The sequence below is a fragment of the Nocardiopsis valliformis DSM 45023 genome (assembly GCF_000340985.1).
Classification (GTDB): Bacteria; Actinomycetota; Actinomycetes; order Streptosporangiales; family Streptosporangiaceae; genus Nocardiopsis; species Nocardiopsis exhalans.
In genome coordinates, this window is record NZ_ANAZ01000024.1 from 57672 (window position 1) to 142624 (window position 84953).

At 70.2% G+C, this 84953-nt stretch carries 69 protein-coding genes and 1 riboswitch (1 of these 70 only partly in view); of the genes, 31 read left to right on the top strand and 38 right to left on the bottom strand.

What is annotated here, in order from left to right; all coding sequences use genetic code 11:
- The 7 genes in view from D457_RS0121395 to D457_RS0121425 are tightly spaced (at most 1 nt apart) and all read left to right on the top strand, a layout consistent with a single transcriptional unit that may run on beyond the window.
- On the top strand, nt 1-859 hold the 3' portion of the coding sequence (locus tag D457_RS0121395; RefSeq protein WP_017582721.1) for a DegT/DnrJ/EryC1/StrS family aminotransferase. 434 nt of this gene lie to the left of the window's left edge; the window shows 859 of its 1293 coding nt (coding positions 435-1293); the start codon falls outside the window, past its left edge; its stop codon occupies nt 857-859.
- Nucleotides 859-1641 carry a transketolase gene (locus D457_RS0121400; RefSeq protein WP_017582722.1) on the top strand — a complete coding sequence of 261 codons (783 nt, stop codon included), beginning with the start codon at nt 859-861 and terminating at the stop codon, nt 1639-1641. The genes D457_RS0121395 and D457_RS0121400 overlap by 1 nt, the downstream gene beginning before the upstream one ends.
- Nucleotides 1638-2603: a transketolase family protein gene (locus tag D457_RS0121405; RefSeq protein WP_017582723.1), complete on the top strand. Its 966-nt coding sequence runs from the start codon at nt 1638-1640 to the stop codon at nt 2601-2603. The genes D457_RS0121400 and D457_RS0121405 overlap by 4 nt, the downstream gene beginning before the upstream one ends.
- Nucleotides 2596-2907, top strand: coding sequence for a phosphopantetheine-binding protein (locus D457_RS33105; RefSeq protein ID WP_017582724.1), 312 nt, complete (start codon nt 2596-2598; stop codon nt 2905-2907). The genes D457_RS0121405 and D457_RS33105 overlap by 8 nt, the downstream gene beginning before the upstream one ends.
- A gap of 1 nt (nt 2908) precedes the next feature.
- The gene (locus tag D457_RS0121415; RefSeq protein ID WP_017582725.1) at nt 2909-4189 is read left to right on the top strand and encodes a cytochrome P450; all 1281 of its coding nucleotides are present in this window, start codon (nt 2909-2911) and stop codon (nt 4187-4189) included.
- On the top strand, nt 4186-4959 hold the full coding sequence (locus tag D457_RS0121420) for a thioesterase II family protein (protein WP_017582726.1): 774 nt from the start codon (nt 4186-4188) through the stop codon (nt 4957-4959). The genes D457_RS0121415 and D457_RS0121420 overlap by 4 nt, the downstream gene beginning before the upstream one ends.
- Nucleotides 4956-5699, top strand: a complete 744-nt coding sequence (locus D457_RS0121425) for a sulfotransferase-like domain-containing protein (RefSeq protein ID WP_017582727.1) — start codon at nt 4956-4958, stop codon at nt 5697-5699. Before D457_RS0121420 ends, D457_RS0121425 begins: the two co-directional genes overlap by 4 nt.
- A 27-nt stretch (nt 5700-5726) precedes the next feature.
- Here the strand turns inward: D457_RS0121425 and D457_RS0121430 are convergent, their stop codons facing one another.
- From D457_RS0121430 to D457_RS0121440, 3 genes are read right to left on the bottom strand one after another with little or no spacing between them, the layout of a single operon-like run.
- Complete coding sequence (locus D457_RS0121430) at nt 5727-9494, bottom strand: SDR family NAD(P)-dependent oxidoreductase (RefSeq protein WP_017582728.1); 3768 nt, start codon at nt 9492-9494, stop codon at nt 5727-5729.
- A 12-nt stretch (nt 9495-9506) separates the two neighbouring features.
- On the bottom strand, nt 9507-10217 hold the full coding sequence (locus D457_RS0121435) for a thioesterase II family protein (RefSeq protein ID WP_239646178.1): 711 nt from the start codon (nt 10215-10217) through the stop codon (nt 9507-9509).
- A 35-nt stretch (nt 10218-10252) separates the two neighbouring features.
- Entirely contained in the window at nt 10253-13570 is a 3318-nt protein-coding gene (locus tag D457_RS0121440) for a non-ribosomal peptide synthetase (protein WP_083926824.1), read from the bottom strand.
- Between the two features lie 116 nt (nt 13571-13686).
- On the opposite strand from D457_RS0121440, the gene D457_RS0121445 reads away from it, so the two are divergent.
- Both D457_RS0121445 and D457_RS37565 read left to right on the top strand, forming a co-directional pair.
- Nucleotides 13687-14838 (top strand): acyl-CoA dehydrogenase family protein, encoded by a 1152-nt coding sequence (locus D457_RS0121445; RefSeq protein WP_152514314.1) that lies wholly within the window; start codon nt 13687-13689, stop codon nt 14836-14838.
- 5 nt (nt 14839-14843) lie between these two features.
- On the top strand, nt 14844-15848 hold the full coding sequence (locus tag D457_RS37565; RefSeq protein ID WP_017582731.1) for an acyl-CoA dehydrogenase family protein: 1005 nt from the start codon (nt 14844-14846) through the stop codon (nt 15846-15848).
- 66 nt (nt 15849-15914) lie between these two features.
- Here D457_RS37565 and D457_RS0121455 read toward each other — a convergent pair whose 3' ends face one another.
- The 5 genes from D457_RS0121455 to D457_RS0121475 form a co-directional block, all read right to left on the bottom strand.
- Nucleotides 15915-16625 carry a thioesterase II family protein gene (locus tag D457_RS0121455; RefSeq protein ID WP_017582732.1) on the bottom strand — a complete coding sequence of 237 codons (711 nt, stop codon included), beginning with the start codon at nt 16623-16625 and terminating at the stop codon, nt 15915-15917.
- A 16-nt stretch (nt 16626-16641) separates the two neighbouring features.
- Nucleotides 16642-17691 (bottom strand): methyltransferase, encoded by a 1050-nt coding sequence (locus D457_RS0121460; RefSeq protein ID WP_017582733.1) that lies wholly within the window; start codon nt 17689-17691, stop codon nt 16642-16644.
- Entirely contained in the window at nt 17688-18905 is a 1218-nt protein-coding gene (locus tag D457_RS0121465) for a cytochrome P450 (RefSeq protein ID WP_017582734.1), read from the bottom strand. Before D457_RS0121465 ends, D457_RS0121460 begins: the two co-directional genes overlap by 4 nt.
- Before the next feature lie 24 nt (nt 18906-18929).
- The gene (locus D457_RS0121470; protein ID WP_017582735.1) at nt 18930-20816 is read right to left on the bottom strand and encodes a non-ribosomal peptide synthetase; all 1887 of its coding nucleotides are present in this window, start codon (nt 20814-20816) and stop codon (nt 18930-18932) included.
- A gap of 75 nt (nt 20817-20891) precedes the next feature.
- Nucleotides 20892-22199 carry an MFS transporter gene (locus tag D457_RS0121475; protein ID WP_017582736.1) on the bottom strand — a complete coding sequence of 436 codons (1308 nt, stop codon included), beginning with the start codon at nt 22197-22199 and terminating at the stop codon, nt 20892-20894.
- 209 nt (nt 22200-22408) lie between these two features.
- Here D457_RS0121475 and D457_RS0121480 point away from each other — a divergent pair, with 209 nt between their 5' ends.
- On the top strand, nt 22409-25990 hold the full coding sequence (locus tag D457_RS0121480; protein ID WP_017582737.1) for a condensation domain-containing protein: 3582 nt from the start codon (nt 22409-22411) through the stop codon (nt 25988-25990).
- A gap of 24 nt (nt 25991-26014) precedes the next feature.
- On the opposite strand, the gene D457_RS0121485 is transcribed toward D457_RS0121480, so the two are convergent.
- A complete protein-coding gene (locus D457_RS0121485) occupies nt 26015-27130 on the bottom strand; it encodes a winged helix DNA-binding domain-containing protein (RefSeq protein ID WP_017582738.1) in 1116 nt (371 codons plus the stop codon).
- 182 nt (nt 27131-27312) lie between these two features.
- Nucleotides 27313-28383: a hypothetical protein gene (locus D457_RS0121490; protein ID WP_026116880.1), complete on the bottom strand. Its 1071-nt coding sequence runs from the start codon at nt 28381-28383 to the stop codon at nt 27313-27315.
- 92 nt (nt 28384-28475) lie between these two features.
- Between D457_RS0121490 and D457_RS0121495 the strand changes: the two genes are divergently transcribed.
- Nucleotides 28476-29201: a 3-keto-5-aminohexanoate cleavage protein gene (locus D457_RS0121495; RefSeq protein WP_017582740.1), complete on the top strand. Its 726-nt coding sequence runs from the start codon at nt 28476-28478 to the stop codon at nt 29199-29201.
- Nucleotides 29202-29315: 114 nt separating this feature from the next.
- Here the strand turns inward: D457_RS0121495 and D457_RS0121500 are convergent, their stop codons facing one another.
- The 5 genes from D457_RS0121500 to D457_RS0121525 all read right to left on the bottom strand — a co-directional run bounded on the left by D457_RS0121500 (nt 29316) and on the right by D457_RS0121525 (nt 34927).
- A complete protein-coding gene (locus D457_RS0121500) occupies nt 29316-29684 on the bottom strand; it encodes a MerR family transcriptional regulator (RefSeq protein ID WP_017582741.1) in 369 nt (122 codons plus the stop codon).
- A 53-nt stretch (nt 29685-29737) separates the two neighbouring features.
- A complete protein-coding gene (locus D457_RS0121505; protein WP_017582742.1) occupies nt 29738-30952 on the bottom strand; it encodes an MFS transporter in 1215 nt (404 codons plus the stop codon).
- A 207-nt stretch (nt 30953-31159) separates the two neighbouring features.
- Nucleotides 31160-31837, bottom strand: coding sequence for a 2'-5' RNA ligase family protein (locus tag D457_RS0121515; RefSeq protein ID WP_017582744.1), 678 nt, complete (start codon nt 31835-31837; stop codon nt 31160-31162).
- Between the two features lie 56 nt (nt 31838-31893).
- Entirely contained in the window at nt 31894-33351 is a 1458-nt protein-coding gene (locus tag D457_RS0121520; RefSeq protein ID WP_017582745.1) for an MFS transporter, read from the bottom strand.
- A gap of 178 nt (nt 33352-33529) precedes the next feature.
- Nucleotides 33530-34927 (bottom strand): NCS2 family permease, encoded by a 1398-nt coding sequence (locus tag D457_RS0121525; RefSeq protein WP_017582746.1) that lies wholly within the window; start codon nt 34925-34927, stop codon nt 33530-33532.
- 272 nt (nt 34928-35199) lie between these two features.
- On the opposite strand from D457_RS0121525, the gene D457_RS0121530 reads away from it, so the two are divergent.
- Nucleotides 35200-35487 carry a DUF2530 domain-containing protein gene (locus D457_RS0121530; protein ID WP_017582747.1) on the top strand — a complete coding sequence of 96 codons (288 nt, stop codon included), beginning with the start codon at nt 35200-35202 and terminating at the stop codon, nt 35485-35487.
- A 52-nt stretch (nt 35488-35539) separates the two neighbouring features.
- Entirely contained in the window at nt 35540-37036 is a 1497-nt protein-coding gene (locus D457_RS0121535) for a DUF7059 domain-containing protein (RefSeq protein ID WP_017582748.1), read from the top strand.
- Nucleotides 37037-37265: 229 nt separating this feature from the next.
- On the opposite strand, the gene D457_RS0121540 is transcribed toward D457_RS0121535, so the two are convergent.
- From D457_RS0121540 to D457_RS0121550, 3 genes are all read right to left on the bottom strand, one after another.
- Nucleotides 37266-38777, bottom strand: a complete 1512-nt coding sequence (locus tag D457_RS0121540; protein ID WP_039831702.1) for an MFS transporter — start codon at nt 38775-38777, stop codon at nt 37266-37268.
- A 5-nt stretch (nt 38778-38782) separates the two neighbouring features.
- Nucleotides 38783-39352 carry a TetR/AcrR family transcriptional regulator gene (locus D457_RS0121545; protein ID WP_026116883.1) on the bottom strand — a complete coding sequence of 190 codons (570 nt, stop codon included), beginning with the start codon at nt 39350-39352 and terminating at the stop codon, nt 38783-38785.
- Nucleotides 39353-39438: 86 nt separating this feature from the next.
- Entirely contained in the window at nt 39439-39930 is a 492-nt protein-coding gene (locus D457_RS0121550; RefSeq protein ID WP_017582751.1) for a hypothetical protein, read from the bottom strand.
- Between the two features lie 95 nt (nt 39931-40025).
- Between D457_RS0121550 and D457_RS0121555 the strand changes: the two genes are divergently transcribed.
- A complete protein-coding gene (locus tag D457_RS0121555) occupies nt 40026-40901 on the top strand; it encodes an MOSC domain-containing protein (RefSeq protein WP_039831681.1) in 876 nt (291 codons plus the stop codon).
- A gap of 1 nt (nt 40902) precedes the next feature.
- On the opposite strand, the gene D457_RS0121560 is transcribed toward D457_RS0121555, so the two are convergent.
- The 4 genes from D457_RS0121560 to D457_RS0121575 all read right to left on the bottom strand — a co-directional run bounded on the left by D457_RS0121560 (nt 40903) and on the right by D457_RS0121575 (nt 47143).
- The gene (locus D457_RS0121560) at nt 40903-44079 is read right to left on the bottom strand and encodes a sacsin N-terminal ATP-binding-like domain-containing protein (protein WP_017582753.1); all 3177 of its coding nucleotides are present in this window, start codon (nt 44077-44079) and stop codon (nt 40903-40905) included.
- 258 nt (nt 44080-44337) lie between these two features.
- Nucleotides 44338-45093 (bottom strand): DUF3027 domain-containing protein, encoded by a 756-nt coding sequence (locus D457_RS0121565; protein WP_017582754.1) that lies wholly within the window; start codon nt 45091-45093, stop codon nt 44338-44340.
- Between the two features lie 370 nt (nt 45094-45463).
- Complete coding sequence (locus tag D457_RS0121570; protein WP_017582755.1) at nt 45464-45847, bottom strand: cold-shock protein; 384 nt, start codon at nt 45845-45847, stop codon at nt 45464-45466.
- Between the two features lie 534 nt (nt 45848-46381).
- Nucleotides 46382-47143: a hypothetical protein gene (locus D457_RS0121575; protein ID WP_039831683.1), complete on the bottom strand. Its 762-nt coding sequence runs from the start codon at nt 47141-47143 to the stop codon at nt 46382-46384.
- Nucleotides 47144-47307: 164 nt separating this feature from the next.
- On the opposite strand from D457_RS0121575, the gene D457_RS0121580 reads away from it, so the two are divergent.
- Nucleotides 47308-49767: a helicase-associated domain-containing protein gene (locus D457_RS0121580; protein ID WP_017582757.1), complete on the top strand. Its 2460-nt coding sequence runs from the start codon at nt 47308-47310 to the stop codon at nt 49765-49767.
- 10 nt (nt 49768-49777) lie between these two features.
- On the opposite strand, the gene D457_RS0121585 is transcribed toward D457_RS0121580, so the two are convergent.
- Nucleotides 49778-51691, bottom strand: a complete 1914-nt coding sequence (locus tag D457_RS0121585; RefSeq protein WP_017582758.1) for a WD40 repeat domain-containing serine/threonine protein kinase — start codon at nt 51689-51691, stop codon at nt 49778-49780.
- Nucleotides 51692-51858: 167 nt separating this feature from the next.
- Here D457_RS0121585 and D457_RS0121590 point away from each other — a divergent pair, with 167 nt between their 5' ends.
- From D457_RS0121590 to D457_RS0121600, 3 genes are all read left to right on the top strand, one after another.
- The gene (locus D457_RS0121590) at nt 51859-52287 is read left to right on the top strand and encodes a hypothetical protein (RefSeq protein WP_026116884.1); all 429 of its coding nucleotides are present in this window, start codon (nt 51859-51861) and stop codon (nt 52285-52287) included.
- 431 nt (nt 52288-52718) lie between these two features.
- Entirely contained in the window at nt 52719-52994 is a 276-nt protein-coding gene (locus D457_RS0121595; protein ID WP_017582760.1) for a hypothetical protein, read from the top strand.
- A 187-nt stretch (nt 52995-53181) separates the two neighbouring features.
- Complete coding sequence (locus D457_RS0121600) at nt 53182-54828, top strand: DNA repair helicase XPB (protein WP_017582761.1); 1647 nt, start codon at nt 53182-53184, stop codon at nt 54826-54828.
- Nucleotides 54829-54900: 72 nt separating this feature from the next.
- On the opposite strand, the gene D457_RS0121605 is transcribed toward D457_RS0121600, so the two are convergent.
- Entirely contained in the window at nt 54901-55137 is a 237-nt protein-coding gene (locus D457_RS0121605; RefSeq protein WP_017582762.1) for a hypothetical protein, read from the bottom strand.
- A gap of 224 nt (nt 55138-55361) precedes the next feature.
- Here D457_RS0121605 and D457_RS0121610 point away from each other — a divergent pair, with 224 nt between their 5' ends.
- A complete protein-coding gene (locus D457_RS0121610; RefSeq protein ID WP_017582763.1) occupies nt 55362-56336 on the top strand; it encodes a R2-like ligand-binding oxidase in 975 nt (324 codons plus the stop codon).
- 94 nt (nt 56337-56430) lie between these two features.
- On the opposite strand, the gene D457_RS0121615 is transcribed toward D457_RS0121610, so the two are convergent.
- The 3 genes from D457_RS0121615 to D457_RS0121625 all read right to left on the bottom strand — a co-directional run bounded on the left by D457_RS0121615 (nt 56431) and on the right by D457_RS0121625 (nt 59366).
- Nucleotides 56431-57552 carry a baeRF11 domain-containing protein gene (locus tag D457_RS0121615; protein WP_017582764.1) on the bottom strand — a complete coding sequence of 374 codons (1122 nt, stop codon included), beginning with the start codon at nt 57550-57552 and terminating at the stop codon, nt 56431-56433.
- Between the two features lie 120 nt (nt 57553-57672).
- On the bottom strand, nt 57673-58260 hold the full coding sequence (locus tag D457_RS0121620) for an LURP-one-related/scramblase family protein (protein WP_017582765.1): 588 nt from the start codon (nt 58258-58260) through the stop codon (nt 57673-57675).
- Nucleotides 58261-58271: 11 nt separating this feature from the next.
- Entirely contained in the window at nt 58272-59366 is a 1095-nt protein-coding gene (locus D457_RS0121625) for a zeta toxin family protein (protein ID WP_017582766.1), read from the bottom strand.
- A gap of 135 nt (nt 59367-59501) precedes the next feature.
- On the opposite strand from D457_RS0121625, the gene D457_RS0121630 reads away from it, so the two are divergent.
- From D457_RS0121630 to D457_RS0121640, 3 genes are all read left to right on the top strand, one after another.
- A complete protein-coding gene (locus tag D457_RS0121630) occupies nt 59502-59939 on the top strand; it encodes an NUDIX hydrolase (protein ID WP_026116885.1) in 438 nt (145 codons plus the stop codon).
- Between the two features lie 272 nt (nt 59940-60211).
- Nucleotides 60212-61939 (top strand): ABC transporter transmembrane domain-containing protein, encoded by a 1728-nt coding sequence (locus tag D457_RS0121635; RefSeq protein WP_017582768.1) that lies wholly within the window; start codon nt 60212-60214, stop codon nt 61937-61939.
- On the top strand, nt 61936-63783 hold the full coding sequence (locus tag D457_RS0121640; RefSeq protein WP_017582769.1) for an ABC transporter ATP-binding protein: 1848 nt from the start codon (nt 61936-61938) through the stop codon (nt 63781-63783). Before D457_RS0121635 ends, D457_RS0121640 begins: the two co-directional genes overlap by 4 nt.
- A gap of 36 nt (nt 63784-63819) precedes the next feature.
- Here D457_RS0121640 and D457_RS0121645 read toward each other — a convergent pair whose 3' ends face one another.
- Entirely contained in the window at nt 63820-64422 is a 603-nt protein-coding gene (locus D457_RS0121645; RefSeq protein ID WP_017582770.1) for a Uma2 family endonuclease, read from the bottom strand.
- 138 nt (nt 64423-64560) lie between these two features.
- Between D457_RS0121645 and D457_RS0121650 the strand changes: the two genes are divergently transcribed.
- The 3 genes from D457_RS0121650 (at nt 64561) to zwf (ending at nt 67471) form a co-directional block, all read left to right on the top strand.
- Nucleotides 64561-65316 (top strand): SAM-dependent methyltransferase, encoded by a 756-nt coding sequence (locus D457_RS0121650; protein ID WP_026116886.1) that lies wholly within the window; start codon nt 64561-64563, stop codon nt 65314-65316.
- A 95-nt stretch (nt 65317-65411) separates the two neighbouring features.
- Nucleotides 65412-65885 carry an NUDIX hydrolase gene (locus D457_RS0121655; RefSeq protein WP_017582772.1) on the top strand — a complete coding sequence of 158 codons (474 nt, stop codon included), beginning with the start codon at nt 65412-65414 and terminating at the stop codon, nt 65883-65885.
- A gap of 158 nt (nt 65886-66043) precedes the next feature.
- Nucleotides 66044-67471, top strand: coding sequence for a glucose-6-phosphate dehydrogenase (zwf, locus tag D457_RS0121660; protein WP_017582773.1), 1428 nt, complete (start codon nt 66044-66046; stop codon nt 67469-67471).
- Nucleotides 67472-67593: 122 nt separating this feature from the next.
- Here zwf and groL read toward each other — a convergent pair whose 3' ends face one another.
- From groL to thrC, 6 genes are all read right to left on the bottom strand, one after another.
- The gene (gene groL, locus D457_RS0121665) at nt 67594-69225 is read right to left on the bottom strand and encodes a chaperonin GroEL (RefSeq protein WP_017582774.1); all 1632 of its coding nucleotides are present in this window, start codon (nt 69223-69225) and stop codon (nt 67594-67596) included.
- Between the two features lie 344 nt (nt 69226-69569).
- Complete coding sequence (locus D457_RS0121670) at nt 69570-70385, bottom strand: ABC transporter permease (RefSeq protein WP_017582775.1); 816 nt, start codon at nt 70383-70385, stop codon at nt 69570-69572.
- Nucleotides 70382-71353 (bottom strand): ATP-binding cassette domain-containing protein, encoded by a 972-nt coding sequence (locus D457_RS0121675; protein WP_017582776.1) that lies wholly within the window; start codon nt 71351-71353, stop codon nt 70382-70384. Before D457_RS0121675 ends, D457_RS0121670 begins: the two co-directional genes overlap by 4 nt.
- A 97-nt stretch (nt 71354-71450) precedes the next feature.
- Nucleotides 71451-72035, bottom strand: coding sequence for a PadR family transcriptional regulator (locus D457_RS0121680; RefSeq protein ID WP_017582777.1), 585 nt, complete (start codon nt 72033-72035; stop codon nt 71451-71453).
- Nucleotides 72036-72145: 110 nt separating this feature from the next.
- A complete protein-coding gene (locus D457_RS0121685) occupies nt 72146-72424 on the bottom strand; it encodes a ubiquitin-like small modifier protein 1 (RefSeq protein ID WP_017582778.1) in 279 nt (92 codons plus the stop codon).
- Nucleotides 72425-72485: 61 nt separating this feature from the next.
- Entirely contained in the window at nt 72486-73745 is a 1260-nt protein-coding gene (gene thrC / locus D457_RS0121690) for a threonine synthase (protein ID WP_017582779.1), read from the bottom strand.
- A gap of 13 nt (nt 73746-73758) precedes the next feature.
- A riboswitch (SAM riboswitch) is annotated at nt 73759-73900 on the bottom strand.
- A 284-nt stretch (nt 73901-74184) separates the two neighbouring features.
- Here thrC and D457_RS0121695 point away from each other — a divergent pair.
- Nucleotides 74185-75621, top strand: a complete 1437-nt coding sequence (locus D457_RS0121695; protein ID WP_017582780.1) for an alpha,alpha-trehalose-phosphate synthase (UDP-forming) — start codon at nt 74185-74187, stop codon at nt 75619-75621.
- Nucleotides 75622-75761: 140 nt separating this feature from the next.
- Here the strand turns inward: D457_RS0121695 and D457_RS0121700 are convergent, their stop codons facing one another.
- Both D457_RS0121700 and D457_RS0121705 read right to left on the bottom strand, forming a co-directional pair.
- On the bottom strand, nt 75762-76367 hold the full coding sequence (locus D457_RS0121700) for a GrpB family protein (RefSeq protein ID WP_017582781.1): 606 nt from the start codon (nt 76365-76367) through the stop codon (nt 75762-75764).
- A gap of 408 nt (nt 76368-76775) precedes the next feature.
- Entirely contained in the window at nt 76776-77951 is a 1176-nt protein-coding gene (locus D457_RS0121705) for a S8 family serine peptidase (protein ID WP_026116887.1), read from the bottom strand.
- 230 nt (nt 77952-78181) lie between these two features.
- Between D457_RS0121705 and D457_RS0121710 the strand changes: the two genes are divergently transcribed.
- Together D457_RS0121710 and otsB are read left to right on the top strand one after the other, a co-directional pair.
- The gene (locus D457_RS0121710) at nt 78182-78466 is read left to right on the top strand and encodes a DUF3263 domain-containing protein (protein ID WP_017582782.1); all 285 of its coding nucleotides are present in this window, start codon (nt 78182-78184) and stop codon (nt 78464-78466) included.
- Nucleotides 78467-78702: 236 nt separating this feature from the next.
- Nucleotides 78703-79554, top strand: coding sequence for a trehalose-phosphatase (otsB, locus tag D457_RS0121715; protein WP_017582783.1), 852 nt, complete (start codon nt 78703-78705; stop codon nt 79552-79554).
- Here the strand turns inward: otsB and D457_RS0121720 are convergent.
- Nucleotides 79517-80554 carry a serine hydrolase domain-containing protein gene (locus D457_RS0121720; RefSeq protein ID WP_017582784.1) on the bottom strand — a complete coding sequence of 346 codons (1038 nt, stop codon included), beginning with the start codon at nt 80552-80554 and terminating at the stop codon, nt 79517-79519. The two genes, otsB and D457_RS0121720, sit on opposite strands and share 38 nt — an antisense overlap.
- A 172-nt stretch (nt 80555-80726) precedes the next feature.
- Here D457_RS0121720 and argJ point away from each other — a divergent pair, with 172 nt between their 5' ends.
- Nucleotides 80727-81887: a bifunctional glutamate N-acetyltransferase/amino-acid acetyltransferase ArgJ gene (gene argJ, locus D457_RS0121725; protein ID WP_017582785.1), complete on the top strand. Its 1161-nt coding sequence runs from the start codon at nt 80727-80729 to the stop codon at nt 81885-81887.
- Nucleotides 81888-81972: 85 nt separating this feature from the next.
- On the opposite strand, the gene D457_RS0121730 is transcribed toward argJ, so the two are convergent.
- The gene (locus tag D457_RS0121730) at nt 81973-83550 is read right to left on the bottom strand and encodes a DHA2 family efflux MFS transporter permease subunit (RefSeq protein ID WP_026116888.1); all 1578 of its coding nucleotides are present in this window, start codon (nt 83548-83550) and stop codon (nt 81973-81975) included.
- Nucleotides 83551-83712: 162 nt separating this feature from the next.
- On the opposite strand from D457_RS0121730, the gene D457_RS0121735 reads away from it, so the two are divergent.
- Together D457_RS0121735 and D457_RS0121740 are read left to right on the top strand one after the other, a co-directional pair.
- Entirely contained in the window at nt 83713-84357 is a 645-nt protein-coding gene (locus tag D457_RS0121735; protein ID WP_017582787.1) for a TetR/AcrR family transcriptional regulator, read from the top strand.
- 13 nt (nt 84358-84370) lie between these two features.
- Nucleotides 84371-84703 (top strand): glyoxalase superfamily protein, encoded by a 333-nt coding sequence (locus D457_RS0121740; protein WP_017582788.1) that lies wholly within the window; start codon nt 84371-84373, stop codon nt 84701-84703.
- The last annotated feature ends 250 nt before the right edge of the window (nt 84704-84953 follow it).

Here is an 84953-nt window from a genome sequence, read left to right on the forward strand (position 1 = left end):
CCACCTGCACGGACTGCCCGCCGACATGGACGGTCTGTCCGCGCTCGCGCGCGAGCGCGGGGTACCCGTCGTCGAAGACGCCGCGCAGTCCCACGGAGCGCTCCACCGGGGCAGGGCCACGGGCGCGCTGGGCGAGATCGGGTGCTTCAGCCTGCATCCGAGCAAGAACCTTCCCGCCTGCGGCGAGGGCGGACTGATCACCACCGACTCCGCCGACCTGCACAACGCCCTCGCGGAGATCCGCAACTTCGGTGAACGGCCCCCCACCGGCACACGCGGATACGTGGCCCTGCGGTCCGGGAGCAACTTCCGGATGAGCCCGATGATGGCCGCCTTCGCCCGTTCCCAACTGGAGCGCATGCCCGAGTACGCCGAGAGCCGGCAGCGGTCGGTCACCGCACTGCTCACGCGGCTCGCCGGGCTGCCCGGGCTGCGCGTCCCGGTCGTACCGGAGGGCCGGACCCATGCCTGGCACATCATCCGGTTCCGGCTGGTCCCCGAGGAACTGGACCTGCCCGACGTGCCCACCCCCGCCCTGCGTGCCGCGCTCCACCGGGTGCTGCGCGCCGAGGGGGTGGCCGTCTCCCGATACCAGACGGCGCCCCTACCCGCGCACCCGGCCTTCCGGGCGCCGGGTGCGGGCGCCGAGCGGATAACCGAGGAGTTCCCGGTCAGCTGCGCGACCGTGGACGGTTCCCTCTGCCTTCAAAGACGGCACATGGGCCCGGACTCGGGTCCCACGCTCTCGGCCTACGCCGACGCCTTCGAGAAGGTGTGGTCGCACATGGACCTGGTCCGGCGCATGGCACGGTCACGCCCGCACGAGCCCGGTTGGCAGAACGCCGTGGAGGTGCGCTGATGGGCACCGACGTGAGGGCCGTGGCCCAACAAATGCGCGAGGACATCGTCACCATGGCGGGCGGGCCCCAAGGCGCCCACGTGGGGGGCAGCATGTCCTGCGTGGAGATCCTCGCGGTCCTCCACTGCGAAATCCTGACCGAGGGGGACACCTTCGTCCTGAGCAAGGGGCACGCCGCCCCCGCGCTGTACGCGGTCCTGGCCGCGACCGGCCGTATCGAACGGGAGGAACTGGCCACCTACGCGCAACCCGGCAGCCGACTGTTCGGGCACCCTTGCCAGGGCCTCCCCGGGGTCCCCTTCCCGACGGGTTCCCTGGGACACGGTCTGAGCCTGTCCGTCGGTATGGCCCTGGCCGGAGAACTCGGCGAAACCCCGGACCGGCACTACACCCTGTTGGGGGACGGCGAACTCCAGGAGGGCAGCGTCTGGGAGGCGGTGATGTACGCGGGGCACCGCCGGCCGAGGAACCTGGTGGCGATCGTCGACCGCAACGCGCTCCAGCTCACCGGGACGACGGAGGACCTCGTCTCGCTGGAACCCCTCGCCGAGCGGTTCGGGGCGTTCGGCTGGACTGTACGCGCGGTGGACGGGCACGACCCCGACGCCCTGGCGGAGGTGCTGCGCAAGCCCGACGACCGACCCGTCGCGGTGATCGCCACCACCGTCAAGGGACGCGGGATCCCCTTCATGGAGGGCAGGGTGTCCAGCCACTACGCGACCCTCAAGCCCGCGCTGGTAAAGCGTGCGCACACCGCGCTCCGTTCCGGGGGGCAGCGATGAACGCCGCGTCAGAAGGCGGCCAGGACCCTCGCTCGGCCTACCGGGACGCACTCATCGAACTGGCCGAGGCCGACGAACGAGTGGTCTGTGTCGACACCGACACCGGAGGCCTGGAGCGCACCTTCGGCGCTCGCTTCCCCGACCGCTACTTCAACGTGGGCATCGCCGAGGCCAACATGTTCGGGATCTCCGCGGGGCTGGCCGCCCGCGGTCTCCTTCCGTACGCGCACACCATGGCAACCTTCGCCACGCTGCGCGCGGGGGAACAGCTGAAGCTGGACATCGTCGGTACCGGGCTGCCCGTGCGCGTGGTCGCCACCCACGGCGGCCTGTCCGCGGCCCACTTCGGCACAAGCCACTACGCCCTCGAGGACCTCGCGGTCACGCGGGCACTCACCGGCGCGACCATCGTGGTGCCGGCGGACAGCTCCGAGATCGGCCCGGCGATGCGCGCGCTGCACGATCACCCCGGCCCCTCGTACCTGCGCCTGGGGCGCTCGGCGACACCACCCGTGCACACCGGCCCCGCCCCCTTCACCCTGGGGCGGGCCGTACCCCTGCGCGACGGTACCGACGTCTGCGTCCTGGCGATGGGCCCCCTCCCGGTTCTCATGGCACTGGAAGCGGGCCGCGAGCTAGAGGCGGCCGGGTATTCCTGCGGGGTGCTCCAGATCCAGACCCTGGCCCCCCTGGACACCGGGGCTGTGGTGGAGGTGGCGCGCTCCACCGGCGGACTGGTGACAGTGGAGGAACACCGTCCCGGCGGGGGCCTCGGCGACGCCGTCGCGGAGGCAGCGGGGCACCTGCCGACACCCCATCTGCGCCTGGCGGTCCGGGGCAGGGTCGGGGAGCGGGTCCTGGGACACCGGGAAGCCCTCGAGGAGTCAGGGGTGAGCGCGGCGGCCGTCCGGGACGCGGCTATCCGGATCATCAATTTGAGGAGAGACGCCATCCATGGTTGACCAACCGCCCAGTGGACACACCAGCGATCCCCCCTCCCAGGTCACCCGGGACAAGGAGCCAGTGCCCGCCGCACTGGTCGCGGCGCTGTACGCGCGCGTACTCAAGGTCGACGCCGTCGGCGAGAGCGATGATTTCTTCGTGCTGGGGGGCACGTCCCTCTCAGCCATGGACCTCCTCGACGCCATCGCCGAGGAGACGGGGGTCCTGATCCCGGTCAGAAATTTCTACATGGCCACCGGAGTGACCGAACTCACGCGTGAACTGAACCGGCGGATCACCGAGCCGACAGACGAAGGAGCCTGAGGTGCTGCTCTCCCGCCCGCCTTTCGAACCAGTGGAGTTCGAGGGCGTCAACTTGCTGGACTCCGCCTACTACGCCTCCGCCGACCCCCACGCCCTCTGGGCCAGACTGCGTGAGGAACGGCCTGTCCACCTCTGCGACCCCGGCGACGGACGCGAACCGTTCTGGGTGGTCACCCGGCACGAGGACGTGACCCGGGTCCTCAAAGACCACCGCTCGTTCTCCTCCCGCCGCGGGACCATGCTGTGCATCGTGGACCTGAGCATGCCCGACATCGCCTCCGACGACATGATGCCGGACACCGACCCGCCGCGGCACCGCCAGCTCCGCGAGCCGCTGAACCGGGCCCTGACCCCGCGCGCCGTCGCCGACCACGAGGACCGCGTCCGCGGGATCGTCCGGTCGCTGCTGAGCCCCGCCCTGAACGAGGAACCCTTCGATCTGGCACAGGCCGCGCTGATGTTCCCGATGGCCTTCACGGGTTCGATCATGGGCCTGCCCGAGGAGAACTGGGCGCGGATGTCTGAACTCACCACGATGACGATCGCCTACGACGACCCCGACTACTCCAACGGGTCGCCCCGGGCGACCGTCCGGCAGGCGCACCACGAGCTGTTCTCCTTCTTCCGTGACGAGGTCTCCCGACGCTCCCCCTCGGACGCGGGGACCGACCTCATCGGCATCCTGCGCTCCATGGACCTCGACGAGGGGCCGCTCGACGAGCGGCAGCTCATACTGAACTGCTACGCCCTCCTGCTCGGCGCGAACGTCACCACGCCCCACGCGGTGTGCACGATGATCGCCATGATGGGCGAGCACCCCGAACAGTTCCGCGCGGTCCGGGACGATCCCTCCCTGCGGGCGGGTTGCGTGCAGGAGGTGCTGCGCTGGTCCTCTCCCGCCAGTCACTTCATGCGCTACACGACCCGAGAGGTGAACCTGGGCGGCGAACGGATCGGCCCGGACGAACCGGTGAGCGTATGGCTGGGGTCGGCCAACCGGGACGAGCGCGTCTTCGACGATCCCTTCCGGTTCGACGTGACCAGGAGGCCGAACCGGCACGTGGCCTTCGGGGTCGGCCCGCACTACTGCATCGGTGCCGGACTGGCCAACATGGCGCTGCGCCTGCTGCTCGACGAACTGCTGGAGCTGTTCGACTCCGTCGAGCAGGTCGGAGAGGTCCGGCATCTGGCATCCAACTTCATCGCCGGCTACAAGAGCATGCCGGTCCGGTTCGTCCGGCGAAAGGACGCCCTGACGCCCGATACCGAGGAGGTCCGATGAGGGAGTACGACACGGGCCGCGCCGCGTGGTTCGACCAGCGGTTCCGGTCCAGGAACGCCCGGCAGAGCCTGTACTGCCTTCCCTTCGCCGGGGGGACGGCGAACTTCTACGCCGACTGGGCCGGGAGGCTAGGCGGCTCGGTCGAACTCGTCCCGGTCCAACTGCCCGCACGGGGCCCCCGCATGACCGAGCCGCCGGTGCCCGACATCGGCACCGCGGCCGACGAGATCGCGTCGGCGATCAGGGCCGAGCCCACTGCACCGCTGCTGTTCGGGCACAGTATGGGTGCGATCCTCGCGTTCGAGGTCGCCCGGAGGCTCCAGGGAACCGGCGAGCCGCCCGGGTTCCTCTTCGTGAGCGGGCGCCCCTCCCCACGGCTGATCAGGCCCCGCCGCCGGGTGAGCGACCTGTCCCGTTCCGACTTCCTCCGGATGCTGCGCGATTACGGCGCCGCCGACGAGGAGATCCTCGGCAACGACGAACTGGTGGATCTGCTGCTGCCGATGATGCGTTCCGACTTCTCCCTGATCGAGCGCTACCGGTACCGTCCGGGCGCCCCGTTGTCGTGCCCGATCCTTGCCTGGTGCGGCGACGAGGACCCCGAGGTGGCCCCCGAGGAGATGACCGGCTGGGGCAAGGAGACGAGCGCGGACTTCGAACAGTTCACGCTGTCGGGGGACCACTTCTTCCTCAGGGAGCACTCGGACGAGATCACCGGGGCCGTCCGCCGTGCGGCCGCACGAGTGGCGAATGCGGGCGGGACGCCGTGAACCGCACCGGGAACGGGGGGCGCCCCTCACTCCTCATCCTGTGGAGCCCTCCGCGCTGCCGGTCCACGGTCTTCCTCCGGATCATGCACGAGCGCGGTGACCTCACGACCCTGCACGAACCGTTCTCCCACCTCAAGGACTTCGGGGCCGCCGAGGTGGACGGTGTCCGGTGCGCGGACGAACAGACCCTCATGGACCGCCTGTCGGCGCTCTCCGAACGGACCACGGTGTTCGTCAAGGACACCACCGACTTCCGCTACCCCGGGCTGTTGGAGGCCGGGGACTTCCTGCGCTCGGCGTCGCACGCCTTCCTGATCCGGGACCCCCGCGAGGCGATCGCCTCCCACCACCGCCTCAACCCCGAGCTGGAACGGGACGAGGTCGGTTTCGCCCGGACCCGGGAGATCTTCGAGGCGGTGGAGAAGTACGGAGGGGAGCCAGCGGTCCTGGACTCGGAGGACCTGGTGAGGTACCCCGAGGCGACCGTCCGGGCCTACTGCGAGCGGGTCGGGCTCGACTTCCGGCCCGAGGCGATGAAGTGGAGGCCCGCGCTGCTCCCGCAGTGGCAGCGGACCTCGAGGTGGCACACCGACGTCGCGGAGAGCAGCGGGGTCCGGCTTCCCGATCCCCGCGGGCCCGGGGAGAACGTCGAGGCGCACCCGGTGCTGGGCGGCTACTACCGCTACCACCTGCCGCACTACGAGTGGCTGCGTGAAAGGCGGGTGCGGATCACCCCCTGAGCCGGGGCGATCCGCGCCCGCGGACCCTCAACCCCGGTCGAGGGCGGCTGCCAGCTCACGGACCGTCGGGTGCTCGTACAGCAACCCGACGGCCACCTCGTTACCGAGCCGGCCGCCGATCTCCTCGGCGAGCTGGACCGCCCGGACCGAATCGAAGCCCAGGACGAAGAACGAATCGTCCCGGCCGACCCGGTCCAGGCCCAGCACTCTGCCCACACCCTCTGCGACCAGGGTCTCCCCGGCTCCGACCGGCGCGGTGCCGACGACTCCCGGCCCGCTCCTGGAGGAGAGCACGGCCACCTCGTCCACCCGGCCCGCGGCGTCGCGGACGATTTTGGGGCGCATCGTGATCTGGGCAAGGACCCCGGCCCGGGAGAGGGCGCCGGAGACCTCCCTGCGCGTCCGCTCCTGGTCCGCACCCTCCTCAGCGACGACCGCGAGGACCACGCTCCCCCCGCCGAACTGGTCGGGGGCCAGCCAGGACTTGATCGCCGGGTTGTCGATGTCCGCCCCGACCACCAGGAAGGACGCGTCCTGGTTCAGGGCCTCCAGCAGTGCTGAGACGCCCTCGGCCGGGTCGATGCTGCGCAACCCCCTGCGCAGGGCGGCGGCGACGAGCGGGTTGCCCTCGTTCATCCCGGGCCCCGACCACATGCTCCACGCGAGGCAGCGCACGGGGCGTCCGTCGGCGGACCAGCGGTGGGCGTACGCGTCGAGTGCGGCGTTCGCCGCGGAGTAGGCCCCGAAGCCGCTGCCGCCCATGAGGCCGTTCACCGAGGAAAAGAGGACCACGGCCGTCTCCGGGCGCCGCCCCAGGAGGGCCTCGATCGCCGCGCCGCCCCCGAGTTTGGGGCGGAGCATACTGTCGAGCCAGCCCGGGCTCTCACGGGTGAGTTCGTGGGAGGACAACCGGTCCCACTGGGGTGAGACCGGGGTTCCGGCGAGGTGGGCGACAAGGTCGAGCGTGCGCCCCCAGTCGCGTTCGGCATCGGCCACCGCTGCGGAGAGCGCGTCGGCGTCCGCCACGTCCAAGGGGCTGTAGCGTACCTCCCCGAGGTCCCGGAGCCCGGCCAGGACCTCCCGGGCGGGACCGGAGAGCCGCTCTTCCGTGGTCCGCCCGACGATGAGGACGCGCGCGCCGCAGGTCACCAGCAGGTGCTCAGTAACGCTCCGGCCCAGCCCGCCGAGGCCTCCGGTCACCAGAGCGGTACCGCCGGGCGGGAGGAACGCGGCCGAGACGTCGCGGGCCCCCGTCGGCTCGACCGCCCTCAGTCCGGTGGTGTACCCGGTCCCGTCCCGGAACCCGGTGACGTCCGCGTCGTAGCGGCTCCGGGCGAGGTCGGCGAGTTGGCTGTCGGCGGCGCCGACCGGTGCGTCCACCAGTGCGACCTTCGACAGCGCCCCCTCGGTCTCGGCGGTACGCGCCAGAGCGGTCAGCGCCGCGCGGGCCGGGACCACGAGGTCATCGGGTCGGACGCCCACCGCCCCCTGGGTCAGCACCGTGAGCTCGGTGTCCGGGGCCGCGCGGGCGACTGCGGAGAACGCCGCGAGGAAACGGGCGGGGGCGTCCTCGTCCCCGGCGGCCTCCGGCCCGGTCTCCCAGGCGTAGACCACACGACGGGGCGTTCCCCGTCGAGCGGCGAGTTCGGAGAGTGCCCGCTCGTGCTGGGCGGGGTCCAGGGGGTCAACGCGCACGGCGTCCGCGGCGGGTCCGTCGTCGGCCGTACCGGGGAGAATGAGGCCGACAGCACCGCCCAGCGCACTCGGCCAGGTCGCGGAGGCCGGCGCGTACACCACTGTCCACGCGTCGTCAGGTTCACCGACGGGGACCTCATCCACCGGTACCGGGACCTGTTCCAGGGCGGGGTACTCCGTCCGCCGGCCACTCGCGCTCACCCCGTCGTGGGAGCGGTGTTCGAACCGTCCCTCCCGGAACATGTCCAGCAACCGCTCGCGCTGTACCTTTCCGCCGGGGGCGCGCGGGAACTCCTCCCCGGTGACCGGCACGATGAACTTCGCCATGAGCGACAGGTCGCGGGCGAGCGCCTCCCGAACCGCGGCGACGGTGCGGTCCAGGTCGGCCGCGGACTCCTCCGTCGGGACGAAGAACACGAGGACGGCGTCCGTGCCGACCTCCTCGTCGTGGATCGCGCACACCGCCGAGCAGGCGGGGCGCACGCCCGGCACCTGCTCCACCACCGCCTCCAACTCCTGGGCCGGGTGGTTGGCCCCGTTGGCGATGATCATGTGTTTGCGTCGTCCGGTCAGCGTCAGCCGCCCCTCGTGCAACAGACCCAGGTCACCGGTGTCGAACCAGCCGCCGCCGACGAAGGAGTCCGCGTTCGCCTGGGGGTTGCGCAGGTATTCGCGCAGCATCGTGTCCCCGGTCACCTGCAGGCGTCCGATCCTGCCTTCGGGGATGATCTGCCCCTGGTCGTCGACGATCCGGAGGGAGAACCCCGCCACCGGGGTCCCCACCTCGACGAGGGTCAGCGCGCCCGGAGCGCCGTGCTCCACCTTCCGCACCTGCCCGTCGAGCGACAGCGGGTCCACCGAAAGCGTTCCCACCCGCGGTTCGCGCGCGTCCATCCGCGAGTAGAGGACGCCCGACGAGGTCTCCGACATCCCCCAGCACGGCACCATCGCGGTCGGGGGGAGCCCGTGCGGGATCAGCAGTTCGAGGAAACGGAACGCGGTCCGGGCTACCACGGCTTCCCCCGCGTTGCAGATGTTGCGCAGCCGGGACAGGTCCCAGCTCCCCGCCACGATCTCCTCGGCGTGCTTGTTCACCAGGGAGAATGCGAAGTTCGGCGCCCACGTGGCGGTGGCGGAGAAGCGTTCGGCCCAGTCCAGCCAGTTCAGCGGACGCCGGATCACCGCCTCCGTGGGCGCGTTGACGTGCTCGCACCCCAGGAACGTGTCCCGGACGTTGGACATGACCATCCCGCCGACGTGGTCGAGGGGCATCCAGTTGAGGGAGACGTCGTCCCCGGTGAAACCGTTGGCCTCGATGGCGGCGTGGGTGCGGGCGACCACGGTGCGGTGGGTGTGGTGCACGCACTTGGGGGTGCCCGTGCTCCCCGACGTCAACAGGTTGACGAACGGATCGTCGGGTCCGGCGGGGAACGGCTCCGCGGGCCGCTCCGCCGTGGCCTCCGCCACGGAGGCCACCCGCAGCTTCCCGTCCGCGCCCCACAGCGGCCCCAGCGCCGATACCGGGCCGCGCAACGAGGTGTCGGTCAGGACGAGGGGCCGCTCCAGCAGTTCCCAGGCCGCCCGGAGCTTGCGCACGACCGCGTTGTCTGTCGTGTAGTCGGGGGCGGCCCCCACCGCGGTGGGAACGAACCCCCCGAGCACGCAGGCCCAGAACGCGGTGACGAACGTGCGGTTGTCGGCGCACTGCAGGATTACCGGATCACCCTCGTCGAGTCCCAGCTCCCGGAGCCCGGTGAGCGCCCGAGAGGCCTCGTCCAGCAGTTCCGCGTAGGTCTGCCTGTCGGTCCGGCCGTCGGAGAGCACGTAGACGGTCCCGCGTTCGGGCACTTCGCGCGCCGCCGTGAGCAGGGCCTCGGACACCGTGCGCGCCGCCGTCGGCCTCGACGGCGGCGCGGCACCGACCACGAGGGAACTCCTGGCGCCCGACAGCGCGGTGCCGTTCAGCGGTGGTGCGGCGGTCGACGATTCCGGGACCCAGCCCTGACGCAACCGCCGGTCCACCACCACGGCCACGTCCCGGACACCGTCGACGGCACCGGCGATACGGGCGACCCCTTCGAGTTCAGCACTCTCGTTCATCGGTTCCCCAACTCAATCGGACAGCAGAGCGAACGCCAGGGTCCGCGCGGACTCCTTGGAGAGGCCGTCGATGAAGTAGTGGCCCCCGTCCACGAACTCCTCCGTGACACCGGCGGTCGTGTACTCGCGCCAGCCCCGGACCGCGGACCTTCCCACGAGGGGGTCGTCCCTGCCGAGGATGACGGTCACCGGCACCGGCAGCGGGGGGCGGGGCCGGTGTTCGTAGCGCTCCCACAGGGCGAAGTCGGAGCGCAGCAGCGGGAGAAGGAACTCGATGAGCGAACTCTGGCGCGCCACCGCCTCCGGCAGTCCCCCGCGCGCGACCACCGCCTCGACCAGTTCCCGGTCCGGCAACTCGTGCAGTCGTTCGCCCGGGACGGGCGCGCTCGGCGCCGGTTGGGCGCCCACCACCAGTCGCCGCGGCCACACGCCGTGTTCCCGCCCCATGTACGAAGCGACCTCGTAGGCGAGCAGGCCGCCCGCGCAGTGCCCGTAGAAGGTCAGCGGCAGGTCCTGGTACGGGCGCAGCGCGATCGCGATCGCGCGCACCAGACGCTCCAGTCCGTCGGGGGGTTCCTCACGTGAGCGGTCCTCGCGCCCCGGCAGTTGCACCGCCAGCGTCTCGACCGTGTCCGGGAGCAGCCCGGGCAGCTGTCGGAACACGGAGGCGCCGCCGCCCGCGAACGGAAGGCAGACCAGTCTCGTCCGGGGGGAGTCGCGCACGGACCGTCGAACCCAGAGAGACTCCGCTACGAACACTATTCGCTCTCCCCGTTCTCGCCGTCGAGGACTCCGGCCAGCTCCGCGATCTCCTCGTCGGTACGCCCCTCGATGAGGTCCAGGGCCTCCGTGACGGCATTCCTGCGCCGGTGCTCCCGCTCCAGGGCCTTCTCGACGAGGGACGCGAGCCCGCTGACGGTCGGGGCGGAGAAGAAGTCGGCGATGGGCACCTCCACCCCGAACACCGACTTGACCAGCGAGGAGATGCGAATCGCCTGGAGACTGGTGCCGCCTTGGGCGAAGAAGTTGGTGTGGTTTCCGATCCGTCGCCCGAGCAGGGGGGCGAACACCTCCGACCGCACCGTGCGCTCCGTCGGTGTGCCGCCGTCGTCGCCCTCGTCCACGCCCTCGACCGAGGAGAACTCCACCTCGGGAAGGGCGCGGCGGTCGGTCTTCCCGCTCCGGGTCAGCGGAATCTCCGCCAGCGGGACAATCACGCCGGGGATCATCGCGGACGGAAGCCGCGTACCCAGTTCCGCCCTGACCGCGTCCAACTGGAGATCGGCCCCGTCCCGCGCCACCACGTAGGCCACCAGGAGTGCTCCGCGGTACTGGTCCACGGCGACGTCGGCGACCGCGCGGGCCACGCCCTCGACCGCGCCCAGCGCCGCCTCCACCTCACCCAGTTCGATCCGTACCCCGCGGATCTTGACCTGCCGATCGGTACGTCCGAGGAAGCGCAGGTCGCCTTTCTGGTCCCACGAGGCTAGGTCACCGGACACGTACATCCGGCTCCCCGGAGGGCCGTGCGGGTCGGGCCGGAAGCGCTCGGCGGTCAGTTCGGGCCTACCCAGGTAACCGCGTGCCACCCCCAGGCCGGCGACGGCCAGTTCGCCCACGGCTCCGGAGGGTAGTAGGCCCAGGTCCGGGTCGAGGACGTAGGCGCGGTGGTTGGCCATCGCCCGGCCGATGGGTGGTGAGTCGGTCCACGTGCCCTCGCACCGCTTGGCCACCACCGTGACGGTCGTCTCGGTCGGCCCGTAGCCGTTGTAGAAGTCCCGCCCCCGGGCCCACCGGGTGGTCAGCGCCCCGCTGAACGCCTCCCCGCCCACGAACGCCACCCGCAGGTCCGGATAGTCCTCCGGGGACAGGAGTTCCATGATCGCGGGGGGCAGGTCGATGACGGTGATGCCCTCGTCGGCCAGAATCCCGTGCAGGGCGTCGATGGACCCGCGCTCTTCGGTGTCGACGACGCGCAGGAGCGCCCCGGAAAGAAGCGAGCCGAAGATCTCGAAGACCGAGACGTCGAACCCGGGCGACGCGAACTGCAGGACACGGTCCTCCGGGGTGAGGGCGAACTTCTCCCGCACGGTCCGGATGAAGTTGACGGCGTTGCGGTGCTCCACCAGGACGGCCTTGGGTCGACCGGTCGAGCCGGAGGTGTAGATGGCGTAGGCCAGGCGGTCCGGGGAGATCGGTCGGACCGGTGCGGCCGACGGCTCCGCGGCGAGGGCGTCGCCGATGTCCACCGTCGGGACGCGTCCCCCCACGAGGTGGCGCGCCTCCTCCGAGACCAGGCCCAGGGACGCGCCGCAGTCCTCGATGATGGCCCCCACCCGTTCCGAGGGCTGGGTGAGGTCGATGGGGACGTAGGCGCCACCCGCCTTGAGCACGCCCAGGACTGCCGCGATCAGCTCGGGACCGCGCTCGACCAGGACCGGAACCAGGTCCTCCGGACCGACGCCCTCCCGGACGAGTACGCGGGCGACCCGGTCACTCCACGCGTCGATCTCCCCGTACGTCAGGTGACCTCCGCGCCAGACCACCGCGGTCCGGTGCCGGTGCTCTGCGACCACTCCGGCGAACACCTCGGGGACGGACTCGTCAGGGAAGGCGCCGATGGGTGAGTTCCAGACGTCCGTCACCTGGTCGAGTTCGTGCGGGGCCGCGAAGGGGAGCGAGAAGAGCGGCTGCCGGGGATCGACGCACGCGCCTTCCAGCAGTCGGAGGTAGCGGTCCACGAGTTGCTCGGCGGTACGTTCGCGGTACAGCGAGGTCGAGTAACGGAGGGCGAGGCGCGGCTCGGCCGCGTCCCAGTCGGCTTCCAGTTCCAGCTCGAAAGCACCGACCCCGGTCTCCACCCTCTCAGCCCCGATGCGCAGACCCGCGGCCGTCACCGGGTCCCCTGCGCCGTACGGGGTACTGAAGCCGAGTTGCACCAGGGGGAGGCGCGCCGGATCCGGGTCGATCCCCAGGCCGTCGAGGATGGCCTTGAAGGGGAGTCCCGCGTGCGCTTCGGCTTCGGTGCGCCACTCGCCCACCGATCGCACCAGGTTCACGAACCTCGTGGCGGGATGCACCTCGGCCCGGATCGGCAGCAGATTTCCGCGGTCGGCGACGAGCGCCCCCGGCGGAAAGGGCACCGGCACGTCCCGGGGAAGACCGATGATCAGGTCGCTGAGGGACGTGTACCGGGCCACCAGGGCGAAGTAGGCCGCGAGGAAGACGTCCTCCGGGGAGACCCCGAGTTCGCCGGCCAGGTCCCGTACGTGCGCGGCCGTCGCCTCGGGGAGGGGGCGCGACACCGTACCGCTGGTCAGCTGGAGCAGTTTGGGGCGGGGCAGGTCCGGGGGCAGTTCGGTGGGTTCCCAGCCGGCGAGCGTCCGGCTCCAGAAACCGACGGCCGCCTCCGCTTCGGATCCTTCCAGCCACTCCCTCTGCCAGGACGCGAACTCGCCCGGGCCCACGGCCGGTTCCCCGGAATCCGCTTCCCTGCCTTGGACGCGGGCTTCGTAGGCGGTCGCGAGATCGGCACGCAGGACGTTGACCGAAGGCGGGTCCATGACCAGGTAGTGGGTGGCCAGCAGGAGGACGTGCCGCTCCTCGGAGTGGCGCAGGAGCCGGAACCGGGCCAGCGGCCCCCGGTCCACGTCGATCGCTCCGTCCAGCTCGGCCCGGACGAGCGAGGCGTGGTACCGAAGCTCTTCCTCCGGGCCGAGGTCGTCCGCCTCTTCGACGGGCAACCGGAACCGCTCGGTCGGACGGACGATCTGGGTGCCCTCGTCCGAATCGTGGGGGAAGACGGTCCGGAGCGCGACGTGGCGCTCGACGGCATCGCCCACCGCCTTCTCCAGGGCGTCGGGGTCGAGCGGCCCGGCCAGCTCGAAGCGGAAACCCAGACCGTAGGCGGCGGCGCTCGGCGCCACGCGGTCGAACAGCCAGAGCTGCTCCTGACGCAGGCTCAGGGGTGACGACCGGGCCCCGGGGGCGACGTCTCCGATCTGGGCGAGGAATTCTTCCCGGCGGTCCCGGGGCAACTGTCGGAGTCGGCGGAGAAGACCACTGTGTCGGCTCATAACCTCTGCCTCAAGCAAGAGTGACTGATGTACTGTAGAGAGTACGTAGCATTACCCCAGAGTCAGCGACACTCTATATCAGAGTCTACAAAAACGGAATGATGAGGTTCGCTGGCATGGATTTCGGTGTCCCCGAGTCAACCGAGGAGTTCGAGCGAAGGCTGGTCACCGCGCTCCGCTCCACCGAGACGAGAGATCTGATCGACGAGGTGAGCCGCCGAGCCGACGGTATGGACGGCGACCCCAACCCCCTTTACCGGCACCTCGGCCGGTCCGGCCTCCTCGCACCCTCGTGGCCGAGGCGGTACGGAGGCCTGGATGCCGACCCGACGGCCACCATGGTCCTGCTCGAGAACATGGTCAGGTACAGCGTGCCGCAGAGTCTGTACTACATCTCGGTCCAGATCGTCGGTTCCCTTATCCTCCAGGCGGGCACCGAGGAACAGAGGCGCGAACTGCTACCGAGGCTGGCGTCCGGCGAACTCACCATGTGCATTCTGTTCACCGAACCCGATCACGGTTCCGACCTGGCCGGGATCACCACGCGGGCGGTGCGGGACCACGACGGTTCCTGGGTCCTCAACGGCCGCAAGACGTACAACCTCAAGACCGCCTACGCGGATCTGGCGCTGTGCGCGGTGTGCGACGGCGGAGAGGACAACCGTTACGAGAGCATCACCCTGTTCCTCGTACCGCTCGACAACCCCGGGGTCTCGATCCGGCCCATCGCGAGCCTGTCGGACGAGCAGTTCCACGACGTGCGTCTAACGGACGTGAAAGTCGGCGCGGAATCGGTGTTCGGCGAGGTCGGCGGGGGCTGGGGGCTGATCACGCGCATGTTCACGGCCGAGCGCAACGGACTCGACTACTACGCCCGGGCCAGGCACTGGCTGGAACAGGTCACCGAACAGCTCACCCGGAACGGCCGGGAACCACTGCCCGACGAGCTGGCGGGCCTGGCCCGACACCGCGCCCGGCTGCGGGCGAGCCGACTGCTGTGCTGTCGGGTCCTCCAGGGACTGTCCGAGGATCGCGTCGACATCGCACAGGCGTCCCTGGCCAAGTGGCACTGCAGCGAAACGGCCCAGGGCATCGCGTGGTGGGCGGTGGAGACTCTGGGGGCCGACGCGCTCGAACCCGCCCCGCACACCTTCGATGCCGCGTTCCGGGAGGCCCCTGGCATGACCGTCTCGGGCGGCGCCTCGGAGGTACAGCTCGACATCGTGGCGGGTGCCCGCCTCCTCGACAGCGTCCCGACCAGGAGGTAGAGAGCGTGGACCTGAGCATAGACCCGATACAGGAACGACTGGCCGAGGCCGTGGACACCGTACTGACCCGGACCGGGGCGCCGTACGCCGAGCTGGCCGCGATCGGCGTCCCCGGGCTGAGCATCCGGGAGGAGTTCGGCGGTCTCGAACTCGGCCTGAGCGCCGACACCATGGTGAACGACCGGCTGGGCTACGCGTTGGAACCGCTCGGGGCCTACCGTGAGACCGTGCTCGCCCTGGACCTGCTCGACCCCCGCAACGTCCCGGACAGCCTTCTTTCAGACCTGGTCAAGGGGACCCGGCACGCCGTGACCGTCGGCGTGCACACGGAGCCCTCGGTCAGGGCGGATGCCGAGGGCCGACTGCACGGAGTGAGCGAGTGCCTGCCCGTCGGGGAGATCGGCGCGGCTGTGGTCCGAACGGCTCGGCCCGACGGCGGGACCGGATGGCACCTGGTGTTCCCGGCGGGACCCGAATGCCGGGTCAGGGACGCGGACCGGATGGGACTGCCCCAACTGAGACTGGTGCTCGAAGCGGCGGAAGGCCTGTCCCTGTCGGGCGTGGACGAACGGTGGGAGACCGCGCTGAACTCCGCCAGGGTGCGCCAGGCCGCCCTTCTGCTTGGGCTCGCCCGCCGCGCCGTCGACGAGGCACGCGCACACGTCAACTCCCGGATCCAGTACGGCAAGCCCTTGGTGGAACTGCAGACCGTCGCGCACGGTCTCGCCCGGATATCGGGGGAGGGTGACGGCTGGGACCTGTTGGCCCATGAGACCGCGTGGCAGTGCGACAACGGCCGGGCACGCACCGCCGACACCGCCCTCCTCCTGGCGACTGCGGCGGAGCACGCGCTGCTGGCCACCCGCAAGTGCCTGCAACTGCACGGTGTCCGGGGCATGCTCGGCCACTCCACCCCGGCGGCCGCCTACCGCCTTGCGGCGGTCGAGGGCCTGCGCATGGGAACCCCGGCCCAGCTGTGGCGTCTGGCCGCGCCGGGCTGGCGGCGGTAGGACCGGTACCGGGCGGACCTCCCTCCACGACGCGCGTGCGCCGCGGAGGGAGCCGTCTTCGCGCGGTCACGCCGCCAGAAGCTCCTGGAGCTCCCGGGGCGCTTCGAGGAAGGTGTAGTGCGTTCCCTTGAGCACCGGGAAATCGGTCTCGCCCCAGGCCGACCACCCGCCCATGAAGCCGTAGGGCACCTCGGTGTCGTCGCTCCACCCGATCGCCGTCACCGGACAGGGAACCCTTCCGGCAGCCTCCTTGCGGTACCGCCGGTTCGCCTCCAGATCGGCCTCCAGGACCTCCAGGAACAGGTCGACCAGCTCGGGTGAGGGGTTGTCGGAGCCCAGCGCCGACAGAAGGCCGAGCAGCTCTCCGCGCAGCCCGCCGGAGTCCAGTCCGAGAAAGCGCCCGTACGGACCGTCCTGCGGCGCGACCTGGGAGGACACGAAGCAGCGTTCGGGTGGGCGCAGTCCCCGCTCCCCGATCCGCAGCACCGTCTCGAAGGCGGGCAGCGCGCCGCCGCAGTGCCCGAAGACCGCGTACGGGCGGTCGAGATACCTTCCGATTTCCTCGACGGCGTCGGTGGCCAACTGTTCGTAGGTCCCGTAGTGCGGATCCCGCATCCGGTTCTCCCGCCAGGGGAGTTGGAGGGGAAGTACCTCCATCCTGCCCAGCCGTTCGGGCCATTGCCGGAACATCGACGCTCCGCACCCCGAGTAGGGGAAGCACAGGAGCCGGGACGGCGCCTCGTCCGACGGTTCGCGCAGCAGCCACTTGGTACCCAACGGCTCTCCTCCTCGTTCAGGGCTTACGTGCCAGGACCGCGCCGTTGGCACCCGGCCCGTGGAAGGGGACGACCTCCGTGCCGACGAATCCCGCGTCCGTCAACCAGGACCGGTACTCCCCCGTCGTGTAGTTGCGGCCGGGGGTTCCCACCAGCATGTTCATGCTCATGAGCGCCGCGTCCAGCGGCCCCGACCGGTCGTCGTCGACCAGCAGTTCACTCACCACGACCAGTCCGTCCGGCGGCAGGGCCTGGAAGCACGTGTCCAGGAGTTTGCGGCCCGTGGTCTCATCCCAGTCGTGGAGGATCATCGACAGAAGGATGGCGTCGTGCCCCGAGGGCAGTTCCTCCGCGAAGAAGTCCCCGGGGTGGACGCGCACCCGCTCCCGGAGGTCGGTGCTCAGCAGGAACTCCCGGGTGTGCTCGCACACGTGGGGGAGGTCGTAGACCGTGACCGACAGTCCGGGATTGCGTCGGCACAGTTCCACCGCGAAGGCGCCGCCGCCCCCGCCGACGTCGAGCAGGGATGCGGTGGAGGTCAGATCGACCTCCTCCGCGAGGGCCCGGGCGGTGAGCGACGACAGCGGCCGCAGCCCTTTCCAGAAGAACTCCGGACGGTTCTCCTTCGCGAAGATCCCCTTGCCGGGAGCGGACTCGTCGCGTACCGGCCGATCGCTGCGGACGGCGTCAGCGATCCGCATCCACCCCGGATAGACGAACTCCCGGAGCATACGGACGTAGTCGCCCATGTAGTAGTCCCTGCCGCGGACGAGGTAGTGCTCGGACAGATCGGTGTTGACCACACGATCGTCCTCCCACCGCAGCAGACCCAGGGCCACGCAGGCGGTGACGAGCACTTCGGCGGGCCGCTCCGGCACCCCCAGGCCGCGTGTGAGCGCGGCGAGGCTGCTTCCGCCCTCCTCCGAGAGGAAGGTGAACAGTCCGATCTCCTCCGCGGCGGAGAGCGTCTGGGAGACCCACAGGCCCGAGGCCATGCCCATGAGGGGGGCCAGGTCGGGGAGCCGGTCCCCTTCGCCCCCCTCTCCCGTGTTCGGCGCCGGACTCATCCGGCCGTCCCCGGCCCGCCGCCTTCGAATACCACCTGGATCCGGTCGAAGAGGATGTGGCGTCCGTTCTCGAACGACAGCCGGGACTCCTCGGCCCGGTGGAAGAACGGTTGACGCGCGAACTCGTCGAGGATGGTCCTGAACTCCATCCTGGACAGGTGGGCCCCCATGCAGTGGTGGATGCCGTGACCGAAGCTCAGGTGCTGGTAGGAATTGCCGCGCTCCGGGTTGAACTCCTCCGGCTCCGGGAACTTGTCCGGATCGCGGTTGGCGGAGTCGAACAGGAGCACGACCCTGGAGCCCTGCGGGATGGTGACCCCCTCGATGGTGACGTCCCGCGTGGTGACCCGCGTGAAACGGTCCGTCGGGCACCACCGGCGCAGGCTCTCCTCGGCCACCAGGGGCCGCAGATCCGGACGTTCGCGCAGCTCTTTCTGGAGTTCCCGGTCACCGGACAGGTGCCACAGGAGTCGGCTGACGGCGTTCATCGTGTTGTCGTGGCCGGCCACGAAGTAGGAGACGATGATGGAGTAGAGCAGGTCGTCGGGGATCGGTTCCCCGTCCACGGTGGCCCCGGCCAACCACGCCAGGTAGGAGCCCGAACCGTCCTCCTTCGCCTTGCGGATCTCCTCGGAGAGCAGGTCGTGGTAGGCGGGCCAGAACCTGGTCGCGTCCGGGTCCGTGGCGATGTACTTCCACATCGTCTTGGTCAGTTCGCGCACCCTGCCCTGGGCCTCCTGGGAGAGGCCGATGGTCAGGGCGAGCGTACCGATGGCGAAGGGACGGGACACCTCCGAGACCAGGTCTCCGCCCCCACGAGCCACGACGTTCCCCGCGAGGTCGGCGGAAAGCTTGCGAAAGGCCGGTTCCAGCTCCCGGACCACCTCACGCCGGACCGGCGGTGCCATGAGGTTGCGGATCTTCCCGTGCTCCGGGGGATCGTGGTCGATGGGTGAGAACTTCGGCAGTCCCGCCGCGCGGGGGAAGTGCACGCCCTCGGCGGAACTGAAGGTCGCGTGATCCCTGAGCGCGTCCCTGACGTGCTCGTACCGGGAAAGGACCCACATCCCCCCGTGGGCCGAGGAGTAGGCGACCCCCGATCCCCCACGGATCAGTCTGTTGACGGTCTCGGCTGTCTCGGGCGTGTACTCGGGATCGTGGAAATCGAAGTTCTCGGTGAGTCTACTGACGGTCGCTTCGCTCGCGGGGCTCACTCTTGTCCATCTCCCTCTCGCGGTCTAACCACGGTTTCTGGGGACGATCGGCGGCAGCTCCGGCGCGCCGCCGTGTTTCTCCTTCAGTTCCGCCACCCGGTGGGCGAGGCCGGAGAGCGCACGGGACTCCATGACGTCCTTGAGCGCGACCGCGACCCCGAACTCGCTCTCGATCGCCGTACGCAGCCGGGTCGCCAGAAGGGAATCCCCTCCGAGTTCCGTGAAGCTGTCGTCAGAGCCGACCTGTTCGATTCCGAGCAGGTCGGCGTAGATCGCGGCCAGGGCCTTCTCGGTGGCGTCCCGGGGTTCCCGGTAGGGCCGGGCGGGGCGCCACCGCTCCCAGTCCTCGGGCGGTAGCGCCCCCCGGTCGATCTTGTGGTTGGTGTTCAGCGGCAGGCCGTCCATCAGGACGTACGCGACCGGAACCATGAAGTCCTGGAGCCGGTGCGCCGCGTAGGAGCGGAGTTCGATCGGAGTGACCTGCTCTCCGGTCTCCTCGGCGACGACGCAGGCGACCAACTGCGTCCGGCCGTCCTGGCCACGGGCGGTGGCCACGCACACCTGCTCCACGCCCGGATGTCCGCCGAGCACCCATTCGACCTCGGCGAGCTCCACACGGTTGCCGCGCACCTTGACGATGCCGTCGATACGGCCGTGGTGCTCCAGGATTCCGTCCGCTCGGAAGCGCCCCGCGTCCCCGGACCGGTACAGCCGGCTGCCGGGCGGGCCGAAGGGGTTGGGCCGAAAACGGTCGGCGGTCAGGGCCGGGTCGGCCATGTATCCCAGCGAGAGGCTGTCCGACTCGATCCAGAGCTGTCCGATCGAGCCGCCCGGGGTGGCTTCGAGGTCGTGCTCCAGAACGTGGACTCGGACCCCGGGCAACGGCCTCCCCACCGGAGGCGGTATCCGGCGGAGTTCCTCGGTGGCGGTCGCGGGTGTGCAGCGCCGGTCCCAGGGGTGGATCGAATTGGCCACCTGGAAGGCCTCCAGCGAACCGTAGGAGACCGCGACCTCGAACGGCAGGTCGGGCGGGCCCCACCGGTTGAGCCGATCACCGCCCAGGGTCATCAGCCGCAACTCGCTGTCCTGCGGCCACTCCAGGCCCTGGAGCACCTCCCCGACCGGGGTGATGACGAAGGTCTGGGTGATGCGGTTCTCCACCAGCCAGTCCCGGAGCTCGGACGGCGAGGTGAGGACATCCTGTTCGGCGATGTGGATACCCGCGCCCATCCACAGCAGGCCGCACACCTCGTTGATGGCGATACCGGCGCCCGCCGGTCCCAGCCACGACCCCCGGTCCCGCTCGTTCGTGCCGTTGATGAGGGCGCCCCCCGCAGCGCCGACGGTGAGCCACCGGTGCTGGGCCAGGACGATCTTGGGCCGCCCCTCCGAACCGGAGGTGTGGACCGCGTAGGCGAGGTCGTCCTCTCCCAGCTCCGGGAACGGCACCTGGCTCTCGTCGTCCGCCGGGGAGGGGCCGTCCAGCCGCACCGTCAAGGCGGGGGTCGAGCCGACCGTCGGATGGTCCGGTGCGTCCGTGAGGAGGACCACCGGCCGGGCGACCTTCAGTGCCCGCAGGGTCCGCACCACGGGCGACCTCGGGTCGAGGGTCAGGCAGACCCCGCCCGCGCGCAGCGTGGCCAGCATGGCCACGACCCACTCGATCGACCTCTCGATGTGGATTCCGACTACCGACCCCCTGCGCACACCCGACTTGATCAGGGTGCGCGCGAGGCGGTCGGCCCGGGCGTCGAGTTCGGCGTAGGTGAGGTGGCCCCCGCCCCTGCGCACCGCCAGCCGGTCCGGCGCGGTCCTGGCGTGTTCGCGTACTCGCTGGGGCAGCGTCCCCGTGGGACGGGGACGGTAGGAGGCCTGGTCTTGGTCTTCGACGGTCGGGCTCTGCGGTTCCATCGTACGGGTCCTTCCTCGGGCGAGCACTGGATCCTCGTGAGGAGACGATGCGGGGGACGAAGCCGGGAGGGGCTGCTACAGGACGATCCTCGATTCCTCGGGGACGTCGTCGACGACGCGGTACACGGCGCCCACCAGAACCCACACCGCGGCGATCAGGGCCATCACGGCCGCCAGGACGAATGCCACCCAGTTGGCGAAGGCCACGGCCAGGGCGCTTCCCAACAGGGGGCCGACGGCGTTCGAACCCCAGACGAAGGGCAGGGCGACACCGCCCACCCTGCCCATGGCCTCGGGCGGCGTCGTCTTCTGGATGATCGTCATGATCCCGACGTTGGCGATCGGGGTGGTGAACGAGGAGAGGCACTGGGACACGACGATGACCGCGAACGCGAACCCGGTACCGCCGAGGAGGGCGACGGGGATCAGCGCGAAGGCGAGCGCGAGCACGACGTGCGTGAAGATGAGCGTCCTCCCCATCCCCAGGCGCTCGTTGATCCACTGCGAACTCAGCGCGCCGATGACGACGGCGGCGCTGCCCAGTCCCAGGGCGAGGCCGACCTGGGCGCCGCTGAACCCCAGGTCCTCGTAGGCGAACACGATGATCATCGCCAGGGAGAGCGAGACCGCCATGTTCCCGAAGGTCGCCATCAGGGTGAGGTACCTCAGCAGGCGGTTGCCGAAGGTGAGGGCCACACCGCCCTTGAGTTCGACCAGCACGGTGCGCAGGCCGCCCTCCGGCGGCTCGGGCGGGTTCTCCGGCTTGCGGACGAAGAGCAGGGCCAGGCTGGACACCAGGTATCCCAGACCGTTGACGGCCATGGCGCGCACCGGCCCCAAGGCGCTCACGAGACCACCGCCGACGGACCTGCCCAGGATGAGCGCCAGCGATCGGCTGAGCTGAGTCTTGGCGTTCCCGTCGGTGAGGTCGTCCCGGTCCAGCAGGAAGGGCAGGAATGCCTGGTAGGAGAGCTGGAAGACGACGTCGAAGACGCCCTTGAGCAGCGCCGCCACGTATAGGTGGGTCATCGTCAACTGGTCCGTGAGCGCTGCCACGGGCAGTGAGAAGAGGATCACGAAGCGCGCGATGTTCGCGAACTGCATCAGGATCTTGCGCCGGAACCTGTCGGTGAGCACCCCGACGACCGGGGCCAGCAGCATGAAGGGGATCCACTGCAGCGCGATGAGGAAGCCGACTCCGAGGGCGCTCTGACCGAAGTAGAGCACCGCCAGCGACGGGAGCACGATGACGCCGATCTGGCTCCCCAGGGAGCTCACGGACTCGCCGGACCAGAGCATGAGGAAGTCTCGGTTGCGAACGAGTACCGTCCGCTTCCTCTGGGTCTGATCGGGGGGGGTTCCGGCCCCGGTCTCGTCGTTCATGGGCAGATCAGTTCCGTTCCGCAACACTGGATCAAGACACTACAAAATTGACGCAAGCGACACTAGCAGTATCCACTGGGGACGACTAGCAGAAGTCACGAATTGATCCGCTCGACATGACCGAAACCCCCTGAGATAAAGGAGATCCGGCTCGAAAATCCACGATGTGGCCTCTCGAAACCAGCGCTGCCCGCATATAGAATTCTCTCGTGTTCGACTCAAGATACTACATTCCTCTGGCAGTCATCCAAGAGCACTTCTGGACCCCGGACAGCAGTCGGGGCAGGTCCCTGGCCCAGACTGAATGCGCGGCTCTGAAAATCGGGGGCCACCTCGACCGACCCGCGCTGGAACACGCGGTACTCCGACTGCTGGGGCGGCACGAGATCCTGCGCGTCGTCATGGCGGACGGTCGGGAGGGGCCCGCGATGCACGTGCCCCCGGCCCCGGTCGACGCACCCCTGACCTGGACGGATCTGACCTCCGAGCCGGACGGCACCGATGCGGAGCGGGCGCGTGCGACCCTTCACGACTTCGCCAACGCAGGAGTGGACCTCGGCAGGGGTCCACTCCTGCGCTTCCTGGTAATGGAGCTGGCCGACAGCTGTGTGCTGGCGCTCGCCGTGCACCACCTGGTCGCGGACGCGACTGCGGTGCGTCTCATCCTGGCGGAGCTGAACCAGGACTACCTGGCCTCGCTCAGGGGAGAGCCCTCCCCCGTGCCCGAACCCGAGCTCCAGTACGGCGACTTCGTCGAGTGGGAGCGCACCGCCCTCCTACCCGTGGCGGAGAAGAGTGACGGGGAGTTCTGGGAGCGAACGCTTGAAGGGGCGCCGACCGCTCTCGACCTTCGCCCGGACCGGCCCCGGCCGTCCTACAAGGGGGACCGGGGTACGAGGCGCAGACACGTCCTCGCCGAGACCGACGGCGGTGCCCTGCTCGACCTCGCCCGGGCGCACAACGCCACCCCCTACACCGTCTCGCTCGCGGCGTTCGCGGCCCTGGTGTCCCTGTCCACGGAAGCCGATGACTTCCTGCTGGGAGTCCTCACCTCGAACCGGTCGACCCCCCAGCTGGAACGACTGGTCGGACAGCTGTCCAACACCGTCGCCCTGCGGTTGCGCACCGGCGGCGACCCCGACGCGGCGACGCTGATCACCCGGTGCGGACGAGTAGTGACGGACGCCCTGGAACACGAGCGCCTGCCCTTGGGACGCGTCATCGAACGCGTCTCCCCCCGCCGCGAACCAGGCCGCACGCCCCTGATCCAGCACCTTTTCCTGCCCAAGGTGGACGCCCTCGGCGACCTCTCCTTCGGCGGACTGCCCACCGAACCGGTCGAAGCCGGACGGGACCGAGGACGGTTCGACACCATCGTGGAGGTGGAGGCCACCCCGGACTCGGTGACACTCTGGGTCGAATACGACACCGCGATCCACACGGCGGCCGGGATCGACGCGCTCGTCCGGGACTACGACCGGCTACTGGCGGCCTGGCTGGCCGAGCCGGGGCTCCGGCTCTCGCAACTCCCCCTCGGCGGCCCCGCGAACCGGACCGCGCCCCGGCCCGACCTGGCCACCGCCCTCGGTCTCGCCACCTCCGACACGGTCCTGTTGGACACCGCGTTCAGCGAGGCCGAAGCGGTCGAGGACGCGGTCGGCGCTGCCGGGGCACACCTGTCCGCCGCCGGGCAGGCCGAGGAAACGGCCACCGTCGCGGTGGTACCGGCCGGGGAGTTCTCCGCGTACGCGGAGAACGAAGGCTTCCGTGTCGTGGTCGTCGACGGTCCGGTGACCGCTGAGGAGATCGGGCTTCTGAGGCAGACCCCCGGTCGCCGGGCGGTGCGCCTGTTCCGGCTCGGGAACGGTGCGCTCGGCGCGGCTGACATCACCGGGCTGCCCCACGCGTGGCCGGTCCTGCTCCACGTCGGCGGCGCTCGGGCAGATGTCGCCGGCAGCGGCGCAGGGGCCTCTCCCTTCTCCCCCGGGACACTTCTCGTGGACTCCGAGGACAGCTCGCTGCGCGCCCGATGGAGCCCTGAGGGATCCTTGGAGGTCGTCTCCGGAACGCCCTTCCTCCGGTCCCCCGAGCGGGAGGCCGCCGCGCCGGAGCAGGAGGCGGACGACCAGCTGCTCCGTCTCATGTGCGAACTGTGGGCCGAACTGCTGGAGACTCCCGAGGTAGGGGGCGATGACGACTTCTTCGTCCTCGGCGGCCATTCGATGGTGGCCGCGCGGGTCATCATCGAGCTGCAGGACGTCCTCGGGGTCGAGGTCGGGATCCGGACCCTGTTCGAGAATCCCACCCCCGCCCTCCTGACCGACCGGATCCGGGACGACCACCCCGGCCTGGACGAATGGCTCAGCTTCGTGGAGTCCGGCGCCGACTTCGGTGCCGGCTCCGGCTCCGGTTCGGCGGCCACCGCGGAGGGGGGACCGGCACCGGCCGGTCGACCCGGGGTCCTGGACGACGAGGGGAAACCGATCCCGCTCCTGGCCTCACAGCGCCAGTTGTGGCTGGCCGAACAGGCCAACCCCGGTGCGCTGACCCACACCATCCCGCTGATGCTCAGGATCGACGGGCCGCTCGACGGGGACGCCCTGCGCGGGGCGGTCGCCGACGTCCTGCGGCACCAGCCGGGGCTGCGCGCCGAGTTCGGCCAGCAGGACGGGGAACCGTTTCAGCGCATCGTTCCCCTGCACGACTACGACGTCCCGCTCATCGACCTGGGCGAACTGCCGGATCCGGAGAGGGCCGAACGCAACCGGCTGCTGGAGGACGAGACCGCCCACGGCGGATTCGATATCTCGACCGCGCCCCTGCTGCGCTCCCGCCTGGTCCGGTTGTCCGAGTCGCGACACGTACTGCACCTGTTGTTCCACCACCTGGTGACCGACGAGGTGTCCATGTCGGTGTTCATGAGGGAGCTGTCAGAGTTCTACCGGGCCCGGGTGGAGGGACGCGCTCCGGCCCCGCCCGAGCTGAGGCTGGGTTTCACCGAGTTCACCCTGGCCGAGCAGAGGATGCTGACGGGCCCGGAGGGGGAGAGGCTGCGCCGCTTCTGGACCAGGGAGCTCGTCAACGCGCCCTCACGCCTCGATGTGCCGACCGACCGGCCGCGACCGGAGCAGCCCGGGTTCACTGGAGAGTTCTTGGAAGGCCACAGGTCCTCCGGTCTGCTCGAAGTGTTCGCAGCTCTGGCCCGGCGGCACCGCACGACCCGGTTCACCGTCTTCTGCGCGGCGGTCGTCGCCATGCTGCACCGGCTGACCGGCCAGACGGAACTGGTGCTGGGGATTCCCACCGAGAACCGGTTCCTGCCGGGATCGGAACTCCTCATCGGATGCTTCCTCAACGTCGTTCCGTTGCGGGTGGACTGCTCCGGCGATCCGAGCCTGTCCGAACTGGTCGACCGCACGGGCCGGGCCCTGCTCCGCTCGTACGAACACCAGGCTCTGCCATTCGCGGAGATCGTGGCGGCCGTGGCCCCCGAGCGGTCGCCCGGCGTGCACCCGATCTACCAGATCGCCTGTGAACTCCAGCTCGACAGCTGGCTACCGCTCGACCTGCCGGGCTGCCAGTTCTCCTACGAGATGCTCTCCCACGGGACCGCGCGCTACGACATGGCGTTCCACGCCCTGCTGCGCGCGAACGACGTCTCGGTGATGCTGGAACTCAACACGGAGGTATGGGACCGGCGGACCGGGCTGAACCACATCGACGAGGTGGTACGGATCCTGGAGCAGGCGGCCGCCCGACCCGGGGCGCGCCTGTCGGAGGCCGAGATCTGAACCGGCGCGGTGGATTCCGGGGCTTCACCGCTCCACGCGCAGGGCCAGGTCCCCCTCGGATCCGAGACGCGCGACGCGATCGGCCTCGGTTTCGAGGGCGTCGGTGTCAGGCTCCGTGGCTCCCTCGAACAGCTTCACCGTCAACACTCCGTCGGCGCTGTCCCACACACCCACGACCCGGCCCCCGACGAGGACGATGGGAGATATCCAGCCGGCGGTCCTGCTCACCTTCGCCCGGTGCTCGGCGGGCAGGATCCGCTGGTCCTTGGTGCCAGGGCCCAGGATGTACTGGTCGAAGCCGCCGAGGAGGCGGACCGAGGCGTCCGGTTCCGTGTCGGCCAGTTCGTCGGCGTGCTCGGCCAGGACATAGGCGGTCTGGCCCTCGACCTCCACCTCCCGGAGCGCATCGCCCATCTCCTTGAACCAACGGCGGACAACGGTCTTGCGCAGACTGTTGCGGGACAGCCAGGCGTCGAACGCCTCGGGGGTCGCCGGGCCGTGGGCGCCGAGGTAGGCGCTGATGGCGTTCGGCGCCGCGTCGTCCGCTTCCGGCACGCCCTTCCAGTCGGGCAGCAGGCTCGCCGGAGAGGTGAAGGTGGTCGAGCCCCCCTGCTTCGGGCCGTGGCACAGCACGCCCTTCCAGGCCAGCGGCTTGAGCAGGGTGCCCCAACCGGACTTCAACTGCTGCTCCATGCCCGCGAACCGTGCGTCGCCGACGAGGTGGGCGACCATCTGCGCCCGGGTGAGGACGCGTTCGTACAGGATGTCGGAGACTGCGTCCGCCAGGTCCTCGATCTGCTGGGGTGTAGCGCCGAACTCCCGCTGCCATGAGGGCTTCTCCCACGTACGGCCCGAGGCGAGCAAGGACAGGTAGGAGGCCGCCTCTTCGGACCTGACCAGGTGCAGGGTGCCGCGCATCGACCACGTCTTGACGATGGAGCGGTCATTGAGGGCGCTGTCGATCTGGCCGGGCAGAGGGTTGTTCTGTCGATTGCCTACCGCCGATTCGGCCGACGAGGCCACCTGCGCCTGTACCCCGCAAAGCCGACCGATGATCTCGCTCGCGGTCGCGTCACCGCGGGGGACGACGAACTGTCGTTGCAACCGCCATGCAAGTACCTGCTCCCAGGTGATCTCCACCGTGTGGTCCCTTCGCCGAAAGACGGACTGGCCCGTGGCTACTCGATGATCCCGACAACGCGGATCACACTACAGTGCACTCCACAGCATCACCAGCCGATTCTGGACAACGGCCGGATAGTCGATGCAGACTTTTCTGCATAGGAGGTCCGGCCAGCGGGACCGTGCCCTCCGCCCCTCGGTCAGGTGCGGCGGACCAGGAGGACGATGCCGCCGATCAGGGCGGCGGCGACCGCGACACCGCCGAGGATCAGCGGGGTGGCGCCCGAAGAACCGCCCTCGTCGTCCCCGGCCTCTTCAGAGTCCGCCACCGGGGAGGCGTCGACGTCCTCGGCGTCGGCATCGGCGGCGATGCCGGGGAGCTGTTCCCCTTCCAGGGGGACCCGCCAGACCGGGGAATTGATGCCCTCGGTCCCGGCCATCAGCGCGGTGCCGTCCGAGGTGAAGGCCACCGACTCGCCCTGTTCCATCTCCGGCAGGTCGAAGGAGCCCACCGAGCTGCCCGGAACGCCGTCGGTGGAGTCGTAGATGGTCACACCCCAGTAGGTGCGGATGGCGTAGCGGGTGCCGTCCGGGCTGAACGCGGCGTCCGTGGCGAACAGCGGCGCGGAGTCGACCCGGCTCAGGACGTTCTCGCCGACCGGATCAAGGTTCTCCGGGGCGGCGTACACACTGCCCGCGAACTCCTTAGACACCACGTACAGGCGCCCATCACGAGGGTCGATCATCAGACCCTCGGCGTCACGTCCGCCGTCCTCGTAGGTGAAGGTGAGCACCGCCGGGTCCAGGACCATGTCGCTGAGGATCTCGGGTTCGGTGAAGTGGTAGACCCGGATGTTGGGCCAGCTACCGCCGAAGTTGTCGCCGATGTCACCCACGAACACGGCCGGTTCGCCTTCGGGCCCCTGGGCGACGCTGATCGCCTCCCAATCCCTCAGTTCCACGTTCAGGGCGACCGTCGCGACCGTCTCCCCCTCCTCGTTCACCGCGTACACCTCGGCGGCGAAGTCGCCGCTGTCGTTGTGCGTCCACCACACGCCCTCGTGCCGCAGTGAGGGGGCCAGACCGCTGGATTCCGCGATCCGCTCGTCCTGGAAGTTGAAGACGATCTCCGACCCCTCGGGCCCCTCGCCCCCGCGCGGGTAGTTGCGTCCCCCCGTACCGTCTTCGGGGTCCATGGGAGCGGCCGTGGCGGGTACCGCTGGAAAGAGGGCAAACAGGACGGCCGCGGCGAGGGCCAGAGGTCTTCTCATGTCCGCCATCCTGCCAGGGGGAGCGCCCGGGGGCTTGCACCCGGGTGCGAGCGGGCACATTCGGCTTACAGAGCGCCGTAAGGAGAGACCCCATGAGGATCGTCGCCTGTCTCAACGGTGATCGCCGTCCGGGTGCGCACCCCGCCCTGCCCGTGTCCGTCGACCAACTCGTCACCGACGCCCATGCCGTGGTGGCCGCGGGCGCCACCGCCGTCCACATCCATCCGCGCGACGCCGGAGGCGCGGAGTCCCTGGAACCGCAGGCGGTGGCAGCGCTGATGGAACGGATGCGCGCGGACGGCCCCGACGTGCCGGTGTCGCTGACCACGTCGCTGTCGGCGGAGTCCGACCCCTGGCGGCGCTACGACCTGGTGCAGAGATGGGCGTCCCCGTCCTTACCCGACTCGGTGTCGGTGAACCTGCACGAGGCGGGTTCGGTGGACCTGATCCATCTGCTGGGCGACCGCCGGGTCGCGGTGGAGGCGGGGGTGTGGACGGTGGACGCGGCCCGCATCCTGGTCGCCACCAAGGTGCGGGTGGCGGCGGTACTGGTGGAGCCGACCCAGGTCGCGGTGGAGGACGCCCAGCGCAACACGGCGGCGATCATGACCGTGTTGGACCGGGGCAAGGTCGCTGTTGCCCGCATGTTGCACGGCGCGGACGCGACGGCCTGGCCGATGCTGTCCCAGGCGCTGGAGGAGGGGCTGGACATCCGGATCGGGCTGGAGGACACCATGCGCCTGCCCGACGGCACGGAGGCCCATGACAACGCCGCGCTCGTGGAGCACGCGGTCACCCTGGCTTCGGCGGCCGCCTGAGCCGGAGCCGCCGTCCGTCCGGCCGGCCGGGGCTATCGGCCTCGAACTACCCGGCGTCGCGAGCGCTGCGCGGTACGGGTGAGCCGAAAGAGTGACCGTCGGCCCCCACAGCCGTTACACCTCGACACCCTCTCGGAGGGGAGGGTCCGCCAGGTGGTGTTCGAGGCGCCGCGCGGTGGCGGTGAGCGCGTCGATGCGTTCCCGAACCGCCTGGAGCCGCTGCTCGTAGAGGGCGACGGCCTCGGCGCACTCGGGTTCGCGGACCAGGTCGAGCTCCAGGCAGGCCCGCAGTTCCTGGATGTCCTCCGAGGTCAGACCGGATTCCAGGAGGAGGCGGATGTTGCGCACCCTCTCCACCGCCTCGGGACCGTACTCGCGGTACCCGTTGGCGGCGCGTTCGGAGGTGAGCAGACCGCGCTGTTCGTAGTACCGCAGGGAGCGCGTGCTGGCCCCCGTGCGTTCGGCAAGTTCCCCGATGCGCATGTGCGTCTCCGTCCCGACCGTGGACACCTGTGCCCCACCTTACGTACCCTCACTCAGGCGGCGCCGGCCTGAACCCTGCCGGTTTCCGGGGCTACGGCGGGGAACCAGCGGACGGAGAGCGCCATGAACGCGAGAGCGGCCAGGCCGACCAGGGTGGCGGCCACCGGAACGCCCGCGCCCCCGTAGCCGGCGACGACCGCACCTCCCGCGGCGCCCGCCACCGCCGTCCCCACGTACAGCCCGCCGGTGTTCAGCGCGAGGGCCTCGGTGCCCGCGTCCCCGGCCAGGCGGAGCAGGCGGGTGCTCATCGGAGCGGCGAACCCCCAGGCCGCGAACCCCCACAACGCGAGCACACCGCCCAGGGCCCACACCGAGGCCGCGCCGCCCAGGGAACCGAGGGCGGCCGTGGCCAGGCTGGTCGCGACCATCCCGGCGAAGGTGGCGAGCAGGACCCGGTCCGCGCCCCAGCGGTCGGTGGCGCGTCCGCACAGCAGGGTGCCCACGGCCCCGGCCACCCCCACCACCGCGATCAGCGGGGCCAGGGCGGGTCCGCCCGCGCCGGTGAGGTCCCCGGCGATAGGCGCGATGTAGGTGTAGGTCATGAAACCGCAGGTGGCGCCCGCGACGGTACCGGTGACGCACATCAGGACGGCCGGTCGGCCCAGCTGGCGCAGCTGCTGGCGGACCCCGACCTCCGGCGCCCCGGACAGCTGGGGCAGGCGCAGGGCCGAGGCGACCAGGACGGCGCAGGTCAGCAGGGCCACAGCCACGAAGGCCGAGCGCCAGCCGAAGGCGGAGCCCAGGAGCGCGCCGATCGGCACCCCGAGGAACAGGGCGATGGTCAGTCCGGCCGCGACGGCGCCCACGGCCCGCCCAGTGCGGTCGGGCGAAGCGAGCCGGGCCGCCATGGCGAAGGCGGCCGGGGTGAGCACGGCGGCGATCAGCGCGGCGACCACGCGCATCGCCATCAGGACGGTGTAGGTGGGCGCGAGGGCGGTGATCAGGTTGGCGAGGGCGAACAGCGCGAGCCCGCCGAGGAGGAGGGTTCGGCGGGGCGCCCGGGCAGTGGCCACAGCCAGCGGCGGGGCGGCCACCGCGTAGGTGAGGGAGAAGACGGTGACGAGCTGCCCGGCGGCGGCGACGCTGACGTTGAGGTCGTGGGCGATGACCGGCAGGAGCCCGGCGATGACGAGGTCGTCGGTGCCGACCGCGAAGGCGATCAGGACCAGGCAGACCAGCCAGCCGGAACGGAGCGTGTGAGTGGGCATGGCCGCAAACTAGAACCCTGACACCGGTGTCAAGGTCAAGCGGGCGCGGCGGGACTCAGTACGAAGGCGGCGGGACGGACGGCCCGCAAGAGGTCGGGCGAGCGGCCCGGACTCAGCCGAAGACGGCGCCCAGGACCACGATGAGCATGATCGAACCGAGCACCACTGGCAGCAGCCAGCGCTGCTTGCGGTTGTTGGTGAGCATGCTCATGACGTGCCCCGCTCCGGGTCTCGTTGGGATTCGCTCCCCCAGGGTAGTCCCCAGGTCCGAACGGTCCGGTAGCGGTCCGGCCCTGCCGGGCGGCTCTCCACCAGGTGGATCCGGTCGGCCCGCCAGCCCGCGGTGGGCGCTGGGCCGAGTAGGCGCAGGGTGTCGGTGACGTCCCTGGACGGCCTGGCCCGGGCGAGGGTGATGTGCGGCACGAAGGGGCGTGACGGGACGGGCACCCTCGCGGCGCGTGCGGCCTCGGCCAGGGAGCCCGCAAGCTCGCGGAGTCCCTCCCCGCGCACCCCGACCCACACCACCGAGGCCCGATGTTCGGGGCCGTTGCCTCGGGAGGTTCGACGCTTGGGGACCTCGCCCCGGGAGGACCGCTGTCCGGGGCCGTTGCCTTCGGAAGACCGGAGCCCCGGTGGCCGCTGTGGAAAGGTGTCCCAGTCGTCGAGGGCCAGGTCCAGGGCGGGCCGTCCCACCAGGGCCCGCTCCAGTGCGGCGGAGAGTTCGGAGGGCTTCTCCCCCGCCGCTCCCAGGAAGACCAGGGTCAGATGCCACTCCTGCGCAGGGGTCCAGCGCAGCTCCGGGGCCGAGGGGCGGGCCGCGCGCACAGCCCGGGCGAGTTGGTCGCGGGCCTGGCCGGAAGGCCACAGCGCGAGGAACAGACTCATGGGACCATCCTTCCTCCGTTATCCAGGACCTGGTGGGGTTCGGCTTCGGGGGTCAGCTAACCCCGCAAGTCGGCGCCCTGCTGCTGCTCGGTACCTCGGCGCTGGTGCTCGGGACCTTCGCCGGTGAGCGCCTCTTCCGCAGGCTGGACGCCGAGCTGTTCCGCCGCACCGTGCTGGTGCTGCTCGCGGTCAGCTCCGTCTCCATGGTCACCCGGGTGGTCACTGCCTGAAACCCGCTGCCCAGACTGCGAACCCGTCCGTTCAGGCTCGGGTCCGCGCCATCTTCGGGGCAGCAGGTCGCGCACCGCGACCCCCTTGGTGCGCATCAGCAGCACGGAGAGCACGCTGACCACCACGATGGTCACCGCACCACCGGTGAACAGGCTGGCCTGCGGGCCGAAGACGTCCGCGATCAGGCCCACCACGGGGGCGCCGATCGGGGCCACGCCCATGAAGACCAGCAGGAACATGCTCATCACCCGACCCCGCATCTGCGGGTCGACGCTCATCTGGAAGGTGGCGTTGAGCGTGGTCACGAAGGTCATGAAGAGCACGCCCATCGGGACGAGGACCAGCACGAAGGCCACATAGCTCGGCATCAGCCCCGCCACGAGCTGGGCGACACCGAAGCCCATCGAGCCGATGAGCACCAGCTTCAGCCGCGGGTGTTCGCGCCGTGCGGCCAGCAAGGCGCCGACCAGCGCACCCACCGCGAGCGCCGCGGCGGCCACCCCGAAGGACTCGGCACCAGTCTCGAACACGTTGTTGACCATGAGCGCGATCTGAGTCTGCCCGTTGGCGCCGAAGAACTGCACCGAGCCAGCCAGCACCAGCAACAGAACGAGGTCGCGTCTGCCCCCGATGTAACGCAGGCCCTCGCGGATCTGTCCCTTGCCGCGCGGCAGGCGTTCGGTGGGGTTGAGGTCGGCTGTGCGGATCATCAGCAGCGCGACGATCGTGAAGGCGAACGAGAGCCCGTTGATCATGAACACCGGACCGCTGCCGATCAGACCGATGAGCACACCGGCGACGGCGGGCCCGGTGACCCGGCCGAGCTGGAAGCTGGCGCTGTTCAGGGCGATGGCGTTGGGCAGCAGGTCCCGGTCGACCATCTCCGGGACGAAGGCCTGGCGCCCCGGGTTGTCCAGCACGGTGATCATGCCGAGGCCGAAGGCGAACACGTACACGTGCCAGACCTCGGCGGCGCCGAGCACGGCCAGGACTCCCAGACCGACGGCGAGCACGCCCATGCTGGCCTGGGTGAGGATCAGCAGCTTGCGCTTGTCGAAACGGTCCACCATGGCGCCGCCCCAGAGCCCGAAGAAGAGCATCGGCAGGAACTGCAGCGCGGTGGTCATCCCCAGGGCGATGCCGCTGCCACCGCTGAGTTGAAGAACCAGCCAGTCCTGGGCAATGCGCTGCATCCAGGTGCCGGGGTTGGAGATCAGCTGACCGAGCGCGTAGATCCGGTAGTTGCGCACGGACAGGGAACGGAACATCGCGACACGGCGCATCAGTCCCTCCCCGTGGCGACAGCGGGCCGGGGAAGGACGGAAGCAGCCACCGGGACGTGGTTTCGGGGACACATAAGTAAACGGCGTTGACTCATCATCTGAGTCAACGCCGTTCACCGTGCCGTGCATTCCCCGTAACGGGGTCCGTGCCGGAGCACGTCCCCGCATCAGGGAGGAATCAGCCGATCAGCGCGTAGATCGGCGCCTCGGCGAAGTGGATCAGGAAGACCACCGAGATGAGCCACAGGAGCGGGTGCACCTGGCGGCCCCGACCCGTGACCAGCATGACGAAGGCGAAGGCCAGCAGACCGAAGCCGATGCCGTTGGCGATCGAGTAGGTGAAGGGCATCATGATGATCGCCAGGAAGGAACCGATGCCGATCGCCGGGTCCTTGAAGTTGATGTTGGTGACCTGGGTCATCATCATGAAGCCGACGATGACCAGCACCGGGGTGGCGGCCTCGAAGGGCACCAGGGTGACCAGCGGCGTGAAAAGCGTCGCGATCAGGAACATCGCACCGGTGACGATCGGGGCGATACCCGTCCGGGCACCCTCACCGACACCCGCGGCGGACTCGGCGTAGACGGTGGCCACCGAGGCCGAACCCGCACCACCGAGCAGGGTGCCGATGGCGTCGGCGGTCAGGACCTCTCGGCTGCCCTCGATGTTGCCGTCCTCGTCCGCCAGGCCGGCCTGCTGGGCGACACCCACCATGGTGCCCATCGTGTCGAAGAAGTCGGCCAGCAGCAGGGTGAAGATCAACATCACGAGAGTGGCCGCACCGATGTCGGAGAAGCGTCCCGAAAGGCCACCCTCGGCGAAGAGCCCCAAGAGGGAGACGTCCGGCACCGCGACGAGGTCGCCCACGCTGGTGGGCAGGGTGGGGACGGTCAGGCCCCAGCCGAGGCCGCCTTCACCGTCGCCGAGGACCGCTTCGACGACGATGGCGATGACCGTGGTGACCACGATGCCGATGAGCAGCGCGCCACGAACGTTGCGCACGTACAGGGCGATGCTCAGGAGCAGGCCGATGACGAAGATCAGGATGGGCCAGCCGTTGAGGCCGCCGTCGCCGAGCTGGACCGGGGTACCTTCACCGGCCTGCACGAAACCGGCGTTGACCAGACCGATGAAGGCGAGGAAGAGACCCACACCGACCGCGATCGCGATCTTGAGGCCGGGTGGGATCGCGGAGAAGACCGCGGTACGGAAACCGGTCAGCACGAGGATGAGGAGCAGGAGGCCCTCGATGATGACCAGCAGGAAGACGTCAGCCCAGGGCATGAAGGGGGCGATGCCGTAGGCGATGACGGCATTCAGACCCATGCCCGCCGCGATGGCGAACGGATAGCGGCTGACCATACCCATGATCACACAGGAGATGGCGGCGACCAGGGCCGTCATCGCGGCGACGCCGGGGATGCCCAGCGTCTCACCGTTGACGTCTTCGGCGGTGCCGATGATCAGCGGGTTGAGGACGACGATGTACGCCATGGCGAAGAAGGTCGCCATGCCGCCGCGGACCTCGGTACCGAAGGTCGAGCCGCGCTCGGAGATCTTGAAGAAGCGGTCCATGGAGCCCTTGGGCTCTCTGGACTCAGTGGGGGATGGAGTTGATGCGTTCACGTCGTCAGCCTGACCTGGTCGTGTTACCGGACAACAAGGATTCTGCGCCAGATTAGTTGCATCTTCATACAACACGAGCCACGTGTTTCACATCTGTTTCATAGAAAACACCATATGGTCGGATGATTGACCTGCTGGATGTGACCAACTCGTCTTCCCCCAGGCCACGGGCCTGAAGGTGTCCTCCTCTCCCCTGCCAGAGCAGCGGATAGCCTGGAACCGTGCGCAAACCTCGCCAGCCAGACCCCGAAGTCCACGAGAGCGACTACCGAGTCCCGGCCGCCATCGGCACGGTCGCGTGGGCGATCGCGCTCGTCGTGCTCCTCGTCATGGGGGACGGCCTGCCCGCCTCGGAACGCTGGTGGATCGGCGTGTGTGTGACCGGGATCGCCCTCGGCGTCTTCGGCTTCCTCTACATCCCCTACCTGTTCCGCAAACGCGACGAGGCGGCCGATCGCGCGGCCGAACGGGCCGCCGACTCCCACCCCCGCGAACCCGAAACCCCCTGAGCTGGGGCACCAGCCCACCGGGGCACCTCGTCACCTGACCGATAATGGGCGGGTGTCTGAGACAGAATTCCCGCGCGGACTCGCCGACCGCCTCCGCGGCATCCTGATCGACGCCGACTACACGGTGTCCGGTGTCCGCGACCGCCTCGGCGACGCCGCCGCCAAAGCCCTGGCCCGCGAGCAGCTCGTGCCCGCACTCCGCGCCACGGGCGGGGAGGAACGCCTCGGACTGCTCCTACGCCTGTGGTGGCTCCAGACCCCCATCCCGGCGCGGGCGGCCCGTTCCATCCTTCCCGTCGACGACCTCGCCGAGGCCGGACTGGTCACCGTCGAGGAGGGGCCCGACGGCCCCCTCGTGCGCGCCCTCGTCCACCTCGGCCCCTGGGAACTGGAGGACGACCGCCCCGGCTTCGTCGTCTCCGACCCCAAGGTGCACCCCGGCCGCGGGGACGTCCCGCGCGCCGATCACGTGGTCGGCGCGGGCGGCGCATCCGCCAACCTCTCCCGGCTGATCGTCGATGGCCCCTTCGAGCGCGCCCTGGACCTCGGTACGGGCTGCGGGGTGCAGGCCCTGCACCTGGCCTCCCGGGCCCGCGAGGTGGTCGCCACCGACCTCAATCCGCGCGCGGTGCACCTGGCCGGGATCAGCCTGGCGCTGTCCGGGATCACGGACGCGCGCCTCGCCCAGGGCTCGTTGTTCGAACCGGTCAAGGGCGAGCGCTTCGACCTGATCGTGTCGAACCCGCCGTTCGTGATCACCCCCGAGGCGGCCCGCTTCACCTACCGCGAGTCCGACCTGCCCGGCGACACCGTCTGCGCCGAACTGGTCCGGCAGGCGCCCACCTACCTCACCGAGGGCGGTTGGGGGCAGTTCCTCGCCAACTGGACGCACACCGACGGCGACGACTGGCAGGACCGGGTCGGCGGCTGGATCACCGGAACCGGCTGCTCCGGCTGGGTTGTGCAGCGCGACGTCCAGGACCCCGCCGAGTACGTGGAGCTGTGGCTGCGCGACTCCTGCGAGCAGGGCACCCCCGAGTACACCCGGCGCTACGACGCCTGGCTGGACTACTTCGACCGCGAGGGCATCAAGGGCATCGGCTTCGGCTGGATCAGCCTGCGCAACGACGTCGCCCAGGACGCCACCGTGAAGGTGGAGGAGCTGCGGCACGACGTCCAGCAGCCGGTCGGCCCGTACCTGCCGGAGGTGGTGGACGGGGCGATGACCGCGCACCGGCTCACCGACGCCGCGCTGCTTTCCGCGCACGTGGCCCTGGCGCCGAACGTGGTCGAGGAGCGCGTGGCCGTGCCCGGCGCACCCGACCCGGAGAAGATCGTGCTGCGCCAGCGCGAGGGCCTGCGCCGCGTGGCCCGTATCGGCACCGTGGAGTCGGCCCTGGCCAGCGTCTGCGACGGCACCATGCCGGTGGGTCCGCTGCTGGACGCCATCGCCGAGCTCATGGGCGAGGACCCGGCCATGATTCGCGAACGCACCCCGGAGGCGCTGCGCACCCTGATCTCCGAGGGTTTCTTCCGCGTGGCGCGCTGACCGGACCCGGAGCCCTGAACCGCGGCCCCGCGGGCCTGCGGGGCTAGGGCGTGTTCCGCGGATCATTCCGGGCTCGCGACCACCAGGCTGCCTCTCGCTGCGCCGATTTCACTCGGACAGCCAAACCCAGGCTGACCTTCGCTCATCGTCTTGCGAGAGATTGCCTGGAGGCCGCTCGCGTCGATCGGCGCAAGCGCCGAGCCTGCCGAAAGCATCCACGGAACAAGCCCTAGGCCGCAGCCCCGGAGTCCTGGCCCCGCTTGTGGAGGAAGCCGAACGCGGCTGACGCGAACAGAACCGCGGCGGCGATGACCAGGGTGACCTGGTAGCCGTTGTCGAAGGCCTGGACGGCTGCGCCCAGCAGCGCGTCGGCGTCGGCGGGATCCAGGCCCTCCGACGCCCGGAGGGCCTCGTCCATCCCCTCGGCGGCCGCCGGAGGCGCCTGCGGGGGCAGGGAGACGGTTCGGGCGTAGACGGCGGCCATCAGACTGCCCAGGATCGCGACGCCGGTCAGGCTGCCCAGCTCGTAGGACACCTCCTCCACTGAGGCGGCCATGCCCGCCCGGTGCGCGGGGGCGTTGCCCACGATCGCCGCGGAGGCGGCCGTCATCGACGCGCCGGTGCCCGCACCGACCACCAGCAGACCCACGACCGTCCAGACCAGCGGGGCCGAGGTGGACAGCAGCACGCCCACGGTGCCCAAGGCTGTCGCGAGCAGCCCGGTCACGATCACCGGCCGGGCGCCCAGGCGGTACAGCAGCGCACCGACGGTCACGCCCACGGGCAGGGCGCCCAGAGCCATCGCCGCGACGGTCAGGCCGGACTGGAACGGGGTGAAGCCCAGCACCAGCTGCAGGCGCTGGGTCAGCACCAACTGCACGCCCGCGAGCGCGAACATGGCCATCCCCGCCGCGAGCACACCGATGAGGATGTGCGGGTCACGGAAGAGCGTGAAGTCGATCAGCGGGTAGGCCTGACCGCGCTGGCGCCGGACGAAACTCCACAAACCCGCGACCGCCACCACCAGGGACACCACCACGGCTAGCACGGACGGCTCCGGGCCGGTGACCTCCTTGATCGCGTAGACCACACCCACCAGACCGGCCATGACCTGTACCGAGGCCAAGAAGTCCCAGGGGCGCTCGGAGCTGCCCGAGCCTCCGGGAGCGACCACGGCGGCCAGCACCAGTGCCACCAGCACGATCGGCACGTTCACCAGGAAGACCGAACCCCACCAGAAGAACTCCAACAGTGCTCCACCGACGATCGGCCCGATCGCGGCGCCGACCATCGCCATGGTGCCCCAGACCCCGATGGCGATCCCGCGTTCGCGCTCGTCCACGAAGGTGATGCGGATCAGTGACAGCGTGGCGGGCATCATCGCGGCCGCGCCCACCGCCAGGAAGGCGCGTCCGGCGATCAGCATGGCGGGGGTCAGGGAGTACGCGGCCACCAGCGAGGCCGTGCCGAACAGTACGAGCCCGATCAGGTACATCCGTTTGTGCCCGACCCGGTCGCCGAGCGTTCCGGCGCCCAGCAGCAGACCCGCCATCACCAGGGGGTAGGCGTTGATGATCCAGAGCCGTTCGGATGGGCTGGCCTGGAGTTCGGCGCTCAGGGTGGGCAGCGCGGTGTACAGGATGGTCATGTCCACCGAGATCAGCAGCAGCCCGGCCGAGACGGCGGCCAAGACGAGCCAGCGTCTGGTTCTGGAGACCGGCTGAACCCCGGTTTCGGTCATGTCGCTCACGCGCGCTTCTCCTCGGGGGCAGGCGTTTCGGGGTCGGCGGCGAGCAGTTCGGCCACGCGCGCCCGCAGGCCCTCTTCGACCTCTTCGGAGAGCGCGTTGCCGGGGGTGGCCCGGAACATCCAGAGCCCGTCGGCGGCCAGCCGTGCGAGGAACAGGTCCAGCCGCCGGGGGTCGAGCGAGTGCGGAGTGGGCACCCAGCGCTCCATCAGCTCGTCCCAGATCCGGGCCAGCTCGGGGTTGGACTCCGCCTCGACCATGAAGGCGAGGTCGGCCTGCCGGGCCTCCTCACGCATCGTGAGGTTCACGTAGGCGGCGCCCCGCTCCAGGGGAGTGGCCTCCGCCCAGGGTTTGCCGAGCTCGGCGACCAGACGGGCCTCCCATCCGTCGACGAGGTGCCGCTGGATCGCCAGGATCATGTCCTCGCGGGTGCGGAAGTGGTAGAGCAGGCCGCCCTTGGTCAGCCCGGCCTCCTCGGCGGCGGAGTCCATGGTCAGCGCGGTGATGCCCGCACGCTCGGTCACCCGGACCGCGGCGTCGAGGATGAGGGTTCTCGAACTAGGTCGCATAGGAGTAACTGTACCTTCCAGAAGGTACAGTTATGAGTGTGAAGCCAGCCACTCCCACCCCATGACTCCCAAGGGTGAGGCCGCGACTACATGTCAGTGAAGACGGCCTCGCCCTCGCCGTTCTCCTTACCGCCCTCGATCAGGACGAAGCCCGGATCGTCGACATGCACGGTGACCTCCTCGGCGCACTCCAGGCCCACCAGGTGTGTCTCCCCGGGCTCGAAGGGGCTGACGTCGGCGGGAAGCTGGACGGAGCAGGCAACGGACTGGCCCAGGTGGTCAAACTCAACGGTGGGCCGGTAACCCGAGTACACCGGAGTGGAACGTCCACCGTCCGCCTCGCTGTACAGGGTGAGTTCGACGGTGATCTGATCGCCAGCGGCGAAGACCCACTCAGTGATCTCCTCCTCGGGTTCCCCGGCACCGGTCTCCGCCGGGTTCTCCTCGGTCTCCACCGCTTCAAGGCCCCCAGCAGGGCTGTCGGCGGTCTCCTCCACGGGTGCGTCGGACGGTCCGGAGCAGCCCGCGAACAGCAGGGCGGTAAGGGCGGCGGGGACAACGGCGTGGGCAGTACGCATGTGGGGTCCTGTTCGGTCAGGGGACGGACTCACTTCACAGACGTCCGGGCAGCCGGTTCGGTTTCCTCCCGAGCGGGGCCGGTAGCGTTTTCGGTATGAGCCCTACTCCGACCGCCCGTGTGGCCGCGCTCGTCGTCCACCCCGTCAAGGGATGCGCCGGGATTCCCCTGCGCACCGCCGAACTCACCCCCGCCGGGATCACCCACGACCGCTCGTTCATGGTGGTCGACGACTCCGGTGACTTCCGCAGCCAGCGCAGGGACCCGCGAATGGCGCGGATCGTGCCCGAACTCGACGCCGACGGCACCCGGCTGGTGCTGAGCACCGAGGGCTTCGCTCCGGTCAAGGTGGACGTGGACCCCGAGGGCCGCCGTCTGGACGTGGCCGTGCACAAGCAGCCGCTGGTGGGAGTGGACCAGGGCGACGAGGCCGCCGGATGGCTCACCGAGGTGTTCGGGCAGGCCAGCCGACTCGTTCGGGTCCCCGAGGACCACCGGCGCGAGACCGGTGGGCTGACCCCCGGTACCGCCGGTTTCGCCGACGGGCACGCCGCGGTGGTGGGCTCGCTGTCCTCCCTCGACCTGCTCAACGAGCGCATCCTCGCCAGCGGCGGTGAGGCCGTTCCGATGGACCGGTTCCGGCCCAACATCGTGGTCTCCGGCTGGCCCGAGGCGCACACCGAGGACCGGGTGCGCAGGGCCCGTCTGGGCACCGCAGAGCTGGGTTACGCGAAGGTGTGCATCCGGTGCGCGGTCACCACCGTCGACCAGGTCAGCGGAGAGAAGCGCGGCCCCGAACCGCTGCGCTCCCTGGCCGGGTACCGCCGCGCGGACGACGGCGGGGTGGCGTTCTGCTCGAAGTTCGCGGTGACCGTCCCCGGCACCGTGTGCGTGGGCGACCCGCTGGAGGTCACCGAGTGGGACGAACCGGAACAGGGCCTGGGCCCCCGCCTGGCCGCGGCCACCCGCTGAACTACTCCAGGTCGGCCTCGGCGAACAGGTGTGCGGCGGCGGACGGGTCCCTGAGCACCGCGGCGAGCAGGTGGCGGCGGGACCACTGACCGGCCCGCCAGCACAGCGCCCGGGCCAGCCCTTCCGTCCCCGAGGCATGCACCGTGCCGTCGCCGGTGTACCACTCCACCTCCACACCGTCCACAGTGAGCTTCTGGTGGTGCAGGTAGGTGCGGTCCGGCTCCCGGTCACCGGCGAGGAAGAGCGCCGCCTCGTCGGGCACTGCGCGGATCTGGCCGGCTGAGCCCACCTTGCCGGTGACACTCTCCGAGGCAAGGTCCAGGTCCAGCACGTCAGCGAGCCGTTCGGCGGAGGCGGCGTCGGCCAGGACCAGCGGCCGGTCCGCGACCAGGGGCAGCAGGTCCGGGGAGTCCACCACCACGGCGTCCTCGGCGTCGGCCACCACGATCGACCCGCCCTGGACCGCGCGCACCAGGGAGGGCGGGGTGACGAGGTCGGCGTCCACCCCGGCCAGGGCCGTCCACAGGCGGCGCAGAGCGGTGCGCCCCACGTGCCGGGCCGGGTCGGCGAGCCGGTTCAGCAGGTCGTCCGGGCCGTCGGGGTCGGCGATCAGGTCGGCCAGGCCGGTGCGCACGCCCAGGGCCCGGGCGAACTCGGGGTCGACGTCGGCGGGCACCTCGTCGTAGAGGCCGAGGAGCGCGGGTTCGGCGTCGGCGGTGCGCAGCTCGACCGGGGCGCGCCCGTCCAGGAGCGCCCGGGTACGCAGCCACCAGGCGGTGTAGGAGGGAGCGTCGACGACACGGCCGTCCGGCATCAGCAGCCGGGCAGGTTCGGTGACGGCCTCGCGCAGCGACCCCCGGGAGAGCATCGCCAGGGCCTGCGGCCAGGCGTCGTCGGCGATGTAGTCGAGGTCGGCGACGCACACCAGCTCGGGTACCACAGGCGGGAGTTCGGGGTCGCCGACGCGTTCGAGGACCTCGTCGGCCCAGTCCTCCAGGCCGTCGAGGCCGTCCTCGCCCGCGGCGCCGTCGAAGACGTCGGCAAGATCCTCACCGAGCGCGGTCTCCTCCGCACGGACCACGGTCAGCCCCCACAGGGCGCCCACGGCGCGCAGGGCGTCGGTGCCGTGGCGGTGAACGAGGTCGTCATGAACGGTGCCGAACGGCGCGTCGTCCACCAGCAGGTCAGCCAGGGGCGCACCGGGAACGAGGAGTTCGGCGGCGATCGAGTAGCCGTCCTCGTCGTCACGCAGGGCCAGCTCGGACAGCCAGGGCGCGTCCTCGACCGTGGTGCCGGAGGCGGCGACCAGGTCCAGGACGGCCTCGGCGACGGGTTCGGGATCCTCGGCGTCCAGGGACTCTCGGACGGCGGCCTCGGTGTTGGGGTCGGCCAGGACCGTGGCGGCTCCGGCCTCCACGGCGCCCAGACGCAGCAGCAACGGGTGGGCGGCATCGGGGTGCACCAGGCGCACGCCCAGAGTGGCCAGGACGGCCGGGTCGAGCCGGTTGCCCTCGGCGTCGGCGACCTTCGCCCAGTCCTCGGTGGGCAGCAGCAGTGAGCGCGGGCCCCGGACCAGGCGGCCGTCGGCCAGCGGGACCGGCAGCGAGCCGAGTTCGTCGAGGTCGGCGCCACCGTTTCCGGCGCTGCCCAGGGCCGCGTAGAGGGCCTCCCACCACTCCGGCGGGCGTTGGGTGTCGCCGAGCAGATCGGCGAGGTCGGCCAGGCCCAGGCGGCGCACGCGCAGCGAGGCCAGCGCCGGGTGCCGAGGGCTCCAGGAGCCGGGCAGCAGCGGCGGGACGAGTTCGGCGAGCAGGTCGACGAGGTCGGCGGCGCCGCTCGCCCCGCCGGTGTCCAGCAGGACGGCGTCACGCGGGGCGACCGGGTGCCCGGCCGCGGTGACCAGGAACGCGGTGTCCAACAGGGGTTCGGCGACCCGTGCCCGGAAGACCGCGTCCACGGCGCCGCCGCCCACCCGGGTGGCGGGCACCAGGTCGAGGGCGGCCCTGGGCTCGAAGCGGCGCAGGAGCGCGCAGTAGGCGCCGGCGGCCTCCATGAGCAGGAGGTCGGTGGCGCCGCCCGGCTGGACGGCGCGCCGGTCCGAGCCCAGCGGGAACGTGCCGATGAGAACCGCGGGCAGGTCGAGTTCGGTGTCGGTGGGGGTGGGTGCGTGCACGACGTTCTCGACGTCGGCGGGCAGCGCGGCCACACCACCGTCGGGGTCGACGGGCGCGGCCCAGGTCAGTGACCACGCGGCGCGGTCGCGCTCCTCGGTGGGGCGGTCCGCGAGCAGGTTCGGGTCGAACTCGCCGGAGCGGCTCAGGACACGCCAGGGCGTGACCCGAGTGCCGTCGGCGTCGTGCTGGGCGGTGACCAGATCGATCCCGGCGGCCTCGTCCCCGGGTTCGCGGATGAGGGTCCGTTCCCGACTGTCGACCACCACGCGCACCTCGACGAGGCCGTCCAGGGCGAGGAGGAGGGCCTCCCCGGTGCGGTCCAGCAGTTCCCGGACCCGCTCCCGGGCCTGGTCGTCGCGCAGGGCCAGCGTGACCACGGTGTCGTAGTGACTGGTCTCACCTGTGTCGTCGCCGGTGCCGCCCTCGACCCGGAGAGGCTCCGGCACGACGTCGGCCGGGAAGGGCAGGCGCAGCATCGGCACCTGCCCGGCGCGGCGGCCCACTTCGTCAGCGAGGTCGGTGTGGGTGCCGTTGGCGTCGAGCAGGTCGGTAACCACGGCCCGGGCGCGTTCAACGGAGAAGTGCACCGCGGCGCCGCCCGAATCCACGGTGACGTCGTCACTGAGCGCCACCACGGCGGAGAACCCAACCCCGAACCGGCCCGCCGAACCGTGGTCGTCGCGCTTGGTGGAGGCCCGCAGGGTGGCGAGGGACTCCACACCCTGCGGGGTCAGCAGGGCACCGGTGTTGGCGGCGGTGAGGCGGTCGCCGTCCAGTGCCAGGAGCAGGCGTCCGGGGACACCCGCGCGGCGCGCAGCGTCGGCCGCGTTCTGCGCGAGTTCGACCACCACCCGGTCGCGGTAGCCGCCCAGCGCGAAGTCCTCTTCGGCGTTGGCGTCCTCCCGGAACCGAGCAGGCGCGTCGGCCCACGCCGAAAGCACACGTCGGCGCAGTTCGGCGGTGTTGAAAGGGTCGGCCACCGAAGCGGTCACCGGCTCGGCCATGGTGGTCTCCTCCTGCGCTGGGAGCGCGGTCCGATCAGCCCGGCACGTGTTCTCGGAACACGCGCGGGCTCGGCAAGGGCGAGCGTGATAGTAGGTCGACCCTAGCCGACGGCCAGGGCTGTTCAAGCGCGGGTGGCTTCGCGTGGCGCGCACGCGCGGGCCCGCGGGTGAACGGCAAGCGTACGGATGGAAAAGACCCCGCCGCGATCGCGACGGGGTCCGTTCTTCGGGTGGATCGGCCCGATTGACCTGTGGTGGTCAGGAGTCGCTGGAGACCAGCTCCAGTTCCGCGGTGTCGTCGAAGACGATGTGGTCGTACCCCAGCTCGTCGACGACCGGTGCGACCGGCTCGTTCTGCGGGGTGGGGCGGCGGACCTCGGAGTGGGCTCCGCAGCCGTGGTCGAGTGACACGACCTTGCCGTCGTCGGGGGCGAACTCGTTGGTGCACACGCCGAACATCTGGCGCAGTTCACCGGCGAGCGGGGTCAGGAAACCGCAGGTGGTGCAACGTGCCGGAGCCGCCGTGGCAATCGGGCTCTTCGGCCCGGCCTCGCCGTTGTACCAGCGCTCCGCGGCCTGCTCGCGGCCGACCTCGGAGAGGACCTGGCGGCGGCCGAGTCCCAGCTCCCACACCATCTGCTTGTCCATGCCCTCGGCGTCGAGTTCGCTGTCGGGCACCTGCGCGTAACCGGGGACGAGACGTTCGTCGTCCTCCTCGGTGGGCAGCAGGTCCCCCACACCGACGTCGCCCGGGCGGAGTCGTTCCTTCCAGGGCACCCACTCGGGAGCGGTCAGGGCGCCCTCGCCGGGAAGCAGGACGACCTCGTTGACGGTGACGTCCTTGGCGCGCGAGGCGCGGACGACGGTGACCGCGTAGGTCCATCCCGGGTAGGAGGGGTCCAGGCAGTCGAAGTAGTGGGTGACCAGGCGTGTGTCCTCGACCTGGGCGGTGAGGTGCTCACCGACCCAATCGGGTCGCCCGACCTCCGCCGCCACCGAGCGGGCCAGATCCACCGCGTCGATACATGCCTTGTCCGGTACAGGAGAACGTCGAGAAGGGCTCACGTCCCCCATTCTCACTGATCGCGGGCACCGATTTGACCATAACGCGGGTCAAGGTTCGCCCGATACACCCTCTAGAGGGAGTCTTGCGCTCGCGCGGAGGACGGATGCCCACGGCACGAGGGCCCGCCAGCCGCGTTTTCGGGGGTTCGGTCAGTGCGCACACACGTTTTTTCGGCCGACCTGTCACCACAGTCCGCCCTGGCGTGTCAAAGGGATGAGAACAGGCAGGGCGCGGAAGAACGGGGTCCGGGGCTGGAGAAAGGCCGTGGCGGGCGTCGGCACGGCCGCCACGGCCTCAGGGAGTCTGTCTGGCCGGGGGTCAGGCCTCCAGGTCGTCAGCCACCGCGCGCAGCACGGCGGCAACCCTGGACGATTCACGCTTGTCCGGGTGGCGGCCGCGCCGGTAGCCGTTGGAGACGTTCTCCAGGAGTTTGATGAGGTCCTCCGTGATGAGCACCATCTCGTCGGGCTTCTTGCGCCGCGCCTTGGCCACCGAGTGCTGTGTGTCCAGGATCTTGACCTGGAGCGCCTGGGTGCCCTTACGCCCTTCGGCCACGCCGAACTCGACCCGTTGGCCGGGATTGAGAGAGGTGGTTCCGGACGGCAGGGAGGTGGAGTGCACGAAGACCTCACCTCCGTCGTCCCGGGTGAGAAAGCCGAAACCCTTGTCGCCGTCGTACCACTTGACCTTGCCGGTGGGCACGTAGAGACCTCATGCTTTCACTGACGGGCGCACGAGGACTTCGGAAACGGTGCCGTCCACCTTTCCTCCGCCCCGGGCGGCCCCTGGTTTCCATGGGTGCGCCCAGGTTAGTGCCCGACACCTCACCAATGCGAGGGGATTGTGGTGTGACCGATTTCCGGGTCCTTCCCCGGAACTCCCTCGACACTTCTCGGGGCGGTATCCGAGCACGGGGACGGGTACGTGAAACGAGGCCCGGATACGGCTCACCCGGGCCTCGTTGTGTCGACGTCGCCCCCGTCACCGCTGGGTGCGGAGTATGGGACGGGACTCGGCGGAGTCAGGAACGCCGTCGACAGGCTGGTGTCCGGACTGGAGGCCGGACCACCTGACGTGACCGCCCTGAAGCGAAAGCGGCGGTGTACCGACATGACTACCCGAAGCAACCCGCTCGGATGCCCGGTAACGGGCCGACCGGAAAAGGTTATTCCCCAGGGTTTGCCAACCGATGACGCTGAGGGGCAGGCCGAACGGAGCAGGTCGGTCCGGGGCGGGTCAGCTCCCGGCGGATCGGTCCGCGCCCCGGGCCGAGCGGGCGGCCTTCGGGAAGAGGTACAGCACGCACACCAGGGAGGCGAGTCCGAGCGCGGGGACGCCGGTGGCCGGCAGGGCCTGCTGGATGTACTGGTCGATGAACTTCGCCTCGCCCGTCCACAGGGTCATCCCGACCACGCAGGCCGCGAGGGGGAACCCCACGCCGATCCACTTGTCGAGGGCGTTCCACACCTGGCTGAGGATGATGAGGGCGGCGCCGAGCACCCACAGGAAGGCGACGTCCCACCACACCCCGGAAAGGACGAGCACGGCCAGGGCCACGGCCTCGGGCGGGTGGTGGCGTGCGAGTACGAGGCTGTTGCGGGTCACCCCGGGCTTGCGGCCGACCCGGCCGTCCATGCGCAGATCGGTCTGGCTGGGCCCCTCCAGCAGGGACATGAACCCCTGGTGCGGGCCGCCGCGCCAGGGCGGGGGCGGGCGGTCGGCGTGTCGGGGTTTGGGCGGGATCATCTCGTCGTCCTCGAGATCGACCTCCCGGCCGGTGAGCTCCTCCTGCACGATGTGCTCGGGGGAGCCGAAGCCGCGAAGGATCCGCCGCACGGTGTCGACGTCGTCGTTGTCGGCCGCCCCGCGGCGCTCGTCAATGCGCGCACGCAGGCTGGTCAGGTAGGCGGTCCGCTCCTTAGCCGTCACACGACCGTGCAGCGCAAGTCCGACATCGGAGAGATAGTCGAGTACCAATTGTTCCGAGCGCTGGGTCATGGCCCCATATTGGCCCACAATGACCTGCCGTTTAACCCCTCCTTCCCAATTTCGGTCAGAGAATTCTCCTCCGATACGGTTCGGGGCGCCGTGCCGGTTGGCGCACACGGGTCGGGAGGGGAGCGGGTGCGACCCGCCCGGCGCCATCACCTAGCGTTGACGTGATGACCGACAACGCACGACCCGGTTCCCGCCGGAGCACGGACGGCCCCGACAGCGAGTCGCCGGGGCGGCCCCCCACGTTCACCGCCTGGCTGCGGTCCCGTTCCGACGCGGAGCTCACCGCGCTGCTGAACGCCCGCCCGGACCTGGCGCAGCCGGTCCCGGCCGACATCGGCGCCCTGGCCCACCGCGCGACCTCGCGCAACGCGGCGCTGCGCGCCCTGGAGCGGCTCGACCGGTTCACCCTCCAGGTACTGGAGGCCGTGGTCGTACTCGGGGACGACCGTCTGTCCGAGCCGGTCGGCGCACCGCCCGCGAACGTCGCCCGGGGGCTCGGCCTGACCCCCTCGGGCGGTCGCGGCCGGGACCCGCTCGACGAGGCCCTGGACACCCTGCTCTCCCTCGCCCTGATCTGGCCGGACCACGGCCGGCTGCGGCCGGTCAAAGTCCTGCGCGAACTCCTGCCCCACCCGGCACAGCTGGGACCGCCCGTGCGCGCCCTCCTGGCAGCGCTCCCGCACGGTGCCACCAAGCGGCTGGCGGACGACCTCGTGCCGCACAGCACCGCCAACTCCCCGGTGGAGACAGTGGCCACCGCGCTGGCCGACCCCAACCGGATCGCGGTGCTCGTGGACCAGGTCGGGGCTCCCGCGCGCCACCTGCTGGACAACCTCGCCTGGGGTCCGCCCAACGGCACGGTCTCCGACGCCCGCCGGGAGATCACCCTGGCCACGGCCTCCTCGCCGGTGGAGACCCTCATCGCCCGTGGCCTGCTGGTGGCCACCGGGGACGACACCCTGACGCTGCCCCGCGAAGTCGGCCTGTACCTGCGCTCCGGTGCGCTGTTCCGCGACGTCAGCACCGCCCCACCCGCTTTCGAGGGCAGACAGGGCTCCCAGGACACCGTCGCCCGTGCCGCGGCGGGGCAGGCCTTCACCGTGCTGCGCGCCGTGGAGGAACTGCTGGAGCGCTGGTCCCAGGAACCCGCCGCGGTCCTGCGCAACGGCGGTCTGGGCGTGCGCGACCTGCGCCGGGCCGCCCACGCCATGGACAGCGACGAGGACACCGCCGCCCTGTACCTGGAGGTCGTGCGGGCCGCCGGGCTGATCGGCACCGACAACCGGGTCTCCGGGGAGTGGCTGCCCACCCGCGAGTACGACCTGTGGCGGGAGCGCTCTCCCGAGCACCGGTGGCTGCTCCTGGCCCGGGCCTGGCTGGACTCGGACCGGGTTGCCTCGCTGACGGGTTCACGCGACGCGGGCGGCCGGGTACGCAACGTGCTCGGCCCCGGTCTGGTCCGGCCCGCCGCGCCGCAGGCCCGCCGCGACCTGCTCACCGAGCTGGGTTCGGCCGAGCCCGGCCTGACACCGGACAAGGTTTCACTGGCGGCCCGGCTGGCCTGGCACCGTCCCCGTCGCCAGTCCCCCGTCTACACCGAACTCGTGGAGGCCGCCGAGGCTGAGGCCGCGGCGCTCGGCCTGACCGGCAGGGGAGCGCTCGCCGAGCACACCCGCCCGCTACTCACCCACGACGAGAACGCCGATGAAGAGGCCGCGCGGATCCTGTCCGCCGAGCTGCCGCAACCGCTGGACTACGTGCTCGTCCAGGGCGACCTGACCGCCGTGGCACCGGGGCCGCTCGTCACCGAGCTGGCCCGCGAACTCGCCCTGACCGCCGACGTGGAGTCCACCGGCGGGGCGACCGTGTACCGCTTCACCGAGGACTCGATCCGCCGAGCGCTGGACGCCGGTCGCGGGGTCGCCGACATCACCAACCTGCTGGAGCGCCACTCCCGCACCCCGCTGCCGCAGGCACTGCGCTACCTCGTCTCGGACGTGGGCCGCAAGCACGGCAGGCTGCGCACCGGTTCGGCCGCCAGCTACCTGCGCTGCGACGAACCCGCGCTGCTGACCGAGCTGGTCGCCGACCGCCGCGCCACCGACCTGGAGCTGCTGCTCCTGGCCCCGACCGTGGTGGTCAGCGGCCTGAACCGGGCCGCGCTCACCGAACGCCTGCGCCAACTGGGCTACCACCCGGTGCCCGAGAGCGGCGACGGCACGATGCGACTCAGCCGCCCCGAGGTCCGCCGAGCTGAACCCGACCCCTCCTCCCCCGCCGAGAAGGCGCCGACCACCGACCTGACCAGGGCCGCCGTGCGCGCGCTGCGCGCCGGTGACGAGGCCGCCAACATCGCCCGGATCCCGGTGTCCCTCCCCGAGGGCGGAACCGCGGGTTCCAGGGCTACCGCGGTCATGGAGGTCCTCTCCGAGGCCGCCGCGGCCGAACGCCGCGTGTGGATCGGCTACACCGACACCGACGGCCGTCAGGTCAGCCGCATCGTGGAGCCCGCCAGCGTGGACGGAGGTTTCCTCACCGCCTACGACACCACCCGGGACGCGGTCCACCGCTTCGCCGTCCACCGCATCACGGGAGTGGCGGAACTGGAAGCCGCCCCGGACTGAGGCGAGAAGCTCAGACCGGGCACCAGAACCTGACCGTGCCGTCGTCGCCTCCGGTGGCCAGAACGGCCCCGTCCGGGGAGAAGGCGACGGACTCCACCGCCTCCTCGTGTCCGGCCAGCTCGGTGACCGGCTCAAAGCTCACGGTGTCCCACACCACGGCCTTGTGGTCATCGCCTCCGGTGGCCAGAACGGCCCCGTCCGGGGAGAAGGCCACCGATCCCACCGCCTCCTCGTGTCCGAGCAGGTCCAGGTAGCGGGTTTCCGAAGTGTCGGACTCCGAGGCCAGATCCCACAGCCGCACCGATCCGTTCTCGCATCCGACAGCGATGTTCCCATTCGGGGAGAAGGTCACCGACATCACCGGACCGGGGTGCGCGAACGAGTGGAGCTGAACACCGAGGTGCACGTCCCACAGGACGACGTCACCGCCGCGGGTCCCCGCCGCGAGCACGGCTCCGTCCGCGGTGAAGGCCACCGCGTTCACCTCAGTGCCCCCTCCTTCCAGCGCGGCGGACCAGGCGCCCGAGAGGCTCAGGAGCGAGGCACCCCGGTCTTCCTCCGCGACCGCCAACATCTGGCTGTCAGGGGAGAACACCACCGAGGTCACGGCTCCCCTGTAGGCGTGGGAACCCAGCCGGCGGCCACTGAAGGTGTCCCACAACTTCACGGAACGGTCTGCGCTGGCGGTGGCGATCGACGCACCGTCCGAGGAGAAGGCGAGGGCGTAGACCGGCCCCCGGTGCCCCTTATACCTCGTGACCAGGTCTCTGCTGTCGGCGCTCCACAACCGGACACCGCCGTCCCAGCAGGCGGTGGCGAGGAATTCACCGCTGGGTGAGTAAGACACCGCCGAGACCATGTCCTCGTGCGGGAGGTGCCCGCCCGCCTCCTTGGCCCCGGCCCAGCGTCCGGCGCTCGGGGAGATCGGCGGCCGTGCGTTCGCGGGCGGCTCGACGCTGCCCGGGACGGGATCGTACGCAGGCGTTCGAGCAGGAGGGTCGCCAGCAGTGGGAAGGGCCATGGCAGGACGGGCCTCGGGAGGTTCGGGAGCCACCGAAGGCACGGGAGGTCGAACCAGTGACCGTCGGGCATCCGGTGCGGAGGTTCCCGTTCCGCCGAGGATGTCGAGGACCCCTTCCGCGCTCGGACGCTCCCCCGGTGTGTGCCGCCAGCAGGCGGTGAGGAGTTCGGCGAGGTCCGCGGGCAGGATACTCAGGTCCGGGGGTGGTCCGACAACGCGCATGAGGGTGGCGGGCAGTGAGGGCGCCTGGAAGGGATTGGCCCCGGTAAACGCGAAGTACAGCACCGTGGCCAGGGAGAACACGTCCGATGCCGGGGTGACCTGGAACCCGTGGGCCTGTTCCGGGGACATGTAGGAGGGGGTGCCGAGGATGCCTCCGGTGTGCGTGAGGTTCTCGCCCTCGACCGGTCGGGCCACCCCGAAGTCGATGATCTTGGGCCCGCTGTCGGACACGATGATGTTCGCGGGCTTGAGGTCGCGGTGGACCAGTCCGCAGTCATGGATCGCCTCAAGGCCTTCCGCCAGGTGGGCGGCGAGCTGGCGTACCCCGTCCGAGGTGAAGGAGCCGCGGGCGCGGATGGCCTCGCCCAAGGTGGGTCCCGGTACGTACATGGTGGCGATCCACGGCGGATCCGCCTCGGGGTCGGCCGCCACGATCGGTGCCGTGTACAGTCCACCGACCTGGCGTGCGGCCTCCGCCTCACGGGAGAACCGGCTCCTGTACTCCCGTTCCAGGTTCCGGTCGTCCCCGCCCAGCAAGTGCTGATGGATGACCTTGACGACCACTTCGTGACCGGCTCGGGTCCGGGCCAGGTAGACCTGACCCATTCCGCCCTGGCCCAGGACGCGAACCACGGTGAACCGCCCGATGCGATCCGGTGTCCCAGAAATCGGATCCTGCACCCGACGACCGCCTTCCGCTGGTTCGTCCGCGAATTCCTGACAGGAGATTACGGCGGAACGGCCCGACATGCCAGGCTTTCCAGAAACTGCTACCCCGTCGGCGTTGGGGATACCAGCCTCTAGAGTGGCCTCAGATCGGTTGGCCCAGACACCGGAGGAGACGGCCCTTGAGCAACGCACCGCTGCCCCCTGGAGCCTCCTCTCCCCGTGACCGGGGGCGGGAGGAACGCGTGCCTGAGAGCCGGGACCGGGCACCCGAGCGGGAGCGCGACCGTGACGGCGACCGGAGCGATCCGGCCCCGGTGGGCTCGACCGGCGGCGCCAACAGCTCCACCATGGCGCTGATCCTGCACGCGGTGACCGCCCTGTGCTGTATGAACTGGATCTTCGGCATCGCCGGGATCACCTTCGCGGTGCGGGCCGCGCACGCGCGGGACCGGGGCCGACCGGACCAGGCCGAAGTGCTCACCCGGTACTCCTGGTACTGCCTGGGCGCGGCCGGGGTGATGTTCTTCGTGATGCTGGTGCTGACCTTCGTGATGTTCACGCAGGCGGGGAGCTGGATCCAGCAGATTGTCCCCGTGACCAACTTCTGACCCCCTGGCCACTACCGGTTTGACCCCTGTTTGGGGGAATAAGCACGGCATCGTCCGCTTTCGAACCGGGTAGGGCGGGTATGCGGACCACAGACACAGGGGCCCGGAGACAAGGGCTCAGGCACAGGGGCCCAAACACAGGGGCTCAGCGTGAGGAGACACGGCCAGCGGTGAACGGCGACCGGAGCGACCCCAGGGACTTCTGGGAACGGGGGCGGAGTTCCGTGCCCGGTGCCGGTCTGCCCGCGAGCCCTCCCCGCACACACGTACCGGCGGCGCACGCGCCGCCGCCACAGCCGCCGCGGCCGTCCTTCCCGCCCGGGCCCGGGTACCCGCCCGCCGCCCCGGTACCACCGCCGGTCCCGGGACCGGCGCCACCCGGCGCCATGTACCCGGTGGGCGTCCCGCTTCCTTCCGGACCGCCCGCACGCGTGGGCGGGGCCGTCGCGGCGCTGGTCGTGGCGCTCTGCACCCTGGCGGTCCCGGTTCTCGGTATCGCCCTCGGCCTGTGGTTCTTCATCCTGGTCGCCAACATCCCCGGCATCGTGCTGGGGATCATCGCCCTGGTCAAGATCCCCAACGCCGTCGATGTGGAGCGGTACATCCGCTACACCTGGGCCTGCACCTTCGCCTACACCGCCCTGTCGGTGGTGTTCCTGGTCCCGGTGATCGTTCTCGCGCTGCTGTTCCTGCTCGTCGGCATCTGAACTGTTTCCTCTGAACCGTGTCTTCTGAACCGGGCACCCTGTATCCGGCTCCGCCGTGAGCGGCCTCCCGTGGACATTCCGCGGTGTGCGGGCATGATCGGAGGGGTTCCGGTGTTGCACCTGGGGCCGCCCCCGTCCCGTGCCAGACGGGCCGCCCTCGTCCTCGTAGCCTGATGGAAGGTCCCGTGTGTCCTGCCTGATCGTCCAGTCCGACAAGACGCTCCTGCTCGAGATCGACCACGAGCTCGCCCCGGAGTGCCGCCGTTCCATCGCGCCGTTCGCCGAGCTCGAACGCGCCCCCGAACACGTACACACCTACCGCATCACCCCGCTGGCGCTGTGGAACGCGCGCGCCGCCGGGCATGACGCCGAGCAGGTCGTGGACGCCCTCATCCGCTTCTCCAAGTTCCCCGTGCCGCACTCGCTGCTCGTGGACATCGCCGAGACGATGGACCGCTACGGGCGGCTCAAGCTGGTGGGCGACCCGGTGCACGGCCTGGTGCTGGAGTCCTCGGACCGCGCGGTCCTGGAGGAAGTCGTGCGGGCCAAGAAACTCAAGGGGATGCTCGGCGAGCGCCTGGGGGAGGACTCGGTCGCGGTCCACCCGAGCGAGCGCGGCAACCTCAAGCAGGCCCTGCTGAAGATCGGCTGGCCCGCCGAGGACCTGGCCGGGTACGTCGACGGCGAGGCCCACGAGATCGACCTGGCCGACGGCGACTGGGAGCTGCGCGGGTACCAGCAGGAGGCCGCGGAGAGCTTCCACGCGGGCGGTTCCGGCGTGGTCGTGCTGCCCTGCGGCGCCGGGAAGACGATCGTCGGCGCGGCCGCCATGGCGATGACCGGGGCAACCACGCTGATCCTGGTGACCAACACGGTGTCAGTGCACCAGTGGAAGTCCGAGCTGCTCAAGCGGACCTCGCTGACCGAGGACGAGATCGGTGAGTACTCGGGGACCAAGAAGGAGATCCGACCGGTCACCATCGCCACCTACCAGGTGATGGCAGCCCGCCGGAAGGGCGTCTACACGCACCTGGAGCTGTTCGACGCCAAAGACTGGGGCCTAGTGGTCTACGACGAGGTGCACCTGCTGCCCGCGCCCATCTTCCGGATGACCGCCGATCTCCAGGCCCGCCGCCGCCTGGGACTGACCGCTACCCTGGTCCGCGAGGACGGCCGGGAGGGCGACGTGTTCTCGCTGATCGGGCCCAAGCGCTACGACGCCCCGTGGAAGGACATGGAGAACCAGGGGTGGATCGCCCCGGCGGACTGCGTGGAGGTCCGGGTGGACCTGACCGAGTCCGAGCGAATGGCCTACGCGACCGCCGAACCCGAGGACAAGTACCGGTTCTGCGCCTCCTCGGAGACCAAGACGACCGTGGTCCAGCAGATCGTGGAGCGCCACCCGCAGGAGCAGGTCCTGGTGATCGGCTCCTACATCGACCAGCTCGACGAACTCGGTGAGCGGCTGGGCGCCCCGGTCATCAAGGGCGAGACCCGGAACAAGGAGCGCGAACGCCTCTTCGACGCCTTCCGCGCCGGCGAGCTGCGCACTCTGGTGGTCTCCAAGGTCGCCAACTTCTCGATCGACCTCCCCGAGGCCGGAGTGGCGGTCCAGGTGTCCGGCTCCTTCGGTTCGCGTCAGGAGGAGGCCCAGCGTCTGGGCCGGGTGCTGCGCCCGAAGGCCGACGGCCGCACCGCCCGCTTCTACGCGGTAGTCGCCCGGGACACCCTGGACCAGGACTACGCCGCCCACCGCCAGCGGTTCCTGGCCGAGCAGGGCTACGCGTACCGAATCGCCGACGCGGGCGATCTGCTCGCGGGCGAGGAGATCTGAGCCCGGCGGAAGAGCTCACCCGGAGGGGCCCGCGCGGAGCTCAGCGCGATTCGGCGCAAGGGCGAGCCTGGCTCAGAACGAGGGTAGGACGCCGATCGAGTAGGTTCCGGCAGCGATGCCCCAGGCGATGAGGGAGTAGCTGAGGGTCCGGGTGCGCAGCACCCGGTCTCCGCGGACCGAGGGCGCGGCGAAGGCGGCCACCATCAGGGCGAGGCCGAGCAGCGCGGGGATCACCGAGGCCAGCGCGAACAGCTGGGACTGGGCGGCGCAAGCTGCGTAACCGGGACTGCCGGGATCACCACAGAACACGTCGTCCCCCGATCGGATCGTTCATGCGGTCGTACTCCCCTGACCGTACCGTTTCGGCGGGGCCGGATCGTCGTCGGCTCCGACCAGATCCCGTATGGGCTCCCGCTTCCAGGCCGGACCGAGCCGAATTCTGATTTCTAGTGACCCAGGACACTTCCGAGGGTTTACACGAAGCCCTCCCGTGTCCAATCATGGGGGTCGGCCCACCCTACGGAGGTACCCCCATGACCGAGGCCCCGGCCACCGAGTACCGCACCGGCTTCCACTCACTCCGAGGCGGCGGACTGAACTGGGACTCGCTCCCGCTCAAGCTGTTCGTCAAGGGCAACGCGAAGTTCTGGAACCCCGCCGACATCGACCTCAGCCGGGACGCCGAGGACTGGAAGGGGCTCGACGAGGCCGCACAGACCCGCATCCTGCGGCTGTGCGCGTTGTTCGTGGCGGGCGAGGAGGCGGTCACCGAGGACCTTCAGCCCTTCCTACGCGCCATGGCCGCCGAGGGCCGCCTGGGCGACGAGATGTACCTGACCCAGTTCGCCTTCGAGGAGGCCAAGCACGTCCAGGCCTTCCGTCTGTGGCTCGACGCCATCGGCGTCCGGGACGACCTCCACGGGTTCGTGACCAACAACCCCGCCTACCGCGCCCTGTTCTACGAGGAGCTCCCCGGTTCGTTGGAGGCCCTGCTGGACGACCCCAGCCCCCGCAACCAAGTGCGCGCCTCGGTCACCTACAACCACATCATCGAGGGTTCCCTGGCGCTGACCGGCTACTACGCCTGGAACCACGTGTGCACCGTGCGCGACATCTTCCCCGGCATGCGCCAGATCATCCGGCGGATCGGGGACGACGAGCGCCGCCACATGGCCTGGGGCACCTTCACCTGCCGCCGCCATGTGGCCGCCGACGACCGCAACTGGGACGTGGTGAGCGAGCGCCTCAACGAGCTGCTCCCCCACGTGATGGGCACCGTCGAGCGCAGCGACACCCCCTCGGACGACCCGGCCATGCAGCGCTACGAACTCCCGCCGGGGGTGCTTCTGGACTACGCGAGCAACCGCGCCCTCCGGCGGCTGGGTGCCATCGAGTCCGCCCGCGGGGTACCGCTCCGCCAGATCGACCTAGACGCCTCACCGGAGGAACTGGAGGAGCAGTTCGGCGCTGAGGACCGCGCAGCCATGGCCGAGCTGGAACGGCACTGAACCGGCCCTTCCCCACGCGCCGGAGCGTGGGGAAGGGCCGGGCAGACCGCGTACGACGGAAGGAAGCCAGTGAGCCCAGCCCGGGCTCACGGGCTCACACAGCGAAGCGCAGGATCGCCGCAGCCGCCGTGTCGCCAGGGATCTCCTGCGCACGCACTGCCAGCACCCGGGCCCCCGTCCGCAGCGCCCGGCGGGCGATCTCGTCGACGACACCGTAACCCTGGGCGTCACTGCGGTCGTGGAAGGAGACGGCACCCGTCTCCTCGTCGACCAGACCGGGTACGACCTCGTCGATGTCGACCAACAGGGTGTCGATCGCACCGAAGGTGGCGGCCCTGGCCACATCGCTCAGGTCGGTCGCGGTGAGGCCGCGCGACTCGTGCTCCTCCAAACGTTCGCGCTGCCTGGCCAGTTCGATCCGGTAGAGCTCGTCGAGGACGGTACGGGCCTCCCCTGCCAGTTCCGCGTCAGAGACGTTCTCCGGGTTGCCGTCGATCCCGGGAGCCGCGAGGTGGACGTAACTGTTCACCGAACGGTAGATACCGGCCAGCGGCTCCGTCGCAGCCAGGATCAGCGGGACACCGCTGCCGGACAGGACGGGCCTCACGGCGCGGTCCACCGCCCGCGCGTACTGGTGCAGGCGCACCTTGCGCCCTTCCGACCCCTGAATCCTTCCCGAGGGCGAACGGCCGCTGATCGAGGCCAGGCCGACGGCGCTCGCGGCGTCCTCCGGCAGGTCGGAAACGCTCACCTCGAAGGGATCGGCGTCGGGGCTCACCTCGACCAGGCGCACCGAGTTCTGGGCCAGGGCCAGCACGAAGGCCGCCTGGGGGAAGGTCACGGAGCGCAACAGCGGTTTGACGAAGAAGCGGTCGGACACCTGCACCGAGGCGGTCAGACGGTTCGGCAGCCGGAAGGTGCGGATCTCCCCGGGGGTCAGGAAGACCACCAGGCTGTTGGAGAGGTAGGGCCAGAACGCCTCGTCGTCGAGGAGCTCCTCGCCGAGTTCCCGCAGGGACTGGATGTCCTCCTTCTCCTGACCCGCCGCCTCAAGCTCGGCCACCGCCTGGGACAGAGCGTTCCTGAACTCGATCCGGACAGCCTCCGAGTCCTGCGTCAGGGGGACCGTAGGAAAGTAGAGGGAAACACTGGCCGGATGCCGGGCGGAGGCGATCTTCTCGATCTCCTCGGCCGTGGGAATGTCGTTGTGCAGCATACGACCGCCCTACCCAACGGGCCGCCGTTCCATGAGCGATCGTCCGTGAACTCTCCTCGATACCGCCTCACACGGGTCAGCCGCCGACCCGGTCCGCGAGGACGCGGACCACGACACCGTTCACCTGCCCTCGCGCAGCACCAGGTCGATCGTGATCGCGGAGGCCACCACCAGGGTGCGCAGCGGTTCGGGCAGGGTCGGGTAACGGTGGTGCAGCGCGTAGCTGTCCGCCGAGGTGAACAGCTCGCCCAGGTCGGGCAGCTGACGGTCGACCCGGGCGACCTCGTGCGCGTTGTGGTCGCAGATCCGGAAGTCCAGGCCGATGAAGTCGCCCTCGATCGTGCCGACCTGCCGCTTCCACGCGTCCAGCAGCGTGAACTTCGACCCGAAGAACTTCAGGTCCTGCTCGATCGTGCCCACCGGCTGACCGTCGGGCAGGTTCACGCTGGTGGTCGCGGTCATCCAGGACCAGTGCTTCTGGACGGCGAGCCGCTGGTGCCCGTACAGGTCCGTGACGTGCACCCGGCGCTCGAAACCACCCGTGCTCTTGGCCAGGTGGCGCAGCACCTGCATGCCCCCGTCCGCGCCCTGCTCCCGCGCCCAGGCGATCTGCCGGCCGTGCGGATCGAAGACCTCATAGTCGGAGACGTCGCGCATGAAGCGCTTGGGCTGACGTATCAGGAGAGGGTTGGCGGCGAAGATATCCATGGGGAGCGATCCTAGAGAGTGTCCTCCGAGCGCCAGAGCTCGCGTCGGCCCCTTTCGGCCTCCAGCGCGATCCGGCCGAACGGTTCGGTCCGCCACTGGCCGCCCCGCTGGTGGTTGGCGTAGAGCACCTCCCCCTCCCTGGAGAGCACGTACACCGAGTCCGCCAGCTGGTGGGTCTCCAGGAACTCGACCGTGTTCGGTACGCCCAGGTAGAAGCGGTCGTGGTGGATCTCCGGCAGAAAGCGGCCGAACCCCTGGTCGCGGGTGGCGCGCTCGTGGCGGTCGAAGATCGAGAAACGGCTGTTCGACGTGTGCGTGGCCACGAAGGCCACCTCCACCCGGTACCCGGCCTCCTTGAAGCCCAGGACCCAGGAGGCCGCCCAGTCCGCGCGGCCCAGCGGATGGCTGCACACCGCGTCGTAGCGACCCTGCCGCACGTGCTCCATGGCCAGCCCGTGCAAGCCGCCGACCTGCTTGGACACCTCGGTGGAGGCGACCCGGTCGTCCGCGGTCATGGACCACTCGTAGTCGGGGGACAGGCGCAGCAAGTCGTCGCCGTCGTAACTGACCGTCCCCTCGGGCAGGACCGGCAGGACCAGCCGCTGGAGGGTGGACTTACCGGAACCGGGCTGGCCGCCGAAGAGCAGCAGTCGGGGCTGTTCGCGCGGGATGCCGGTAAGTCGGTCGCGCAGGGCCAGGCCGAACAGCGAGTTCAGGTCGGCCTCGGAGAGCTCGCGCCCCAGGTCCTGCGGGCTGGCCCCGGCGGGAGGGCGCACCGGGTCAGCACGGAGTTCGTCGATGATCCCGGGCAGCGCGCCGTTGGCCCGGGCGATGTCGTCGGGGGTGAGGTAGGGCAGTCGCGCCTCCTCGACCAGGAGGAGGGCGGCGCGCTCCAGTAGCGACGGATCCTTGTCCCTGCGGGCCAGGCAGGCGCCGATCGCGGCACTGTAGAGGTTGTAGGCGCGTTCGCGCGCCTCACGCTGTTCGGCGGTCTGCGGCGGGATACCACCGCTGGAGCTCTCCGCGAGAAGGGGCCGCACCCCTGCGTCGGTGCTCTCGGCGGAGGGGTCGGGGCCCAGGCCCGGTTCGGTTCCGGAGGATGTCATGTTCGTCCGCTCTCGCCGTGGCCCGGCCGGGGGCGCTGGGCCGTACGTGTACGCAACCGGTCGACAGAAGGCTAGTAGCTCGGATCACTCGCGGTCAGCGGTTCGCGTCGGTGCGGTGCGGCCTAAAGTGGCCACATGTCACCGAACCCTTCGCCTGCGCCCTCCCCCTCCTCCCCCGCCGTGATCGAGGCCCTCGCCTGGGTCCACGTGCACGAGGGCCGCCTGCTGTGTGTGCGCCCCGAGGGCAAGGACCGGTTGTACATCCCCGGCGGCAAGCGCGAGCCGGGCGAGAGCGACGAACAGGCGGTGGCCCGCGAGACCCTGGAGGAGGTCAGCGTGGTGCTGCGCCCGGGGACCTTCCACCGGGTCGCGGTGATCGACCAGGAAGCGCACGGACAGGCCCCGGGCACCCGGGTGCGGCTGCTCTGCTACGGCGCCGAGCACGACGGGGAGATCGTGCCGGACAACGAGATCCTGGAGACCGCGTGGATCTCCTACGCCGAACGCGAGCGGTGCGCCCCGGCGATCCAGGACCTGGTCGAGCTCCTGCATGTCCGGGGGCAGCTGCCCTGAAAGCCCGCCCGTCAGTGCTCGAGAAGACCCTGAGTCCTCCCCGGCACCCGGCCGGGCACGACTTTCCAGCTTCTGCGGGCCACTTTTTTTCTCGGCCCTTCCGGACGCCTTCCACGGGGTGCTCCCGCACTGTTCCCGGGGCTCTCCGGCGCCCCCTCAGGCTCCCGTCACGGCGCTGGCGGCGGCCCTCCCCCGACCCGGGAACCCCTGCCGCGCAGGCCCTGGGAAAAGCAGTGGTCTCCTTCGGTTTCCCTGGTTAGAGTCCCGGAACTGTGCGTGTACTTCCCCAGCCTCCGGGCACCCCCGACCACCGTTCAGCCAACCGCTACCTGCTCTGGCTCGCCCGCCAGGAGTGGCGCTCCCTGCTGTGGGCGTCGCTGATCACCTCGGTCTACTTCCTGTGCACGATCCTGGTGTCCTACCTACTCGGCACCGCGCTGGACTCCGGGCTGGCCGGCGGCGGACTCGGCACCCTGCTGTACTGGTCCGGGCTGATCACGCTGTGCGCCCTGCTGGCCGCGGCCATGGTGCCCCTGTACGAGCGGTCGAGCGCCTTCAACTGGTACTCCGCCGCCTACCGCACGATCCAGCTGATCACCCGGCGCTCCTCCCGGCTGGGACCGACCCTCACCAGGCGCCTGCCCACCGGTGAGGTCGTGGCGGTCGGCACCGACGACATCGACCGAGTCGGCACCTTCTACGAACGCTCCGACCTGATGATCTCCTCGGTGGTCTCGGTCCTGGCGGTCGGCTTCCTCATGCTGACCTCGCACGTCACCTTCGGGCTGATCGTGCTGGTGGCGGTACCCCTGATCGTCGTCGGCATGGTCCCGCTGCTACGACCGCTCAACCGCCGCACACGCACGCACCGGGACCGGCAGGCCGACCTCACCACCAGGGCCACCGACCTGGTCGCCGGGCTACGAGTGCTGCGAGGTGTGGGCGGCGAGCGTTCGGTGGGCGACCGCTACCGGGCCGAGTCCCAGCGCGTACGCGCCGCCGGAGTCAGGGTCGGCTGGATGGACGCCGCCCTGGAGGCCGTCCGCACCCTCTACCCTGGACTGCTCCTGGTGGGGATCGTCTGGTACGGCGCCCGGCTGGCACTGGTCGGCGAGATCACCGTGGGCCAGTTGGTCGCCTTCTACGGCTACACCGGTTCCCTGGCCACGGCGGTGCGCTTCTTCATGCGCTTCGCCTCCGACCTCGTGACCGCCCGGGTCGCGGCCACCCGTGTGGTGCGGGTGCTGGCTCTGGAGCACGACCTGCCCGAGCCCGGGGTCCCGGCCCGGGCCCCGGCGGGCACGTACAACCTGCACGATCCCACCAGCGGGGTCAGCCTCACCCGCGGAAGGTTCACCGGTGTGGTCTGCGCCGACCAGGACGACGTGACCCCACTCGTCCAACGGTTGGGCCGGTACCGGGACGGCGGCGCCGAGCTGACCGGTGCCGACTCCCAGCGCGTCGCCCTGCGCGACCTGCCCCTGGCGGAGGTCCGCCGCCGCATCCTGGTCGCGGGCAACGACGCCCACCTGTTCTCGGGGCGGCTGCGCGAGGAGCTCGACCCCGACGGCTCCGCCACCGACGAACATCTCACCGCGATGGTCCGCACCGCCGCGGCCGAGGACGTGCTCGCCCAGTCACCCGAGGGTCTCGACGCGGAACTCACCGAACGCGGCCGCGAGTACTCAGGCGGCCAACAGCAGCGGCTCCGTCTCGCCCGCGCCCTGCTCAGGGATCCCGATGTGCTGATCCTCGTCGAACCCACCTCCGCGGTGGACGCCCACTCGGAGGCGGCCGTCGCCGAGCGCCTCGCCGGAGCGCGCCCCGACCGCGCCACCGGTGTGGTGACCACCAGCCCGCTGCTGTTGGACCGCACCGACCACGTCCAGTTCGTCGTGCAGGGCCGGGTGGTGGCCGAGGGCTCCCACCGGGACCTGCTCCGCACGGACGCCTACGCCGCCACCGTCCTGCGCACGTCGGTGGAGGAGGAGAAGGTATGACCCAGACCGCCAGACGCCGCCCCTCGGCGGGGACCGACGGGGATCCCGCCCCCGTGCCGGATGGACCGCCCACCGCCCCGATCGAGTCGACCGCGCTCCCGGTGGCCCCGGCCCCCGTGGTGTGGCGACGACTGCGCCGCGCGAGCCGGGACCACGGTCCGCTGCTGTTCGGGGTGGTGACGCTGTTCGCGCTGGCCACGGCCGCGGCGCTGGTCGCCCCGTGGATGCTCGGGATGATCGTCGACGCCGTCCGTGAGGGGGCGTCACCCGGGCGCGTGGACGTCATGGCCCTGGTCATCGTGGCGGCTCTGCTCGTCAACGCCGCCCTCCTGCTGGGGGCGGTGGCCCAGTCGATCCGGTTCGGAGAGGGGCTGCTGGCGGAGCTGCGCAAGGAGTTCGTGTACTCCGTCCTGCGGCTGCCCCTGGGCACGGTGGAGCGCGCGGGCACCGGCGACCTGGTGTCCCGGACCGGGCGCGACATCAACTCGCTCAGCATGATGGTGCGCCAGTCCCTGCCGGTGATCGCCACCGGCCTGGCGACCGTGCTGGTCATCCTGGTGGCGCAGGCCTTCCTGCACCCCGCGCTCCTGCTCGCGTGGGTGCCGTCGGCCCTGATCATCTGGATCACCACGCGCTGGTACGCGCGGCGCGCGCCCGACGGATACCTCGCCGAGATGGGCACGTACTCGCGGCTCACCCAGGGCGTGTCCGACACCGTGGAGGGTGCGCACACCCTGGAGGCACTGGGCCGCCAGGAGTGGCAGGACCTGCGCACCGACGCCGACGTGCACCGCTCTTACCTGGCTGAGCGGTACACGCTCTGGTTGCGGAGCGTGTGGTACCCGCCGCTGGAGTTCTCGTACCTGTTCGCCTCGGCGACGACGTTCCTGGTCGCGGGGGTCCTGTACCACCAGGGCGAGCTGTCCCTGGGGCAGATCGCCACGGCGGTCTTCCTGACCGTGCAGATGTCCAAGCCGCTGGACCACATGATCGACCAGGTCGACAACGTGATGGTGGGCTTCACCGCCCTGCGGCGGCTCCTGGGGATCCAGCTGACCGACGAGGGCACCCGCCCCGGAGCCGGGCCCGAACCCGAACCCCGGGAGCCGGGCACCGTGGAGATCCACGGGGTGCGCTTCGGCTACACCCCCGGCACCGAGGTACTGCACGGGATGGACCTGGACCTGCACTCCGGCGAACGGCTGGCCGTGGTGGGCCCGAGCGGCGCGGGCAAGTCCACCCTCGGCAAGCTCCTGGCCGGTGTGTACCCGCCCGGCGCGGGCGCCATCCGGGTCGGCGGCGCGGACCTGCGCGCCCTCTCCCCCGAGGAACGCCGGGAGCGGGTGATCCTGCTCAGCCAGGAGAGCCACGTCTTCCGGGGCACCCTCGCCGAGAACCTGGCTCTGGCCCTGGACGAGAGCGACACGGACCGCGAACGCCTGTGGCGGGCCCTGGAGGCGGTGGGCGCCGACACCTGGGTGCGCTTCCTGCCGGAAGGCCTGGACACCAGGGTCGGTTCAGGCCAGGAGCCGCTGGACCCGGCCCGCGTGCAACAGCTGGCCCTGGCCCGGGTCGTGCTGGCCGATCCCCAGGTCCTGGTCCTGGACGAGGCCACCTCGATGATCGATCCCCGTTCCGCCCGCAGCCTGGAGAGCGCGCTCGCCGGTGTCCTCGAAGGCCGCACCGTGGTGGCGATCGCGCACCGCCTCTACACCGCCCACGACGCCGACCGCGTCGCGGTGGTCGACGGCGGCGGCATCACCGACCTGGGCACCCACGAGGAGCTCCTCACCCGGGGAGGTTCCTACGCCCGCCTCTGGCAGACCTGGCATGGCGGCAACTGATCCCGCAGTCCCGCATCAGGGCCGGACCGGTGGCGCTCAGGAACGCCACTCGTCCGGCCCGGGGAACCGGGAGGTGTCGATCTCCAGGTCGAAGGGCTCAGGCAGGCGGATCTTGTCCCCGAATTCCACCGTGGTGGCCTGGTTATAGCGACCGTTGCCCGGCTGCTCGTACAGGGTGACGGAGGGACCGTTCTCGTCCCAGGCGTCGACCAGGAGGTAGAGCGGGACAGGACCGTGCGCGTAACCCCAGAGCTTCTTTTTACGGTCGGTGTCCATGCTGCTCCTGGACACGATCTCCACCGCGAGCTCGGCTTCGTCCGCCGGACAGGGTGTCTTTGCGGGATCGAGGACCACGGACTCCGGCATGATTACCAGGTCCGGCACGTACAGCCGCTCGACAACCGGCAGCTGAATACCCAGTGTCTGGTAAACCCCCCAGTCATCAGGCACAGTTCGAAGCAACGCGCGGTTCACTCGATCCGCGATGATGTTGTGGGGGTCCGATGGGGGCGCCACGAGCATGACTCCGTTGTCATCGACGATCTCAGCCCGCCAGCCGTCGGGCACGTCCAGGTTCTTCCAGGTGCCCAGGACGTAGTCCCATCGCGACATCCCCGTCGCCGGAGCGGTCTCCGTCATCGTCAGACTCATCTCCCTCGCACCTCCGGACAGGAACCTAGCGCCTCACGCACCCGTCCACCCGACACTTCGCAGAATAACTCCGCTCCCTGGGAAAAGCATTGGACAGTTCGGGCCGCCGTCGGCGAACCTGCTCGGATGACGACCCCCGAGATTCCCCCGATGTACCGCGACCTCGACTTCAACGGCCCGCTCTCCGATGAGCGGGCCGTTCGGCTGATCCGCTCGCTCGGCCCGTTGGAGGGCCGCCACGTCGTGGACGTCGGCTGCGGCTGGGCCGAGCTGCTGCTGCGTACGCTGGCCACCGAACCCGGCGCGACCGGGTTCGGGATCGACCGCGGTGAGGCCAACATCCGGCACGGCCAGGACAACGCGAAGGAGCGCGGGCTGGCCGACCGGGTCGAGTTGGTGGTCGGAGACGCCGGAGAGTGGAAGGGCGAGCCCGCGGACGTGGTGTTCAACGTGGGTTCCGCGCATGTGTGGGGCGGTGATCCCGTGGTGCACACCGCCAACGCGCTGGAAGCTCTGGCCGACCTGACCAAACCCGGCGGCAGGGCGTTGTTCGGGGAGTGCTTCTGGAAGCGGCCGCCCACGGACGCGGAGATGGCGGCGATGGAGGTCGTCCCCCGCGACCAGTACCGTTCGCTGCCCGAGCTCGTGGACTTCGCGCTCTCCCACGGCTTCCGGCTCTACGCGGTGGAGGAGGTGACCGTGGACGAGTGGGACGTCATGGAGAACGGGAACGCCAAGGGCTGGGAGGACTGGCTCCTGGAAAACCCGGACGATCCCGGAGCTGACGAGATCCGCGCCCGCGCGGACGGGCACCGGCGCTTCCGCCTGCACGGCGCCAGGGAGATCATGGGATTCGCCTACCTGACCCTGATCCGGGTCTGAGGCCGGAAAACAGTGCCCGGTTCCGGTTCTCCACCGGGGCCGGGCGCCCCGCCCCACCGGCCCTGGGAGGCCCCGCCGGTCGGTACTGTCGCCGCATGCGCTTCTCGGAACCCAAGGACGAAAAGGAACTGATCGCTCTGGCCCGCGCCGAGGGGATCGAACGGTTCTCGGCGGGGGCGATCGTCCACCGGAACGGCGGGGGAGAGATCCTGCTGCTGCGCCGCAGGGACGACGACACCTCCTTCCCCGGCGCGGAGTCCCTCCCCTCCGGAGGGGTGGATCCCGGAGAGGGGCTGCTCGAAGGACTCGCCCGGGAGCTGCGCGAGGAGATTGGCCGAGCACCTGGGACGCTTCCCCTGGACCCCTTCGCGACCTGGTTCGACTACGTGTCCAGTAACGGGATCCGCAAGCGGCAGTTCACCTTCGCGGTCCCCCATGACGGAACGCCGGTGGTGCTCTCCGAGGAGCACACGGACTTCCGCTGGTTCACCGCCCACCGGTTCGGCGAGAGCGACCTCACCCCGCAGGTGAAGGCCGCCGTCCGGAAGTGGATCGACTCCATCAGCTGACCCCGTCCCCGCCCCTGAGTCCCCGTCTTTTCAGTGCCCGCCCCGGTCACCCTTTCTTGGTCCGCCCTTGGGCGCGGCAGCGGCCCGGGCCGGGTAGGCCCGCCAACGTGCGCGGAACCTCCGGGCGTCCGCGCGGCAGCCAGCGACGAGGGGACACCATGACCACAGGGCCCGACGCCGACACCCTGGTGATCTTCGGGATCACCGGCGATCTCACGAAGAAGTACCTCATGCCCGCGCTCTACCACCTGGCGGCAAGGGACGAGCTGCGCACCCGGATCATGGGGGTGGCCAAGTCCGACTGGGACACCGAAACCCTGCGCCAGCGGACCCGGGAGGCGATCGTCGAGCACCTGGCCCAGACCCCTTCCGAGCACAGGGCCGAGGTCGACGAGTCGGTTCTGCGCGGGCTGACCGAGCGGATGACCATGGTGACGGGCGATCTCAACGATCCCCGTACCTACGCCGACATCGCCGACGCGCTGCCTTCGGACTCCTTCGCCGCCTTCTACCTGGCGGTCCCGCCCACCCTGTTCACCACGGTCGCCCAGGCCCTGGCCAAGGCCGGGCTCAACCGGGACTCGCGGCTGATCCTGGAGAAGCCCTTCGGCCATGACCTCGCCTCGGCCCGCGAACTCCACCGGGAGCTCCTGGACTGCTTCCCCACGGAGAGCCTCTACCTGGTCGACCACTTCCTGGGCGAGGAGCCCGTCCGCGGACTGCCGGCGACGCGTTTCGGCAACACCCTGGTGGAGCCCGTGTGGAACCGGGCGTTCGTGGACAACGTGCAGATCACCATGGCCGAGGACTTCGGGGTGGACGACCGGGGCTCCTTCTACGATGCCGCCGGGGCCGTGCGGGACGTGTTCCAGAACCACCTGCTCCAACTGTTCGCCCTACTCACCATGGACGCCCCGGTATCAACCGACCCCTCGGCGGTCAAGGACGAGAAGCTGCGCCTGCTGCGCGCCGTGCGCACCATCGAGCCGACCGACATCGTGCGGGGCCGCTACCACGGCTACCTCGACACGGAGGGGGTCCGGCCCGGCTCCACCACGGAGACCTTCTTCGCGCTTCGTATGCGGGTGGACAACCCTCGCTGGGCGGGGGTGCCGTTCTATGTGCGCTCGGGCAAGAACATGCCGCTCACGTCGTGGGAGGTGGTGGCCGAACTCAAACGCCCCGCGGTCGACCTGTACCCGGGCCCGGCCAACCTCATCCGGTTCCGGCTGGAGCCGTCGGTGGGGCTCGCCTTCGAGATGCAGCTGAACGAGCCGGGGGCGGAGAGTGGCTCCGCGGCACGGCTCGTAGTCGGCGCGGACGTGGAAGACCAGCTCGGCCAGGGACACGAGGCCTACGAGCACGTGCTGCGCGGGGCTGTGGCCGGCGCCCCGGAGCAGTTCGTGCGCTTCGACGTGGTGGAGGAGTCCTGGCGGATCGTCGACCCGGTGATCGATCTGACGACCGAACCCGAACCCTATGCGCGCGGCTCCTACGGGCCGGAACCCGCGCAGACGCTCCCGGGAGCCGGGGGTTGGCATCCGCTCGCCGACGTGGCCCGGCCGGGCGGCGTTTCCGAGCTCTGACTCCTGGCCGTGCCTTCACGACACAAGGCCTCCATGACACAAGCGAAACCGGGCGGCCCCGCGAGGGGGACCGCCCGGCTGTCGCGGGCGAGGTCGCGTATCCGGACCTCAGACGCCTTGGACTAGAAGTCCATGCCGCCCATGCCACCGGTCGGGTCGCCGGCCGGAGCCGACGCCTTCTCCGGCTTGTCGGCGATGACGGCCTCGGTGGTCAGGAACAGACCAGCGATGGACGACGCGTTCAGCAGAGCGGAACGGGTGACCTTGGTCGGGTCGATGACGCCGTCCTTGAACAGGTCGGTGTACTCGCCGGTGGCGGCGTTGAGGCCGAAACCGGGCTCCAGGTTCTTGACCCGGTCCGCCACGACGCCGCCCTCGAGGCCGGCGTTGGCAGCGATCTGCTTGAGCGGCTCGCCGATGGCGCGACGAACGATGTCGGCGCCGATGGCCTCGTCGCCCTCGAGCTCCAGCTTCGCGAACGCGGGGACGCTGGCCTGCAGCAGCGCGACGCCACCGCCGGGCAGGATGCCCTCCTCGACCGCGGCCTTGGCGTTGCGGACGGCGTCCTCGATGCGGTGCTTGCGCTCCTTGAGCTCCACCTCGGTGGCGGCACCGGCCTTGATGACGGCCACGCCGCCGGCCAGACGCGCGAGGCGCTCCTGGAGCTTCTCGCGGTCGTAGTCGGAGTCGGTGCGCTCGATCTCGTTGCGGATCTCGTTCACGCGACCGGCGATGGCGGTGGCGTCACCGGCACCGTCGACGATGGTGGTCTCGTCCTTGGTGACGACGACCTTGCGGGCGCGGCCCAACAGCTCGAGCTCGGTGTTCTCGAGCTTGAGGCCGACCTCCTCGGTGATGACCTGGCCGCCGGTCAGCACGGCGATGTCGCCGAGCTGGGCCTTGCGGCGGTCACCGAAGCCCGGAGCCTTGACGGCGACGGACTTGAAGGTGCCGCGGATCTTGTTGACCACGAGGGTCTGCAGGGCGCCGTCGGCGACGTCCTCGGCGATGACCATCAGCGGACGGCCGGACTGCAGGACCTTCTCGACAACGGGCAGGAACTCGTTGTTGTTGGAGATCTTGGAGTTGACGATGAGGATGTAGGGGTCCTCAAGGACCGTCTCCATGCGCTCAAGGTCGGTGGCGAAGTAGGGCGAGATGTAGCCCTTGTCGAAGCGCATGCCCTCGGCGAGCTCCAGCTCGAGCCCGAAGGTCTGCCCCTCCTCGACGGTGATGACGCCTTCCTTGCCGACCTTGTCCATCGCCTCGGCGATGGTCTCACCGATCTGGGTGTCACCAGCGGAGATGGAGGCGGTGGAGGCGATCTGCTCCTTGGTCTCGACGTCCTTCGAGAGGTTGCCGAGCTCCTCGTTGATGCGGGCCACGGCGGCTTCGATACCGCGCTTGAGGCCGATCGGGTTGGCGCCGGCGGCGACGTTGCGCAGCCCCTCGCGTACGAGGGCCTGGGCCAGGACGGTGGCGGTGGTCGTACCGTCACCGGCGACGTCGTCCGTCTTCTTGGCGACCTCCTTGACCAGCTCGGCCCCGATCTTCTCCCACGGGTCCTCGAGCTCGATCTCCTTGGCGATGGAGACACCGTCGTTGGTGATCGTGGGGGCGCCCCACTTCTTCTCCAGGACGACGTTGCGGCCCTTCGGGCCGAGCGTGACCTTGACGGCGTCAGCGAGCTGGTTCATACCACGCTCGAGGCCGCGACGGGCCTCCTCGTCGAACGCGATCAGTTTTGCTGCCATTGAGTTCTAGTCCTCCCGTGACCGGGGTGATACGCGATGGGACGAGGCGTGCGCCCGCGACGGACGACCGCGTTCTCCCCGGCAACCCTGCTGCCGGAGGCCCGTGGTCTCGCAGCCTCGATCCGGTTAGCACTCGGCAATGGTGAGTGCTAACCACTTCCTTTTTTAGCACTCGCCCATGGAGAGTGCAAACGATGTGGTCACGATTTACACACCCCGGGGAACGCCTTCCACCTGCGCGAACATCCCGCCAAGTCATGATTTGAGCGTTCGGCGAACAGTAGGCGAACCCCGGGGTGACGTGCCCGGACGCTCCTCAGCCCCCTTCGGGTGGCCAGGACCGGTCAAGTACTCAGACGGCGCATGGAGCGCGCGGCCACCGCCAGTGCCAGCAGCGTCATCCCGACCGCCATCACCCAGCCGAGCAGGACCGTTCCGTCCCAGACCCCGCCGCCGAACAGCACGCGCGCGGCGTCCACCACGTGCGCGACCGGGTTGAACCGCGACAGCGTGTACAGCCAGCCCGGGGCCAACTCCATCGGCAGCAGCACACCCGAGAGCAGCATCAGCGGCATCATCACGGTCTGGATGATCGGCGCGAACACGTAGGTGTGCTTGGCGATCATCGCGGCCAGGTACGACAGCGTGGCCAGCCCGACCCCGAGCACGGCCAGCAGCGCGAAACCCGCGAGGGCCCCCGGCGCGGTGGTCCGGAAACCGAACGGCAGCACCAGCACGAGGATCAGCAGCATCTGCGCCAGAACGATCACCAGGTCGCGCAGAACCCAGCCGAGCAGCAGCGCCACCCGGCTGGCGGGGGTGGCCAGCATCCGCTCGTACGCCCCCGAGGCCATCTCCGGCAACAGCCCGAACCCGGCGAACCCGGCGGTGAACAGGGACAGCATCACGAACAGGCCGGGCACGAACCACTGCCACGGATTCTCTCCCTCGGCCCCGGCCAGCCCGGTGAGCAGCGGCGCGAACAGCACCAGGTACAGCAGCGGCTGGAGCATTCCGAAGACGATCATGAACGGCCGGTGCAGGACCGGGCGCATCTGCCGGGCGAACACGGTTCCGGTGTCGCGCAGCATCCCGGAGAGCCCTCCGGTGGTCCGCACGGAGGCGGCGGGGTCGGTTTCGCGGCGGTCGACGGCGGTCACTGGTCCTCCTCGCGCAGGCTGCGGCCGGTCAGGGTCAGGAACACGTCGTCCAGGGTGGGCCGCTGCACCTGGACGGTGCTCAGGTCGAGGTCGGTTGCGTCGAGCGCGCGGAGCAGCTCCGGCAGGACGGCGTCGCCGCGCGGCACCCGGAAACGCACCTCGTGGTCGATCCCGGCGCCGTCGAGGACCTCGACCCCGCCGTCGGGTGCGAGCCGTTCGGCCACCTCGGCGGCGCCCCTGGCCTGGACCTGATCGGCGAAGGTGAGGCTGACCAGGTCTCCGGAGACCCGGCCCTTGAGTTCGTCGGGGGTGCCGTCGGTGATCAGCAGACCGTGGTCGATGACCAGAACCCGCTCGGCGGCGGAGTCGGCCTCGTCCAGGTAGTGGGTGGTGAGTACGACCGTCGTCCCGAACTCCGCCCGCAACCGTGCGACGTGCTCCCACAGGTTGGCCCGGCTGTGCGGGTCCAGGCCCGCGGAGGGCTCGTCGAGGAAGAGCAGTCCGGGTCGGTGGACCAGTCCCATGGCGATGTCGAGCCTGCGCTGCTGCCCCCCGGAGAGCGTGCTGACCTCGCGTCCGGCGGCGGACGCGAGGTCGAGCATTTCCAGCAGGTCGTCACCGCGGCGACGCGCGGTGCGCCTGTCCAGCCCGTAGAGGAGGCCCTGGGTGTAGAGCTCGTCGCGGACCCGCTGATCCTCCCCGGCTCCGTGCCCCTGCCCGACGAACCCGATCCGGCGCCGCACCTCGGCGGGTTCGGTGCGCACGTCGCGCCCGGCGACGGCGGCCGTCCCGGATGTGGGATCGAGGAGGGTGGTGAGCATGCGCAGGGTGGTGGATTTTCCAGCGCCGTTGGGTCCGAGCAGCGCGACCTGTTCTCCCTCGGACACGTCGATGTCGACACCGCGCACGGCCTCGACGGTCTCCTTGCCGACCCGGAAGTGCCGGGTCAGCTCTCGTGTGTGGATCATCGACCCCTCCGTATTAAAACTTGAATACAGGGACCAGGGTGCACCACCGCACGGAGATATTCAAGTTTTAATACATGGCTGAGGGCCAGACCGGGAGTCAGACCGGAGGCAGACCGAAGGCTTGAGGGCTGTCATCGGCCATGACGTACTCCCCCGTCTCCAAGGAGGCGATCAGCTGCCGGGTCCAGTCGGCACCGGCGTCGACCGTGTAGTGCCACAGCCGGAAGAGCTCGCGCACGTGGGCGGGTTTGCCCCACTCCGCTTCGGTGGCGTCGATCGCCGACACGACCTCGGCGTCGCTCTTCTCCAGGACGGCGAGCCGCTCCTTCAGGAGTTCGATCACCTCGGCGCGCGGCAGGCAGGGCATGAGGGTGACCCCCGCGCACAACAGCGCGTGGTCGTCACCGCCGTGGCTCAGAGCGCCGCGCAACAGACGGAGGAAGTCGGCCTCCCCCTCATCGGTGATCTCGTAGGAGGTACGTTCGGTGACCTCCCCCTCGGCCACGAACTCACGGAGTTTCCCCTGTTCGGAGAGCTTGCGCAGCGCGTGGTAGATCGAGCCCCACTTCACGTTGGCCCACTCCTCGGCGCCCCAGTCCATGAGCTCACGACCTACCCGGTACCCGTGCGCCTGCCCGTGGACGCGCACCACTCCGAGCACCAACAACCGCGTCGCCGACATCGCCACCCTCGTCCCGGAAGAATCTCCCTCCCAGGTTACGAGGCCCGTGGGCAGCGCGAGGGGCGGGCACCGACGGCACCCGCCCCTCAGGGTTCACATCAGCGGCCCGATCAGCAGCCCCCGGCCACGGCGGGGATGATCGAGATCTGCTGGCCGTCCTTGACCTCGGTCTGCAGACCCTTCTCGAAGCGGACGTCCTCGTCGCCGATGTAGACGTTCACGAAGCGGCGGACCTTGCCGTTGTCGTCGAGGATGCGGGCCCGGATACCCGGGTGGTTGGCCTCGAGGTCGTCGAGGACCTCGGCAAGGGTGGCCCCCTCGGCGGTGACCTCGGAGGCGTCGTTGGTGTAGGTGCGCAGGATGGTGGGCACGCGGACGCTGGCGCTCATGGTGTTCGTGTCTCCTGGGATGTGGCTGCGGCGAGTGGCTGTGGGAAGAACGCGGGCAGGCTCAGACCAGGCCCTCGGCCTTGAAGGCGGCCAGGGACGGCTTGATCGTGGCGGTCACACCCGAGTCGACGGCGTTGAGGGTCTTGAGCCCGTCACCGGTGTTGACGATGACCGTCTCGGCCTCGGGGTCGAGCTTGCCCTCGCGGACCAGCTTGCGCAGGACGCCGGTGGTCACCCCGCCCGCGGTCTCGGCGAAGATGCCCTCGGTGCGGGCCAGCAGCTTGATGGCGTCGACGATCTCGTCGTCGCCCACGTGCTCGACCGAGCCGCCGGTGCGGGTGGCGATGTCCAGCACGTACGGGCCGTCCGCCGGGTTGCCGATAGCCAGGGACTTGGCGATGGTGTCCGGCTTGACCGGCTGGATCACGTCATGGCCGTTCTCCCAGGCCTTGGCGACCGGGGAGCAGCCGGTGGCCTGCGCGCCGAACACCTTGTAGGGGCGGTCCTCGACCAGACCGACCTTGATGAGCTCCTGGAAGCCCTTGTCGATCTTGGTGAGCTGGGAGCCGGAGGCGATCGGGATGACGATCTGCTCGGGCAGGCGCCAGCCGAGCTGCTCGGCGATCTCGTAGGCCAGCGTCTTGGAGCCCTCGGCGTAGTAGGGCCGCAGGTTGACGTTGGTGAAGCCCCAGCTCTCGCCGGCCTCGTCCCCGATGAGCTCGGAGCAGAAGCGGTTGACGTCGTCGTAGTTGCCGTCGATGGCGACGACCTTGCCGCCGTACACGGCGGCCATGACGACCTTGCCCTCCTCCAACCCGGCCGGGATGAACACGCACGAGTCGAACCCGGCCCGCGCGGCGGCCGCGCCCACCGCACCGGCGAGGTTCCCGGTGGAGGAGCAGGACAGGGTGGTGAAGCCGAAGGTACGGGCGGCCTCGACGGCGATCGCGACCACGCGGTCCTTGAAGGAGTGCGTGGGGTTGGCCGAGTCGTCCTTGACGTGCAGGGACTTCAGGCCGAGTTCGGCGGCGAGGCGGTCGGCCCTGACCAGCGGGGTCAGGCCCGGGTTCATGTTCGGCAGGTCGGCCACGTTGGTGGGGACCGGCAGGAGGGAGCGGTAGCGCCAGATGTTCTTGGGGCCGCTCTCGATCTCCTCGCGGGTCACGTCGCCGAAGTCGTAAGCGACCTCGAGGGGGCCGAAACAGAACTGGCAGGCGAAGATCGGTGAGAGTTCGTAGCGCTCGCCGCACTCGCGACAGGAGAGGGCGGTTCCGGGACCGAAGGCGCGGACAGCGGTGGGTTCAGTGGCGGTAATCGCCATAGCGAGGCGTCTCCCCTCATCTTCCCTGGTGGCCACCTTGACCCCAGGCCGGAGTTGGCACCTGCCTCGACGGGTTCGCGGTGATCGCGATTCCACATGTCGAGATGGTTGCCGGGGCTTCGCAGGGCCGGTCCCTCCACCCCTCTGGATGAGCAATATGAAGTTGTCGCGTGCCCGCTTGGGGCCCGCACCGTCACTGTAACGGACGTGTTGACCGGTTTTCCACGCTGGGTGACCTGGATTACACAAAACCGCTCAAATAATGAGACACCGTGAGACAGCACAGGTCGAAGCGGGCCCCGATGCACGTGCAGTGTTTCGCTGGTGTGACGGTCTCCACGGCTGACCTCGCGAGGGTTTGGGACCGCCTCCCGAAGGCGAGACCTAGGAGAAGTGCGTAACCCCCTCCCATCCTTGCTCTTCTCGAGAGGACGACCACGTGGACAAGGCTCAGATCCTCATCGCCTCCAACAGGGGCCCGGTCTCCTTCTCCACCGCCGACGACGGCTCCCTGGCGCACCGCCGCGGCGGTGGCGGCCTGGTGTCGGGGATGATCTCCGTCGCCACCGAGATCGACAGCCTCTGGGTGTGCGCCGCCCTGTCCGACGCCGACCGGCGGGCGGCCGCCGAGGCGCCCGGAGCCCGGCTGGACAGCGCCCACGACCTCGACGGCATGCGTGTCCACATGTTGGACATCCCTGAGACGACTTTCGCGGGTGCCTACACCGGGGTGGCCAACTCGACCCTGTGGTTCGTGCAGCACATGATGTACGACACCCCGAACAAGCCCTCCTTCGGCTCGGAGTTCCACGGGCTCTGGGAGGACTACACCGCCTACAACAACGCCTTCGCCGAGGCCATCGTGGGCGGGGCCGCCGACAACGCCCGGGTGGCCGTGCAGGACTACCACCTGGCTCTGGTGCCGCGCATCCTGCGGGCCCGCCGCCCCGACCTGCGGATCGCGCACTTCTCGCACACCCCGTGGGCGCCGCCGGAGTACTTCCGGATGCTGCCCACCCAGGTGGCCCGGGAGCTGTTGGAGGGCATGCTCGGCGCGGACCGGCTGGGCTTCCTGAGCCCGCGCTGGGCCGACGCCTTCCTGCGCTGCTGCGCGGAGATCCTGCGCGCCGACGTCGACCTCGAACGCCGCACCGTGGAACACGGGGGCCGGATCGTCGAGGTGGGCATCCACGCCCTGGGCGCGGACGAGGACGACCTCCGGGAGAGCGCCTCGGAGCCCGCCGTGGCCGAGCGCAGGAGCACGCTGCGCGAGGTGGTGGGCGACACCAAGCTGATCGTCCGGGTGGACCGCACCGAGCTTTCCAAGAACATCGTGCGCGGTCTGGAGGCGTACCGGGAACTGCTGTGGGCGCATCCGGAGTGGCGGGGGCGGGTCACCCACCTGGCGTTCGCCTACCCGAGCCGGGGCGACGTGCCCGAGTACCGGGAGTACACGGAGTCGGTGCTGCGGACCGCCAAGGAGATCAACGAGGAGTTCTCGACCCCCGAGTGGACGCCGCTGGTCCTGGAGGTCAACGACGACTACCCGCGCTCGCTGGCCTCGTTCCAGATGGCGGACGTGCTGCTGGTCAACCCCATCCGGGACGGGATGAACCTGGTCGCCAAGGAGGGCCCGGTGCTCTCCGAGCACGACTCCGTGCTGGTGCTCTCCCGCGAGGCGGGCGCCGCCGACGAGCTGGGTGAGGACGCGCTGCTGGTCAACCCCTACGACACCGTGGAGACCGCGGAGGCGCTGCACCAGGCGCTGTCGATGCCCGAGCCGGAGCGCCGCAAGCGTCGGGAGCGGTTGGCGGAGGCGGCGGTGGCGCTGCCGCCGCGCCGCTGGTTCCAGGACCAGCTGCGTTCGCTGGGTTAGCGCCCGGGAAGGCGGCTCAGGAAGACAGCTCAGAAAAGGCAGGGGCCCGGGTCAGGGGTGGCTGGACCCAGGCGTGACGCGGGGGCGTGTCCGGTGGCGGACACGCCCTCTCGCCGCGTCCCTCATCGGAAGGTCCCGGGTCAGCTGTCCTCGGTGCCCTTCCTGCGCCAGACCTCCGCTTCGGCGAGGAGGTCCCTGACGATGCCGGTCTTGGCGTCGGCGTAGTCCTGGATCTTCTCCCAGGTGCGTTCGGACAGCTCGCGTTTGACCGCTGTGTAGCGCTCCCTGGCCCCCGCGTCCGCGGTGAGGTAGTCGCGGAACAACAGCATGCGGTCGATCTCCTCGCACCCCTGGCCGAACACGTGCAGGTTGAGGTTGATGCTGGGCCCCTTGAGGACCCGGTGCTCGTACCAGTCGGGCTCCCGGATGACCAGGGAGTACCCGGCCTTCTCGAGGTCGGTCAGGTAGGCGGGTTCGTCCGCGGGGTCGGCGACAACCAGGAGCAGGTCGACGCAGGGTTTGGCGGGCAGGCCGGGCACCGAGGTGGAGCCGACGTGGTCCAGGGCCAGGACCCGGTCGCCGAGGGCGCCGCGGATCCGGCCGTCCTCCTGACGGAACAGGTAGGGCCACTTGGGATCGGGCTCGGAGATGTGCACGCGTCCGTTGACCAGGTTGCGTGACTGGGGGCCGGGTCCGACCCGCTTTTCTCCTCGCGAGGGCAGAGAGGGTGTTTCGAGGGACGACATTCCATAAAGCCTTGTCGCCCGGAGTGCCCTCGTCAAGACCCACGGCGTGCCTTACATATGCACGCGCACATCCGCCATGACACCCCGTTGACCAGGGGTGACAGTGCGCGACAGCCAGTGGTCGGCCCGGCCGCGGCCAGGTCTTCGGCCCGGCCCCGCAAACCGGGAGAAGGCGTTGTCCACAGGCGGGAAGACCGCCCTGGCTCCGTCTTCCCCAGCGGCCTGATGTCGGCATCGGGGGAGCTTCCGTTCCCGCCCGCCTCCGGCTCGCCTCCTGCTGCCCGCAACCCCCATGGCAGCCCCGCCCACGCAGGAGCGCGCCCGGCCTGGGCAGGCTCGGGCGCGCCACGGGATCGGTTCGGTGCCCGGATCGGTGCCTGGTCCGGTCCGATCCTTCTCCTTCTCGCGTTACTTCTTGCGGCGGCGGCCGCCCTTCTTGCGCCGCGAAGGACGCTCCTCGGCCTCGGCCTTGGCCTGTTCGGCGCGCTCGGCCGCCAGCTGCTCCTCTTCCTCACGGCGCTCGGCCGCCACGCCGTAGGGGTCCTTGGTGGTCCGGCGCACCCACAGCACCAGCACGAGCACGATGATCACCAGCACCACGCCCACCAGCGCGAACCAGATCCACACCGGGACGTTCGGGGAGTCCTCCTCCACCAGGTCCTCGTCGATCAACGGGATGTCCTGCGCCTCGCCCGAAGCCTGGGCGACGGCGGAGGGCAGGTGCAGGGACGGCAGCCCCTCGGCCCCCTGCTGGGAGCCCTGGAGCAGGGCGCTCCGGATCTGTTCCGGGTCGAGCTGCGGGTACTCGGCGCTCAGAATCGCGGCCGCCCCCGCGGCCACCGCGGCCGCGTAGGGGGTCCCGGTCACCTGGATCTGGCTCTGGTCCTCGCCCGCCGTGTACAGGTCGGCGCCGGGTGCGAGGAGGTCGATCGACGAAGCCTCGGGCGAGTCCGGGATGAGCTCCCCGTCCTCGTCCGTGCCGCCCACCGCGAGGACGTTGAGGTCCTCCTCACCGCCGGCCGGGGCGACGACCACGGTCCCGCTGCGCGCGGCCGAAGCGGTGGCTTCCAACTGATCCTCGTCGTCGGCGGCCTCGTCCGGCAGCAGGACGACCTGGGCGCCCGCGTCCACCGCGTATTCGATGGCCCCGGCGAGGTCGTCGTCACCCGGCAGGACCAGCAGCTTGGCGAGCGGAACGACGCCCAGGACCCCGCCGTCCGCGTCCATGCCGTGGCCGTGTCCGGCAACCAGCGCACCGGCGGCTGTGCCCTGCTCGGTGTCGTTGCCGTTCCCGCCGAACTCGGTGTCGACCTCGACGTTGTCGCGCAGGTCAGGGTGGTTCTCGTCGATGTCGACCCCGAGCAGGGCCACGGTGATGCCTTGGCCCTGGGTCGATTCCCAGGCCTCCTGCGCGCCGATGGATTCCAGGGCCCACTGCTCTGGCCGGAAGTCGGGGATGTCCTCCTGGTCGGCGACGGCTGGAACCGCCGTCAGCCCCAGTACGGTGAGCGCCGCGCAGGCCCCCGCCGCGACGCCCAGCACGTGGCGTTTGTGTCTCCTGTTACGGCTGTTGCCCCCGAGCACGTCAGGCTCCCTCGAACGTTGCGGTCAGCGCTGCACCGGGCCCTCCCCGGACTCTGGCGATTCTTTCACGAGCACAGGATCCAGGCTTGGACAAGTAGCTTGAGGGGTAGGAAAGGTAACTGTATCCCCGGTGCCAGTCCTGGATTTTCCGCTCCTCATCCGGCATGTCGAGTCGCTAGCATGAGTCGCGCCGATCCGGACAAACCAATGACCCGTCCAGGGGGTGTCCCATGCCGAATATCGGTCCGTCCGAAGACGGTCAGTCGGCCCTCGCCGAACGCGAACAGCGCATCCTCGCCTTCGAACGCCAGTGGTGGAAGTTCGAGGGTTCCAAGGAACAGGCGATCCGTGACGAGTTCGGGTTCTCCGCGACCCGTTACTACCAACTACTCAACGGCCTGGTCGAGCGTCCCGAGGCGCTCGCCTTCGATCCCATGACCGTCAAACGTCTGCGCCGCCTGCGCGCCGACCGCCGACGCCAACGCAACGCGCGCCAGCTGGGCATTCACCTCTGACCCGCGTTCTGCGAACCGTATTCCCCGAACCGCGTTCCCCGCCCCTGGACCAGTTGCGGCATCAGGTGCGACCGCCGGTGTGACAGCAGGTGTGACAGCAGGGAAGACCCCCGGACACACCCGCCCCGCACCGCCCCGCACCTTTCCGGCGCCGCGCGTGCGTCTTCCGGCCGGACCCGCACGCGCGGCCTACCTACCGACAGCAGCTTTCCCACCGACTGCGACAAGGTCCTCGCATGCCCTCGCCCCAAGCCCACGGCCTGCCCGAACCGACCACCCGGGCCGGCCGCGCCGCGCTCGAAGCACTGCTCACCGACCCCGCCAAGGCGCTGACCGCCTTCGACTTCGACGGCACCCTGGCGCCCATCGTCGCCGACCCGCTCACCTCCGCCCCTCATCCGGGGATCGTGGCCGCGCTGGCCGAGCTCTCGACCCTGGTGGGCACCGTCTCGGTGATCACCGGTCGGGCCGCGGCCACCGCGGTGCGCCTCGGCGGGCTGGACCGGGTACCCGGCATCATCGTGCTCGGCCACTACGGTGCCGAGCGCTGGGCCGAGGGCCGGGTGATCGCCGCCGATCCACCGCCCGGCGTGGCCCTGGTCCGGGCCGAGCTCCCCGCTCTGGTGGACGCCTCGGGCGCGCCGGAGGGCACGTGGATCGAGGACAAAGGGCGTTCGCTGGCCGTGCACACGCGCCGGGCGGACGACCCCGACCGCGCGTTGGAACTGCTGGCCGCTCCCCTGGCGGAGCTGGCGCAGCGCGCCGATCTGCAGCTGGAGCCCGGTCGGATGGTGATCGAACTCCGTCCACAGGGTGTGGACAAGGGCGCCGCCCTCACCTCCCTGGTGGAAGAGAGGGCGGCCCAGCGCGTCCTCTACGCCGGTGACGACCTGGGCGACCTGCCCGCCTTCGCGGCGGTGGCCGCGCTGCGCGGTCGGGGCGTCCCCGGTCTGACGGTGTGCTCATCCTCCGACGAGGTGACCGAGGTCGCCGACGCCGCGGACCTGGTCGTCCCCGGCCCCGCCGGGCTGGCCGAACTGATCGGCCGGCTCACGGAGAGGATTCGTGTTCGTGGGCCTGGGGCGTGAGCGCCGAACGCGCCGCCGAGCGCAGGTCCACCAGGCCGGTGCGGTCGCGCCCGTAGTGCACGGCGTTGGTGAGCACACCCACGTACCGACCGCTCTCCGGGTGCATGAACAGGCTCGTCCCGGTGAACCCGTTGTGGTAGACCACGCCCTCCGGGGTGACCAGCCAGGCCAGCCCTCTCGACAGCCGCCCGCCCGCGTCCACCTGCGGTGACCAGCTCTCCCGCACGAACGACCCCGGGATGATCCCGGCACCGCCGTCGTGCAGGCGCAGCATCTCCCGGGCGTAGGCGCCGAGGTCGATGGCGGTGCTGAACACCCCGGCGTGTCCGGCCACACCGCCCATCAGCGCGGCCGCCTCGTCGTGCACCACACCCCAGGAGGGCCCGGCGCCGACCAGCCGCCGCTCGGTCGGCGCCACGCTGGGCGACCTCGCCAGCGGACCGTAGGTGGTGGAACGCATGCCCAGCTCGGCCCAGAGGTCGTCGGCCAGCCGGTCCAGGGTGCTGCCGTACAGCCGTTCCAGGAGCAGGCCCAGCAGGATGAACCCGCGGTCGATGTACTGGTAGCCGGGCTCCTCCAGCGGGTCGGCCAGGATCGCCTCGGCCAGGTCCTGGTCCGTGCCCACGTACCGCTCCATCCAGGTCACCTGGTTGAGGCGGCTCGTGTGCGTGAGGATCTGCCGGGTCGTCACCCAGGCCCCGGGAAGGTCCTCACCCGGAAAGTATTCGGACATCGGGGCGTTCAGGTCCAGAACCCCTTCGGCGACCGCGCGCCCGACCAGCGGCCAGGTCGCCATCACCTTGGTCAGGCTCGCCACGTCGTAGGACACGTCCGGGGCCGTGTCGTGCTCGTCGTCGATCCGCCCCACCGCGACGAACTCCCACATGCCGCCGGTACCGACCACCGCGGCCCCGCCCGGCAGCCAGTCCGCGTCCACCATCACCTTCAGGACTCCGCGGATCCGCGCTCCCGTCTCCGTGAGCCAGTCACCATCACGCACAACACGCCTCCCCCCGAGCGGTCTCCCCCTTCTCGGCGGATACCCCGTTCGCTCGGGCTTGTCACACCCGCGCCGTCTCCGAACAGTACGAAACCCCCGCAGGCCGTGGCCGTAACCAGGGGCGTCGGGCGTGGCGAAGTAGGCTGGCGCCCACGAAGTTCCGAGGAGGACGATGAGCAACAAGACCCCCGTTCCCGCCGGTTTCGTCGGCGTGGCCGGCAACATCGGGATCAAGGACCCCCAGGACGACTTCTTCGCGGTGGTCTCCCAGGCCCCCGCGGTGGTCTCCGCCGTGTTCACCCTGTCCCGGTTCGCCGGGCCCAGCGTCCGCCTCAGCCGGGAGGCCGCCGCCGACGGGCACGCGCGCGGTGTCACGGTGATCGCCCGCAACGCCAACGTGGCGACCGGCCAGATCGGCACCGCCGACGCCCGCGAGGTCCAGGAGGGCGTGGCCCGCGCCGCCGGGGTCGACCCCGACGACATCCTGATCGCCTCCACCGGGGTCATCGGCCGCCCCTACCCGATGGACAAGGTCCGCTCCTACCTGGCGGACCTTCCGGCCGAGTTCCCCCCGGCCGACCTGGACCGCTCCGCCGCGGCCATGATGACCACGGACACCCACCCCAAGATCGCCACCGCGAAGGTGGGCGGGGCGACCCTCACCGGCATCGCCAAGGGCGTCGGCATGATCGAGCCGAACATGGCGACCATGCTGACCTGGTTCTTCACCGACGCCGAGCTGGAGCAACCGGTCCTGGACGAGGTGTTCCGCCGGGTGGTGGACCGGACCTTCAACGCCCTGAGCATCGACACCGACACCTCCACCAGCGACTCCGCGGCGATCCTCGCCAACGGCCTGGCCGGGCCGGTCGACGTCAGCGAGTTCGAGGTCGCGCTGCATGAGGTGGCGCTCAAGCTGGTCCGGATGATCGCCTCCGACGGCGAGGGCGCGGGCAAGCTCATCGAGGTGCGGGTGACCGGGGCGCGCGACGACGCCCAGGCCAAGCGGATCGGTAAGGCCGTGGTGAACTCGCCTCTGGTCAAGACCGCCGTGCACGGCGCCGACCCGAACTGGGGCCGGGTGGCGATGGCGGTGGGCAAGTGCTCGGACGAGACCGACGTGTTCCCGGAGAACGTGCGGATCGTGTTCGGTGACGTGGAGACCTTCCCGACCGAGGCGACCGACGAGACCCTGGAGCGCGCCGCCCAGCACATGAAGGGCGACGAGGTGGTGATCAGCGTCGACCTGGGCATCGCCGACGGTGAGTTCACGGTCTACGGCTGCGACCTGACCGAGGGCTACATCAGGATCAACGCCGACTACACGACCTGAGTTCTGACTATGCATGCCTGAAGGCCCTGGTGGGCGTACCACCAGGGCCTTCGTGTGTTCCTGCCCCGGGTTAGAGGTGCACAGGTCAGACGTGCACGGCGGGGCCGTCGGTCATCCGCCCCGACTTCATGAACAGGGACAGTCCGGCCGCCACCAGCATCACCGCGGCGGCGATCCCGAAGGCCAGCTGCAGGCCGTCCAGGAAGGCGAGGTTGCTCGCCTGGGTGACCGCGGCGGTCATCCCCGCGTCGGCGCCCTCGGGCAGGACCGCCCCGCCCTGGGCGACGGTGCCCTGCATGGAGGACAGCTCTCCGGCGGAGGGTTCGGCCAGACCGGCGGCCGCGTAGTGGGCGGGCAGGGTGGAGATGATGGTCGCGGACATGACCGCGCCCAGCACCGCCGTACCCAGCGAACCGCCGAGCTGCATGGCGGCCTGCTGGACCGCCGAAGCGACCCCGGCGAAGCGCACCGGGGCGTTGCCGATAATCGCGGCGGTGGCGCCGGTCATCACCAGGCTCAGGCCCACGCCCAGCAGCACGAACGCCGCCGAGATGTACACGACGCCGGTGTCCGCCGCCAGCCGGGACAGCAGGAACATACCGGCGGAGGCGGACAGCAGTCCGATGGTGGTGGGGAGCTTCGCGCCGACCCGGTCCAGGACGCGTCCGGCGATCGGTGAGGTGATCGCCATCATCGCGGTCATGGAGATGAGCTGGAGCCCGGTCTGGGCGGGGCTCATCCCGCGCACGCCCTGGAGGTAGAAGGTGATGAAGAACAGCGAGCCCATCAGGCCCAGGGCCATCGCCACCGTCAGCACCACACCGATGGACACCGACGGGTGCGCGAACAGGCCGAGCGGGATGAGCGGCTGTTCGGGCTTGCGCTCCCACAGCACGAAGGCGACGCCGAAGAGCACCGCGGCGCTGAGGGAGACCAGGGTGACGGGGTGGGCCCAACCGATGCTCGGCGCTTCGACGAGCGCCCACACCAGCGCGAAGATCGCGACGCTGATCAGCACGATGCCGGGCAGGTCCATGCGGCTTCCGGCATCGGTGGGACGGTTGGCGGCGATCAGCCACAGTGCCAGGCCCAGCGCGACGGCGCCGACCGGGACGTTGATGTAGAACACGGCCTCCCAGCTGAACGCGCCCACGAGAACCCCACCAAGGATCGGGCCGCCCGCCGTGGCCGCGCCGATCAGGCTGCCGAAGACGCCGAAGGCCCGGCCCAGCTTGCTGGGAGGGAAGCTGGCGCGCAGCAGGCCCATGGCGGAGGGGAGCAGCAGTGCTCCGAAAACCCCTTGGACGATCCGGAAGGCGATGAGCATGATGACACCGGACGACAGCGCGATCGCCACCGAGGAGAGTACGAAACCGACCACGCCCACCAGGTAGGTGTTCCGGTAGCCGAAGCGGTCGCCGAGCTTGCCCGCCGTGATCAGGAAGACCGCGAGTCCGAGCAGGTAGCCGTGGGTGACCCACTGGAGTTCGGCCAGCGAGGCGCCGAGGCTGGCGCCGATCGCGGGGTTGGCTACGGCGACGATGGTGCCGTCGAGGGCGACCATCATGACGCCGAAGGCGATGGCGACGAGCGTGGCCCAGGGGCTCTCGGTGAAGCGCACACGCCCCTGATCGGGTGGTGCCGCTGCGGTTTGCGTGGTCATGGTGCCCCCGGGTGCTCGTTACCTTCCCGGCGAGATTATGTCAGCCACTGACACTTTGCAATCTCTGCTTTTTGTCAGTGACTGGCATCACTGTGGCTCGCATGTATCCTCCAGGAGAAGAGCGTGCGAACGAACGGCATGCGGGATCGGGGAGGCACGTCCATGAGCACGACGAGCCCCGAAGGCGTCGGTCTGCGTGAGCGGAAGAAGGCCGAACTGCGCAGAACCCTCATCGAGTCCGGGCTGCGCCTGTTCCACGAGAAGGGCTACGAAGCGACCACCACCGAGGAGATCGCGGCCTGCGCCGGGGTCTCCCAGCGGACGTTCTTCCGGTACTTCGCCTCCAAGGAGGACGTGGTGCTGGACGCGGTCGAGGGGGTCGACGAGGTCCTCTGCGCGGCCCTGCGGGACCGCCCCTCCGACGAGCACCCGTTCCAGGCCCTGCGCAACGCGATGCGCGACCACTGGGCGATCCTGGAGCGCGAGAACCTGCACCTACAAGGCAGCGCCGGAAACTTCATCTCGCAGAGCCCCGAGCTCTTCGAGGCCAACATGCGCTACTGCCACCGCCGCCAGGCCAAACTGGCCGAGGTCATCGGTGAACGCACCGGCGTGGACCCGGACGTCGACCACCGTCCCGCCCTCGTTGCGACGATCTTCTTCGCCGCCCTCAACAACGGCTTCCAGGCCTGGTCCGCCTCGGGTTGCACCGACAACACCGACGGCCTGCTGCGCGCGTTCCTGGAACACCTCGACCTGGTCCCCGAAGCCGTCTGCGAGACCTGGTCGGCCCCGGACCAGGCGTGATACTCAGGACCCCATGAGCGAACAAGCGATCCCGATCCTGCGCGTGACCGACGCCCAAGCCGCCGTCCGCTGGTACCAACGGCTGGGTTTCACCCAGGTGTGGGAGCACCGCTTCGAGCCCGGCCTCCCCGCCTTCGTCGAGATCACCCGGGGCCCGGTGTCCCTCTTCCTGTCCGAACACACGGGCGACGCCCGCCCGGACACCCTGGTCTACCTGCGAGTGCGCGATGTGGACACCATCGCCACCGAGTTCGGCACCACTGTCGAAGAGGCCCCCTGGGCCCGCGAGATCGAACTCCAGGACCCCGACGGCAACCGCCTCCGCATTGGCACCCCGATCCCCTGAACGGCCGGGGCCCGCTCCCCCTGAGTTCCTGACCAACTGAGCCCTCACAAAGGAGCCCTCACCAAGGAGGCCTCACCAAGGAGGCCTCTGGCTGTGTTGCTGCTGAGCTCTCTGTTCTGTGCGGGTTCCCCCGTTTCCCGCCGCGTGAGTGTGGCCGTCTTCGCTGCGCGCGTCAAGGTCGTCGCCGTCGCGGCTTCGCCGAACAATGCCGTTTAGTTAGCGCTTCAGGCCAGATGTCAAGCCTGTAACA

Coding starts and splice junctions, on each gene's coding strand:
- D457_RS0121400 (WP_017582722.1), top strand. CDS start 859: ATGGGCACCGACGTGAGGGCCGTGGCCCAACAAATGCGCGAGGACATC.
- D457_RS0121405 (WP_017582723.1), top strand. CDS start 1,638: ATGAACGCCGCGTCAGAAGGCGGCCAGGACCCTCGCTCGGCCTACCGG.
- D457_RS33105 (WP_017582724.1), top strand. CDS start 2,596: ATGGTTGACCAACCGCCCAGTGGACACACCAGCGATCCCCCCTCCCAG.
- D457_RS0121420 (WP_017582726.1), top strand. CDS start 4,186: ATGAGGGAGTACGACACGGGCCGCGCCGCGTGGTTCGACCAGCGGTTC.
- D457_RS0121430 (WP_017582728.1), bottom strand. CDS start 9,494: ATGAACGAGAGTGCTGAACTCGAAGGGGTCGCCCGTATCGCCGGTGCC.
- D457_RS0121440 (WP_083926824.1), bottom strand. CDS start 13,570: ATGAGCCGACACAGTGGTCTTCTCCGCCGACTCCGACAGTTGCCCCGG.
- D457_RS0121445 (WP_152514314.1), top strand. CDS start 13,687: ATGGATTTCGGTGTCCCCGAGTCAACCGAGGAGTTCGAGCGAAGGCTG.
- D457_RS0121460 (WP_017582733.1), bottom strand. CDS start 17,691: ATGAGTCCGGCGCCGAACACGGGAGAGGGGGGCGAAGGGGACCGGCTC.
- D457_RS0121470 (WP_017582735.1), bottom strand. CDS start 20,816: ATGGAACCGCAGAGCCCGACCGTCGAAGACCAAGACCAGGCCTCCTAC.
- D457_RS0121475 (WP_017582736.1), bottom strand. CDS start 22,199: ATGAACGACGAGACCGGGGCCGGAACCCCCCCCGATCAGACCCAGAGG.
- D457_RS0121490 (WP_026116880.1), bottom strand. CDS start 28,383: ATGAGAAGACCTCTGGCCCTCGCCGCGGCCGTCCTGTTTGCCCTCTTT.
- D457_RS0121495 (WP_017582740.1), top strand. CDS start 28,476: ATGAGGATCGTCGCCTGTCTCAACGGTGATCGCCGTCCGGGTGCGCAC.
- D457_RS0121500 (WP_017582741.1), bottom strand. CDS start 29,684: ATGCGCATCGGGGAACTTGCCGAACGCACGGGGGCCAGCACGCGCTCC.
- D457_RS0121505 (WP_017582742.1), bottom strand. CDS start 30,952: ATGCCCACTCACACGCTCCGTTCCGGCTGGCTGGTCTGCCTGGTCCTG.
- D457_RS0121515 (WP_017582744.1), bottom strand. CDS start 31,837: ATGAGTCTGTTCCTCGCGCTGTGGCCTTCCGGCCAGGCCCGCGACCAA.
- D457_RS0121520 (WP_017582745.1), bottom strand. CDS start 33,351: ATGCGCCGTGTCGCGATGTTCCGTTCCCTGTCCGTGCGCAACTACCGG.
- D457_RS0121525 (WP_017582746.1), bottom strand. CDS start 34,927: ATGGACCGCTTCTTCAAGATCTCCGAGCGCGGCTCGACCTTCGGTACC.
- D457_RS0121540 (WP_039831702.1), bottom strand. CDS start 38,777: ATGACCGAAACCGGGGTTCAGCCGGTCTCCAGAACCAGACGCTGGCTC.
- D457_RS0121545 (WP_026116883.1), bottom strand. CDS start 39,352: ATGCGACCTAGTTCGAGAACCCTCATCCTCGACGCCGCGGTCCGGGTG.
- D457_RS0121550 (WP_017582751.1), bottom strand. CDS start 39,930: ATGCGTACTGCCCACGCCGTTGTCCCCGCCGCCCTTACCGCCCTGCTG.
- D457_RS0121555 (WP_039831681.1), top strand. CDS start 40,026: ATGAGCCCTACTCCGACCGCCCGTGTGGCCGCGCTCGTCGTCCACCCC.
- D457_RS0121560 (WP_017582753.1), bottom strand. CDS start 44,079: ATGGCCGAGCCGGTGACCGCTTCGGTGGCCGACCCTTTCAACACCGCC.
- D457_RS0121575 (WP_039831683.1), bottom strand. CDS start 47,143: ATGACCCAGCGCTCGGAACAATTGGTACTCGACTATCTCTCCGATGTC.
- D457_RS0121580 (WP_017582757.1), top strand. CDS start 47,308: ATGACCGACAACGCACGACCCGGTTCCCGCCGGAGCACGGACGGCCCC.
- D457_RS0121610 (WP_017582763.1), top strand. CDS start 55,362: ATGACCGAGGCCCCGGCCACCGAGTACCGCACCGGCTTCCACTCACTC.
- D457_RS0121615 (WP_017582764.1), bottom strand. CDS start 57,552: ATGCTGCACAACGACATTCCCACGGCCGAGGAGATCGAGAAGATCGCC.
- D457_RS0121620 (WP_017582765.1), bottom strand. CDS start 58,260: ATGGATATCTTCGCCGCCAACCCTCTCCTGATACGTCAGCCCAAGCGC.
- D457_RS0121625 (WP_017582766.1), bottom strand. CDS start 59,366: ATGACATCCTCCGGAACCGAACCGGGCCTGGGCCCCGACCCCTCCGCC.
- D457_RS0121630 (WP_026116885.1), top strand. CDS start 59,502: ATGTCACCGAACCCTTCGCCTGCGCCCTCCCCCTCCTCCCCCGCCGTG.
- D457_RS0121640 (WP_017582769.1), top strand. CDS start 61,936: ATGACCCAGACCGCCAGACGCCGCCCCTCGGCGGGGACCGACGGGGAT.
- D457_RS0121645 (WP_017582770.1), bottom strand. CDS start 64,422: ATGACGGAGACCGCTCCGGCGACGGGGATGTCGCGATGGGACTACGTC.
- D457_RS0121650 (WP_026116886.1), top strand. CDS start 64,561: ATGACGACCCCCGAGATTCCCCCGATGTACCGCGACCTCGACTTCAAC.
- D457_RS0121655 (WP_017582772.1), top strand. CDS start 65,412: ATGCGCTTCTCGGAACCCAAGGACGAAAAGGAACTGATCGCTCTGGCC.
- zwf (WP_017582773.1), top strand. CDS start 66,044: ATGACCACAGGGCCCGACGCCGACACCCTGGTGATCTTCGGGATCACC.
- groL (WP_017582774.1), bottom strand. CDS start 69,225: ATGGCAGCAAAACTGATCGCGTTCGACGAGGAGGCCCGTCGCGGCCTC.
- D457_RS0121675 (WP_017582776.1), bottom strand. CDS start 71,353: ATGATCCACACACGAGAGCTGACCCGGCACTTCCGGGTCGGCAAGGAG.
- D457_RS0121680 (WP_017582777.1), bottom strand. CDS start 72,035: ATGTCGGCGACGCGGTTGTTGGTGCTCGGAGTGGTGCGCGTCCACGGG.
- D457_RS0121685 (WP_017582778.1), bottom strand. CDS start 72,424: ATGAGCGCCAGCGTCCGCGTGCCCACCATCCTGCGCACCTACACCAAC.
- thrC (WP_017582779.1), bottom strand. CDS start 73,745: ATGGCGATTACCGCCACTGAACCCACCGCTGTCCGCGCCTTCGGTCCC.
- D457_RS0121700 (WP_017582781.1), bottom strand. CDS start 76,367: ATGTCGTCCCTCGAAACACCCTCTCTGCCCTCGCGAGGAGAAAAGCGG.
- D457_RS0121710 (WP_017582782.1), top strand. CDS start 78,182: ATGCCGAATATCGGTCCGTCCGAAGACGGTCAGTCGGCCCTCGCCGAA.
- otsB (WP_017582783.1), top strand. CDS start 78,703: ATGCCCTCGCCCCAAGCCCACGGCCTGCCCGAACCGACCACCCGGGCC.
- argJ (WP_017582785.1), top strand. CDS start 80,727: ATGAGCAACAAGACCCCCGTTCCCGCCGGTTTCGTCGGCGTGGCCGGC.
- D457_RS0121730 (WP_026116888.1), bottom strand. CDS start 83,550: ATGACCACGCAAACCGCAGCGGCACCACCCGATCAGGGGCGTGTGCGC.
- D457_RS0121735 (WP_017582787.1), top strand. CDS start 83,713: ATGAGCACGACGAGCCCCGAAGGCGTCGGTCTGCGTGAGCGGAAGAAG.
- D457_RS0121740 (WP_017582788.1), top strand. CDS start 84,371: ATGAGCGAACAAGCGATCCCGATCCTGCGCGTGACCGACGCCCAAGCC.